84 protein-coding genes, 2 rRNA genes and 4 pseudogenes are annotated in these 99,167 nt (G+C 39.2%); 57 read left to right on the top strand and 33 right to left on the bottom strand.

Annotation, left to right across the window (positions count from 1 at the left end; all coding sequences use genetic code 11):
• Nucleotides 1-22: 22 nt before the first annotated feature.
• Nucleotides 23-2,914: ribosomal RNA gene (locus F908_RS14540) — 23S ribosomal RNA — on the top strand.
• 195 nt (nucleotides 2,915-3,109) lie between these two features.
• Nucleotides 3,110-3,224, top strand: a 5S ribosomal RNA gene (rrf, locus tag F908_RS14535).
• Nucleotides 3,225-3,288: 64 nt separating this feature from the next.
• On the opposite strand, the gene F908_RS14530 is transcribed toward rrf, so the two are convergent.
• From F908_RS14530 to ribF, 6 genes are all read right to left on the bottom strand, one after another.
• On the bottom strand, nucleotides 3,289-3,834 hold the full coding sequence (locus F908_RS14530; RefSeq protein WP_005163648.1) for a type 1 glutamine amidotransferase domain-containing protein: 546 nt from the start codon (nucleotides 3,832-3,834) through the stop codon (nucleotides 3,289-3,291).
• A 325-nt stretch (nucleotides 3,835-4,159) separates the two neighbouring features.
• Nucleotides 4,160-4,702 (bottom strand): NADPH-dependent FMN reductase, encoded by a 543-nt coding sequence (locus F908_RS14525; RefSeq protein WP_005163646.1) that lies wholly within the window; start codon nucleotides 4,700-4,702, stop codon nucleotides 4,160-4,162.
• A gap of 104 nt (nucleotides 4,703-4,806) precedes the next feature.
• On the bottom strand, nucleotides 4,807-5,289 hold the full coding sequence (locus tag F908_RS14520; protein WP_005163638.1) for an FKBP-type peptidyl-prolyl cis-trans isomerase: 483 nt from the start codon (nucleotides 5,287-5,289) through the stop codon (nucleotides 4,807-4,809).
• A gap of 1 nt (nucleotide 5,290) precedes the next feature.
• A complete protein-coding gene (gene lspA, locus F908_RS14515) occupies nucleotides 5,291-5,821 on the bottom strand; it encodes a signal peptidase II (protein ID WP_005163635.1) in 531 nt (176 codons plus the stop codon).
• Nucleotides 5,814-8,651 (bottom strand): isoleucine--tRNA ligase, encoded by a 2,838-nt coding sequence (gene ileS, locus F908_RS14510; RefSeq protein ID WP_005163633.1) that lies wholly within the window; start codon nucleotides 8,649-8,651, stop codon nucleotides 5,814-5,816. The genes lspA and ileS overlap by 8 nt, the downstream gene beginning before the upstream one ends.
• A 60-nt stretch (nucleotides 8,652-8,711) precedes the next feature.
• Nucleotides 8,712-9,713 carry a riboflavin biosynthesis protein RibF gene (gene ribF / locus F908_RS14505; protein ID WP_005163631.1) on the bottom strand — a complete coding sequence of 334 codons (1,002 nt, stop codon included), beginning with the start codon at nucleotides 9,711-9,713 and terminating at the stop codon, nucleotides 8,712-8,714.
• A gap of 183 nt (nucleotides 9,714-9,896) precedes the next feature.
• Here ribF and F908_RS14500 point away from each other — a divergent pair, with 183 nt between their 5' ends.
• From F908_RS14500 to F908_RS16010, 3 genes are all read left to right on the top strand, one after another.
• Nucleotides 9,897-10,463 carry a phosphorylase family protein gene (locus tag F908_RS14500; RefSeq protein ID WP_005163629.1) on the top strand — a complete coding sequence of 189 codons (567 nt, stop codon included), beginning with the start codon at nucleotides 9,897-9,899 and terminating at the stop codon, nucleotides 10,461-10,463.
• Nucleotides 10,464-10,823: 360 nt separating this feature from the next.
• A complete protein-coding gene (locus tag F908_RS14495; RefSeq protein ID WP_005163626.1) occupies nucleotides 10,824-11,726 on the top strand; it encodes a GGDEF domain-containing protein in 903 nt (300 codons plus the stop codon).
• Between the two features lie 569 nt (nucleotides 11,727-12,295).
• A protein-coding gene (locus F908_RS16010) for an IS4-like element ISAba33 family transposase (protein WP_155756586.1) occupies nucleotides 12,296-13,386 on the top strand; the annotation gives its coding sequence in 2 pieces (ribosomal slippage) (nucleotides 12,296-12,836 and nucleotides 12,836-13,386; 1,092 coding nt in all).
• Between the two features lie 49 nt (nucleotides 13,387-13,435).
• On the opposite strand, the gene F908_RS14480 is transcribed toward F908_RS16010, so the two are convergent.
• The 10 genes from F908_RS14480 to ubiG all read right to left on the bottom strand — a co-directional run bounded on the left by F908_RS14480 (nucleotide 13,436) and on the right by ubiG (nucleotide 22,751).
• Nucleotides 13,436-14,047: a TetR/AcrR family transcriptional regulator gene (locus F908_RS14480; protein ID WP_005163624.1), complete on the bottom strand. Its 612-nt coding sequence runs from the start codon at nucleotides 14,045-14,047 to the stop codon at nucleotides 13,436-13,438.
• A 244-nt stretch (nucleotides 14,048-14,291) separates the two neighbouring features.
• Nucleotides 14,292-15,098 (bottom strand): ABC transporter ATP-binding protein, encoded by an 807-nt coding sequence (locus F908_RS14475; RefSeq protein WP_005163622.1) that lies wholly within the window; start codon nucleotides 15,096-15,098, stop codon nucleotides 14,292-14,294.
• Nucleotides 15,099-15,111: 13 nt separating this feature from the next.
• Nucleotides 15,112-15,915, bottom strand: a complete 804-nt coding sequence (ssuC, locus tag F908_RS14470; protein ID WP_005163621.1) for an aliphatic sulfonate ABC transporter permease SsuC — start codon at nucleotides 15,913-15,915, stop codon at nucleotides 15,112-15,114.
• On the bottom strand, nucleotides 15,912-17,087 hold the full coding sequence (gene ssuD / locus F908_RS14465; protein ID WP_005163620.1) for an FMNH2-dependent alkanesulfonate monooxygenase: 1,176 nt from the start codon (nucleotides 17,085-17,087) through the stop codon (nucleotides 15,912-15,914). The genes ssuC and ssuD overlap by 4 nt, the downstream gene beginning before the upstream one ends.
• A 141-nt stretch (nucleotides 17,088-17,228) precedes the next feature.
• The gene (locus F908_RS14460; RefSeq protein WP_005163619.1) at nucleotides 17,229-18,221 is read right to left on the bottom strand and encodes a sulfonate ABC transporter substrate-binding protein; all 993 of its coding nucleotides are present in this window, start codon (nucleotides 18,219-18,221) and stop codon (nucleotides 17,229-17,231) included.
• 310 nt (nucleotides 18,222-18,531) lie between these two features.
• Nucleotides 18,532-19,887: an amino-acid N-acetyltransferase gene (gene argA, locus F908_RS14455; protein WP_005163618.1), complete on the bottom strand. Its 1,356-nt coding sequence runs from the start codon at nucleotides 19,885-19,887 to the stop codon at nucleotides 18,532-18,534.
• Between the two features lie 111 nt (nucleotides 19,888-19,998).
• Nucleotides 19,999-20,382 (bottom strand): RcnB family protein, encoded by a 384-nt coding sequence (locus tag F908_RS14450; RefSeq protein ID WP_005163616.1) that lies wholly within the window; start codon nucleotides 20,380-20,382, stop codon nucleotides 19,999-20,001.
• A 179-nt stretch (nucleotides 20,383-20,561) separates the two neighbouring features.
• Complete coding sequence (locus F908_RS14445) at nucleotides 20,562-21,308, bottom strand: YciK family oxidoreductase (protein WP_005163614.1); 747 nt, start codon at nucleotides 21,306-21,308, stop codon at nucleotides 20,562-20,564.
• 31 nt (nucleotides 21,309-21,339) lie between these two features.
• Nucleotides 21,340-22,038 (bottom strand): HAD family hydrolase, encoded by a 699-nt coding sequence (locus tag F908_RS14440; RefSeq protein WP_005163613.1) that lies wholly within the window; start codon nucleotides 22,036-22,038, stop codon nucleotides 21,340-21,342.
• Nucleotides 22,038-22,751 (bottom strand): bifunctional 2-polyprenyl-6-hydroxyphenol methylase/3-demethylubiquinol 3-O-methyltransferase UbiG, encoded by a 714-nt coding sequence (gene ubiG / locus F908_RS14435; RefSeq protein WP_005163612.1) that lies wholly within the window; start codon nucleotides 22,749-22,751, stop codon nucleotides 22,038-22,040. Before ubiG ends, F908_RS14440 begins: the two co-directional genes overlap by 1 nt.
• A gap of 178 nt (nucleotides 22,752-22,929) precedes the next feature.
• Here ubiG and F908_RS14430 point away from each other — a divergent pair, with 178 nt between their 5' ends.
• Nucleotides 22,930-23,550, top strand: a complete 621-nt coding sequence (locus F908_RS14430; protein ID WP_005163611.1) for a thiol:disulfide interchange protein DsbA/DsbL — start codon at nucleotides 22,930-22,932, stop codon at nucleotides 23,548-23,550.
• Between the two features lie 49 nt (nucleotides 23,551-23,599).
• Here the strand turns inward: F908_RS14430 and F908_RS14425 are convergent, their stop codons facing one another.
• Both F908_RS14425 and F908_RS14420 read right to left on the bottom strand, forming a co-directional pair.
• Nucleotides 23,600-24,235, bottom strand: a complete 636-nt coding sequence (locus F908_RS14425) for a TetR/AcrR family transcriptional regulator (RefSeq protein ID WP_004665358.1) — start codon at nucleotides 24,233-24,235, stop codon at nucleotides 23,600-23,602.
• A gap of 107 nt (nucleotides 24,236-24,342) precedes the next feature.
• Entirely contained in the window at nucleotides 24,343-24,993 is a 651-nt protein-coding gene (locus tag F908_RS14420; RefSeq protein WP_005163601.1) for a TetR family transcriptional regulator, read from the bottom strand.
• A 311-nt stretch (nucleotides 24,994-25,304) separates the two neighbouring features.
• On the opposite strand from F908_RS14420, the gene F908_RS14415 reads away from it, so the two are divergent.
• The 4 genes from F908_RS14415 (at nucleotide 25,305) to F908_RS16150 (ending at nucleotide 28,807) form a co-directional block, all read left to right on the top strand.
• Nucleotides 25,305-26,330, top strand: a complete 1,026-nt coding sequence (locus tag F908_RS14415; RefSeq protein ID WP_005163600.1) for a ferredoxin reductase — start codon at nucleotides 25,305-25,307, stop codon at nucleotides 26,328-26,330.
• Nucleotides 26,331-26,360: 30 nt separating this feature from the next.
• A complete protein-coding gene (locus F908_RS14410) occupies nucleotides 26,361-27,503 on the top strand; it encodes a fatty acid desaturase family protein (RefSeq protein ID WP_171063602.1) in 1,143 nt (380 codons plus the stop codon).
• A gap of 108 nt (nucleotides 27,504-27,611) precedes the next feature.
• Nucleotides 27,612-28,328, top strand: a complete 717-nt coding sequence (gene rph / locus F908_RS14405; protein ID WP_004665354.1) for a ribonuclease PH — start codon at nucleotides 27,612-27,614, stop codon at nucleotides 28,326-28,328.
• A gap of 311 nt (nucleotides 28,329-28,639) precedes the next feature.
• Nucleotides 28,640-28,807: an ABZJ_00068 family colistin stress protein gene (locus F908_RS16150; protein ID WP_005163598.1), complete on the top strand. Its 168-nt coding sequence runs from the start codon at nucleotides 28,640-28,642 to the stop codon at nucleotides 28,805-28,807.
• Here the strand turns inward: F908_RS16150 and nadC are convergent.
• Nucleotides 28,804-29,649, bottom strand: a complete 846-nt coding sequence (gene nadC / locus F908_RS14400; protein ID WP_005163597.1) for a carboxylating nicotinate-nucleotide diphosphorylase — start codon at nucleotides 29,647-29,649, stop codon at nucleotides 28,804-28,806. The two genes, F908_RS16150 and nadC, sit on opposite strands and share 4 nt — an antisense overlap.
• A gap of 144 nt (nucleotides 29,650-29,793) precedes the next feature.
• On the opposite strand from nadC, the gene ampD reads away from it, so the two are divergent.
• Together ampD and murJ are read left to right on the top strand one after the other, a co-directional pair.
• Nucleotides 29,794-30,372 (top strand): 1,6-anhydro-N-acetylmuramyl-L-alanine amidase AmpD, encoded by a 579-nt coding sequence (gene ampD / locus F908_RS14395; RefSeq protein WP_005163595.1) that lies wholly within the window; start codon nucleotides 29,794-29,796, stop codon nucleotides 30,370-30,372.
• A 62-nt stretch (nucleotides 30,373-30,434) separates the two neighbouring features.
• Nucleotides 30,435-31,985, top strand: a complete 1,551-nt coding sequence (gene murJ / locus F908_RS14390; protein WP_171063600.1) for a murein biosynthesis integral membrane protein MurJ — start codon at nucleotides 30,435-30,437, stop codon at nucleotides 31,983-31,985.
• 42 nt (nucleotides 31,986-32,027) lie between these two features.
• On the opposite strand, the gene F908_RS14385 is transcribed toward murJ, so the two are convergent.
• The 5 genes from F908_RS14385 to F908_RS14365 form a co-directional block, all read right to left on the bottom strand.
• Complete coding sequence (locus tag F908_RS14385) at nucleotides 32,028-32,711, bottom strand: BamJ family beta-barrel-assembly machinery protein (protein ID WP_005163592.1); 684 nt, start codon at nucleotides 32,709-32,711, stop codon at nucleotides 32,028-32,030.
• 46 nt (nucleotides 32,712-32,757) lie between these two features.
• Nucleotides 32,758-33,465 (bottom strand): BamJ family beta-barrel-assembly machinery protein, encoded by a 708-nt coding sequence (locus F908_RS14380; protein WP_005163590.1) that lies wholly within the window; start codon nucleotides 33,463-33,465, stop codon nucleotides 32,758-32,760.
• Between the two features lie 177 nt (nucleotides 33,466-33,642).
• Complete coding sequence (locus tag F908_RS14375) at nucleotides 33,643-35,850, bottom strand: polysaccharide biosynthesis tyrosine autokinase (protein ID WP_005163588.1); 2,208 nt, start codon at nucleotides 35,848-35,850, stop codon at nucleotides 33,643-33,645.
• A gap of 16 nt (nucleotides 35,851-35,866) precedes the next feature.
• Nucleotides 35,867-36,295, bottom strand: coding sequence for a low molecular weight protein-tyrosine-phosphatase (locus F908_RS14370; RefSeq protein ID WP_005163585.1), 429 nt, complete (start codon nucleotides 36,293-36,295; stop codon nucleotides 35,867-35,869).
• Nucleotides 36,296-36,297: 2 nt separating this feature from the next.
• On the bottom strand, nucleotides 36,298-37,398 hold the full coding sequence (locus tag F908_RS14365; protein WP_005163582.1) for a polysaccharide biosynthesis/export family protein: 1,101 nt from the start codon (nucleotides 37,396-37,398) through the stop codon (nucleotides 36,298-36,300).
• Nucleotides 37,399-37,668: 270 nt separating this feature from the next.
• Between F908_RS14365 and F908_RS14360 the strand changes: the two genes are divergently transcribed.
• The 18 genes from F908_RS14360 (at nucleotide 37,669) to galE (ending at nucleotide 57,263) form a co-directional block, all read left to right on the top strand.
• On the top strand, nucleotides 37,669-38,727 hold the full coding sequence (locus F908_RS14360) for an RNA-guided endonuclease InsQ/TnpB family protein (RefSeq protein ID WP_034602929.1): 1,059 nt from the start codon (nucleotides 37,669-37,671) through the stop codon (nucleotides 38,725-38,727).
• Nucleotides 38,728-38,952: 225 nt separating this feature from the next.
• Nucleotides 38,953-40,248: a Vi polysaccharide biosynthesis UDP-N-acetylglucosamine C-6 dehydrogenase TviB gene (gene tviB, locus F908_RS14355; protein ID WP_005163564.1), complete on the top strand. Its 1,296-nt coding sequence runs from the start codon at nucleotides 38,953-38,955 to the stop codon at nucleotides 40,246-40,248.
• 26 nt (nucleotides 40,249-40,274) lie between these two features.
• On the top strand, nucleotides 40,275-41,225 hold the full coding sequence (locus F908_RS14350) for a Gfo/Idh/MocA family protein (RefSeq protein ID WP_005163562.1): 951 nt from the start codon (nucleotides 40,275-40,277) through the stop codon (nucleotides 41,223-41,225).
• The gene (wbpD, locus tag F908_RS14345; RefSeq protein WP_005163560.1) at nucleotides 41,222-41,812 is read left to right on the top strand and encodes a UDP-2-acetamido-3-amino-2,3-dideoxy-D-glucuronate N-acetyltransferase; all 591 of its coding nucleotides are present in this window, start codon (nucleotides 41,222-41,224) and stop codon (nucleotides 41,810-41,812) included. Before F908_RS14350 ends, wbpD begins: the two co-directional genes overlap by 4 nt.
• Nucleotides 41,805-42,890: a DegT/DnrJ/EryC1/StrS family aminotransferase gene (locus tag F908_RS14340; protein ID WP_005163558.1), complete on the top strand. Its 1,086-nt coding sequence runs from the start codon at nucleotides 41,805-41,807 to the stop codon at nucleotides 42,888-42,890. Before wbpD ends, F908_RS14340 begins: the two co-directional genes overlap by 8 nt.
• 3 nt (nucleotides 42,891-42,893) lie before the next feature.
• The gene (locus F908_RS14335) at nucleotides 42,894-44,198 is read left to right on the top strand and encodes a lipopolysaccharide biosynthesis protein (RefSeq protein ID WP_005163553.1); all 1,305 of its coding nucleotides are present in this window, start codon (nucleotides 42,894-42,896) and stop codon (nucleotides 44,196-44,198) included.
• Entirely contained in the window at nucleotides 44,195-45,280 is a 1,086-nt protein-coding gene (locus F908_RS14330) for a glycosyltransferase (protein ID WP_005163550.1), read from the top strand. The genes F908_RS14335 and F908_RS14330 overlap by 4 nt, the downstream gene beginning before the upstream one ends.
• A 2-nt stretch (nucleotides 45,281-45,282) precedes the next feature.
• Entirely contained in the window at nucleotides 45,283-46,488 is a 1,206-nt protein-coding gene (locus tag F908_RS14325; protein ID WP_005163547.1) for a hypothetical protein, read from the top strand.
• Nucleotides 46,489-46,496: 8 nt separating this feature from the next.
• Nucleotides 46,497-47,249, top strand: coding sequence for a glycosyltransferase family 25 protein (locus F908_RS14320; RefSeq protein ID WP_005163536.1), 753 nt, complete (start codon nucleotides 46,497-46,499; stop codon nucleotides 47,247-47,249).
• Nucleotides 47,250-47,252: 3 nt separating this feature from the next.
• The gene (locus F908_RS14315) at nucleotides 47,253-48,011 is read left to right on the top strand and encodes a glycosyltransferase family 2 protein (protein ID WP_005163534.1); all 759 of its coding nucleotides are present in this window, start codon (nucleotides 47,253-47,255) and stop codon (nucleotides 48,009-48,011) included.
• Nucleotides 48,012-48,014: 3 nt separating this feature from the next.
• Complete coding sequence (locus tag F908_RS14310; RefSeq protein ID WP_005163531.1) at nucleotides 48,015-48,953, top strand: NAD-dependent epimerase/dehydratase family protein; 939 nt, start codon at nucleotides 48,015-48,017, stop codon at nucleotides 48,951-48,953.
• A 7-nt stretch (nucleotides 48,954-48,960) separates the two neighbouring features.
• A complete protein-coding gene (locus F908_RS14305) occupies nucleotides 48,961-49,974 on the top strand; it encodes an MraY family glycosyltransferase (RefSeq protein ID WP_005163529.1) in 1,014 nt (337 codons plus the stop codon).
• On the top strand, nucleotides 49,967-50,494 hold the full coding sequence (locus F908_RS14300) for an acetyltransferase (protein ID WP_005163526.1): 528 nt from the start codon (nucleotides 49,967-49,969) through the stop codon (nucleotides 50,492-50,494). The genes F908_RS14305 and F908_RS14300 overlap by 8 nt, the downstream gene beginning before the upstream one ends.
• Before the next feature lie 45 nt (nucleotides 50,495-50,539).
• Nucleotides 50,540-52,414, top strand: coding sequence for a nucleoside-diphosphate sugar epimerase/dehydratase (locus tag F908_RS14295; RefSeq protein ID WP_005163524.1), 1,875 nt, complete (start codon nucleotides 50,540-50,542; stop codon nucleotides 52,412-52,414).
• Between the two features lie 11 nt (nucleotides 52,415-52,425).
• Nucleotides 52,426-53,301, top strand: coding sequence for a UTP--glucose-1-phosphate uridylyltransferase GalU (galU, locus tag F908_RS14290; RefSeq protein WP_005163522.1), 876 nt, complete (start codon nucleotides 52,426-52,428; stop codon nucleotides 53,299-53,301).
• A gap of 17 nt (nucleotides 53,302-53,318) precedes the next feature.
• Nucleotides 53,319-54,578 (top strand): nucleotide sugar dehydrogenase, encoded by a 1,260-nt coding sequence (locus F908_RS14285; protein WP_005163520.1) that lies wholly within the window; start codon nucleotides 53,319-53,321, stop codon nucleotides 54,576-54,578.
• A 2-nt stretch (nucleotides 54,579-54,580) separates the two neighbouring features.
• Nucleotides 54,581-56,254, top strand: coding sequence for a glucose-6-phosphate isomerase (pgi, locus tag F908_RS14280; protein WP_005163518.1), 1,674 nt, complete (start codon nucleotides 54,581-54,583; stop codon nucleotides 56,252-56,254).
• On the top strand, nucleotides 56,247-57,263 hold the full coding sequence (gene galE / locus F908_RS14275) for a UDP-glucose 4-epimerase GalE (protein ID WP_005163515.1): 1,017 nt from the start codon (nucleotides 56,247-56,249) through the stop codon (nucleotides 57,261-57,263). Before pgi ends, galE begins: the two co-directional genes overlap by 8 nt.
• Nucleotides 57,264-57,316: 53 nt before the next feature.
• On the opposite strand, the gene F908_RS14270 is transcribed toward galE, so the two are convergent.
• Complete coding sequence (locus F908_RS14270) at nucleotides 57,317-58,687, bottom strand: phosphohexomutase domain-containing protein (protein ID WP_005163513.1); 1,371 nt, start codon at nucleotides 58,685-58,687, stop codon at nucleotides 57,317-57,319.
• A gap of 242 nt (nucleotides 58,688-58,929) precedes the next feature.
• Nucleotides 58,930-60,135, bottom strand: a complete 1,206-nt coding sequence (locus F908_RS14265; RefSeq protein WP_005163510.1) for an amino acid aminotransferase — start codon at nucleotides 60,133-60,135, stop codon at nucleotides 58,930-58,932.
• 443 nt (nucleotides 60,136-60,578) lie between these two features.
• On the opposite strand from F908_RS14265, the gene F908_RS14260 reads away from it, so the two are divergent.
• From F908_RS14260 to F908_RS14205, 14 genes and pseudogenes are all read left to right on the top strand, one after another.
• Nucleotides 60,579-61,289 carry a GntR family transcriptional regulator gene (locus F908_RS14260; RefSeq protein ID WP_005163504.1) on the top strand — a complete coding sequence of 237 codons (711 nt, stop codon included), beginning with the start codon at nucleotides 60,579-60,581 and terminating at the stop codon, nucleotides 61,287-61,289.
• On the top strand, nucleotides 61,282-62,163 hold the full coding sequence (prpB, locus tag F908_RS14255) for a methylisocitrate lyase (RefSeq protein ID WP_005163496.1): 882 nt from the start codon (nucleotides 61,282-61,284) through the stop codon (nucleotides 62,161-62,163). The genes F908_RS14260 and prpB overlap by 8 nt, the downstream gene beginning before the upstream one ends.
• A gap of 111 nt (nucleotides 62,164-62,274) precedes the next feature.
• Nucleotides 62,275-63,432, top strand: coding sequence for a bifunctional 2-methylcitrate synthase/citrate synthase (gene prpC, locus F908_RS14250; RefSeq protein WP_005163494.1), 1,158 nt, complete (start codon nucleotides 62,275-62,277; stop codon nucleotides 63,430-63,432).
• Nucleotides 63,432-66,038 (top strand): Fe/S-dependent 2-methylisocitrate dehydratase AcnD, encoded by a 2,607-nt coding sequence (acnD, locus tag F908_RS14245; protein WP_005163491.1) that lies wholly within the window; start codon nucleotides 63,432-63,434, stop codon nucleotides 66,036-66,038. The genes prpC and acnD overlap by 1 nt, the downstream gene beginning before the upstream one ends.
• A gap of 78 nt (nucleotides 66,039-66,116) precedes the next feature.
• Nucleotides 66,117-67,880: a DUF262 domain-containing protein gene (locus tag F908_RS14240; RefSeq protein WP_034602928.1), complete on the top strand. Its 1,764-nt coding sequence runs from the start codon at nucleotides 66,117-66,119 to the stop codon at nucleotides 67,878-67,880.
• A gap of 168 nt (nucleotides 67,881-68,048) precedes the next feature.
• Nucleotides 68,049-68,192 (top strand): zinc ribbon-containing protein, encoded by a 144-nt coding sequence (locus F908_RS15780; RefSeq protein ID WP_004665293.1) that lies wholly within the window; start codon nucleotides 68,049-68,051, stop codon nucleotides 68,190-68,192.
• A 125-nt stretch (nucleotides 68,193-68,317) separates the two neighbouring features.
• Nucleotides 68,318-68,896, top strand: coding sequence for a DUF4126 domain-containing protein (locus tag F908_RS14235; protein ID WP_005163489.1), 579 nt, complete (start codon nucleotides 68,318-68,320; stop codon nucleotides 68,894-68,896).
• Nucleotides 68,897-68,962: 66 nt separating this feature from the next.
• A complete protein-coding gene (locus tag F908_RS14230; RefSeq protein WP_005163488.1) occupies nucleotides 68,963-69,850 on the top strand; it encodes a DMT family transporter in 888 nt (295 codons plus the stop codon).
• Between the two features lie 579 nt (nucleotides 69,851-70,429).
• Nucleotides 70,430-70,882 carry a hypothetical protein gene (locus tag F908_RS14225; RefSeq protein WP_005163487.1) on the top strand — a complete coding sequence of 151 codons (453 nt, stop codon included), beginning with the start codon at nucleotides 70,430-70,432 and terminating at the stop codon, nucleotides 70,880-70,882.
• Between the two features lie 174 nt (nucleotides 70,883-71,056).
• Entirely contained in the window at nucleotides 71,057-71,722 is a 666-nt protein-coding gene (locus tag F908_RS14220; RefSeq protein ID WP_005163485.1) for an RluA family pseudouridine synthase, read from the top strand.
• 95 nt (nucleotides 71,723-71,817) lie between these two features.
• Nucleotides 71,818-71,994 (top strand): hypothetical protein, encoded by a 177-nt coding sequence (locus F908_RS16360; RefSeq protein WP_005163483.1) that lies wholly within the window; start codon nucleotides 71,818-71,820, stop codon nucleotides 71,992-71,994.
• A gap of 18 nt (nucleotides 71,995-72,012) precedes the next feature.
• Nucleotides 72,013-72,441, top strand: a pseudogene (locus F908_RS14215) (class I SAM-dependent methyltransferase); the annotation flags it as partial.
• Nucleotides 72,442-72,464: 23 nt separating this feature from the next.
• A pseudogene (locus F908_RS14210) lies at nucleotides 72,465-72,944 on the top strand (GNAT family N-acetyltransferase).
• Between the two features lie 133 nt (nucleotides 72,945-73,077).
• Nucleotides 73,078-73,446 carry a ribonuclease E inhibitor RraB gene (locus F908_RS14205; RefSeq protein WP_004907196.1) on the top strand — a complete coding sequence of 123 codons (369 nt, stop codon included), beginning with the start codon at nucleotides 73,078-73,080 and terminating at the stop codon, nucleotides 73,444-73,446.
• A 67-nt stretch (nucleotides 73,447-73,513) separates the two neighbouring features.
• Here the strand turns inward: F908_RS14205 and F908_RS14200 are convergent, their stop codons facing one another.
• A complete protein-coding gene (locus F908_RS14200; RefSeq protein ID WP_005163475.1) occupies nucleotides 73,514-73,981 on the bottom strand; it encodes an Lrp/AsnC ligand binding domain-containing protein in 468 nt (155 codons plus the stop codon).
• A gap of 137 nt (nucleotides 73,982-74,118) precedes the next feature.
• Here F908_RS14200 and F908_RS14195 point away from each other — a divergent pair, with 137 nt between their 5' ends.
• The 4 genes from F908_RS14195 to F908_RS14180 all read left to right on the top strand — a co-directional run bounded on the left by F908_RS14195 (nucleotide 74,119) and on the right by F908_RS14180 (nucleotide 78,501).
• A complete protein-coding gene (locus F908_RS14195) occupies nucleotides 74,119-75,375 on the top strand; it encodes a D-amino acid dehydrogenase (RefSeq protein ID WP_005163473.1) in 1,257 nt (418 codons plus the stop codon).
• Nucleotides 75,376-75,399: 24 nt separating this feature from the next.
• A complete protein-coding gene (alr, locus tag F908_RS14190) occupies nucleotides 75,400-76,503 on the top strand; it encodes an alanine racemase (RefSeq protein ID WP_005163472.1) in 1,104 nt (367 codons plus the stop codon).
• Nucleotides 76,504-76,513: 10 nt separating this feature from the next.
• Nucleotides 76,514-76,873 (top strand): RidA family protein, encoded by a 360-nt coding sequence (locus F908_RS14185; protein WP_005163469.1) that lies wholly within the window; start codon nucleotides 76,514-76,516, stop codon nucleotides 76,871-76,873.
• A 191-nt stretch (nucleotides 76,874-77,064) separates the two neighbouring features.
• The gene (locus F908_RS14180; protein ID WP_005163465.1) at nucleotides 77,065-78,501 is read left to right on the top strand and encodes an amino acid permease; all 1,437 of its coding nucleotides are present in this window, start codon (nucleotides 77,065-77,067) and stop codon (nucleotides 78,499-78,501) included.
• A gap of 427 nt (nucleotides 78,502-78,928) precedes the next feature.
• Here the strand turns inward: F908_RS14180 and F908_RS14175 are convergent, their stop codons facing one another.
• Nucleotides 78,929-80,188, bottom strand: a complete 1,260-nt coding sequence (locus F908_RS14175) for a type II toxin-antitoxin system HipA family toxin (RefSeq protein ID WP_005163462.1) — start codon at nucleotides 80,186-80,188, stop codon at nucleotides 78,929-78,931.
• 4 nt (nucleotides 80,189-80,192) lie between these two features.
• Nucleotides 80,193-80,495 carry a helix-turn-helix transcriptional regulator gene (locus F908_RS14170; protein WP_000364388.1) on the bottom strand — a complete coding sequence of 101 codons (303 nt, stop codon included), beginning with the start codon at nucleotides 80,493-80,495 and terminating at the stop codon, nucleotides 80,193-80,195.
• A 202-nt stretch (nucleotides 80,496-80,697) separates the two neighbouring features.
• Here F908_RS14170 and F908_RS16525 point away from each other — a divergent pair.
• A pseudogene (locus F908_RS16525) lies at nucleotides 80,698-80,807 on the top strand (hypothetical protein); the annotation flags it as partial.
• 291 nt (nucleotides 80,808-81,098) lie between these two features.
• On the opposite strand, the gene F908_RS14165 reads toward F908_RS16525, so the two are convergent.
• The 4 genes and pseudogenes from F908_RS14165 to F908_RS15770 all read right to left on the bottom strand — a co-directional run.
• Entirely contained in the window at nucleotides 81,099-84,062 is a 2,964-nt protein-coding gene (locus tag F908_RS14165) for a site-specific integrase (RefSeq protein WP_005163459.1), read from the bottom strand.
• Nucleotides 84,059-86,239, bottom strand: coding sequence for a hypothetical protein (locus F908_RS14160; RefSeq protein ID WP_005163452.1), 2,181 nt, complete (start codon nucleotides 86,237-86,239; stop codon nucleotides 84,059-84,061). Before F908_RS14160 ends, F908_RS14165 begins: the two co-directional genes overlap by 4 nt.
• Nucleotides 86,236-86,733, bottom strand: a complete 498-nt coding sequence (locus F908_RS14155) for a hypothetical protein (RefSeq protein ID WP_034602930.1) — start codon at nucleotides 86,731-86,733, stop codon at nucleotides 86,236-86,238. The genes F908_RS14160 and F908_RS14155 overlap by 4 nt, the downstream gene beginning before the upstream one ends.
• Before the next feature lie 993 nt (nucleotides 86,734-87,726).
• A pseudogene (locus tag F908_RS15770) lies at nucleotides 87,727-88,084 on the bottom strand (IS982 family transposase); the annotation flags it as partial.
• A gap of 117 nt (nucleotides 88,085-88,201) precedes the next feature.
• On the opposite strand from F908_RS15770, the gene F908_RS14150 reads away from it, so the two are divergent.
• The 8 genes from F908_RS14150 (at nucleotide 88,202) to cas6f (ending at nucleotide 98,947) form a co-directional block, all read left to right on the top strand.
• A complete protein-coding gene (locus tag F908_RS14150) occupies nucleotides 88,202-88,792 on the top strand; it encodes a class I SAM-dependent methyltransferase (RefSeq protein ID WP_005163449.1) in 591 nt (196 codons plus the stop codon).
• A 2-nt stretch (nucleotides 88,793-88,794) separates the two neighbouring features.
• Nucleotides 88,795-89,844, top strand: coding sequence for an HNH endonuclease (locus tag F908_RS14145; RefSeq protein WP_005163447.1), 1,050 nt, complete (start codon nucleotides 88,795-88,797; stop codon nucleotides 89,842-89,844).
• 148 nt (nucleotides 89,845-89,992) lie between these two features.
• Nucleotides 89,993-90,961, top strand: coding sequence for a type I-F CRISPR-associated endonuclease Cas1f (cas1f, locus tag F908_RS14140; RefSeq protein ID WP_005163444.1), 969 nt, complete (start codon nucleotides 89,993-89,995; stop codon nucleotides 90,959-90,961).
• Nucleotides 90,958-94,443: a type I-F CRISPR-associated helicase Cas3f gene (cas3f, locus tag F908_RS14135; protein ID WP_005163441.1), complete on the top strand. Its 3,486-nt coding sequence runs from the start codon at nucleotides 90,958-90,960 to the stop codon at nucleotides 94,441-94,443. Before cas1f ends, cas3f begins: the two co-directional genes overlap by 4 nt.
• A 406-nt stretch (nucleotides 94,444-94,849) precedes the next feature.
• Nucleotides 94,850-96,184, top strand: coding sequence for a type I-F CRISPR-associated protein Csy1 (csy1, locus tag F908_RS14130; protein ID WP_005163439.1), 1,335 nt, complete (start codon nucleotides 94,850-94,852; stop codon nucleotides 96,182-96,184).
• Nucleotides 96,184-97,290 (top strand): type I-F CRISPR-associated protein Csy2, encoded by a 1,107-nt coding sequence (gene csy2, locus F908_RS14125; RefSeq protein ID WP_005163437.1) that lies wholly within the window; start codon nucleotides 96,184-96,186, stop codon nucleotides 97,288-97,290. The genes csy1 and csy2 overlap by 1 nt, the downstream gene beginning before the upstream one ends.
• Before the next feature lie 2 nt (nucleotides 97,291-97,292).
• Nucleotides 97,293-98,333 (top strand): type I-F CRISPR-associated protein Csy3, encoded by a 1,041-nt coding sequence (gene csy3, locus F908_RS14120; RefSeq protein ID WP_005163430.1) that lies wholly within the window; start codon nucleotides 97,293-97,295, stop codon nucleotides 98,331-98,333.
• Nucleotides 98,333-98,947 carry a type I-F CRISPR-associated endoribonuclease Cas6/Csy4 gene (gene cas6f / locus F908_RS14115; RefSeq protein ID WP_005163428.1) on the top strand — a complete coding sequence of 205 codons (615 nt, stop codon included), beginning with the start codon at nucleotides 98,333-98,335 and terminating at the stop codon, nucleotides 98,945-98,947. Before csy3 ends, cas6f begins: the two co-directional genes overlap by 1 nt.
• The last annotated feature ends 220 nt before the right edge of the window (nucleotides 98,948-99,167 follow it).

The following is a 99,167-nucleotide window of genomic DNA, read 5'->3' as shown; positions in this document are numbered from 1 at the left end:
TAACGACTGTTTGGGGTTGTATAGTCAAGTAATTAAGTGCATGTGGTGGATGCCTTGGCAGTCAGAGGCGATGAAAGACGTAATAGCCTGCGATAAGCTCCGGGGAGGCGGCAAATATCCTTTGATCCGGAGATTTCTGAATGGGGGAACCCACCCGCTATAAGGCGGGTATCATAAGCTGAATACATAGGCTTATGAAGCGAACGAGGGGAAGTGAAACATCTCAGTACCCTTAGGAAAAGAAATCAATTGAGATTCCCTTAGTAGCGGCGAGCGAACGGGGATCAGCCCATTAAGTTGTGTGTGTTCTAGTGGAACGCTCTGGGAAGTGCGAACGTAGAGGGTGATATTCCCGTACACGAAAGGGCACACATAATGATGACGAGTAGGGCGAGGCACGTGAAACCTTGTCTGAATATGGGGGGACCATCCTCCAAGGCTAAATACTCCTGACTGACCGATAGTGAACCAGTACCGTGAGGGAAAGGCGAAAAGAACCCCTGTGAGGGGAGTGAAATAGATCCTGAAACCGCATGCATACAAGCAGTGGGAGCCGACTTGTTCGGTGACTGCGTACCTTTTGTATAATGGGTCAGCGACTTACATTCAGTAGCAAGGTTAACCGTATAGGGGAGCCGTAGAGAAATCGAGTCTTAATAGGGCGTTTAGTTGCTGGGTGTAGACCCGAAACCAGGCGATCTATCCATGAGCAGGTTGAAGGTTGGGTAACACTAACTGGAGGACCGAACCCACTGTCGTTGAAAAGCCAGGGGATGACTTGTGGATAGGGGTGAAAGGCTAATCAAGCCTGGTGATAGCTGGTTCTCCCCGAAAGCTATTTAGGTAGCGCCTCGGACGAATACCATTGGGGGTAGAGCACTGTTTCGGCTAGGGGGTCATCCCGACTTACCAAACCGATGCAAACTCCGAATACCAATGAGTACTATCCGGGAGACAGACTGCGGGTGCTAACGTCCGTAGTCAAGAGGAAAACAATCCAGACCGCCAGCTAAGGCCCCAAAATCATAGTTAAGTGGGAAACGATGTGGGAAGGCATAGACAGCTAGGAGGTTGGCTTAGAAGCAGCCACCCTTTAAAGAAAGCGTAATAGCTCACTAGTCGAGTCGGCCTGCGCGGAAGATGTAACGGGGCTAAAACTATGTGCCGAAGCTGCGGATTTGAATTTTAGACACGTGGTAGGGGAGCGTTCTGTAAGCCGATGAAGGTGTGTTGAGAAGCATGCTGGAGGTATCAGAAGTGCGAATGCTGACGTGAGTAACGACAAAACGGGTGAAAAACCCGTTCGCTGAAAGACCAAGGGTTCCAGTCCAACGTTAATCGGGGCTGGGTGAGTCGACCCCTAAGGCGAGGCCGAGAGGCGTAGTCGATGGGAAATTGGTTAATATTCCAATACTTCTGTGTAATGCGATGAGAGGACGGAGAAGGTTAAGTCAGCCTGGCGTTGGTTGTCCAGGTGGAAGGTTGTAGGCATGTATCTTAGGCAAATCCGGGGTACTCTATGCTGAGAACTGATAGCAAGCTGTACTTGTACAGTGAAGTGGCTGATACCATGCTTCCAGGAAAAGTCTCTAAGCTTCAGTTACACAGGAATCGTACCCGAAACCGACACAGGTGGTCAGGTCGAGTAGACCAAAGCGCTTGAGAGAACTCTGCTGAAGGAACTAGGCAAAATGGTACCGTAACTTCGGGAGAAGGTACGCTGCTGACGGTGATGGGACTTGCTCCCTGAGCTATTGGCAGCCACAGAAACCAGGCCGCTGCAACTGTTTATTAAAAACATAGCACTCTGCAAACACGAAAGTGGACGTATAGGGTGTGATGCCTGCCCGGTGCTGGAAGGTTAATTGATGGGGTTAGCGTAAGCGAAGCTCTTGATCGAAGCCCCAGTAAACGGCGGCCGTAACTATAACGGTCCTAAGGTAGCGAAATTCCTTGTCGGGTAAGTTCCGACCTGCACGAATGGCATAATGATGGCGGCGCTGTCTCCAGCAGAGGCTCAGTGAAATCGAAATCGCTGTGAAGATGCAGTGTACCCGCGGCTAGACGGAAAGACCCCGTGAACCTTTACTGCAGCTTGACATTGAACTTTGACCTTACTTGTGTAGGATAGGTGGGAGGCTTTGAAGTTGGAACGCTAGTTCCAATGGAGCCGTCCTTGAAATACCACCCTGGTAATGTTGAGGTTCTAACTCTGCCCCGTAATCCGGGGCGAGGACCATGTCTGGTGGGTAGTTTGACTGGGGCGGTCTCCTCCTAAAGAGTAACGGAGGAGTACGAAGGTGCGCTCAGCGTGGTCGGAAATCACGCGTAGAGTATAAAGGCAAAAGCGCGCTTAACTGCGAGACCCACAAGTCGAGCAGGTACGAAAGTAGGTCTTAGTGATCCGGTGGTTCTGTATGGAAGGGCCATCGCTCAACGGATAAAAGGTACTCTGGGGATAACAGGCTGATACCGCCCAAGAGTTCATATCGACGGCGGTGTTTGGCACCTCGATGTCGGCTCATCTCATCCTGGGGCTGAAGCAGGTCCCAAGGGTATGGCTGTTCGCCATTTAAAGAGGTACGCGAGCTGGGTTTAGAACGTCGTGAGACAGTTCGGTCCCTATCTACCGTGGGCGCTGGAAATTTGAGAGGATCTGCTCCTAGTACGAGAGGACCAGAGTGGACGAACCTCTGGTGTACCGGTTGTGACGCCAGTCGCATCGCCGGGTAGCTATGTTCGGAAGGGATAACCGCTGAAAGCATCTAAGCGGGAAGCCTACCTCAAGATAAGATTTCCCTAGGAATTTATTCCTCTAAAGAGCCGTTCGAGACTAGGACGTTGATAGGTTGGGTGTGGAAGCACGGTGACGTGTGAAGCTGACCAATACTAATTGCTCGTGAGGCTTGACTATACAACACCCAAACAGTTGTTGTATTCAAGATAAATTCAATACATAACTTGATTTAGTGTGAAAACTAGTTAAAATGCTGAACACAAAGTTAGACTCAATATCTAATCCGTTAATAACTCTTTGGTTCGTAAGTAAGGCAGACATGAAGTGAAAACACAACATGATCAGTAAGACCCCAAAACACCACAACAGTTTGCTGGCGACAATAGCAAGAGTGAACCACCTGATCCCTTCCCGAACTCAGAAGTGAAACCTCTTAGCGCTGATGGTAGTGTGGCCTTTGCCATGTGAGAGTAAGTCATCGCCAGCTTTTAAATACAAACACCCCTAACCTAACGGTTAGGGGTGTTTTTTTGTCTAAACAATGCAGAATTTTACAAGCTGTTCAGTTCGCTTAGGATCGCCTCATTAAACTGGGGGATGTCATCTGGGCAGCGTGAAGTAATGAGTAACCAACCCCCTTTATTACAGCGCTTAACAGCTTCATCTGTCCAATGTGCGCCTGCATTTTCTAGATCGAGGCGGATACTTTTATAAGAGGTCAGGTTCTTATCCTTAATACGCTCGGCATTAATCAAAGTCCAGGGTGCATGGCAAATGGCGGCAATCGGTTTGTTTTGATCAGTGAAATATTGAATGATCCGATGCGCATGTTCATTAAGACGAAGGGTGTCTGCGTTGACTGTACCGCCAGGAATAACCAGAATATCGTAGTCTTCCACTGAGACCTGCTCCAATGAGACTTGTGGAGGGTAGCTTGGACCAGGTTCTTTATCACTTTTTACCGTTTGTACAGGTTCCGTCTTTTCGGCGGCATGTATGGCTTCAATGCCTTTTCCTTTTAAAAACTCCAGTGGCTGAATCAGCTCATCATGCTCTACGCCTACATTTGAAGTGATAAATAATACCTTTTTAACCATTGTGAAATTCCTCAATATTATTTGATTTCTAGGTTAACAATGCAAAAGCCTGAAAAGTGTAGGGCTTTTATCGGCGGATTGTATCTCGATGGATACGTTATCAAATTTTGTTACATAGTGAAAATAATAAAAAAAGAAGCCCCATCATCCTGACGGGGCTTCTTCATATTCAGTTTATTGTCGTTTATTTCCTATAAACAACTACATCCTGTGCATCTTGTTATTTTGAATGAGACTTCCTCTCTATATGATTCGTATATTAAAACTAAAGTTGATGGCAGTATATTGGTTAATGACCCTGATTACTGTAAGTTTAAGCTGACATCTATCTCACATGGTATTTCTGTAATTTTTCAATGATGGCTTTGAGCGCCTTAATTTCAAATTCATTTGCCTCAAAAGTTTCTGTGTGGTTTCGTTTAAAAATATCTCGGATTTCAAGAACCGCATTAGAATCAACCAGCCCAAGTTGTGTACCTACCTGACGGATTTGATCAATTGAACGTGAGCCATTGGTTGAACCATATCCAATATAAGCAGCAGATTTGCCTTGCCATTCTTTACCGAGATAGTCCAAGGCATTCTTGAGTGCTGGACTATAGCCATGATTATATTCAGGGCTAATCAAGATAAATGCCTGTGCCTGCGCAATTTTATCTGCCCACTGCTGTTGTTTAGGTTGATCATAAATGCCTGTTGCAGGTGGATGAGAACCGGCAAATAGCGGTAAGTCCCATTCTTTAAGATCAACAACTTCGGTTTGAATATCTTTTAATGCGAGTTCAGTGGTTGCTTGTAGTACCCAATTGGCCACTTTAATTGCCATGCGGCCTTCGCGAACACTACCAACAATAATATAAATGAGCATAGTAAAATTCCTGCGTTATTGCTTTGATTTTAAAAATGAATACTTTTAATGATCTTATACTTTTCTTTAGCGTAAAAAAAAGCTCTCATTTGAGAGCTTTTTTGTTACATCAATTTGATGCCTTGCTGACCAGCCGGGGTAACTCTGAAAATTTCTACTTCAAAGGTAATATTTTTACCAGCAAGAGGATGGTTAAAATCAATTTCTGTAGTGTCGTCATTGACGGATTTTACGATGCCGAACAACGTTGCTTTGGCTTTATCTTCAAACTCAATCATATGACCAACGACAGGGCGTTGTTCAAATTTAACCGTATCAAAGATTTGGATATTTTCAGCATTCCAAGGACCAAACGCATCTTCAGGTGGTAAATGCACAGTACGACGGTCGCCTGCACGTAAACCAAACAATGCCTTTTCAAATCCTGGTAGTAAGTTACCATCACCAATTACGAGGCTGACAGGTTCTTCACGATTACGTGTATTGTCAATCTCAACACCATTTTCAATTGAAACGGAAAAATGTAAGTCGACTTTTGAGCCATCTTGAATACGAATTTCTTCGTTGGGTTGGATAATTTCAGTCATCTTAATTTTCCATGTTTGGGTTGCGTTTCTTTTCAAGGAAGAAGGTATCAATCAGTAGTAAAATAGTACCTAAAGTAATGGCACTATCCGCAAGATTGAACGCAGGAAAGTGGTTATTTTGATAATAAATGTGGATGAAATCGACGACATAACCTAAGCTAACACGGTCAATTAAATTACCAATTGCACCACCTAGAATCAGGGCAATTGCCATAGGTAGAACGATCATTTTCTTTGGCATACGCATCAACCAAAAAATAAAAATGATGGATACTACACCCGCCAAAGAGGTAAATAAATAACGTTGCCAACCACCCGCATCTGACAAAAAGCTGAATGCTGCGCCATGATTATGCAGTAAGGTCCAGTTTAAAAAAGGCAGTACTGGAACGGGATCTGCATAATTTAAATGTGAGCTCGCAATCCATTTAGTCCATTGATCCAACACAATGGCAAGGACTGATAGCCCAAGCCAAAGTAAATTGTGCGGATAAAATTGAAACAAGCCTTTTTTTGCTTGTGTATTAGGCATACTTTCTCACTTCGCCACTGCCAGTGACGTTGACGATACAACGAGCGCATAATCCAGTATGACCAACGTGTGTATTTACATCTGGCAATACATGCCAGCAACGTACACATTTTTCACCATCTGCTGCGGAGACTTGGACACGTAATCCTGCAAGATCCGTGTTTTCACCTTGTTCAGCATAAGAGTGAACGATGACTTGAGAAGTGATCAAGACAAAACGTAATTCATCAGCCAATTGGTTTAACAATGTTTGTAATGCTTCATCTGCCCAAAGTTCAACTTTGGCAGATAAGTTACTGCCGACCAGTTTAGCGTTACGTGCGGCTTCAATCTGTTTATTTACTGCTGATTTTACGCTAATCAATGTTTGCCAATCTGCTTCAGACAGTAAATTTGCTGTTGATGCAGTTGGAATGTCATACCATTCAGCGGTAAATACATATTTGCCAGTTTGTTCAGGAATTAATGGCCAAGCTTCTTGTGCGGTAAAGCTCAAGATTGGCGACATCCAGCGAACAAAAGCTTGCACGATATGATATAGCGCTGTTTGAGCAGAGCGGCGTGCTTGTGAATCTGCTTTAGTGGTGTACTGACGATCTTTGATGATGTCGAGATAGAACCCACCCAAGTCATTGATACAGAAGTTGGTCAATGCATTGGTGACAATATGGAAATTCATCTCTTCATAGGCTTGCTGAATGGTTTTTTGAACATCAGCAGCACGTTGTAAGATGTATTGATCTAATGCAATCAACTCATTTACGGGTAGAACATCAGTTGATGGTTTGAAGCCATTTAAGTTTGCCAATAAGAAACGTAAAGTATTACGGATACGACGATAACCATCAGAGGCACGGCTAAAGATTTCTTTACCTGCGGTCATTTCATAGCGATAGTCAGCAGATGCGATCCAGAAGCGTAAGCCATCTGCACCCATATCTTTAATAATATCTTGTGGGGTGATGATGTTGCCTAATGATTTAGACATCTTACGACCTTTCTCATCCACGACGAAACCGTGAGTGAGTAGACCCTTATACGGTGCACGTTCATTAATCGCAATTGAAGTTAACAATGACGATTGGAACCAGCCACGATGTTGGTCAGAACCTTCAAGATACAGATCTGCTGGGTCTTGTAACTCTTCACGTTCACGCAACACTGCATAATGTGTAGTACCTGAGTCAAACCAAACGTCAAGTGTATCGCGTACGGCATTATACTGTTCAGCATCTGCGCCAATAAAATCGCTCGCATCACGGTTATACCAACCATCAATCCCTTCTTGTTCGATCAGTTGAGCGACTTCTTCGATCAATTCAGGCGTACGAGGATGCAAAGCATTGGTATCTTTGTGTACAAAGAATGGGATTGGCACACCCCAAGTCCGTTGACGTGAGATACACCAGTCAGGGCGTCCTTCAATCATCGATTGAATACGATTTTTACCCCAATCTGGAACAAATTCGATGTCATTTTCAATCGCATTTAAAGCAGTTTGACGCAAACCTTTGGCATCCATGCTGATAAACCATTGAGGTGTCGCACGGAAGATAATTGGGGTTTTATGACGCCAGCAGTGTGGATAGCTGTGTTTGATTGGCTGATGCGCCCATAGACGACCGACAGCACCCAAAGCTTCGATAATTTTTGGATTGGCTTTGTAAATATGCTCACCCGCAAAAATCGGTGCAGTTGGTAAATATACGCCATTACCACCGACAGGATTATCGACTTTTAGATTGTATTGCAGACCGACTTTATAGTCGTCCACACCGTGTCCAGGAGCGGTATGTACTGCACCTGTACCGCTGGTTGCGATAACGTGTTCACCTAAAATAACAGGCACTTGGCGATCAGTAATCAGAGGATGTTGTAATAAGACACTCTCTATTGCTGAACCTTTAAAATCAGCCAGTACCACTGGATTTTCAAGCTTATAGCGCTCAATTGCAGATTCAACCAGATCTTTGGCAAGAATAAAGTTTTGCTTGCCATGTTCAGTTATCACTTGAACCAATTGATAGTCAATTTCAGCATGGAGTGCAACGGCTTGGTTAGCAGGCAACGTCCAAGGTGTAGTTGTCCAGATCACAATATCAGTCACATCTTGGACATCAACACCAAGACGGCTGCTTAAATCTTTAAGATCAACAACTGTAAAGCCAACATCAATCGCATCAGACTTTTTATCTTCATATTCAACTTCAGCTTCTGCGAGCGCAGAACCACAATCCAAGCACCAGTTCACAGGTTTTAAGCCGGGTTCGATATGACCTGCTTTGGCAATTGCGCCAAGCGAACGAACAATGTCTGCTTCTTGCTTAAAGTTCATGGTGAGGTATGGATTATCCCAATCACCAAACACGCCCATGCGCACGAAGTCTTTTTTCTGTAATTCAACCTGGGTGTAGGCATATTCACGGCAGGCTTTACGGAAAGTTGAGGCATCAACTTTAACGCCCACTTTACCGACTTTTTCTTCTACTTTCAGTTCGATTGGCAGACCGTGACAGTCCCAACCTGGTACGTATGGCGCATCGAAGCCATCCATAACACGGCTTTTAATAATAATGTCTTTGAGGACTTTATTGACTGCATGACCCAAATGGATTTGACCATTGGCATATGGAGGGCCGTCATGAAGTACATATTTTTTCTGGCCAATACGCGATGCGCGAATCTGCTGATAAATGTTGTCGGCATACCACTCTTCTAACCATTTGGCTTCACGCACAGCCAAATTTGCTTTCATGGCAAATTCAGTATCTGGCAAATTGAGTGTGGCTTTATAATCCACTGCATTTTCAGGAGTTTGCTTATCGCTCATGCAAGTTTTCTTCCAGTTTTATCAGTCTAAACTGACATGTATTACAAATGAAATTTAAATTTAAAAAGGAAATTCTGGTGTGCGTTCACGATAGTCTCGTAATTTTTGCACATCATCATCGATTCCAGCTTTGAGTGCTTCAAGCGAAGGATAATTCAGTTCACCATGTAGATAGTGAAGAAAAGTTACCCGCATCAATAAGCCATACAGATTAGCAGAAACATCAGGGAAATGTACCTCTAATCGCCATTCTGGCTGGTCTTGTTTGATGGCTGGGCGTGTCCCGACATGACCTGCACCAAACAAACTGTCAGCTTGATAGCCTGTAATCCCGTTGAGGGCAGGATCTGAATGTTTTACTTTTGCATTTAATGATGCATTTTCACAGACCACATCCACCGCATAAATGCCGTTTAAACATGGTTTGTGGCGGTTTAAACGCACATTAATGGTTGGAAAATCAAGGGTGCGACCAATCTGATCACCATATTGCACTCGGCCTGTGATGCTATAAGGACGGCCCAAGAGTTTGGCTGCTAATGCCAGATCACCTTCTTGTAGAACCTGACGAATACGGGTTGAACTGACACGTTCACCATTTAAAGCCACCGTATTTAAATTAGTGACGTCAAATCCATAATCGCGTAGGAATTCGCTATTACCTTGGCGGTCTTTACCAAAATGAAAGTCATCACCTAATACTAAGCTTTGAGCATTGAGTTTTAATTTGAGTAGCTCAGCAAATTCGGTTGCATTAAGACTTCTAAAATACTGATCAAACTTGGCGACAGCAATATAATCCACCCCTAACTCAGTTAAATATTCTACTTTTTCTCTGAGCGAGCTAATACGTGGTGGTGCGTCATAACCTTTAAAAAATTCAAGCGGTTGTGGCTCAAAAATCATCACTAATGTTTTTAAGCCTTTGGCATCAGCCAATGTTTTCAGTTGAGCAATCATCGCTTGGTGACCAAGATGGACACCATCAAAATTGCCAATCGTGACCGCAGTCGGCGGTAACTGAAAATCTGGCGATAATGCGTTGAGACGAAGCAACTTCATGGGCGTTAAATACAGTGATTTTGCAAAGGCTATATATTGCCATATTCTCAGCGTTTCGTCTTGTTGTTGTGTTTTTCATCAGTAAAAAATTCGGAGAAAGGCTTTTTAGGGTGATTGCTTAGCCCGCTTCATTCTGGTGGATAATTCGCTACACTACGCATTTTAAATTGTTGGGTGATCACGATGCAGTCTGATATTGCTTTAATCATGGCATTGCCGAATGAATCTAAAGGCTTGTTTGAACAAGCAGGCATTGACGTTCATTACAGTGGCATTGGCAAAATCAATGCGGCGTTTAAAGCCTTTGAAGTGATTCAAAAGACGGGCTGCAAAACGCTGATCAATTTAGGTAGTGCAGGCAGTTCACACTTCGATGCACATAGTCTAGTTGAGGTCATCACTTTCGTGCAGCGTGATATGGATGTGTCTCCACTGGGTTTTGCGGTGGGTGTGACACCAATGGATGAGGACATTCCTGCCGAAATCCATGTTCAGCCGCATTTTGAACATTTACCTAAAGGGATCTGTGGTACAGGTGACTCCTTTGAAACAGGACAGCCAAAAGTATCCTGTAATCTGGTGGACATGGAAGCCTATGCCCTCGCCAAAGTGTGCCAGAAGCTTGGGGTGCGTTTGATTTCAGTCAAATATATTACCGATGGGGCCAATGATACGGCTCATTTAGATTGGGAAGAGAATCTGCTGCTTGGCGCACAAAAATTATTGGCGCTGTATCAAGCCCATTTTTAAATGCAATGGTTGAATACTGTGGTATGTAATTAGTGGACTTATTTGTGGTGGGTGGGTTGTTGAAACTAAAGTGTTATTTTGTGTTGAGTTCGCGTAATGCCCATTATGTTAAATAGTTCTCTTTTTAGATAAATATTCATGTTTTCAATACATGCTAATTAGAGATTTTGGACTCAAGCAATTCTATAAAATTTTAACTTATGTGTACCTCTACTTTTAACTTCGGTTATTTATGGGAGGATTACCCAACAGTACCCACCAAATAGCCAGTAGTATTAGCTTTTGGTCAAAAAATACGTGCATTTTATTTTTATTTGAGTAATGTGTTAATTATTGTAAATCAAGCAGAAGAAGTACTTCATGATTAACATTGAGCAGATGTCCATAGTTCTTGATACATTACCAGACCCTGCCTTTATCTTGTCCCGAAGTGGAAAGTACGTTGCGGTATTTGGTGGTCGTGATAAGCGCTATTATCACGATGGTTCCTGTCTCGTTGGTCTGTATATTTCGGATTTAATCAAGCCTGATAAGGCCAACTGGTTTCTTGAACAGATTGGCCGGACTCTGGAGTCAGGAGAACTAATCATCGAAGAGTACGAATTGAGCAACAGTGATGTAAAAGGTCTACCCGATCATGGTCCTGAAAAACCGATTTGGTTTGAAGGACGCATCCAGGCACTGAGTTTTTCTGTGGACGACGAAGATGTGGTGCTCTGGGTCGCAAGTAATATTTCAAAGCGACACGACCTGGAAATCAGACTGAGAGAACTAGGCGATACCGATCAGCTAACTGGCCTTTTCAACCGAAGAAAACTAGAGCATGAGTTGACGCTAGACTATGAGTCATACGTAAGGTATTCAGTGCCAACTTCCATCTTGATGTTGGATCTTGATAACCTAAAAAAAATCAACGACGGCAAGGGGCATCACGTGGGCGATGAGGCGATTCGGGCAGTAGCTAACATTCTTCGCTCAACACTACGGAAGACTGATTGTGCCTGCCGCTTGGGTGGTGATGAGTTTGTGGTTGCCTTGCCCAATACTGAGCATGAGCAGGCAATTCAGTTTGCCAAGCGTATACATGACAGTTCCAAAAAAGAGTTAAGCCAGTTTTCAGTGGACAGTTCAGTTGTCACGGTTAGTATTGGGGTGACAGTTATAGTGCCGGAAGATCGTTCATACAAAGACACTATCAAACGAGCTGACCTAGCTTTATATGAAGCTAAAAATGCGGGGAAAGACAGAATTGTATCGGCCTGAGAGCGCTGTTACGAATAAGGACTTAAGTCAATGATATTCGATTCAAAAAAATCTTAGAGACCAAAAACGGTACTATTATTTCCATAATACTAACACACGGTTTTGATTATTTTCGGCTTTTTTGCATGAAGCTTTTAAATATAGAGTTTCTCTAAGCTAAACAAATTTAAGTGACAATTCGGGTATGTGGTCGGCCTAATTCTTTAACTTTGTTTAAAGCTGCTATATGGATATTAAAAATTAAGTTTATCTAAAATTAACATAATACGGGTTATGCGAAACACTTTAATTTTTCCTTTTATTATCAATGTTTTAAATAAATCCGTTTCAGTAAACGGCGCTATGGAACGGTTTTTCTTGATCTTTTACGTTTCACGTATGTTTATTAATCAATTTTCTATATTTTTGATGAGCTTAATTGAATAATCGCCTTAATTATTTGGCAAGAAAAAGCGACTCACAAAGTCGCTTTTCTTATGTATTTCAATTGCTAAAATTCTTTGTACACGACAAAAGAAGATAACTCATTGAAATAATGGCATAATACTTGTTTTCTGACGACGAATATGATGACACATTTCAATGAGTTACATCTCATCTTAAACAAATATCTAAAGTGGAACAAGTCACATGTAAAATGTTTTACACTGATTATGCTGGCATTAATTGTAAAACAGACATGTAATCTTTCTTCCGCATCTAAAGCCTTACCCATCAAGTGCTCACCACAATCATTTTATCGACGTATACAACGCTTCTTTGCAGATCAGTATTTTGATTATCGTCAAATTTCTCAGTTGATTTTCAATATGTTTTCATTCGACAAAGTGCAACTGACTTTAGATAGAACCAATTGGAAATGGGGAAAACGAGATATCAATATCTTGATGTTAGCCATCGTCTATCGTGGAATAGCGATACCTATTGTTTGGACATTGCTCAATAAACGTGGAAATTCAGATACAAAAGAGCGTATTGCTTTGATTCAACGCTTTATCTCCATTTTTGGTAAAGACCGTATTGTGAATGTGTTCGCAGACAGAGAATTTATCGGTGAGAAATGGTTTACATGGTTAATTGAAAATGACATTAACTTCTGTATACGTGTTAAAAAAACTTCATTGTGACCAATCACTTAGCAAAGAATCATAAAATTAGTGATTTATTTCGTCATCTTCAAGTGGGTCAAACTGAATGTCGTAAACGACGTATTTGGGTTGGTCGAGTGAAACTGTATATTAGTGCGCTACGATTAGAAGATGGAGAACTTTTACTTGTTGTTTCTCCTATGTTTAATGCTTCTGCTATTCGTGATTATGCATTACGCTGGGAAATCGAAACCTTATTTAGTTGTCTCAAAGGACGTGGATTCAATCTTGAAAATACTCGTTTAACAGACCCTAGACGAGTCAAGAAATTGATAGCAGTACTAGCTATCGGTTTCTGTTGGTGCTATTTAACAGGTGAATGGCAACATGATCGAAAAAAAGCGATAAAAATAAAGAAGCATGGACGACTTTCAGTAAGTTTATTTCGATACGGTTTGGACTATGTTCAAATGGCTATTCTACGTTTGATTGGTTTTGGAAAAAAAGAAGAATTTAAGAAAGTGCTCGCAATTTTAAGGAAGAAAAAGCCTGATAGGACAAGGGCCCTATGAAATTTGTCGTGTACAGAGGCTAAAATTAAAGCTTTTAACTAAAGAAAACTTAACGTGGCAACACACCATATAGCATCAAGTGTACCGTATGCTCAATGGTGCGTTGATACATGCTACGGTTACGCAAAGTTTTGCCTGTCACCATCTCCATTTGCGTCGAAAAATCCGCATAGTTTTGGGTGATTGCCCAAATATTGATAATTAATAATTCTGCATCAATTTCTTTGGATAATTTGCCTTGTTCCTGCCAAGTCTCAATCACTTTAGTTTTGCGTTTAAACAGCTTTTTCAATGGACCTTTCAGGATTGGCAGAATATGTGGCGCACCTTGAATGATTTCCAATGCAAATAAACGAGAAGCTTTAGGTTGATCTTTTGAAATTTCGATTTTTTGCATCAAATAATGGGTTAAGGCCTCAGTTGGCTCAAGTTCGACTTCCAATATCTGTAAGGGTGCCAGCCACTTTTGCATTACGGTGGTGAGCACCTCAACATACAGCGACTCTTTGTTTTCATAATAATAAAAGATATTGGATTTATGCATATTTGCCAGTTGTGCAATTTCATCCAGACTTGCACCACTAAAGCCATAGACGGAAAAAACATCCAGGGCAGCATTCAGCAGTTGATTGCGCTTTTGTGTACTCTTTTTCTGTTCCATCTGCGAGCTTGATTCAAAAAATGTCATTGACATTGTAAGATAAATTGTCGGATTTGTGCAAAATAACCGCATTTTTTTATCGAAAAAGCATGGGTTGCTGAATCAGCAGTCACGATGTGTTTGATAATTATTGAAATCTAAAACAGGTGAGATATATTTTGTAAATAATTTCTCAGTCATTGTGGGAAATTGTCGAATGGTTTTTGTTCTTGATGTGTGGTTTTTGAGATGGGTAAAAGCGGTTTTAGGTGGCTAAAACCGCATCAAGAACCAGTTGTTCCAACTGGGCAAATGTAATAGTTTTCTGACGTGGTCGTGGTAAATTCACTTGAAATTGATGTGCAATATGTCCTTGATCTAGCAAAATAATTCGATCTGCCAATTGTACCGCTTCACTGACATCGTGTGTGACCAGAATTGCGGTAAAGCCCTGTTCTTTCCAAAGGCGTTCAATCAGGTTTTGCATTTCTAAACGTGTGAGAGCATCTAGCGCCCCTAAGGGTTCATCCAGTAATAAAATACGTGGTGCATGAGAAAGTGCTCTGGCTAATGCGGCACGTTGACGTTGACCTCCAGAGAGTTGAGTTGGCCACTGTGTGGATTTGTCTTTTAAGCCTACTTTTTCTAATAAATTTTCAGCAAGTAGGTGTTGATCTTTTGGTAAACCTAATTGCACGTTGTGTAAAATATTTTTCCACGGAAGTAAGCGTGGATCTTGAAACATAACGCGAATATCATCGTTTGTGATGCCTTCACGAAAGTTTCTTGCGGATTGAAATTTAATCTCGCCATAGCTAGGTTTTTCAAGTTGGGCGATTAAGCGGAGTAGGGTGCTTTTACCACAACCACTGCGACCTACTATGGCGACAAATTCACCTGCTTGAATATTTAAGTCTAAGTCTTCAAGCACTTTGACTTCACCATAAAACTTATACAGTTGTTCAATCAGAATATTTGCACCATTGCTATTGCTTGCAGTAGTCGATGCTTCAGATTCACCAAGGGGTTGAATCAAGGGATTTTCATAGAAATTTAAATTTAGATTACTCATATAGTTGACCTTTTTATTTTTGATAGCCTGCATGCCAACGTAATAAATATCGCTCTAGTGCTCGCGCTAATACATCCGCTAATTTTCCAAGTATGGCGTAAAGTAAAATGCCGACCAAAACGATATCGGTTTGCAAGAACTCACGTGCATTCATGGTCATATAGCCGATACCTGCTTGAGCGGAAATCGTTTCTGCCACGATAAGCAGTACCCAAACTAAACCTAAGGCAAAGCGAAGTCCCACTAAGATAGAAGGCATTGCGCCGGGTAGAATGATCTCTTTATACAATTGCCAGCGATTGAGTCCGTAACTTTTACCCATTTCAATCAACTGAGGATCTACCGAGCGAATACCATGATAGGTATTGATGTAGATTGGGAAAAATACACCTACTGCGACTAAAAAGAGTTTGGCTGTTTCATCAATACCAAACCACAAAATTACCAGCGGAATGAGTGCTAGTGCAGGGATATTGCGTATCATTTGCAATGTGGTATCAAGTAAGGTCGATGCAATGCGTGATGAACCATTAAGTAGTCCTAAAAGCAGTCCGAGACCACCACCGACCAACAAACCAAGCAGAGCACGACCTGCGCTGACTTTGACATGATGCCAAAGTTCGCCACTGATCAGTAAGTGCCAAAAAGCACTCACTACAGCAGTTGGAGCAGGTAATACACGGCTTTGTAATAGACCTGAACTTGAAGCAGCTTGCCAAATCAGTAGTAATAAAACTGGAAACAACCACGGCAAGAGACCTTTGCCTATTTTTTGTGTTCCACGTGAAACATTATTTAGAAATGTTGTTGTACTCATGCCTCCTCCTGAACCAACGCTTTTGGTTTTTTGACCTCAGGCACATAGTTATTGGCAATGATTTCACCAAAAGGACCTGTGAGGTGTGGTTGTGTCAGTTTCTCACGAGTTTTGAGTGGCAGAAGTGGAAATACTAATTCAGCAAAGCGGATCGATTCTTCCAAATGTGGATAGCCAGAGAAAATAAAGGTATCAATCCCCAAGTCAGCATATTCTTGAATACGTGCAGCAACAGTTTTTGGATCGCCGACTAAAGCTGTACCTGCACCGCCACGAACTAAACCGATACCTGCCCATAAGTTTGGTGAGACTTCTAATTGATCTTTGCGTCCGCCGTGTAAAGCCGCCATGCGTTGCTGCCCGACCGAGTCCATTTGTGCAAATTTTTTCTGTGCTGCTGCAATAGTCTCATCATCTAAATATTGAATGAGTTCATCCGCGGCAGCCCAAGCTTGTTCATTGGTTTCACGAACAATCACGTGCAATCGGATACCATAATTTAGAGTACGTCCTTTGGCTGCTGCTTGGGCACGTAAATGATTAATTTTTTCTTCTACCGCGGCAGGTGGTTCACCCCAAGTTAAATAAGTATCAACCTGTTCAGCGGCGAGTTCAGTTGCTTCTGTTGATGATCCACCAAACCATAAGGGAGGATAGGGCTTTTGCACAGGTGGATAAAGTAATTTTGCTTCATCGACACTGAGTCGTTCGCCATGAAAAGTAAAAGATTCGCCAGTATGGGAACGAGTCAGAATCTCACGCCAAATTTTGACATATTCAGAAGCAGTCTGATAACGAGTGCTGTGATCTTCATATAGACCATCGCCCTTGAGTTCCTGCTCGTCACCACCTGTTACAAGATTGAGTAAAATACGACCATTGGATAGGCGATCAAAGGTAGCAGCCATGCGCGCCGCCAATGCTGGTGTCGTAATTCCGGGACGTAGCGCCACCAAAAACTTTAATTGTTTTGTTGCATCAATGAGGCTGGCTGCTGTGATCCATGGATCTTCACAAGAACGACCTGTTGGAATCAATACGCCAGCATAACCAAGGTTGTCGACAGCAACGGCGATTTGTTTCATATAAGCATGATCGACCTGACGTGCGCCCTTGCTGGTGCCTAAGTAACGGCTGTCACCATGAGTGGGGATGAACCAGAAAATATTCATGTCGATATTCCTTATGAAGAATGAGATCATGTGAATGAGACAGATTGCATCGTGTTTTAGATTGCAATCTGCATGGGGGATAAAGCACTTTGATTGATCACAATCAAAACCGATGAGAAATTACCTAAAGTAGACTCTCAATTATTGAACTTGGTTTTTTAATACAGCATCTGCAATGACCAATTGCTTTGGAATTAATTTTTGAGCAAAAAAGGCATCAGCTACGTACTGCTGTTCTTTTTCGACTTTTTCAGAAATTGGCTGAACGCCAAAACCCATGCGAGAAATTGAAGTTTTTAAAACATCGAGTTCAAGTGCGGTTGGTTTTTCGAGTAATTTTGCAGCATCATCAGGATGGGTCTTTACCCAATCTGTGGTTTGATTCAATGTTGTTACCAGTGTTTTTAGAACTTCGGGATGTCCTTCCGCAAACTTACGATCAGCTAAATAGAATTGATGATTGCTGACCAAATGCTCGCCGTTTGCGATCACACGTGCATGGATTTGATGCTCTGCTGCTGCGAAGAATGGATCCCATATCACCCAAGCATCGACTGCGCCTTTTTCAAATGCTGCGCGAGCATCTGATGGTGGTAAATAAACAGGCTGAATATCATTTAAAGTTAAATTATTGGCTTCTAGTAATTTCAATAAAAGATAATGAACGTTTGAGCCTTTGTTCAATGCAATACGTTTACCTTTCAGGTCTTGTACAGATTGTATTGGTGAATCTTTTTGAACGATTAAGGCTTCTGCGGTAGGTGCTGGTGGCTGATTTGCAACATAGACCAAGTTAGGATTTGCTGCTTGAGCAAAGATCGGAGGCGCTTCACCGGCCTCGCCAAATACGACACTACCTACATTTAAGCCTTCTAAAAGTTGGGGGCCGGCTGGAAATTCAACCCATTTTACATTGACGCCCTGAGCAGCAAGATTCTTTTCTAATTCACCTTTTGCTTTGACAATCGGCAAAATGCCATACTTTTGAAAGCCGATATTTAATGTGGTGGTTTCTTGTTTTGGTGTTGCTTGCTGCTCAGGTTTTTTTGCACAACCGGCAACGCCCATTACGCCAGCAATAGTTGCTGCGATGATGGTTGAAGTTGCCCATGAGCGATTGATAAAAATAGCCATGTTGATTGTGCTCCCCAGAAAATTATAAGATCTAAATAAGTTGAGCAATTAAGCTAAAACTTTTTTTAATGCATAAAAAATAAATAATTGGGCTTTGCTTATGATGAAAAGTGCAAAATAGAAAAATAGATAATGTTATTGAGAAGATGAATAAGTATTGAAATTTAATTCACAATTAAGTTTCTGTTTTATATTTTGATTTTTAAAAAAACAGTGCGCTTATTTTTCTAATGAGCTGAATAAAAATAAAAATGAAAGAAGTCAAAAGATATCTTTATCAGAAATAAAGATATCTTCAAGTCAAATATAATTAGAACAAAACTTTTTTGAAGACTAAGGAATTACGCTGATAATTGTACAGCGCTTGTCGAGCATTCGGTAAATCATCAACACTTGCTGGGCTAAAACCCTGCTCTAAAAACCAATGTGCGGTACGGGTCGTGAGAACAAACAGTTGTTGAATACCTTGTTGTTTCGCTTTGGTTTCCAAAAATTGCAAAATTTGGCTACCACGATTTGATTTACGATAACTCGAATCGACAGCGACACAGGCAATTTCAGCAGATTTAATTTCACCTGATTCAGCCGGAATAGGATAGAGCGCTGCACAGGCTAAGATCATGCCATCTCGTTCAATCACTGCGAACTGTTCTATTTCACTTTCAAGACGTTCACGTGAACGATAGACTAAAATACCTTCCTGTTCGAGTGGACGTAATAAGTTGATTAAACCGCCAACATCATGAATATTGGCAATGCGTACTTCTTCATAGTGGGCATCTGTGATTAAAGTGCCAATCCCGTCGCGTGTAAATAGTTCTTCAATCAAAGCACCATCATAAGTATATGAAATGAGGTGAACACGATGCACCCCAGATAATGAAGCTTGTTGAGCTTGTTTGAGGTGTAAGGCGAATTCTGGATATTGTGTTTGGTATTGTTGAATATAAGGTTCAAGTTGATACGAGCTTAATTCACGTAATAATTGTTGTTGCTCGTTCATTAATCCTTGTTTTTCACCCAACAAAATCAATTTATCGGCTTGTAATGCAGTTGCTGTTTTAGTCGCAACTTCTTCCGCCAATAAGTTAAATACTTCTCCAGTGGTTGAGTAACCTGTAGGCCCTAGTAACACAATATTATGATTATCTAAGTGACGTTGAATCGCATCGGTATCAATTGAACGGACTTCACCTGTGAGCTGAAAATCAACTCCATCCCGAATGCCATAGGGTTTAGCCGTTACAAAGTTACCCGAAACGACATCAATGCGGGCACCATACATGGGTGAATTTGCTAAGCCCATTGATAGAAGAGCTTCAATTTCTAAACGAATCGATCCAACTGCATTCATGACACTACGTAGTGATGCACGAGTTGTCACACGACGACTTTGATGAAAAGGCGTTTCAATTTGGCTTTCATGTAGATTTTGATTAATTTGTGGGCGTGCGCCATGCACCAAAATCAAACGAATCCCTAAAGAATGCAATAGGGCAATATCATGAATAATATGCTGAAAGTTTTGGTGTAAGACGGCCTCACCACCAAACATAAGCACAAAAGTTTTATCACGATGGGCATTAATATATGGTGCTGAGTGGCGAAACCAATGCACATAATCTTGCGTTGTGCTATGTGAAGTTTCAGTTATTTGGTTCGCCATGTTCATCTCAGATATACATCAATTTATCTGATTCTAACGAAAAAAATAAAAAGATAAATCTATTCCTAAAACAACGCTTCAACTTTGTACAGTCATCGTCCGAGAATATGTTTAGAACCCCATGATTCGGATAATACTATTATCATCAGAGTTGACTAAAATAAAATCATTATTGATTTTATACCATTGCTCATTACGACCAGGGCGTGGGAGATTATTATATTTATAATCAACTTTGTAGCCGTTTCCGCGATAATGCTGTGGCATGACGTAACCTGCTTGCCAGCGATGTTGTTTTAAACGCTCAACACCACGTTCTTCACGCATACGACGTTCACGCATACGGTTTTCATCATCTGGACGATCAAAGTTACGACCTTGCCAGCCCCCACTGCGTGAGTCATCATCACGATCAAAATGTGGACCTGCAAAACTACCCATACTACTCAATAGGGTTGTTGAACCTAAAACCAAGATAATGAAAAATTTTTTCATGATGCACCTTATGGACTTCGGATGTCTCTCATGTGAAAACTGTACCTTAAAAATGCAGAGAAACTGTGAAGATCAATTCATTATTCCATTAAAAAGATGGAGATCCTTAAGCAATTTCTCTAGAAAAGTATCATCGAAGCCCGTATTTAATATAGGTTAAATTTATTATATTCAATTGGTTAAGATTGAGCGTCAATACTTTGTCCATTCATATCTAAACTATCATCACCCATCAAATAAAGATAAGCAGGCATAATACTATCCGGCGTTGGAAGAATTTTTGGATCTTCTTCTGGGTAAGCCTTCGCACGCATCGCTGTACGGGTACCGCCTGGATTAATGCAGTTAAAACGAATATTCGGATAGGTGTTTTCTGCTGCAAAAATCTTACTCATTGCTTCGGTTGCAACTTTAGAAACAGAGTATGCTCCCCATAAAGCACGAGCTTCACGACCTACACTCGAACTGGTAAATACCACTGAAGCATGTTCAGATTTTTCAAGCAGTGGTAATAATGCTTGAGTTAACGCGAAAGGCGCACGTAAATTTACGGCCATGACATCATCCCAAACATCAACAGGGTAATCCGCTAGTTCAACTCGATCACCTAACATGCCCGCATTATGTAAAATTCCATCCAAGCGACCAAATTGTTGCTCAAGCGTATCGACAAGGAGCTCATAGTCATGACTGGATGCAGTTGAAAGCTGTAATGGCAATATTGCAGGCTGTGGTGCACCTAAACCTTCAATTTCATCATAAATGACTTCAAGTTTATTCAGGCTACGTCCATGCAAAACCACAGTTGCACCATGAAGGGCATAACTAAGAGCAGCAGCTCGACCAATTCCATCACCTGCGCCCGTGATGAGAATGATACGATCTTTGAGTAGATCTGGACGAGGTTGATATTCTGAATATTTCATTGTTATGCCTCCTAGTTCTTATGTTGAATGTTTAGCTCATCATACCCTGATTTTCTGATAAAGCAGAGATTTTCTGTTTGAGCAGTTGATGTAACTCAGTCACAGTTTGGATAATTGCATCTGCTTGCCAAGCGTTCAGATCATCACGAGATTCTATTGGTAAATACCCGTAAGCCGCCAAAATGGTATACATCTCTGCATTTCGACCTGCATCAATATCACGTGGGTGATCCCCCACATAGATAATGTCTTTGGCATCCAGATTCAACTGTTTCGCCGCTAGATACATCGGTTCAGGATCGGGTTTGGTATGCGTGACATCTTCAGGGCAAACCAAAACTGCACAGCGTTCAGTTAAATTTAATTCAGCCAATAATGATTCACTTAAACCACGTGGTTTATTGGTGACAATTCCCCAAGGAATCTGGTTTGCCTCAAGTTCTTCGAGCAGAGGATACATCCCAACAAATAAATCCGTATCCACCACAATATTGTCACCGTATACATCTAAAAAGCGCTGGCGATGGGCGAGAAAGATGGGATCGGTCACATCCAATTCTGGATACACTAATTTGACCATTGCCCGTGCGCCTTCAGACACTTGAGTGCGAATGGTTGCTGCATCAACAACAGGACGTTGTTCATCACGGCACATTTGTTGAATGATGCGAATAAAATCAGCAGCAGTGTCGATCAAAGTACCATCAAGATCAAATAAAACGGCTTTCATTAGGCACCTGTATTTGTGGTATGAACCATATAATTCACATCTACATTGGGTGCTAACCAATAATGCTTAGTGATAGGGTTGTAATGTAAGCCTGTCATTTCTTTTAGACTCAAGCCTGCGTTACGAATATCATGCGCCATTTCTGAAGGACGGATAAATTTATGATAATCATGCGTGCCTTTTGGTAACAAACGTAGGACATATTCTGCGCCAATAATTGCGAATAAATAGGATTTTGGATTGCGATTAATGGTCGAAAAGAAGACGTGTCCACCTGGTTTAACCAGTGTTTGACAGGCTTTGACAATTGAGGCTGGATCAGGAACGTGCTCCATCATTTCCATACAAGTCACTACGTCATATTGTCCTGCTTGTTGTTGCGCCAACTCTTCGACTGGGATTTGACGATATTCAATATTTTGCACATTGTCTTGCTGTGCGTGTAAACGTCCTACAGCAAGCGGGGCTTCGCCCATGTCGATCCCTAAAACATCAGCGCCACGACGAGCCATACTTTCTGCCAAAATACCGCCACCACAGCCAACATCAAGCACTTTCTTGCCTGCTAAACCACCAACACGTTCGTCAATCCAATTTAAACGTAAAGGATTGATTTGATGAAGTGGGCGGAACTCAGAATGTTGATCCCACCATTTAGCAGCCAATGCTTCAAATTTTGCGATTTCTTGTGGGTCAACATTCAATTGTGACATGGAAATACCTCTATATTAGGATGATTATTTCGATTTAATCTGTTGTTAGTGTAGCGCTTCTTGAAAAAAAAGCGATAAATCCAATAAAAAACTTCACACAAGCAAAACGAATTAGTCGTGTTTGATTTATATTTAGCATATAAACTTACGAAAAATGCTTAGAGGAAAAGTAAACTCAATGAAAAAGTTAGTATTAGGTGGTTTAAGTGCAGCTGTAATGGCATTTTCGATGAATGCAATGGCTGCTGATTTTGTTGCTGGTAAAGACTATACCGTGGTTGCCAATCCGGGTAAAACAGCTGCGCCAGCGGGAAAAATTGAAGTACGTGAATTCTTTTGGTACGGTTGCCCGCACTGCTTTAAGCTTGAACCACATATGCAAACGTGGTTAAAGAAGATTCCAAGCGATGTATATTTCCTCCGTACGCCAGCAGCGATGAATAAAGTATGGGAGCAGGGTGCTCGAGGTTACTATGTGTCTGAGGCACTAGGTGTACGTAAGAAAACCCATATTCCATTATTCCATGCCATCCATGACGGCGGACAACAAATTTTTGATCAAGCATCACAAGCAAAATTCTTTGCCCGTTATGGCGTGCCTGAACAGAAATTTAACAGTATGTTTAACTCTTTCCCAATCACTGCAAAAGTGGCTGAGTCAAATAAATTGGCACAGCAATATCAACTTACGGGCGTACCTGCCGTTGTTGTAAACGGTAAGTATGTTGTGCAAGGTGAAGATGGCAAAGTGACGCAAGTTGTTGATTACTTATTAGAAAAAGAACGCAAAGCGAAATAGTTCGTACTATGAGCAATAAAAAAGGACTGCAGTGGCAGTCCTTTTTTATTTAGTTCTGATCGATCTGTAAATCTTTTAAATCGATTTGAACTTTTTGTGTCGGTAAAGACAGAGCTTGGTTTACATACAAGTTAATCAGCTTCTCACGAGAACCAATTGAACGCTGGTAATAGCTTGAATTCAAGAGCAAAGCTGCGCCGTAAGTCAGAGACCAAATATAAGAAAGATAATCACGAATCGACATATCATAATTCTGTGATTTTAAATATTTTTCAGTCATATCTTTGAGCGAAATAATACGCTGTTGGCGGATTGCATAAAGCTCATCGAACAGATGTTTGAGCTTGGACTCGGTCATCGTCAGATGTTCTTCTAACTGATGCAGTAAAATCGTACGACTCGGTGAGGTTAAATGGTAAAGCATATAGCGAGGCGCATATTCTTTGACATCAGTGTTATATTTTTCTGAAATCTTTAGGATTTCTTTTTCATTTTGAATAATCAGTTCCAACAGTAATTCATTTTTACTGCGGAAATGTTTATATAAAGTACCTTTAGCAATATCTAGCTCGGCAACCAGTTCATCCAAGGTCATTTCTTGGTTGTTTTCTAATAAAAGTTTTTCTGCAACCTGCAAAATTTTTTCTTTACGAATTAAGAACTGAGTATGACGATCAGGATTCATGATGCTTATAGGCTCCTCATAGTGTTCTAAACGGCATTTGCATTAGTGTGTTATTAATCATAACGCTAAGCAATGCTTTTATATATCAAACTTTAGCTTTGATAAGATCAGGCGTTTTGTGGTTCCCAGTTCGAGATACCTCGGAAAAGTAAGCGGACTTGGGTCGCTGCATTGTCAATAAATAAGTTTTGTTGTTCTAACAAACGATCAATTGCAAATTGTTTCGGTAAGTTGATCCACGTCATTGCCCATGTAAATGACATATTAATCAGAATCGTTGATAACACTTGTAAATCTTTGGCTTCTCGAATGTGTTTAAAGGTCTCGAGTTTGCATAAATCGATTGCGAGATCTTCAATCAAAAATTCAATCTCACGTGCAATCGCAATACGAACAGTTTCGGAGCCGCCCCAACGTTCTGCAATCATAAATTGCCATTGCTGAGGGCTATGATTGACAGCCTGTACAAACAGTTCAATGCTTGTCCGTGTTTTAGCAGATCCGCTATGTTTTAAATAGCTTTGCCCCAATTGATGAATCAAGCTTTTTAAATGCAAAGACACTTGGTCAACCAGTTCTTGCCCTAATGCCTCCATATCTTGGAAATGACGATAAAATGCCGTTGGGACTAAGCCAACTTCACGTGCAACTTCACGCAAACTAATACTACTAAATGAACGCCCAGAAGTACTGAGGTGGAGCGCTGCATCAAGTAAAGCCTGACGACTCTGTTGTTTTCGTTCATCTCTAATCGACATGAATAAGATCCATTAAAACCATACGGTAGAGTCTAGCAAAAAAAACATCATTTTTTTAGCCCTAATCCAGAGCTAAATCAGACACATTTTCAATTAGACAAAGAAATATCAGGAATCGCTTTTGGCGTGGTGAAGCCTAAGAATAATTATTTTATTAATATTTCTAATTACTTATAAAAAAGCATAAAAAATTTCAAAAAATAGTGAACAAGTGTTGACTCAGTGAACATAAATAAATATAGTGTACATATGTTCACTACAAGAACATTTGTTCACTCAAAATAAATAGCCAGATACAAAACGAGGAACGTATGAACGCAGAGTTAAGTTATCAGCCACATTGGATTCGCGAAGATTTTGTTGATTTTGTTTTGCAAAAAATAAAGCCAACGTTTGCTTGGAAACGTATTCTTGCAGAAGTTACCGCTGTAAAGTCGTTAAGCTCAGATATGGTTTTACTCACCATAAAACCAAACCACAACTTTGATTTAATTGAAGTTGAAGCAGGTAAAAGTGTTTTGATCACGCTAATGATCAATGGGGTTTATCATCAACGTAGCTATTCAATTGTCGATATGACTAAAAATGGTGAAATTCGATTAGGCATTAAGGTTCAAGGTTTAGTGTCAAAAGCAGCACAACAATTGCGTGTAGGGGATCGTTTTGAAATCTCTCAAGCACAAGGCGATTTTGTACTGCATCAGGGACAACAACCTGCGCTGTTAATTGCATCAGGTTCAGGGATCACTGCGATCTATTCACTGTTAAAACAGGCGATTGTACAGAACCTGAAAGAGATTCATGTGGTGTATTTCAACCGCACTGAAGTGTTCCATCAGGAAATATTGGCTTTAGCAGAACAATATCCACAACTGAAATATCACTTTTTTAATACAGCACAGCAAAAGCAGCATTTAGATACCGCTTTATTAGAAAAGTTAGTTCCGAACTTTAAAGAATTACAGGCATATGCTTGTGGTCATCACAGCATGATGCGCCAAGCACAAGCGATTTATGCTCAACAGGATGCAGCATCGAATTTTCATCAGGAATTTTTCCAACCTGTACAAATTGAGCAGTCTAACGAGGCTCAACCGATTACTTTCCGCCGTGCACAACAGAATTTTATTGCAACGACCAATCTATTAAGTAGTGCGGAGCAAGCAGGTTTACGCCCACAGCATGGTTGTCGCATGGGGGTATGTAATCGCTGTAGCTGTACCAAAGTTAGTGGTGTAACACAGAATGTGATTACGGGTGAGATTGATGATCAGCCTAATCGTGCGATCAAGTTATGTGTAAGCCAAGCCCTTAGCCCAGTCACGATTGACCTATAAAAACAAATATTGAGGATAATTGAAATGAATATGGCATTAGAATTTAAAGCAGCATCAAAGTCAGCACATTTAACGCCAGAGCAAGTTGAAGCATTTGGTCGCCGTGTCGAAGAAATTCGTCTAGCTGTGATGCAGAATTTAGGCAAAGAAGATTCAAAATATATCTATAAAGTCCGTAATTTTGTGCGTTATACCGAGATTGCATCTCGTGGCATGTTGATGTTCGGTGGTTGGATTCCACCTGTATGGTTAGTGGGTACAGCAATGTTAGGTGTATCTAAAATCGTCGAAAACATGGAACTTGGACACAATGTCATGCATGGTCAGTTTGACTGGTTGAATGACCCAAGTTTACGTGGTGAAGATTATGACTGGGACAATACCTGTTCAGGGAATGATTGGCGTTTTACCCATAACTATATGCACCATACTTATACCAATATTGTGGGCAAAGACCATGATGTGGGCTATGGCATCTTACGTGTCACGGAAGATCAAAAATGGGAAGTTCGTCATTTGGCCAATATTCCATTGGCATTACAGTTAATGTTCTTTTTCCAATGGTATGTGGGCGTACAAAACCTACATTTAGAAGATGCTTTGGTCTACAAAACTAAAACATGGAAACAAGTGTGGGCAGATGCAGCCGAGTTTCGTAAAAAAGCGACTCGCCAAGTCCTCAAAGATTATGTGTTTTTCCCTGCGATTGCGACCATTAACTTTATCCCAGTATTGGCAGGCAATGCTGTAGCCAATGTGATTCGTAACTTATGGTCTTCGGCAGTGATTTTTAATGGTCATTTTACTGAAGATGCAGAAACCTTTGAAGCCGATAATACTGATAACGAAAGCAAGGCTGAATGGTACTTACGTCAGATCCGTGGTTCGAGCAACTTCACAGGTGGTAAGTGGATGCACTTTATGAGTGGTAACTTAAGCCATCAGATTGAGCACCATTTGTTCCCAGATATGCCAGCCAATCGTTATGAGCAAGTGGCACCACAGATCAGAGCTTTATGTGCTGAATATGGCGTGAACTATAACGAAGCGAATTTCATGAAGCAATTTTGGACAGTTTGGGTACGTTTAGCAAAATGTTCATTGCCAAATGATATGTCGGCACAATTGGCGCAAGGTTGGACTAATTTAAAAGCGAGATTTAAATTTGCTTAAAGGATTGCTTATTCGTGGAATTGTAACGAATAAGTAAAACTGAAAGCACGTGTAATTGAGCTATACTATGGCGCAATCATATTTGTGCCATAGTTTTAAGGAATCATTATGCGTATTGACCAAAGAGCATTAGACCAATTACGTGAAGTAAAAATCACACGTAACTATACCCGTTACGCAGAAGGTTCAGTTTTGGTTGAGTTTGGTCATACCAAAGTGTTGTGTACAGCAAGTATTGATAACTCAGTTCCACGTTTCTTGAAAGGTCAAGGGCAAGGTTGGGTGACTGCTGAATACGGTATGTTGCCACGTTCGACGCATACACGTAGTGACCGTGAGGCAGCGCGCGGTAAGCAAACAGGACGTACCCAAGAAATCCAACGTCTCATTGGTCGTAGTCTTCGTGCCATGGTGGATTTGAAGAAGTTGGGTGAGAACACGATTACGATTGACTGTGATGTCATTCAAGCAGATGGCGGTACGCGTACAGCAGCCATTACAGGCGCAGCGGTGGCTTTAGTTGATGCCATGAATGTGTTACTGAGCAATAAAAAGATTAAACAAGACCCATTAAAAGGTCTCGTAGCAGCAATCTCAGTAGGAATGTACCAAGACGAAGTCTTACTCGATTTGTGTTACGAAGAAGATTCAAATTGCCAAACGGATTTGAATGTGGTGATGACACAAGCGGGCGAATTTATTGAAATTCAAGGAACGGCAGAAGAGAAACCGTTCACTCGCCAGCAGTCTAATGCCATGTTAGAGCTTGCAGAAAAAGGAATCGCAGAATTGATTCAGAAGCAACAGCAGGCACTCGGTTGGTAATCTCCAGTTGATAGTGCGGGCGGTCTGGTATGTTTAGACCGCCTTTTTTTTATTTATCAATTTAGATGCTAATGAAGCATAAACCTATAAATACTCAGGAAAATGAGTATAAACCAAGTCAAAAGTCCAACCATAGCATATCAACACGAACTTGTTGCCAAGGGCTGTAACAGCAAGTAACGAAATAAACAGATCAATTTATTTCTCAACATAAAATCACACAATCTTTGCAGTTTGTCACATAACCCATTTATTTGAATCATTTTGCTTTGATAGGTTAGAAAAATGAAAAATAAAGAAGGACGGGAAGCATGGTACAAGTTTTTTTGGTTTTATTAACGGCAGTGACTTTTGTTTTAATGGCTGCGGATCCAAGACCAACAGATTTGACACAAGCTAAGTCAGCATGGAGTGAAAAAGCCGAAGCATCTATCGATACTTCGACTCATAAGCATTCAACTGAGATAGATGATGTCTAAGCATTAAAACGCATAGATAAATCGACAGCTCTCACATCCTTAGTGAGTACACCCATTGAAATATAGTCGACGCCAGTTGTTGCAACTTCGCGTAAATTTTCAATGGTGATATTGCCTGAGGCTTCTAATTTGCAACGCCCTGCAACATGTTTAACCGCGTCAATCATCTGTTGTTGGCTGAAATTATCTAACATGACGATATCTGCACCAGCTTCAAGTGCTTGGTTTAATTCGTCCCAAGTCTCAACTTCTACTTCGACAGGTTTACCCGGTGCAATGTCATGTGCCTTAGCAATTGCTTGAGCAATCCCACCCGCTGCCATGATATGGTTTTCTTTAATTAAGAATGCATCAAATAGACCTAGACGATGGTTCTGTCCACCACCCACAGCAACTGCATATTTTTGTGCAATACGTAGACCGGGTAAGGTTTTACGTGTATCAAGCAATTTAGTGTTTAAACCCTCAAGTTGTTGCACATAATTTGCAGTTTTAGTCGCCACAGCAGAAAGAGTTTGAATAAAGTTTAAAGCAGGGCGTTCCACAGTCAGTAAACTACGTGCAGAACCTGCAAGTTTTAAAAACGCCTCATTTGCCGCTACAAGTTCACCCTCTTGCTTTAGCCATGTAATTTGAACATTACTGTCATATGCTTGAATGAGTGCATTCACCCAAGGCTGACCCGCCAATACCATATCTTCACGGGTAATAATCGTTGCGGTTGCTTGCTCTTCTTCAGGGGTAAGCATTGCGGTAATATCACAATCCCCAATATCTTCTTGTAATGCTTGTTGAATATTGATTTGAATAGATTGTTCAAGCAAAGATTGAGGAATACTCATACCCGTTCCAGTAGATGTTGACCAAAAAACTTGTGCGATATATTAGCACCCTCCTCATAAAAAATAAGTATTTCATCTCGATTATTCCTGATAAAGCATGTCAGAATGCAGTAAATAAACATTAAATTGCTGATTCGGGTCATAATGCAACAGACTAAATTTACTCAAGTGCAAGATGGAAAATTAATCGGTGCGCCCCAGATTGCATCACCTAATTTTAATACTCGTCCTGATGATACAGATATTCAACTAATTGTTATTCATAATATTAGTTTGCCACCTTCACAGTTCGGTGGAGGCTATATTCAGCAGTTTTTTCAAAATAAATTAGATTGGTCTATCCATCCATATTTTCAGACCATTGAAGGGATGCAGGTATCCGCACATTTGCTGATCTTGCGTACGGGAGAGGTCATTCAATTTGTAAACTTTAATGATCGGGCATGGCATGCAGGACGCTCGAGTTATCTGGCTCAAAAAGAGTGTAATGATTATTCGATTGGAATTGAGCTTGAGGGTAGTGATGACTTGCCCTTTGAGCCAGAACAATATCAATCATTGGCAGAAGTGGTAAAAACACTGCGCCAAGCCTATCCAAAAATTCAGAATCATATTGCAGGTCACTCTGATATCGCCCCAAAACGTAAAACTGATCCCGGGTTATATTTTGATTGGCAATTATTCCGTCAATTACTATCTAAAAAAACTTCGTCGAATTTATGATTTCACAACGAAATCTATTTTGACTTTCATTACAATAACGCTTTTTAAAAGATAAGCCGTAGGTGAATGCGATGGCATTGTGGCGATCGACTGTCATTGTCAGTGCAATGACGATGTTATCCCGAATTTTGGGATTGGTACGTGATGTTGTGCTACTCAATGTATTTGGTGCGGGCAAGGACTTCGATACTTTCGTTGTTGCCTTTCGTATTCCCAACTTTTTTCGGCGTTTATTTGCGGAAGGGGCATTTTCTCAAGCCTTTATTCCTGTTCTAACAGAATATAAAACCAGTCGTGCGCATGCCGAAGTTCAGATTCTCATCAGTCGAGTTTTTGGTTGTCTACTCACAGCCATGTCATTATTGACGTTTGTCGCAATGGTTGCTGCACCTGCAATTATTTATATCTACGCACCCGGATTTCATAACGATCCTGAGAAATTTGACCTTGCCGTTGATATGTTTCGTCTTACGATTCCCTATCTGATGTTTATGTCATTAACGGCTTTTGCCAGCAGTATTCTCAATAGCTATGGTTCATTTGCATCGCCAGCCTTTTCACCTGTGTTGCTGAATCTGGCAATGATTGCAGGGGCGTGGTGGCTAACGCCGTATATGGCTGAACCGATCATGGCATTGGGTTGGGCGGTAGTTGTGGCGGGTATTTTGCAGCTTGCCATCCAGATTCCAGAGTTATGGAAAAAGAATCTACTGATTCCACCCAAGGTTGATTTTAAACATGAAGGTGTTGACCGTATTTTAAAACTGATGTTACCTGCTTTATTTGGTGTATCAGTCACGCAGATCAACTTATTGCTGAATACGATTTGGGCTTCATTCATGCAAGATGGTTCAGTGTCATGGTTATATAGTGCTGAACGTATGACAGAGCTGCCATTGGGTTTAATTGGCGTAGCAATCGGTACAGTGATTTTACCTTCGTTATCAGCACGTCATGCCGAACAGGATCAGGCCAAATTCAGGAGCATGATTGACTGGGCTGCCAAGATCATTATGTTGGTGGGCATTCCTGCAAGTATTGCCTTATTTATGCTGTCCATCCCAATTATTCAGGCATTGTTTCAGCGCGGTGAATTTACGTTGGAAGATACACGAATGACAGCACTAGCCTTGCAATGTATGAGTGCTGGTGTGATTTCTTTCATGTTGATTAAAGTATTTGCACCTGGGTTTTACGCTCAGCAAGACACCAAAACCCCTGTTCGTGTCGGTTTGATGGCAGTGGCTGCGAATGCGATTTTAAACGTTGTCTTTATCGGTTTCTTTAAATTAATTGATTGGCATGCAGAACACATGGCTTTAGCTTTAGCATCATCAGGTTCAGCTTTGGTAAATGCGGGTATGCTATATTTTTATTTACATAAACGGAATATTTATCGATTTGGTGCGCATTGGAAGAAACTGGCAATGCAATTTACCATTGCCAACCTGACCATGATTGCTGCACTTTGGTATGCACTGACCTGGTATCAAGGCGATATTTCACAGTGGTTACGCATCGCTGAAGTGGCTGGTTTATGTGTAATTGGTGTGGTGGCCTATGCGGTAGGATTATTGGCAACAGGGTTCCGCCCAAGACATTTAAGAGCCTAATTGCTACCTGAAAAAACAAACCCTCCATCAGGAGGGTTTTTACTATTTAACTTCTAGTAATTCAATATCGAAAATTAGTGTGCTATTTGGCGCAATCACATCGCCTGAACCCACTTCGCCATATGCTAAATTTGCTGGAATAAAGAAACGACTCTTACCACCCACTTTCATGGTTTGAACGCCTTCAGTCCAACCTGCGATGACTTGGTTAAGCTTGAATTCAACTGGATGATTTCGTGCAATTGAACTGTCAAATACCGTATCGTCTAAGAGTCGTCCTTCGTAATTTACTTTCACTGTTGAAGTTGCTTTAGGTGATTTACCTTTGCCTTCTTGGATCACTTGGTACTGTAAACCTGATTTGGTGGTTATAATCTCAGCTTTCTTTGTATTTTCAGCTAAAAACGTTTTTCCAATTTGCTCATTTTTTTGAGCAAGTTCCTGAAATTCTATCAGTTGTTTTGCTTCGAGACGCTTTTTATATTGGCTTAATAGGTTAATCATTTCTTCATCAGTTAACGATGCAGACTTACCTTGTATCGCTTCTTCTAGACCTTGTGAGATTGTTGCAATATCAAGATCTTTTAATGTCTCTGCGTAACTCTTACCAATTAAATAACCGTAACTATATCCTAACTGATCTTTTTGTGGGCTTTTTAAAGTAATGGGTGCTGCATGTGCTGTGCTCATCATTGAGACAATTAAAATCAAACTTAGTTTTTTCATTATTTCTTCCAAAATAAAGGAGAGCGTATGCTCTCCTTGGTACTAATTATTTTACAGCGATTAATTCGACATCAAAAATTAATGTGCTATTTGGTGGAATAGAACCAGGAACCCCTTGTTCTCCATAAGCAAGTTGAGAAGGGATATAAAGCGTTGCTTTGCCACCTTCTTTCATTAATTGTAAACCTTCTGTCCAACCGGGAATGACTTGGTTGAGTGGAAATTCGATTGGCTCACCACGGTCATAAGAACTGTCAAAGACCTTACCATCGGTTAATTGACCTTTGTAGTGAACTTTCACAACAGAGGTTGCAACAGGTTGTTTGCCAGTACCTTCTTTAATAATTTTGTACTGTAAACCGGAAGCCGTTTTTTTTACACCTTCTTTTTTCTCATTCTCAGCTAAAAAACTATTGTTTGTGGTTTCAGCTTTTTTGGTTTCATTAATTTGTTTTTGTTGAAGTTCCTTTTGGAATTCCATATAAGCAGCTTGTAATTCTTCTTCGGTGTATGCAGCAGGCTTTTTGGCATGCCCATCACGGAAACCTGTGATAAATGCAGCTGTTTCCAATTCAGGTGGTGTTTGTTTTGCAACTTCATAGCCTAAGGCATAACTGATTTTTGCAACAGGTGCTGCATTCTTATCCGCTTTTGATCCAAGTTCAGTCGTCGGGTGCTGAGTAGCATAGTAAACAGGAACAAGGGCTGCGCCACCTAAAACGACTGCTGCAATGACAGGTAAAGCTTTACTCATGAGATGTCCGAAGTAAGATTTTAATAAAAAATATGGTCATGATCTTAGCATGTCTAAGCTTAAGCATTGAATAACTCAGCTAAAAAATGCGTGTATTTTTTATATAGTTTCTGTGTTTATCAATAAAAAGCCAGACTTTGAGATCTGGCTTTTTGAGATGACTGTTATGATAGATTTTTAATCATCTTTATTTGCTTTGTAAGCATATGAATAATTGTATCCATACCCATACCCATACCCATACCCATACCCATACCCAGCACCAGCACGTTGAATATCATTTAAAATGAAGCCATTTACTTTGACATTCGCTTGTTCAAAGCGACTTAAACTTAGTTCAAGCTCTTTCATTTGTGATTTAGCATAGCGTGCTACAAGTAAGTTCACACCCGCATATTGAGAAATGATAATTGCATCGGTTACAGCAAGTACAGGTGGTGTATCAATGATAATATGATCATATTCTTGGCTTAATTGGTTAAGTAATACCGCAAACTGTTCAGATCCTAACATTTCCGATGGATTCGCTGGACTTTTACCCCGTGTAATAATACTTAAGCCATCTACTTCAGTTGTATGAACTACTTGGTTTAGATCAGCTTGATGACTTAAAAATTCAGATAAACCAGGCTTTACATCTAAATTAAAATATTTATGTATATAGCCACGACGCATATCTGCATCAATCAACAAAACTTTCTTGTTAGTTTGTGCAAGAATAGTGGCCAAATTGGTTGAAATAAATGATTTACCAACTTCAGGAGAAGGACCTGCAATAACAATAATATTATTCTTCGCATTTACGAGTGCAAAATGAATCGCTGTTCGAATACTACGTAAACTTTCGATCGCAATATCATCATTATGCTTAACCGCAAGGATAGGAATACTCTTCTTTTTCTTTAAAATACTGATACGTGTCTCTTGAATCGGAGAGCGTGGTACAGTTGCATAAACAGGTAGATTGAATTCATTTTCAATTTGCCCACTATCTTTGATACCCGTACGTAACATATTGCGTAACAAAGCAATAAGTGTACCAATGAATCCACCCAAGAAAATAGCCAAGACAAGTACTTGTAATTTTTTTGGCTTAATTGGTTCAACAGGTTCAACCGCAGTATCTACAATACGAACATTACCAATTTCGCCTGCTTTGGCAATTCGAAGCTGTTGATAAGAATTTAATAAAGCCGTGTAAAGTTGGGTTTTAACCTCAACCTCTCTGTACAATTGAAGATATTGTCGTTGTATATCTGGCAATTTTTTTAATGTACTGTTTAATTCAGAGATTTGTTTATCTAATGCAGTGATTTGAGCATTAATTTCACGCATCGCTGGATGTTCAGCTGTGTACTTTGCTGCAAGATCTGCTTGTTGTTGCTGCAATTCTATTCTTTTTGTTTCTAAAGTAATACTTTGTGTTAGATAAAGCTCAGATTCTTTAGTCACATCAACAGTATTGTGTTGCTGACGAAATTTATTGAAGACACGTTCAGCATCATCGAGTTGCTTTTTCAAATCTGGAAGTTGTTCATCTAAGAATTTCAACGTTTGCGCTGTTTCTGCAGAGCGACGCTCTACATTTTGCGCGCTGTAAGCAGCTAAAATTGCATTCAGAACTTTTGTGATATGTTCTTTATCTTGCCCTTGATAACTTAGACCTAAAATCCCAGTGAGTTTACCTCTTTCTGCGACTGAATAATTTGAGTTAATCGCTTGTACCGCAGCAGGCAGCGATTGCTTTTCTATGAAATAATGTGCGTCAAATATATCCGAAGAAAAAATAGCAACTTTCCAAACACCCGCACGCGTGGTTAATTGGTTCAACTGATTCAGGGGTGCTGTTAATAGAACCTCTTCAGTTTTTGTATCGGTTAAGCTAAAACTCTTACCTTTAAAGCTTAAACTTAAGGTCTTATCCAAATAATAGTTGGGAACCTCAAATTGCTGTACATCAAAAGCTTTTTGGCCATCGTGAAAAGTGACTGCTTTGGGCGCATATTCTGTTTCATAAACAGTTTTATGAATTAAGCGCTGGCTAAAGTTATCATCTTCACTTGAAACTTTTAGATCAAGATGAAGTGCTTGAATTACTGATCCTAAAACTAAACGGGATTTTAAAATTTCAATTTCAGACTGAGCGGGTGATTTTTGGTCAATCATTTGTGATAAATCACCCAATAAAGCAGCTGATGCTCCCTTACTGTCTTCAACTTGAACTAAGGCATCAACTGAATAAGTATCAGGTGTCGCACGAAGGTACAAAAGTGCACATACAAGGCTAAGAATAATAAATAAAGCGATTAATTTCCATTGAGCAATAAGAGAGAAAAAAAGCTCTTTCAAGTCAATTGTGTCTTCAGTATTGGTATTTTGGCTCATAATCTTAATCTAAAAGTTAAATATAATTTTTCCAATCAGTGACACACTGTTGAATAAGCTGACATGTCTCATCGAAAAAGGCCTGATCATGCTGATATGGGTCTGGCACATTTTTATTCTGCCAGTGACCTAATCTGAAAACTTTTCCTTTAGCAAAAGGCCAAGTTTGTTCAATATGAGCTTGCTGATTTTTGCTCATCACGAGAATTAAATCCGCTTTTTTTAAATGTTCAGCATTTAATTTTTTTGCGATATGCCCACTTATATCAATACCTAAATGTTGCATACATAATTGTGCTTTGTCATCAGCAGGATGACCTGAAAGTCCAGAAATACCAGCTGAATCTATCATTAGCTGAGGGTAATCCTGTTTTAGTAGGTATTCTGCCATAGGGCTACGACAAATATTACCAACGCAAACCACTAAAATACTTCGAATCTGCATGATTACTTACCTAGCCGATCAAAGCTATAAAGTGCACTCGAGAACGGTACAATCTGGTTCATAACACGTTGCCAGCGAGTTAAGCCTGTTGCATCAATATATACAATATCGTTACTACGTAAACGGAATTGATTTGCCAACCCAAAGTCACCAAGGCTCATTAAATTCAAATGATAAAGTTCAGTTCGTCGATCATTTGCGTTAGTGCGTAATACATAAATTCGGCTGGCACTTGCTGATAAAGGATTCAAACCTAAACCTTCACCGAGAGCATCGCTCAAAGTCATGCCCTGATCACGCATTGGTAGTGCTTGGTTTTTACCAGACTCACCCATAATATATATTTTCTGATTGTCTTTAGTACTTACGTAAATTGTATCGTTTGGTTGAATTAAAAGTTTGTGTAGCGAATAGCCTGCTTTTTCTAATTCAAGTGTATTGATATTATAAGTAGTACCATTACGTACTAATTGTATATAAGTATTATCACCTAATTCAGATACACCACCAGCCATACCAAGAGCCGTATATAAATTAATAGGTTGGTCATTTAAATAAAATTGACCACCTTTTCTTACACTTCCTTGTACAGAGTAACGTTGCCCTTGATAGTTTAAGACTCTGACAATTACGTCAGGGGTTTTTAAATAATGAGCAAATTGATTTCGTAATTCTGAATTTAATTGACTTAACGTTTTACCAGATGCCTTGTATCGACCGACTAAGGGCAATTGGATGAACCCATTATAATCAATAGGGTATCCGTTCGCTTGAATCGATTGATCATTCGACAGATTGTTTACAGGTGGGGTGATTTCAGGGTATGCCCAAAGTTGAATGGATAAAACATCACCAGGACTTAAACGATAAACACGCTGTGGTTGATTAAGTAAAGAAGTATAGTTTTGTTGGTAGTTTAACTGGGTTGGTTTTATAGACTCTAAAGTATCTTGTGTAATTTTTATCACACTTACAGTTGTCCCAAGATCAGTCTTATAAACTCCCTCACTTGGAATGTCGTATGTTTGAAGACCAGAAGTGACAGCACATCCAACAGCACTTAAGCTAATTGCAAGGATGGAAAATAATTGATAATGCTTCACAATTTACCCTTGAATATTTATAAAATTTATATCAGCTTAGACACAATCATCTGTGTTTAGACTTAGAATTTTGCTTATTCTAGCTTAAAAATCCTAAAAAATCACTGACAAATCCGTTGGCTTTGTATGCTAAGTTTATCCATTGGAGCGTAAAACCTCGGGGTTTAGCCCGAGGATATAAGCGACTGGCGTAAGCCATACGACATGAAATGTCGTTTTAAATACTTTTGCTATAATCACTATTAAGAAAAATACGGTTAAAATAATTGTATGAAGACACTCAAATTACGCATAAAAGACAAACATTGCAAGGTGCTAAATCAGATGGCATCTGAGGTGAATTTTGTCTGGAATTACGTGAATGATTTGTGTTTTAAACATCTACAACGAAAACAACAATTCTTTTCAGCATACGACATTGCCAAATACACAAAAGGCACATCGAAAGAATGTAATTTGCATAGCCAAACGATTCAGGCGGTCGCAGAAGAATTAGTGACAAGACGCAAGCAATTCAAAAAAGCAAAACTGAAATGGCGAGTCAGCAATAAAAAATCAGCTAGGCGTTCATTGGGTTGGATACCGTTCAAGAAAGTAGCAATCAAATATGCTGATGGCTATGTTCAATATGGCAAGCACCAATTCAAACTATGGGACAGCTACGGACTAAGCAAATACAATGTTAAAACAGGCTCATTTGTTGAGGATAGTCGTGGGCGTTGGTATGTCTGTTTAGTTGTAGAAGCACCAAAGATAGAGAAAACAACATCAACCACAGCCATTGGCATTGATCTAGGGCTAAAAGACCTTGCAACATGCTCAGATGGTGTGAAACTCAAAGCCCCTAAAATCTATCGCCAATATGAACAAAAACTTGGCATAGCCCAACGAGCTAGAAATAAGAAACGTGTCAAAGCAATTCACGCCAAGATTAAAAATATACGTCAAAACATGCTGCATCAATTCAGCCATAAACTGGTGAATGAACATGCAGCAATCTTCGTTGGCAATGTGAATGCCAAAGCACTCGCACAAACTAAATTAGCTAAATCAGTGCTAGATGCAAGTTGGACAACACTAAGAACCATGCTCAAGTATAAATGCGAGAACGCAGGGGTATGGTATGAAGAAGTCAATGAAGCGTATACCACCCAAACTTGCTCGTGCTGTGGCTCACGCTCCAGTAGTCCGAAAGGTAGGGCAGGCTTAGGAATAAGAGAATGGCAGTGCATGGAGTGCGGTACGCTCCATAATCGAGATATAAACTCAGCACTGAATATTCTTGCGCTCGGACATGAGCGTCTCGCAGGAGGAATCCCCGTCCTTTAGGTCGGGGAGGATGTCAACTCATAAAAAGTAACAGATTTGTTAATTATTGATAATATTGCATTTTAGTAGAATTTATGGGTGAAACCGTTTAAAAAGAAAAATACGTCATACAATTTCGTTATAGTGTCGAGCAAAACTCTGCTATATTGTGCGCAGAAAAATTGATGGTTTTTTATGTCTTTCATTTAAGTTTTTAAATATATTTTAGGGATTAAGGCTAATTTTATGAGACTTGCCGAATTAAAAATAGCAATTATTGGTTTGGGATATGTGGGTTTACCGTTAGCTGTTGAGTTTGGGAAAAAAAGTTCAGTTATTGGATTTGATATTAATCATAGTCGTATTGATGAGCTGAAGCGTGGAGAGGACCATACTTTAGAAGTCTCATCAGATGATCTTAAAAAAGCAGATCAGCTTAACTTTAGTGCGAATTTACATGATTTAAAAGAAGCTAATTTTTTTATTGTTACAGTTCCAACGCCAGTTGATCAAGTAAATCGTCCAGATTTAACACCTTTGAAAAAAGCGAGTGAAACAGTAGGTCAAGCTTTAAAAAAAGGTGATATCGTCGTTTATGAATCAACAGTTTACCCTGGTGCAACAGAAGAAGTTTGTATTCCAATTCTAGAGAAAATATCGGGTTTAAAATTTAATCAAGATTTCTTTGCAGGTTATAGTCCTGAACGTATAAATCCTGGGGATAAAGTTAATACTTTAACCAAGATTAAAAAAATAACCAGTGGCAGCACGCCAGAAATTGCGGATACTGTTGATGCCGTCTACGCTAGTATTATTACGGCAGGTACTCATAAAGCCTCTAGTATCAAAGTCGCAGAAGCAGCCAAAGTAATTGAAAATACACAACGTGATTTAAATATTGCTTTAGTCAATGAGCTTTCAGTGATTTTTGACCGTTTGAGTATCGATACTATCGATGTACTTGAAGCAGCTGGAAGTAAATGGAACTTTTTGCCATTTCGTCCAGGTTTAGTCGGTGGGCATTGTATTGGTGTTGATCCATACTATTTAACACATAAAGCGGAAGAGGTGGGTTATCACCCACAAGTGATTCTGGCTGGCCGCCGTATCAATGACAACATGGCACGTTATGTTGCACGTAATACTATTAAGAAAATGCTTCAAAATGGCATCGATGTCCCTCGTGCAAAAGTTGGGGTGCTAGGGGTGACTTTTAAAGAAAATTGCCCTGATATCCGTAACAGTAAAGTCGCTGACTTGATTAGAGAATTCGAAGCTTGGGGTGCTCAAGTGGTCGTTGCAGACCCGTGGGCAGATGCTGAAGAAGTCAAGCATGAGTATGGGATCGAATTAGGTCAGGTCAATGCAGAATATCCAGTCGATGCACTAGTTGTTGCGGTGGGGCATAATGAATTCCGTAAATTGTCTGCGGTCGAGCTAAAAAGCTATGTGCGTAGTAATCAACCTGTTCTTGCCGATGTCAAAGGTTTATTTGACCGTATAAGCATGACTGAACAAGGTTTTACAGTATTCCGTCTTTAATTTAAATATTGAAAAGAAGTTAAACGATGAAAAAATTTGCTCTTATTGGCGCAGCTGGCTATATCGCACCACGTCATCTTAAAGCGATTAAAGAAACAGGCAATACTTTAGCTGTTGCTATGGATGTGAATGACTCTGTAGGAATTATGGATAGTCATTTTCCTGAGGCTGAGTTTTTTACTGAATTTGAAGAATTTGAAGCGTATGTAGAAGACCAAAAATTAAAAGGCGAAAAGCTAGATTATGTTGCAATCTGCTCACCGAACTATTTACATGCACCTCATATGAAATATGCTTTGAAAAATGGCATTGAGGTCATTTGTGAAAAGCCATTGGTGCTGAATTCAGAAGATTTAAATATGCTATCTGAATATGAAAAACAATATGGTGCCAAGGTAAACTCAATTTTACAGTTACGTTTACATCCGTCTATTATAGCTTTACGCGATAAAGTTAAAGCGGCTCCAGCAGATAAAGTATTTGATGTTGATCTAACTTATCTCACATCACGTGGTAAGTGGTATTTAAAGTCATGGAAAGGAGTAGATAATAAGTCAGGTGGTGTTGCAACTAATATCGGTGTGCATTTCTACGATATGCTGCATTTTATTTTTGGCAAAATTGTTAAAAATGAAGTGCATTTCCGTGATGAGAAAACCGCTTCGGGTTATTTAGAATATGAGCGTGCGCGTGTACGTTGGTTCTTGTCAATTGATGCGAATAACCTACCAGAAAATGCTGTACAAGGTGAAAAGCTAACCTACCGTAGTATTATCATTGAAAATGAAGAGCTTGAGTTTTCAGGTGGTTTTACTGACTTACATACCCAAAGTTACCAGCGTATTCTAGAAGGTAAGGGTTATGGTGTTGAAGAAAACCGTGCCGCAATTGAAACTGTAGAAGTAATTCGCGTTGCACCAGTAGTTGAACATCCTGAAAATCCGCATCCTTTACTTGCTAAGGTGAAGTCAGCATGAGTTTTTATCAACATGAAAGCGCTATTGTAGATGATGGTGCGCAAATTGGGGAAGGTTCGCGTGTCTGGCATTTTGTTCATGTGTGTGGTGGTGCAAAGATTGGTTGCGGTGTTTCCTTGGGGCAAAATGTCTTTGTAGGAAATAAAGTTGTCATTGGCGATCACTGCAAAGTGCAAAATAATGTCTCGGTCTATGATAATGTTACCTTGGAAGAAGGTGTATTTTGTGGGCCAAGCATGGTGTTTACCAATGTTTATAATCCACGCTCGCTAATTGAACGTAAAGATGAATACCTTAATACACTTGTAAAAAGGGGTGCGACTTTGGGTGCAAACTGTACCATTGTTTGTGGTATTACCATTGGTGAATATGCATTTGTGGGTGCTGGTGCAGTGGTCAATAAAGATGTACCAGCCTATGCACTGATGGTAGGTGTGCCTGCAAAGCAAATTGGCTGGATGAGTGAGTTTGGTGAACAACTAGACTTGCCACTAGAGGGGGAAGCACAAGTTGCATGTGAGCATACAGGAGCGATTTACCGACTGAATGGTAAGGTTGTAACAAAAGAGCAGGTTGCACATGATTGAATTTATTGATTTAAAAGCACAGCAGTCACGTATTAAGGCTGAAATTGATGCGGGTATTCAGCGGGTGTTGGCACATGGTCAGTATATTTTAGGCCCAGAAGTTGCAGAATTAGAAGAAAAGCTGGCAGCTTATGTAGGTGTAAAATACTGTATTACTTGTGCCAATGGTACAGATGCTTTGCAAATTGCCCAAATGGCATTTGGTATAGGGCCAGGCGATGAAGTGATTACCCCGGGTTTTACCTATATTGCAACAGCGGAAACGGTGGCAGTATTGGGGGCGACACCTGTATATGTAGATGTGAACCCCAAAACCTACAATTTAGATGTGGAAAAACTAGAAGCAGCCATTACACCACGCACTAAAGCGATTATTCCCGTAAGCCTATATGGACAATGTGCTGATTTTGATGCAATTAATGCAATTGCTGCGAAATATAATATTCCTGTTATTGAAGATGCTGCACAAAGTTTTGGTGCAACTTACAAGGGACGTAAAAGCTGTAATTTAAGTACCGTGGCATGTAGCAGCTTTTTCCCAAGCAAGCCTTTAGGTTGCTATGGCGATGGTGGAGCTATTTTTACCAATGATGCAGAGTTGGCAAAAGTGATTCGCCAAATTGCACGTCATGGGCAAGACCGTCGTTATCACCATGTTCGTGTTGGGGTAAATAGCCGTCTAGATACTTTACAAGCGGCTATTTTATTGCCAAAATTAGAAATTTTGGATGATGAAATGCAGGCGCGTCAGCGTGTAGCGGATACTTATACTAAACTTTTCAATGAAGCAGGTGTTTTCACAACTCCGTTTATTGAAATGCATAATACGAGTGCATGGGCGCAATATACCATTCAGGTAGAAAACCGCAGTGAAGTTCAGGAAAAGTTAAAAGCGCAAGCTATTCCGACTGCGGTGCATTACCCAATTCCGTTAAATAAGCAGCCTGCTGTAGCAGATGCAAATGCAGTGTTACCAGTAGGTGATGTTATAGCAGAAAGAGTAATGAGTTTACCGATGCATCCTTATTTGACACTTGAAGCTCAAGAAAAAATTGTTGCTACCTTATTGAGTAACTAAGTTGTGAAAGGTCTTCTTGATAAAATTAATACAAAGTTAAATGCTCAAGGAGGCTTTTTAAAAGCTGTGTCTGTGTTAGTAGGTGGGACGGCTTTTGCTCAAGGTATAGCAATACTTGCATTGCCAATTTTGACACGTTTATACACTCCAGAAGAGTTTTCATTATACGCTATATATGCATCTTTATTGCTCACTTTATCTGTAGCAAGTTGTTTGCGTTTCGAAATAGCTATTCCTATAGCTGAAGATGACAATGAAGCAATTTATTTAGTTTTACTTGCTCTATTAAGTAACTTCATAATTAGTTTATTAATAGGTCTGATTATCTGGATTTTTAATTCAGATATTGTTTTTCTTTTAAGACAACCAGATTTTTCGCATTTAATTTGGTTAGTACCTATAGGGGTTTTCTTTTCTGGATTATATAATTCATTACAATATTGGACTACTCGGAAAAAATTTTTTTCTTTAATTGCAAAAACACGCATGCTCCAATCTGTGAGTGGTACATCGATACAGATAGTTATGGGTTTTATGGGGTTTTCTGTATTTGGATTGATCGTAGGACAAATTATCAAAGTTTCTTCAGGTATTAAAAGCTTGGCATTAGGTTTTTATAAGGAAGCATATAATCCTATTCGAAGCATGAATTTAAGAGAATTAAAGCGAATTTTTAAAAAAAATGATAAATTTCCGAAATACTCTGCATTAGAGGCCTTAACTAATTCGGCAGCTATTCAGTTACCTATTATTTTGATTGCTGCCCTAGCTTTAGATGCTGAAGCTGGATATTTGATGCTAGCAATGCAGATTATGGCAATACCAGTTGGTTTTATAGGTGGAGCAGTTGCTCAAGTTTATTTAGCTCACGCATCAGAAAAGTATAGTAAGGGAGAGTTAACTCAATATACTTATCAATGTATTCTTCAGTTACTAAAAATTGGAGTGATACCCCTTTTTATCATCTGCTTTTTAGCCCCAAGCATTGTGCCATTTATATTTGGTGAAGCATGGGATCGCACTGGTGAAATGATGCTTTGGATGCTTCCTTGGTTTGTTGTGCAGCTTTTAGTGTCACCTGTTTCTATGTCATTACATATTACGGGCCATCAGAAAGTTGCCTTACTATTACAAATTGCTGGCTTAGGTATTCGTGTTGGCGGCTTGTACTTATTTAGTGTATTCATAAGTAACTTTATGTTCGAGTATTATGCATTATCTGGATTTGTTTTTTACAGCTTATATTTGCTTATTATTTTTTTGATTGTTAAAGATTCTGACAAAGAATCTAAAAGTGTGAAAATATGAGAGTTTTACATACAGCATTATTACAATACTATTCTTCAGGTGTGGTGTCACAGATGTACAGTGAGTATCTTGCTGCGAAAAATCTTGGTATTGATTATGATGTTAAAATATTCATGCCTCAACAAGATATCCCAGAAAAATATAAAGAAATCATTGAATTTTTTCAAATTGAAAACTCAATGAAGGTTAAGGTTTGGGTGGAGATTAGAAAGAAATATTATGAGTGGTTGCTTTCAAAAAAAGATAATGTAGATATTTTCTTACTAAGATATATAATGTATGATCCTTATCAGTATTTATTTATTCGAAATAATAATAAAAAAGTTTTATTAGTTCATCATACTTTAGAAATTCCAGAATTACGCCTTAATGGTTTTAAAGGACGTATTCAAAGTCTTTTAGAGAGTTTTTGGGGTAATAAATCTATCAAATTATCATATGGTATTGTAGGAGTTACAAATGAGATTGTTAATTATGAAAGGCAAAGAGCTGGATGTTGCAATAAGTTAGGAATAGTATATCCTAATGGTATTGCATTAAAAAAGATAGATATATTAGATTTAAGAGATCCAAATATTCCAGAAATTCTATTTGTTGCTAGCTATTTTTATGATTGGCATGGTTTGGATTTACTCATAAAAGAAATGAAAAAATCAGAGCAAAATATTATTATCCATATTGTAGGTAGTGTTAAAGATAGTGATTTAGAAAATTTAAATAAAGATAAAAGATTTATTATTCATTCTAGTTTATCTCATGATGAGATTGAAAAAATTTCAGCAAGATGTTGGGTTGCATTGGGTTCTTTTGCATTGTTTAGAAAAAATATTCAGGAAGGTTCTACCTTAAAAGTAAGGGAATATTTAAGTAATGGTTTGCCTGTTTTTTCTGGGCATAAAGATGTATTTCCTGAAAGTTTTGAATTTTACAAAAATGAATCTTTAAATATCGAAAGTATTTTGGAATTTGCATATAAAATGCGAACTATTGATAAAGTTGAAGTAAGAAATCAAGCTGAAAATTATATTTCTAAAGAAATTCTTTTAAAAGAATTTTATGATAAAATTTGTAAAGATATTTAAGTATGAATTTAACTGTCATTAAAATTGAAAAATCAATAATAGTGATTATATTTTCACTATTATTAATTTCTTCTTTTGCACAAATTATAGGGGTTGTTTTTGATCTTGGCTTAAGAATTACTACAAATTTATTAATTTTAAATACTATATTTAGTATTTTGTCTATATTTTTATATTTAAGGTTAAATAATTTTGTTATTCAAAATAAAATCTTTCTGATTTTTTTTATTTATATTTATCTGGCTCTAATTCTTATATTACAAAATTATTTATACCCTGAGTTATATGATTCTACTGGACGTTCTGCATTAGAATATGCTCGTTCTTATGCAATAGGTGGTATGTTATGGTTAACTATTGGATTTTCTTTTGGATTGGCTAGTTTAAAGATTAAAGAAAATCAAATTTTATCTTTTTTGATAGTTTTTGGGTTAATTTTATCTCTTTCTTTTGTAGATAAGGTTGGATTAGTAATTGATTATGCTTCACTCAAAGATAATAGAGCTGATAATATTGATTATTCTCACTTGGTTATAGGTCATTTTGTTTTAATTCTTGTGTTGTCTGCTTTGGCATTTAGTCGAAAATGGGATACCTTAATTTTTATTTTAGGTTTAATAATATTTTTTATGGTAGGAGGAAGGAGTGATGTATTTGTTTTTATTCTAGCTTTTCTTCTTTATAATTTTTTATTTGATAATAAAAAAATGTGGCTTTCATTGTTTCTTTTAATATCAATTGCGTTTATTTTTATTTTCACAATAGGGGTTTCTTTTTTAAAAGATACTAAATTTTATTTTATTATATCAGGTGAGAAAGATGATTCCTGGCAATTGAGGAAGTTGATTTTTGATAAAAATATCGAAAATTTATCTTCTCAATTTTTTATAGGAAACCCAAATAAAATAATTACTACTGATTTTGGGGTTCCTGAATTGTATAATAATATTGGAGCCTATTCTCATAATATTGTTAGTGCGTGGCAATTTTATGGTTTTATATTTTTTATATTTATGATATTGTTCTTATTTTTTACAGTAGTTAAAATACTTCATATAAGTAGAGCTAAGATAAAAACAGATGTTGTGGAAAAATTTTTTATTTTATTATTTTTATTTTCGGCTATATCATTACTTTTTACAAAGTCAATAATCTATTATCCTATATGGTTGTGTATGGGATATTGGTTAACTAAATTTAAATTTTGAGAGTATATATGGAAAAATATCTTATATCTGTTGATAGTTCTGGAGAAAGATTGACGAATTTTTTTATTAAGAACAAGCAGTTTTCAAGAGATGAATTTAAGATTTTAGGCGTGGATGGTCGAAAACTTAATCCAATCGAATATTATAATTTAGCAATAAGAAAGACTTTTCCACCTTTATCTCCATCTGAGTTAGGTTGTACATTATCTCATATAAAGGCTTTAAAGCAATTTTTAGAATCAAACCAAAAATACGCTTTAGTATTAGAAGATGATGTGATCTTTAAAAAAAATATTACTTTTAGTGGAGTTGATTTAGGCTCATTAAATTCTAATTTTATATTTTTACTTGGTGGAATAAGGCTTACCTTATGTAAAAATGTACGAGGAACAAATTTTATACTCAATAATTCAAATGTCCTTAAAGTTAATCAAAATTTTAGAAGATTTTTGTATTATACTATGGGTTATATTGTTGATAGAGAGGCAGCGATAAATATAATTTCTTATCATAGGGATTCATGCAAAAAGGCGGATGATTGGGCAGGATTTTCCGAAGTCTATTCTACCCAGTTTTATATCGCAGATATTTTAGATCATCCAGATATTGAAGATATTAACTCTAATAATAGTAGTATTGGCTCAGAGAGATTGCATCATTTTTTCTATGTTAGATTAGCATTTAATCTACTTACTAAAATTGTAAGAAGAAGAATGAGTAGTATTATAGCATTACCATTTTATAAGAAGTTTGAGGAATAAAAAATGTCTGAAAAACTTTTTTCTATAATTATGCCTGCATATAATGCAGAAAAACTTATAGCAGCGTCTATTGAAAGTGTTATAGCACAAACATATCCAAATTTTGAATTAATAGTAATAGATGATTGTTCAGCTGATCATACTGTCGAAATAGTACAGTATTATATAGCAAGAGATAAAAGAGTTAATCTTTTAAAAAAAGAAAAAAATCAAGGTGTTGCAGAGGCTAGGAATACAGGTCTAAACCACGCAAAAGGTGACTTTGTCGCATTCCTAGATTCTGATGATAAATGGGCAGAAGATAAGTTAGAAAAGCAATTAGCAGTTTTGAAAGAAAGAAATGATGTTGATGTTGTATATGGTTCTTACTATAGATTTAATAGTGAAGGAGTTAAAAATGTAGTAAAGGTTCCTAACGTATTAGATAAAAAAGAGTTATTAAAAGGTAATCCAATTGGTAATCTAACTGCGATCTATAATTTTAAAAAATATCCGGAAATCCGGCAAAAAAAGATTGGTCACGAAGATTATTTATTTTGGCTAGAAATTTTTAACTCTAACCCAAATGTAAAAGGCATAGGTATTCAAGACCCTATAGCTTATTATAGAGTTGCTGAAGATGGTCAGAGTATCTCTGGAAATAAGTTTAAAGCTGCTGGGTGGACTTGGAGGATTTACCGAGAATATCTTCAATTAAATATAATTAGTTCTTTATATTATTTTTCTTATTATATGATTAAAGCTCTTTTGAAGAGAGTCTAAGGGATGAGAGTTCTAATAACAGGTGCAACAGGTTTTGTAGGGGCCGCTTTAGTCCAAAAAGTGAATATCTTGCATGAAACTATTATTTTAGTTCGTACTGAAAATAGTGGTCTACCGTCAAAGATTCAGCAACTTGTTGCTAAAAATATTTTCGAAGCAGATTTTCCAGAAAATATAGACGTAATTATTCATTTAGCTGGTCGTGCCCATATTTTGAATGAACAAACAACAGATCCATTGAGCGAATTTCGCAAAGTGAATGTAGAAGGTACTTTGCAATTAGCACGTCAGGCTTTAGACAAAAAAGTAAAACGCTTTATATTTATGAGTTCTATCGGTGTGAATGGTTCAGTGACGCTGCAGCAACCATTTACAGAAGATGCTTTAGCACAGCCTCATGCAGATTATGCGGTTTCCAAATCAGAGGCTGAGCAAGAGCTTAAAAAGCTATTTGCGGGATCAGCTACAGAATTAGTCATTATTCGTCCACCTTTAGTTTATGCCGCTCATGCACCAGGTAACTTTGCTCGGTTACTCAAACTAGTTGCAAGCAATTTACCTTTACCTTTTGCAGGCACAAACAATAAACGCAGCTTTGTCGCACTAGAAAACTTGGTAGACTTTATTCAAACCTGTATTGAACATCCAAATGCAGCCAATCAAACATTTTTGGTGGCAGATCAAACTCCTATTTCTACACGTGAGTTGGTGCAATATTTAAAACAGGGCATGGGAAAAAAAGCACATTTTATTTATATTCCGCAACCGCTTATGAAACTAGGCGCTGCATGTATTGGCAAATCCAAACTCTATGAGCAGTTGTTTGAGTCACTAGAAGTCGATACGACCAAAGCTCAGAAGCTGCTGGGTTGGACAGCACCATTGAGTACCCAGCAAGCGATGCTGCAAGCGGGTCAAAACTATTTAAAAATGAAAGAGTAATTTACGCATGTCAATTTTTGCGCTGAGCATCGTATTTTTTATACTAACATTATTATTCACAGGCTACATGCGAGCTTATGCCCTCAAGAAAAATATCATAGATAACCCTAATGAACGTAGTTCCCACAGTGTACCTACGCCACGTGGAGGTGGTGTTGCAGTGGTGTGTAGCTACTTGTTGGCGCTGGCTGTGCTGATATACAGCCAACAATTGACGCTACATATTGGCTTAACTCTTATGGCAGCGGGTTTTGTCATTGCTTTACTTGGTTTTTTAGATGACCATGGACATATTAACTCCATGCTGCGTTTAGCCATACATTTCTTGGTGGCCATTGGCGTGGTGATCAGCTTGGGTGGCTTTAGCGAAGTTACGGCTTTTAATGGTCTGCAACTTGGCTTTATCGCCAATATTATTGCAGTATTATTTTTGGTATGGTTGCTCAATCTATACAACTTTATGGATGGCATTAACGGCATTGCCAGTGTCGAAGCCATTACCACTGTCGTTAGCATGGCCATTTTGTATTATGTACTGAATACCACATTGAACTCAGACATATTGTGGTTATTGGCCGCCTGTGTATTTGGCTTTTTACTGTGGAACTTTCCCAAGGCTAAAATTTTTATGGGCGATGCCTGTAGCGGATTTCTCGGCCTCACTTTGGGTATTTTGGCGCTCATCACCCTCAAAGAAAACTTGGCACTGTTTTGTGCGTGGATCATTTGTCTAGGTGTATTTGTGGTAGATGCGACTTATACCCTCATAAAACGCGTATTGAGCGGCTATAAAATGTATGATGCACATCGAAGCCATAGCTATCAAATTTTATCGCGTAAATGCGGAAGTCATATCCCCGTGACGTTGGCGGTTGCAGCGATTAACCTATTGTGGTTATTTCCTATCGCTTATATGACGGTTACACAAGCATGGGCATACCCTGAGTTGGCAGTACTGATTGCCTATATACCATTGTTAATTGTGGCTATAAAATTCAAAGCAGGTCATCCAAATGCTTAATAAACCCAGCTTGTTAATTTTAGGTGCAGGGGGATACGGTTTGGCCGTTGCAGAAGCTGCAGAACTGAGTGGACAATGGCAAGAGATTATGTTTGCCGATGACCGCTGGCCTGCAACACAGCATGTGGCGGAATATAACATTGTGACAAATATTGCTAATTTAAATCAGTTGCAGAATACGCAGCTTCAAGCGATTGTGGCGGTAGGCAATAATACATTACGGCAGCAATGGCAACAGACCTTGCGAGCCTTGGGTATAGAATTGACTTCGGTGATTCATCCTAAAACAGTTGTGAGTCCAACAGCTGATATTGGTCTAGGGGTGAGTGTGATGGCAGGGTGTGTAATTAGTTATAAAACTGTGATCAATGATGGTGTAATATTGAATATTGGTACATTATTAGATCATGACGTGGTCATTGAGGAATTTGCTCATTTAAGCGTGGGGGTAAAAGTCGCAGGTGGTCAAACTATCGCTGCACATTCATTTTTAGAGGTTGGAACCTGTATTCTGCATTAAAGTAATACGGTGTTTTAAAATTCAAATATTAATAATTGTATATTTATGAAATCCATTATCGAACCTGCTGTAGAATCCCCACGCGCTGCCAAACTCGCATTTTTAGTTGTGCTGGATTTCTGTGTATTTCCTGTATTACTGTGGCTATGTTATGCCATTCGCCAGTTTGATTTAGGCGCAGAAGTGGTGCCCAACTTGGCTTTTGGTTCGGTATGGGCAAGTGTGATTGCAGTTGTATCGCTGTTTATTTTTGGGGTGTATCGCTTTATTGTGCGCACCTACAGCGAACTGTTTATGGTCAAATTGGGGTTGGGTACTTCTTTGGCTGTGGCAGGGTTGTATGCGCTGGCTTATTTTACCGATGCCTTTATTCCCACTTCTATTCCGCTCATGTTCGGATTTCTCATGTTCGCATGGGTTTGGTTTAGCCGCGGTTTTATTCGCTTTATCGTGCGTTCTTATTTACAAGCCGATGTACAAAAAAAACGCATCGCGATTTATGGCGCGGGCGATGCAGGGCAGCAAATTGCAGCGGCACTATACAATTCAGATGAACACTTACCCGTGTTGTTTATTGATGATGATCCCTCACTCACTGGGCAGCAGTTGGGCCGTTTAAAAGTCTATGACGCAGACAGCGCCTTAAAATTGTTAGCTAAAAAAAATGTCGATGAAATTCTGATTGCGCTGCCTTCTGTAGGACGGATGCGTAAAAGCGAGATTGTCAAATTTTTAGAACCTGCACATATTAAAATTACCGAAATTCCAGGACTGACCAAATTGGTCGATGGTGATATTCGAGTTTCAGATATCCGTGAGGTTGATATTATTGACCTTTTAGGACGAGATCCTGTTCCACCTATTGCCCATTTATTGGCTAAAAATATTCAAAATAAAATTGTTATGGTGACAGGCGCTGGCGGATCGATTGGTTCAGAGCTTTGTCGACAAATCATAAAAAATCAACCTAAAATGCTGGTTTTATATGAATTAACTGAGTTTGCATTATATGATATTGATAAAGAGTTAAGGCAAATTGCCAGTTGCGACATTGTTCCCATTTTAGGAACTGTACAAGATCAACAAAAATTAGAACGTATCATTGAACAATATCATGTGCAAACAGTCTACCATGCTGCAGCTTATAAACATGTTCCATTGGTTGAGTGTAATCCAATTGCTGGATTAAAAAATAATGCAATTGGAACCGCAAATAGTTTAAATGCCGCTGTAAAAAAAGGCGTGGAAACCTTTGTACTGATTTCAACGGATAAAGCAGTTAGACCGACGAATGTCATGGGTGCATCGAAACGGATGGCCGAGCTTTATTGTCAAGCCGTGGCTGAAACGAAACCAAATACTCAGATCAGTATCGTACGTTTCGGAAATGTATTAGGTTCATCAGGTTCAGTTGTACCTTTATTTAGACAGCAGATTGCAAAAGGTGGCCCAATTACGGTGACTCATCCTGATGTAACACGTTATTTTATGACGATTCCTGAAGCTTCTCAGTTAGTCATTCAAGCTGGGGCATTAGGTTCAGGTGGTGATGTGTTCTTACTCGATATGGGTGAACCTGTTCGAATTCAGGATTTAGCACGACAAATGATCGCTTTAAGTGGTTTAAAAGTTCGAGAAGCAAATACAACGGATGGTGATATTGAAATCGCTTATAGTGGTTTACGTCCGGGAGAAAAACTTTACGAGGAACTACTCATTGATCAAGATAACACAGATTATACCGAGCATACTCGTATTTTACGTTCTTTTGAAAAGCATTATCCGTTACAAGAGATTCAGTCTGTATTCAGTCGAATCAATCAAATGACTGCAGTAGATCATGATGTAGATTGGGCTTTAAGTCAGTTAGAATATTATGTTGATGGCTATAAACGTAGCGGCGAAGTACGAGTTAATTAAGAGAGTATTGTATGATCAAAAAAGCAATTTTACCTGTTGCAGGTTTAGGCACTCGTTTTTTACCAGCAAGTAAATCCATTCCAAAGGAAATGGTGACGGTAGTCGATCGTCCCGCAATTGAGTATGTAGTACGAGAGGCAGTTGAGGCGGGTATTGAGCAAATTATTTTGGTGACGCATTCATCTAAGGCATCAATTGAGAACTATTTTGATCGTAACTTTGAGTTAGAAACAACTTTAGAGCAAAAAAAGAAATTTGATTTACTCAAGGAAATTACTGATATTTTACCGAAGCATGTGAGTGTGGTGAGTGTGCGCCAACCACAGCCTTTAGGTCTGGGCCATGCGGTGTTATGTGCCAAAGATATTGTGGGTGATGAGGCGTTTGCGGTGTTACTGCCTGATGTTCTGGTAAAAAATCAGACTGCTGAAAATGACCTGTCCTTAATGATCCAGCGTTATGAACAGTCTCAGGCTGCACAAATTATGGTGGAAGCTGTTCCTGACCATTTGGTGGATCAATATGGTATTGTAGATGTTGCAGTTACACCGAACGAAGGTGAAAGTATTACGATGCAGGGAATTGTTGAAAAGCCTGCTGTCGGCACAGCTCCTTCAAATTTATCGGTGGTGGGACGTTATATTTTACCCGCTCAGATTATGGGTCTATTAGCAGATACACCCCGTGGGGCAGGGAATGAAATCCAACTCACGGATGCGATTGCAGCATTGCAGCGATCAGAAACTGTGGAAGCCTACCGTATGAAGGGGCAAACCTTTGATTGTGGTAGTAAGCTTGGATATTTAAAAGCTGTATTACACTATGGTATCGAGCATCCAAAATTGGGCGCAGAGTTTAAGGGCTTAATCCAAGAATTAGTCCTATAGTTTTAGGGCGTGTAGTTATGAAAGTTGCAATCTTTGGCAATACATTATATGCAGGCGTGATGTCTGCATTATTGTCTGAATCTGGGCATTTTGTATATTGGTGTTCCCACCTCAACCCAAATGAAAATGGTCAGCAATATTCTTTTTATGATGAAAATGTCAGTCGCTTACTTGAAAAACAACTCAGTAGTGGATTTTTGATTTATCGTGATCTGGATGGTATTCCTTTAGACATTGATGCCTACTTATTTAGTTTTAATCAAACTCAAGAGCAACAAGTTTTTCAACTGTTAGCATCACTAAAACAGCGTCCGATTATTCATCCTAAACTGATGATCAATGCATCCACCTTTGGCTTACATGGGACTGAGCATTTTCAACAAATCCTTTCTGAAGATGACTGGGTCTATTTACCAGATACCATCCAAGAGGGAAATGCGTTACAGAGTCTGACCCAAGCTAAGCAGTTGATCGTGGGATGTACTCAAGCTAATGTTCAGACCAAAGTCAAAGAATTACTTCGTCCTTTTTTCCCTTTGGCGCAGCAATATCTATTTATGCCGATTCTAGATGCTGAGTTTACCAAACTGAGTATCTCAGGCATGTTGGCAACACGGATCAGTTATATCAATGATTTGGCTGTGGTTGCTGAGAAACTTGGGATTGATATTGCATCAGTACGTCAGGGTATGGCAGCGGATAACCGTATTGGTTCAGCTTACTTAGCCCCTGGTGCTGGTTTTGGCGGTGAAAATTTTTCTCATGATATTCTGACACTCTCTAATACAGTTGCAAATACAGGCGTGAAAAGCCAATTGCTTGCACAAGTGTGGCAAATTAATGAGCAACAAAAAGAAATCCTGTTCCGTAAGTTTTGGAACTATTATCATGGGGATTTACAGGGAAAATCTGTTGCAATTTGGGGTGCTTCTTTTAAAGAAAATACCTCAAGTATTCAGCAATCACCTATTCACCAAATGCTTGCAGCACTCTGGGCGCAAGGGGTAAAGGTTCATCTTCATGATCCTCAAGCTTTAGATGAAATAAAGCTAATGTATGGTCAACGTGACGATCTGATTCTTTGTGAAAATCAGTATGATGCGGTAAAAGATGTGCATGGTCTTTGTGTACTTACGGCTTGGAAACAATACTGGAGTCCAGAATTTAAGCAGCTTGAACAGTTGATGAGGCATCCTTTAATTTTGGATGGTCGCAATATTTATGATCCTGACTATGTCAAAGCACAAGGTTTTGCATATATGGGCGTGGGACGTTAAAGATGATCGAGCAGATTCAGCCTTTTGCTGTAAAAGAGCAGGCTTCCGTCGTGGAGCACCTGATATCTTTACAACAGCAATTTAAAGAGGTTCATCTAAATACATTATTTGCAGCAGATTCTGCACGCTTTAAACGTTTTTCGGTTGAGTATGACCAAATTGTTTTGGACTTCAGTAAGCATCGTATTGATCAAACGATTTTAAATAGCTTAGTGGACTTAGCGCAGGCACAAGATTTAAAACGGTGGATTAAAACACTGTTTTCATCTGAGCAGATTAACTATACAGAACATCGTGCAGCAATGCATTGGGCTTTACGTTTACCTCAATCGGGTTCAGATTTTTCCGAAGTCAATCAACTGGTACAGCAACAGTTGGAGCGAATGTATGCTTTAGTGGATAAAATCCATGCTGGACAGTATCGTGGTGCGACGGGTGAGGTGATTCAAGATGTGGTGAATATTGGGGTTGGGGGATCTGATCTCGGCCCACTCATGGTGACACATGCATTGTCTGACTTTAAGGTCGCAACTACAAAACCTTTAAATGTACATTTTGTTTCGACTATGGATGGTAGTCAACTGTCTGAGTTACTGCATCAACTCCGTCCTGAAACAACCTTATTTATCATCTCGTCAAAATCATTTGGCACTATTGATACACTTTCTAATGCCCAAACCGTACGTCAATGGTTAGAAAAGGCATTGGGGCAAAATGAGAAGATTCTGCAAAATCATTTTATCGGGGTTTCGACTAAGCCTGACAAGATGACAGAGTGGGGCATTGCTGCTGATAAACAGCTGTTGCTCTGGGATTGGGTTGGGGGGCGTTATTCCTTGTGGTCATGTATTGGTTTACCAATTGCGCTGACCATTGGTGTTGACGGATTTAAGCAACTGTTAGCAGGTGCTTATGCGATTGACCAGCATTTTCAATCCGCACCATTTCAGCAGAATATTCCTGTTTTGATGGGACTATTAGGCGCGTGGAATAACAATTTTCTGGATATCCAGACCCATGCAGTTTTACCGTATGATGGTCGTCTCAAATATTTTGCAGCTTATTTGCAGCAGCTTGAAATGGAATCTAATGGGAAATCGATTCAACGCAATGGAGAAAAGGTCAGTTCAGCCACTTGCCCAATTGTGTGGGGAGAGGTTGGGCCCAATGCACAGCATGCCTTTTATCAATTGCTGCATCAAGGCACGCACTCCGTCAGTTGTGACTTTATTGCCCCTGTGAAACGCTATAATGCCAATCAGTTTACCTATGCTGAAAGTGCAGAGGCCTTGGCTGAGCAGCATCATTTGGCTTTATCCAACTGTTTGGCACAGTCGCGCCTGTTGGCCTTTGGGAATCAAGCCTTGGCAGCAGATGAGCTAGAAGATTTACCAACGTATAAACAATATGAAGGCAATCAACCTAGCTCCACTATTTTACTCAAAGAGCTGAATCCTTATAGCTTAGGGATGCTGATTGCGATGTATGAACATAAGGTTTTTGTGCAGTCGGTGTTGTGGAATATTAACCCTTTTGATCAATGGGGCGTTGAAAAAGGCAAAGAAATTGCCAATCAGCTGTTACCGATTTTGAACCGTGAACAGGATGATCTCTCTAAATTTGATGCATCAACACAAGGTTTGTTGAAAATATTATTAGGAAAAACAGATGGCTAAAGTTTTAGTGACGGGTGGTGCGGGCTATATTGGCTCCCATACCTGTTTAGAGTTGCTTACCGCAGGTCACGAGGTGATTGTCTTCGATAACCTCTCAAACAGCTCTGAAGAGTCTTTGTGTCGAGTACAAGCATTAGCAAATAAAAATTTGGTGTTTGTGCAGGGTGATATTCGCAATCAGGCTGAGTTAGATTCAGTTTTCCAAGACCATCAGATTGATGCAGTCATTCATTTTGCTGGTCTGAAAGCGGTTGGTGAAAGCCAGCAGATTCCATTGGCTTATTTTGACAATAATATTACGGGCAGTGTTCAGTTGGTCAAGGCGATGGAGCGCGCAGGTGTATTTAGCTTGGTATTCAGTTCATCTGCAACGGTTTATGACGAAGCCAATCTTTCGCCTTTGAATGAAGATATGCCAACAGGCATGCCAAGCAACAACTATGGCTATACCAAGCTGATCATTGAACAGATGTTGCAAAAACTGGCACAGGCAGATTCTCGCTGGTCGATTGCTTTACTTCGTTATTTTAACCCAGTGGGGGCGCATAAAAGCGGTCAGATTGGTGAAGATCCACAAGGAATTCCAAATAACTTAATGCCTTATGTCACTCAAGTCGCAGTCGGTCGTCGCGAAAAATTGTCCATTTATGGCAATGATTATGACACCATCGATGGTACAGGGGTTCGTGATTATATCCATGTGGTTGATTTAGCCAAAGCCCATTTATGTGCCTTAAATAATCGCTTATCTACACAAGGCTGCCGTGCTTGGAACATTGGCACAGGCAATGGTTCATCGGTTTTACAGGTGAAAGATACCTTTGAACAGATCAATGGTGTGCCAGTGGCTTTTGAATTTGCACCACGCCGTGCGGGTGATGTGGCCATTTCATTTGCAGATAATACCCGTGCTATAGCAGAGTTAGGTTGGAAGCCGCAATATACATTGCAAGATATGTTGGCAGATAGCTGGAACTGGCAAAAACAAAATCCAAATGGATATCAATAATTATTGTTTCATATAAACAGGGAGTAACAGCTCCCTGTTTTTTAACTTTTCGCTTATCCTTGAATCAAATCTGTCAACTCATCCACATAATTTTGCATAGGTTGCGGATTTTTATCAGCACGACTTTCAATATTTAAGCGTAGTAATGGTTCTGTATTCGATGCGCGGACATTCAAGCGCCATGCACCAAAATCAAGGCTAACACCATCGGTACGGTCTACTAATGGATTTTGGTCTGCATAATGATCAAAAATCTTTTGAACGGTTGCTTGTGTGTCTGCTACTTTAAAATTGATTTCGCCGCTACAAGGGAATTTGGCAATCATATTTTCAACGAGTGTCGAGAGTGATTGTTCTGTTTCTGAGAGTAGGGCAATCGTGAGTAACCAAGGAATCATGCCACTATCACAATAAGCAAAATCGCGGAAATAATGATGTGCACTCATTTCCCCACCGTAAACAGCATTGTGTTCACGCATCACATCTTTAATAAAAGCATGTCCAGATTTTGATTGAACTGCGATACCTTGGTATTGCTCTACGATATCAAAGGTATTCCAAACTAGGCGTGGATCATGCACAACTTTTTCGCCAGATTGTTTGATTAAGAATGCTTGTGCCAATAAGCCAACAATGTAGTAGCCTTCGATGAATTGACCTTTCTCATCGAATAGGAAGCAACGGTCAAAGTCACCATCCCATGCAATGCCCATATCTGCATTGTGCGCAAGCACAGCATCACGGGTACTGTCTCGGTTTTCAATTAAGATCGGATTCGGAATACCATTAGGGAAGGTTCCATCGGCTTCATGATGAATTTTGATAAATTCAACAGGAATATTGAGCTGTTGGAACTTTTGTTCAATCGCATCGATGACATGACCTGCGGCACCATTACCCGCATTCACCACAAGCTTGAGTGGTTTAATTTTCTGAGGATCGATGTAGGTTAATAAGTGATCGACAAACTCTGGCAAAATATTATAGTTTTCAGTTGTACCTTTTTGCTCAACTTCTGTAAAAGTACCTGATTCAGCGAGTGCTTGGATGTCTTTTAAACCCGTATCAGCACTTATTGGACGTGCATTTTCACGTACCAATTTCATGCCATTGTAGTCCATCGGGTTGTGGCTGGCAGTTACTTCAATACCACCTTGGACATCAAGATGAAAAGCGCCGAAATAGACTTCTTCAGTGCCCGTCATGCCTAAATCTAGAACATTGACACCCGCATCATTGAGACCTCGAATGGTTGCTTGTTTTAAACCTTCGCTAGTCAAACGGATATCACAACCAATCACCACTTTTTTAGGTTGATAGATTTGTCCGTATGCACGACCAATTTTATAGGCGATTTCTTCGTTCAGTTCGGTGCCTAATTTTCCGCGAATATCATACGCTTTGAAGCAAGTCAGTTGAGTCATTTTAAAAGAGCTGTTTGTTGTTTATTCATGTGTTGCAGTATACAAAGACTGAGCTAGATTGAACATTGAATGATACAGATTTAATCATTAAATCATTTTTCTTTGCCTAAGCTTGATGATCAATCTTAAATATATGAGTAGCAAATAAAAAAGGTTGTTTCACGTGAGACAACCTTTTTTGATCCATAAAGTCTCCCTTTTAAAAGGGAGATGAGGAGCGATTATAGCTCCGCAAGGGGATTTTAAGCTGATTTTGCTAGAACTTCAGCCATTGCTTTTGCAACTTTATAAATATTATTCATATTTAAACCTGCAACGCAGATACGACCACTGCGAACAAGATAAATTGCATATTCTTCACGTAAGGTGTCGACTTGCTCGCCTGTCAAACCTGTGTAGCTGAACATACCTTTTTGGTTTACAAGGTAGCTAAAGTCACGGTCAGGAAGTGCTTTAGTCAACTCATCTTTTAAGATGCTACGCATTTTGATAATACGTTCGCGCATCTCTTTCACTTCATTTTGCCATTGTTGATTGAGATCAGCGTCATTTAATACTTGATCAACCAACCATGCACCAGTTGTTGGTGGGCTAGAGTAGATACGACGTACAGTTGCTTTTAACTGACCGAATGTGCATTTTGCTGCTTCAGCATCGTCACATACGAAAGTTAAACCACCAACACGCTCACCATAAAGTGAGAAGATTTTAGAGAACGAGTTGCTTACGATGAAGTTCAAACCAGCTTGGTCTAAAGCACGAATCGCATAGGCATCTTGTTCCATGCTATCGCCAAAGCCTTGATAAGCGATGTCGAGGAATGGAATCAAGTTACGCTCTTTTAATACCGCAATCACTTGATCCCACTGTGCTGGATTTAGATCCGCACCTGTCGGGTTGTGACAGCAAGGGTGTAACAACACGATGCTTTGCTCTGGCAAAGTTTTTAATGTCGACAACATGCCATCAAAATCAACGCCACGTGTTTCAGCATTGAAATATGGATAGTAGTTGCTCTTGATACCAGCACCGTTGAAAATCGCAACATGGTTATCCCACGTTGGTTGGCTCACCCACACTTCTGAATTTGGGAAATAAGTTTTTAAGAAATCTGCACCAACTTTTAATGCACCTGAACCACCAAGCGTTTGGATGGTAGCAACACGACCTTGTTGAATTGCAGGGCTATTTGCACCAAACAATAACGCTTGAATCGCATCACGGTAAGGTTTAAAACCTTCCATTGGTAGATAAAGTTTGGTTTGAGTATTTTTAGGTGCAATACGTTTTTGAGCTTCGATAATAGTTTCGAGCTGTGGAACGATACTGTCTTCGTTGTAGTACAAACCAATACTTAAATTAACCTTTTCAGCGCGTGGATCAGCGTTGAACTGTTCCATTAAAGAGAGAATTGGGTCGCCTGCATAAGGTGGGATATGTTGAAACATTAACAATGTCCTTTTATTCAACAAGGTGCATGGATGTGTCTTGTGGAGCGCTGCTCCAGATGCCCAATAATGTACCAATAAAGCGATGATGAAGCACGCTGTTATTTACATTTATGGTGCAGTATTTACTTAAAAAAATTTGTAGCAAAGCACTCGATTATAAAGATTGTCTACAATCAAGCTGTCATACCATAGTCGTAGCATAAGCAATATTAATGAGTCCAAAGATATACAAAATTGAGCGTAGATCAATTGCAATAAAATCATAAATATTTGTTTTATTTATAATTATTGTGATTTTTATGACGGTTTTGAATGATTCTAATCAGAATGGATAGAATGTCTGACTGACTGCACAGGTCTATTTTATTGTCGACAATCCTATTGCATTATTTCTATTATCCCGTTATAAAATCATCAAAACTGTAGAGATTGTCGACAATATGCAAGATACTCTTGTTCCTCAAGCCATCAGCACGAGTCAGAGTATTACTCTGACGGAACACGTATTTAAGCAAATTCAATCGGCAATCGTGTTAGGACAAATTCCTGCGGGCAGTAAGATTTCTGAGCCTGAGTTGGCACGCATCTATGGCATTAGTCGTGGGCCTTTGCGTGAAGCGATTCATCGTCTAGAAGGCCAGCGATTGGTTGAGCGTACGGCACATGTCGGTGCACGCGTGGTGTCACTGTCACTACAACAGTTTCAAGAACTCTATCAGATTCGCGCTTCGCTTGAGGGTTTAGCCTGCAAACTAGCAGCTCAGCATATTGATAAAAAACAAATTTTAGCATTGCGTGATGTGTTACGAATGCATGCTGAAGATGAAAATTTTAAAGCAGGTAAGGGTTATTACCTACAAGAAGGTCAAGACGATTTCCATTACTGCATTATCAAAAGCAGTGGCAATAAAACCTTAGAAAAAATGTTATGTGATGAGCTGTATCACCTCATCCGTATGTACCGAATTCAGTTTTCAAATACCCCAAATCGACCGAGCAAAGCTTGGGACGAACATATCCGCATTTTAGATGCGATTGCAGAAGGTGATGGTGAACTTGCTGAAATGCTAATGCACCGTCACATCAATGCATCCTACAAAATTGTTGAGCAAACATTGCTGCAAACCCAAGGAGAACATCAAAATGGCTAAATCTGCTGGTCAGCTATTCCGCGACGCGGTCGCAAATGAAAAACCATTACAAGTGGTCGGTGCGATTAACGCCAATCATGCATTGTTAGCAAAACGTGCAGGCTATAAAGCAATTTATTTGTCAGGTGGTGGTGTTGCCGCAGGTTCGCTAGGTTTACCTGATTTAGGGATTAGTAACCTTGATGATGTATTGACGGATGTACGCCGTATTACCGATGTCTGTGATTTACCATTATTGGTTGATGTGGATACGGGCTTTGGTGCTTCAGCTTTCAATATTGCACGTACCACTAAATCAATGATTAAGTTCGGTGCAGCAGCAATGCACATCGAAGACCAAGTGGGCGCAAAGCGTTGTGGCCACCGTCCAAACAAAGCGATCGTGACCCAACAAGAAATGGTTGATCGTATTAAAGCTGCTGTTGATGCTCGTACCGATGAAAGTTTTGTGATTATGGCGCGTACTGATGCACTTGCAGTTGAAGGCTTACAAGCAGCAATTGATCGTGCAGGTGCGTATATTGAAGCTGGTGCGGATATGTTGTTCCCTGAAGCAATCACTGAATTGGCAATGTATAAGCAATTTGCTGACCTGACTAAAGTTCCAGTATTAGCAAACATTACTGAATTTGGTTCTACACCATTATTCACGACTGAAGAGTTGGCTTCTGCGGATGTAAGCATTGCGTTGTATCCACTTTCAGCATTCCGTGCGATGAATAAAGCGGCAGAAAATGTGTATGTGACTTTGCGTCAAGAAGGCACACAGAAGAACGTTGTTGACACCATGCAAACCCGTCAAGAATTGTATGAACGCATTAACTACCATGCGTTTGAACAGTATCTTGATGCGTCATTTGAAAAAGCAAAATAAGGAATCCCCCTAAATCTCCCTTTGGAAAGGGAGGTGAGGAGCGGTTGTAGCTCCGCAAGTGGGATTTTAGAACTCATAATTCACATAGAAAGAACAGAAAAGGACAATCTTATGAGCAGTAATGAAACTCCAACAGGCTTCAAGCCAAAAAAATCAGTTGCGTTAAGTGGTCAAGTTGCAGGTAACACAGCACTTTGTACCGTAGGTCGTAGTGGTAATGACTTGCACTATCGTGGTTATGACATTCTTGACCTTGCAGTGGGTAGCGAATTTGAAGAAGTTGCGCACTTGCTTGTACATGGCAAACTGCCCAACAAAGCTGAGCTGAAAGCCTATAAAGCAAAACTGAAAGCACTTCGTGGCTTACCAGCAGCATTGAAAACTGCACTTGAGCAGTTACCGCCATCTGCACACCCAATGGATGTGATGCGTACAGGTGTATCAGTTTTAGGTTGTTTAACGCCTGAACATGAAGACCACAATGAAGCAGGTGCAAAAGACATCGCTGACAAATTGATGGCAAGCTTGGGTTCAATGTTGTTGTATTGGTACCACTTCAGCAACAACGGTCGTCGTATCGAAGTTGAAACGAATGATGACTCAATCGCTGCGCATTTCCTCCATTTACTTCATGGTGAAGCGCCATCTGAAGAATGGATTCAAGCCATGCATACCTCTTTGATTTTGTATGCTGAGCATGAATTCAACGCTTCTACATTTACGTCACGTGTTGTTGCAGGTACAGGTTCAGACATGTACTCAGCAATCACGGGTGGTATTGGTGCGCTACGTGGTCCAAAACATGGTGGTGCCAACGAAGTTGCATTCGTGATTCAACAACGTTATGACAACGCTGACGAAGCCGAAGCAGATATCCGTAGCCGTGTAGAGAAGAAAGAAGTGATCATCGGCTTTGGTCATCCTGTTTATACCATCTCTGATCCACGTAACGAAGTGATCAAGAAAGTGGCGCATGATCTTGCAGAAGCGCAAGAGAACACCAAAATGTACCTCATCGCTGAGCGTTTAGAGTCAGTGATGAAAGAAGTGAAGAACATGTTCCCGAATCTCGACTGGTTCAGCGCGGTGAGCTATCACTTGATGGGTGTTCCAACAGCAATGTTCACTCCATTATTCGTGATTGCACGTACAGCAGGTTGGTCAGCACATGTGATTGAACAACGTCAAGACGGCAAGATCATTCGTCCAAGCGCGAACTACACTGGCCCTGAAAACTTAGAATTCAAACCATTGGCGGAGCGTGGTTAATGTCAAATCAATACCGTAAACCGCTGGCCGGTACCCAACTCGAATATTATGACGTGCGTCAAGCCGTTGAAGATATTCAGCCAGGCGCATATGAAACTTTGCCATACACATCTAAAGTGTTGGCAGAGCAGCTTGTACGTAAAGCTGATGCAGAAAACTTAACTGATTATTTAAAGCAATTGATTGAACGCCGTCAGGACATGGATTTTCCTTGGTATCCTGCACGTGTGGTATGTCATGACATCTTAGGTCAAACAGCACTCGTCGACCTTGCTGGTTTACGTGATGCGATTGCTGACAAAGGTGGCGATCCTTCTAAAGTGAACCCAGTAGTTCCAACGCAGTTGATCGTGGATCACTCTTTGGCAGTTGAATATGGTGGCTTTGATCCTGACGCGTTTGAGAAAAACCGCGCAGTAGAAGATCGTCGTAACGAAGATCGTTTCCACTTTATCGAGTGGACGAAAACCGCATTTAAAAATGTCGACGTAATCCCTGCGGGTAACGGTATCATGCACCAGATCAACTTGGAGAAAATGTCTCCAGTGATCCAAAATCGTGATGGCTTAGCGTTCCCAGACACATGTGTAGGTACAGACTCACATACACCACATACGGATGCACTTGGTGTGATCTCTGTGGGTGTAGGTGGTTTAGAAGCTGAAAATGTGATGTTGGGTCGTGCATCTTGGATGCGTCTTCCAGACATTATTGGTGTTGAGCTAGTCGGTCAGCGTCAAGCAGGCATCACGGCTACGGATATCGTATTGGCACTCACTGAATTCTTACGTAAAGAACGTGTCGTTGGTGCATATCTTGAGTTCTTCGGTGAAGGCGCAGACACCATGTCGATTGGTGATCGTGCAACCATCTCGAACATGACACCTGAATACGGTGCAACTGCTGCGATGTTCTACATCGACCAAAACACGATTGATTATTTACGCCTGACAGGTCGTGAAGATGCACAAGTGGCATTGGTTGAGCAATACGCAAAAGAAATCGGTCTTTGGGCATCGGATATGACCAAAGCGCAGTACCCACGTGTACTCCGTTTCGATCTTTCAACAGTGACTCGTAACATTGCAGGTCCATCTAACCCACATGCACGTGTATCTACTGCTGACTTGAAAGAAAAAGGTATTGCAGGTGTTGTTGAAAACCGTACTGATGGTTTAATGCCTGATGGCGCGATCATCATTGCTGCGATCACGTCTTGTACCAATACATCAAACCCACGTAACACCGTGGCAGCAGGTTTATTGGCACGTAAAGCCAATGAACTTGGTTTAGTGCGTAAACCTTGGGTGAAATCTTCATTTGCACCAGGTTCTAAAGCGGCTGCACTTTATCTTGAAGAAGCTGGCGTACTCAAAGACCTAGAGAAACTTGGTTTTGGTATCGTGGCGTATGCATGTACTACGTGTAATGGTATGTCAGGTGCGCTTGATCCAGTGATTCAACAAGAAATCATTGACCGTGATTTATATGCGACAGCGGTACTTTCGGGTAACCGTAACTTCGATGGTCGTATCCATCCATATGCAAAACAAGCGTTCTTGGCATCGCCTCCACTTGTTGTCGCGTATGCGATTGCAGGGACAATTCGTTTTGACATCGAAACCGATGCGCTCGGAAATGACAAAGACGGTAATCCAATTTACCTCAAAGATATCTGGCCATCTGATGCTGAAATCGATGCACTGGTAAAAGAAGCTGTGAAGCCTGAACAATTCCGCAAAGTCTACATTCCTATGTTTGACCTCGGTGAAGTTGAGCAAGCGGAAAGCCCACTTTACGACTGGCGTCCTATGAGTACTTACATCCGTCGTCCGCCGTATTGGGAAGGGGCGTTGGCTGCACCACGTACTTTGACCAACATGCGTCCGCTTGCAATTTTGGGTGATAACATCACGACTGACCATTTATCGCCTTCAAATGCGATCATGATGGATTCGGCTGCGGGTGAATACCTACACAAAATGGGCGTACCTGAAGAAGACTTCAACTCATACGCGACACATCGTGGTGACCATTTGACCGCACAACGTGCAACATTTGCCAACCCGAAATTGTTTAATGAAATGGTGGTTCGTTCAGACGGCACGATTAAACAAGGTTCAAAAGCGCGTGTAGAGCCTGAAGGCGAAGTGATGCGTATGTGGGAAGCGATTGAAACTTACATGAACCGTAAGCAACCGTTGATCATTGTTGCAGGTGCGGATTATGGTCAAGGTTCAAGCCGTGACTGGGCAGCGAAAGGTGTTCGTCTTGCAGGTGTTGAAGCGATTGTAGCTGAAGGCTTTGAGCGTATTCACCGTACTAACTTAGTGGGTATGGGCGTGTTACCGCTTGAGTTTAAACCAGGTGTGAACCGTAAGACGTTGACGTTAGATGGTACTGAGCTTTATAGCGTGATTGGTAATATCTCACCGCGTTCGACTTTAACATTGGTCATTGAGCGTGCTACAGCGGATGGTAAAGAAGAGATTGTTGAAGTGCCTGTCACTTGCCGTTTAGATACAGAAGAAGAAGTTTCTGTATATGAAGCGGGCGGTGTATTACAGCGTTTTGCGCAAGACTTTTTAGAAGGTCAAGTAGCTTAATACTTTAGCTAAAAATAATTGATATTGTTTAAAAAAAGCCCTACTTTAGAGTGGGGTTTTTCATGGTTAATTAATGTTATGGCTAGTATAAAAATTAAGGATTTTTTTAATGGGCGGTTTTTCGAAATACCGAAGTATCAAAGAGGATATGCTTGGGAAGTGAGCAATATTCGTGATTTATTTGATGATATCAAAGAATCTATAGAATCAAGCTCAAATCATTATATTGGAACCATTGTTTTATCAAAGGCTGAGGATGATGAGGAAAAATTTTATATTGTAGATGGTCAACAAAGGATGACCACGATAAGTCTAATTATAAATTCATTAATAAGTAAGTTATCTGAAAAAGATAGATTCTTTTATGAAAGATTTTATCTAAAAGAGGATGACAGATATAGAATGTTACCACTCAATCGAGACCAAGGCTTTTTTAAACAAATTCTTGAGGACATTTTGATAGAACCTCAGAATAAGAGTCAACGATTATTACGAGATGCTGTTGAGGAAATCAATTTCAAAGTCGATGAAATTGAAGATAAATTAAAATTTCTTAAATCTGTTGAAAAATTAGAGATTATGGAGTTCGTAGAGAATTCAGAAGGTGATGCAATTCGAATTTTTCAGACAGTTAATGATCGGGGTAAGCCATTATCTAATATGGAAAAGGCTAAGAGCTTATTAATTTATTTTTCAAATCGTTATTTAGATAAAAAGTTAGATAACACTGTTAATGATTATTTTAGTGATATATTTGAAATATATGATGATATCAAGCATTTAGGGGATACATTAGGGGTCAATTTAATTAGAAATAAAGAGTTTAATGAAGATAATCTTATGAGGTATCATTTTGTTACTTACAGTAATGAAAGTTATGACCCTACAGCTAACTATGTTTTAAATTTTTTGAAAAAAAAGTTGATAGAGCTTAGGAATAATAGTTCTGATTGTAATTATGAAGCAATACATGATTTTATATATGACTATATTTCTACCTTAAAGAATTTCTTTATTAACTGTAAAAATGTTTTGGAAAGAGCGCTAAAAGAAGAAAAGTTCTATAAAATATTCGTTATATTAAACCTTTCTGCAACACTTTATCCTTTAATAATAAGGTTGCAATCTTTAAATTTATTAGACCAATCTCTAGAAGGTGTGGGTAGAACACAGTTCAATTTTCTAGATCTAGTGGAATTAATAGAGGTAAGAGTTTATAAAACTAGGGCAACAGATCCAAAAGCTGATATTGCAAGACTAGTTTATAAAATTGGTAAGATTTCTGCTAGCGAAATAGAAGAAAGCTTGATTTGGTTTAATAATAGATGGATGTCAACGGAAGAATTTCAAGCTAATTTATCACAAGCAATTTATGGCAATAGAGCGTTAAATTATATTTTTATTACATACTGTGAAGAAGTAAAAGGTATTCAATATAGCTTAGAGGAACTTAAAAAGTTAGTCGTATCTAGCCCAAATATTGAACATATTTTATCTCAAACTCCTAATTTTGATCCTTTAACTTTAGGATTCCAAAGTAAAGAAGATTTTATTGATTTTGAACATCATCTAGGAAATTTAACGATCCTAGAAAAAGGATTGAATTCTAGTGTTTCGAATAAAAATCCTATTGATAAAATAGATGGTTATGGGCGGAGTGCATTTATTATGACAAAGAAATTAGGCTCTAGTATCGACAGTGATCAGGAATTTAATAAGTCTACAATACAGGTTAGAACTAAAGAATTATCACAATTCTGTTTAAAACGCTGGTGGAGTGAAAAGTCGATTGATACAAAAGTTGTTCTAGCTGATGAGTATGATTACCAAGAGGTTTCTTGAATATCTGTATTTAAAAATAGAGGTTTTATTCCTTTTTCAGTAGTTTAGATTCTTGAATAACAGTTATTTCACCTTTCCGCCATCACCATTTGTCAGAAAGGTCAATAAATAATCAAAACTATCACGCTATAGTATATGAACCATTTCTAAAATCTATGGAGAACAAAGATGGTTACTGCTGGCGAAAGACCTGGAACTGGCTTCTATTTTTGTGTCCAATGCGGACATCGCACCTATTTAGAAATTGGTACTGATCGTTTACCTCCGTGTACCAAATGCCTTGGCAATCAATTCAACAGTAAGAATGCCTAAGCCGCAAACACCAAACAGTTACCCACTGTTTTGATGAAAGCCCTGTCACTCGATAGGGCTTTTTTGTTACTGTAAAATATGAAATAACAAGATAGTGATACCTGACAAAAAAAAGGAAAACCCAGATGGAAACAATTCTAGGACTTTGTATCGGCGTAGGATTAAGCGCAGCCTGTGGTTTTCGTGTCTTTGTTCCTTTATTGGTGATGAGCATTGCAACCCTGATGGGCTGGTATGAACCTGCAAAAGGCTTTGAATGGTTAGCGATCCCTGCCGTATGCGCGGCACTTGGATTTGCAACCATCTGTGAAATCGCAGCTTACTATGTGCCGTGGGTCGATAATCTCTTGGATACCATTGCCACACCTGCTGCTGTAGTGGCAGGTACACTCAGTACGATGGCGGTCAGTAGTGGAGAAATGTCACAGTTTGCGACGTGGGCAGCCGCATTGATCGTGGGGGGTGGAACAGCAGGTATGGTGCAAATGAGTACGGTAGCTGCACGTGGCGTTTCAACAGCAACCACTGGTGGACTGGGTAATTTCGTGGTGGCAACAGGTGAGTTGATTGGCTCAATTGTCTTGTCGATCTTGGCATTTGTGATGCCTGTTGTGATTACGGTATTTGTGATTATTCTCGTGATTGTGGTCGCACGTTGGATACATAAAAAGAGAAAAAATCAGATCAATCCGTCAGCGTGTTAATAACACTCGAAAAATCATAAGGAAGCGAGTAAATTACACACACATTTTGATGGTGCGTTGGCGTTTATGGCATTTACTTGGATTCTATTCACGATCATGGCTGCGTTTATACAGGCGTGGCGCAACGCATTTCAAAAACAGCTCAGTACCACAGTCGATGCTTATGGTACGACATTGGCCCGATTTATTTTTTCTCCGATTTTTGCGTTTAGTTATTTAGCATTCCTTTATCTGCATCAACCTGTCACTGTTCAAGTCCATTTTTCCAATACATTTTGGCTTTATGTAGTGATTGCAGGAATCAGCCAAATTTTTGCGACAGCGTTGATGGTGAAACTATTTCAACAAAAGAACTATGCGATTGGTATCGGGTTGGCTAAAAGCGAAGCGATTTTGGCAGCCTTGATTGCAGTGGTTTTTCTACAGGAGCGGTTGACCACTTTGGGCTGGGTTGGTGTATTGATTGGGGCAATCGCAGTTTTTTTATTGAGTAAAGGTCGACATAGTACGCAACTTTCCTTCAATACTTTAATCATTGGTTTAGGCAGTGGTTTATGTTTTGCCATTACTTCACTTCTGGTACGTGAAGCCAGTTTAGAGCTGAGCATGTTGCCATATTTGCATCGTGCAGGATGGGTGTTATGCAGTTTGATTAGTTTTCAGTGCATTGCATTATTGCTGTATTTGGGAATCTTTAGTCGCAGTACGTTGTATAACATGTGGCAACGTCTTGGCCTAACCCTGCGCGTGAGCATCTGTAGTTTTCTCGCCTCAGTTGGTTGGTTTAGTGCCATGAGTATGCAAACTGTGGCAATTGTCAAAACCTTGGGACAGGTCGAGATATTATTTAGCTTACTGATCTCAGCATTTTTCTTTAAAGAAAAATTGGCAAAGACGGATCATTTAGGTTTATGGCTGGTAATTGTGGCAGCCATTATGGTGATCTGGGCATAAATTTAGGTTTTAAATGAAAAAATACACATCTAAATTGGAATATATTGAAATTTAAATCAGCTATTTTTTATTGAAATGGAAAATAATTCTTATTGTTGGATGGGATATGCAAAATTATTTCATTAGTGGCGAAAAATACCAGTTTTTAGGAAAACAATCCCGTACTGATCTGCCTAAACTATGTCTCAAGGGTTGAGGAACGATTAAAGTTCCGTAAGGGGATCGAAAAGAGTAGCATGCACCGATGCTTATAAAGCAAGTGTGTACGAACCCAAAAGGTCTCGATTCGGCTTAGGACGCTATAGATCAAAAGTCTATAGGCAAAGGTTATGGCTTACAAAGTCATAGGTGTTGAAGTAAACAACATGTTTTCCCTTGATACCCTAAAAATTTAATATAAACAGAATATGACCAATCAGATATAAATAATAAAAACCCGATCAATGAATTTAAATATAAGTGTGAAATAGGTCTTATAATATTTATTTTTTGAATATAAACTCCAATTTTTATAATAAAAAACAAAATGATATAATTGAAACTAGAAAATTGATCATATTGGAAGAGGTCATAAAAATAATGAAAGAATTCGATCTTAAAATACGTTATCCGCATCAAACTAATCGAAATGAAGCTGATCATTTGGGTGCTTTTGATTTAGAAACGATCGTTACTCGTTTCGATGAGATGGGATGGCGTCAGCAATTGGTTCGTCAGTTACAGCTAGATGGTGTAAGTACCAGCTTTATTGTACGAGATGATTACACTGAACAAACCTTACGCATCACAATAGATGCCTTTTCACAAACACAGCAGCTTGAATTTAAATTAGAAAGCGATATTCCTGTGTTTATTCCTAAAAAAGATTTATTCGGATTGGTGACACGTAAGAGCAAAGACACGATTTCTTTTAAGTACTTAACGTTGAGTCGTGCCAAAGAATATTTGATTACTTTTTTAAATCGAGACATTGCAACTTTAGAGCAGCTTTATAAAGACAGTTTAAATAAAGCGATAAAAACAGCATCATAAAAATATAGGAGTTAATGTCGTAACAATAATCAAAACAGGCAACGGCATTAACTCTAGACATCTTCAATACCATTTCAATAAAACGAGTTTTCTGTTCAAGATTTCATCTCAAAATTCGTTTTTGGCTGAGAACTCGCTATAATTGCCCCGCTTTATTTAGAACCTTTACTGCTCATGCCCCTAAATGACAACTTTATTTATCTACCGCCGCAAGATCCACTTGAGATGATCTATGAGGATGAAGATTTAGTGGTGATTAATAAGCCAGCAGGGCTATTGTCGGTCATGGGGCGTTTGCCTGAGCATCAAGATAGTGCGTATTTGCGCGTTTTAGCACAATATCCTTCTGCTAAAGTGACACATCGTTTAGATATGGCAACATCAGGATTGTTGATGTTCGCGAAGCATAGAGATGCTGAAGTTGCGATTAGCAAAATGTTCCAAGCACGAACGGTTAAAAAATATTATGTGGCACTTGTGCAAGGACAGATTCAGCAAGACGGCAGTGTGGAAGTGCCCTTGATTACCGATTGGGAAAATCGTCCTCGTCAGATGGTGCATTTTGAATTGGGAAAGCCTGCCAAAACGTTATTCCAATCGATTGCGTATGACGTGACAACGGATCAAAGTAGAGTGCGTTTAGAACCAGTGACAGGACGCTCACATCAGCTTCGTGTACATATGATGCATATTGGGCATCCCATTATGGGCGATAAACTTTATCATCCTGAACCTGCCAAATTCCATTTTAAACGTATGGCATTGCATGCTGCATTCTTGTCTTTTCAGCATCCTTTACAACAACATCTCGTTGAAATTAAATCGGTGATTCCATTTTAAAATGTAAGCTAAGGTGAAATAAGTGTAGCTAAGCTAGGCATGTGGATGGATTTATAATAGATTATAAAAACATATAATGTTTTGTGAGATGCCCGATGAGTCAACCATTAACCCAGCATTGGCAAACCATCTATTCCACCAAAGATCCTAAAGAAGTCAGTTGGTTCCAAGCTCAGGCTTCGACCTCCTTGCGATTGATCCAAAAAGCGCAACTCAACCCTGAGGCAGAAATCATAGACGTTGGGGGTGGCGCCTCAGTTTTAGTTGATTAGCTTTTAGAACAAGGCTTTAAACACATCACAGTTTTAGATTTGGCAGAGGCTGCGTTACAAAAAAGTCAGGTACGCTTGGGAGAACTTGCCAACAAAGTGACATGGCTTATTGCGAATATAGTCGAGGTTGAGTTTGCAGATCACCAATTTGATCTTTGGCATGATCGGGCAGTTTTTCATTTTTTGACAGAGCACAACGATCAGCAGCGTTATTTGCAAAAAGTAACTGCTGCGCTGAAATCAGGTGGTTATCTAGTGATCTCAACCTTTGCAGAAGATGGAGCATTGAAGTGTAGTGGTTTGCCTGTGCAACGCTACAGCACACAAGAGCTGATACATTTCTTTGGACAATCTGCATTTGATGTGGTGGAAGAGGGGAAAGAAGTTCATATCACCCCAGCGGGAAATGAACAGAAGTTTAGTTATCTACTCTTGCGAAAAAAATAAAACAAGGAATAATGTTCTTAACTATGTATTCGTGTATCAACGAGTTAAAGTGGGCTGGTTTGCCAACTTTGACTCAAGCGCAATTAAAAAAATTACTACTTGAAGCCGATCCAGATTGGCAGCATGTTTTAACTTATCTATCAGAAGTAAAAATCTTTGTGATTTCCAATGATCGTCGGGATGTAATTGCAGAATTATGTTTATTACAACGCGGGGATGAAGCGGAGATTATCAATTTAGCCGTCACCAAAGAGCATCGAGGTTTTGGTCTAGCCAAATCATTGATTAAACATGCGATAGAAAATGCATAGCAATCTTCGGTCAGCACTGTTTTGATTAAAACAGGCAACTCAAGTTTTGATCAGTTGGCTCTATATCAGAAGTGTGGTTTTCGTATGTCATACATTGAGCGAGATGTGTTTAAACACTATCCTGAGCCGATTTATGAAAATGGAATCCGTTGTATCGATCAAGTTGTTCTATCCATCGAGTTGACCGTATAGCTATCGAAGATCGACATGAAGATCATTTATGCTTTCACTACAATAATGATCTTCATGCGTCTAAAAACTGACATAAAAATAGGTTAATCTATAGCCAAATAATTAAACTGAAACGACAACAAAGGATATTCAAATGACACGTGATTACGAGCAATTTCCTGATAATGACAATGGTAATGTGCTTTGGCAAATGGTTGAAGATGGCAATGACCTAAGTGAACCGCATGAAGTCGAATTTTCAATTGTATTTGAAAAGCAAGAACAAGCAGAAAAGTGTGCATTGCATCTGTTGCATCAAGAGCAAAAAATTTCACTGTATCAAGAAGAATTGCATTCAGATGGATCGGATTTGTGGGTGTTAAATATTCACGTCAATATGATGTTGGAATATGAAGATATTGCTGATTTAGAAGAGTGGATGACGCGGATTGCGCAAGAGTTTGATGGTGAATACGACGGATGGGGTTGTATGAGCTATATCTATGATGATGAAGACGAATAATGATTCATATTCAGCCTGCATTTGCAGGCTGAAATATTTTTAATGGTGCATCCTACGACATCTAATTTTATTTACTCACATCTAAGTAAAGACTTTCTTTGACTTCTTCCATCACCACATAACTATGGGATGATGCCGAAGCAGGCAGTTTTTTCAGTAAATCACCCAATAAACGTCGATAAGCACTCATTTCTTTGAGTCGAGCTTTGACTAAATAATCAAACTCACCTGATATTAGATGACATTCCAAGACCTCAGGAATATCGACTAAATCTCGAGCCACTTGATCAAAGACATTACCTGATTTTGCTGACAGTTTGATTTCCAAAAACACCAACAGGCTGCGATCAACATGCGCAGGATTAAGTCGAGCGTAGTAGCCCATAATAATACCTTCACGTTCCAATCGTTTGACACGTTCTGAGCAAGGCGTGGTAGATAAGTTCACACGTGAAGCCAACTCACTAATTGCGATACGCCCTTCACGTTGCAGAATGTCTAAAATCAGACGATCAATACGGTCTAATTTACGCATAGATTATTCTCTTTTATTTTAATTTTTCCGCGATAAAAACATTAAATTACCTAGATTATAGCCATAAAAACAGTCAAAAAAACTATTGAAGCAAAAATATACTAGTTAAATAAACTAGTGGGCGAGAGGGACCTATTATGCGCGTCATCGTTTTAGGAAGTGGTGTTATTGGTGTAGCAAGTGCTTACTATCTTGCGCAACAAGGTGCCCAAGTGACTGTACTTGATCGTCAGTCTGGTCCAGCAAAAGAAACCAGTTTTGGTAATGCTGGGCAAATCTCGCCAGGATATTCAACACCTTGGGCTGCACCAGGGATTCCATTCAAAGCAGTAAAATGGATGTTCCAGCATCATGCACCACTTGCCATTAATATAGATGGCAGCATGTGGCAGCTTCAGTGGATGGCACAGATGCTGAAAAACTGTAATCCTCAAAGTTATGCGGTCAACAAAGAACGTATGATGCGTGTGGCGGAATACAGTCGTGATTGTTTGCGTCAACTCAGAAGTGAAACAGGTATTCATTACGAAAATCGTTCCAAAGGTACCTTACAGGTATTTCGTAATGAAGCGCAGCTTGAAGCAGTGCAACGAGACATCCAAGTACTGAAAGAATGTGGTGTTGATTTTAATTTACTCAATGCTCAAGAACTGGGCAGCGTAGAACCAGCATTGGCACACACAGATAAATTAGTCGGTGGTTTACATTTGCCGAATGATGAAACGGGTGATTGTTATTTATTCACCAATGCCTTGGCAAAACTGGCACAAGATTTGGGTGTGGAGTTTAAGTTTGATCAGAATGTTGAAAACTTAATTGTTGAAGGTGATGAAATCAAAGGCGTCATGGTCAATGGAGCAGTTTTAACAGCCGACCGTTTTGTTTTAGCTTTTGGTAGTTATTCTCGTGACTTCCTCAAACCATTGGCGCTCAATTTGCCTGTATATCCAGTGAAGGGCTATTCATTAACAATTCCAATTGTTGATCCTGCACTTGCACCACAATCCACCGTTTTAGATGAAACTTACAAAGTTGCGATTACACGTTTTGATCAACGTATTCGTGTGGGTGGTATGGCGGAATTAAGTGGCTTTAACTTGGGCTTGAATGAAGACCGCCGTGCAACTTTGGAAATGGTTACCCAAGACTTATTCCCAGGTGGTGACTTACAACAAGCATCATTCTGGACAGGTCTACGTCCAATGACACCAGACAGCACACCGATTATTGGTGCAACCAAATATAAGAACCTATTCTTAAATACTGGTCATGGCACTTTAGGTTGGACCATGGCATGTGGTTCAGGCAAATTGATTAGTGATTTGGTGATGAATCATCGTACCGAGATTAGTACAGATGGCTTATCGATCCAGCGTTATTCACACGCGGCATAATTTGATTATACAAGGAAGTTCATTATGCCTCGCCCAATTACTGCGGTCATCCATACTCAAGCTTTGCGCCAAAATCTTGAAGTCGTGAGAACTTCTGCTCCAGACAGCAAGGTGTTTGCAGTGGTCAAAGCCAATGCCTATGGACATGGAATCGAACGAGTTTACGATGCTTTAAAAACTGCGGACGGCTTCGCATTGCTTGATATAGATGAAGCGAAACGTTTGCGTGCATTAGGTTGGACTGGTCCAATTCTATTGCTGGAAGGAATTTTTTCGCCACAGGATTTATTTGACTGCGCTGAATATCAGTTGAGTTTCACGGTACATAGCGAGCATCAAGTCGAATGGATACAGCAGCATATCTATCCAGCCCAGTTTGATATTTTCTTAAAAATGAACAGTGGCATGAACCGTCTAGGTTTCAAGCCTCAACAATACCGAAAAATCTGGCAGCATCTGCAACGCCTCAATAATGTTTCCAACATCACTCATATGACGCATTTCTCTGATGCTGATGGTGAACGTTTTGGTCAAGCTGGGGTTGAATATCAACTCGCAGAATTTGAAAGCACCATTCAAGATTTACCTGGGGAAAGATCGGTGAGCAATAGTGCTGCCATCCTCAGATACTCATTTCAACTACACTCCGATTATGTCCGTGGTGGCATCATGCTGTATGGAAGCTCTCCCGATTATCCTCAGCATAGTATTCAAGATTGGGGGCTTGCGCCGACCATGAGTTTGCGTAGTGAATTGATTGCAATCCAACAGTTAAATGCCAATGAAAGTGTGGGCTATGGCTCGAATTTTGTCGCTGCGCATGCGATGACCATTGGTATTGTGGCATGTGGTTATGCAGATGGTTATCAGCGTATTTCTCCTACAGGCACCCCTGTTTTAGTCAATGGAATTCGTACTCGAACTATTGGACGAGTCAGCATGGATATGTTGGCAGTTTATTTAACGCCAGTACCGAATGCTGAGATTGGCAGTGAAGTTGTACTTTGGGGAACCTCCAAAACAGGACAAATTCTATCCATTGATGATGTTGCAGCAGCCTCAGGCACAGTTGGCTATGAACTTATGTGTGGCGTAACTGCACGCGTTCCATTTATCACTCAAGACTAAGGAAGTCATCATGTCACATTCAGATATCCAGAAAATCAATAGCACCGAAGTGATGAGTGCTGTCACCGTCTTTAATCAAGTGGTGTATTTATCAGGACAAGTCCCTAAAAACCCCGATTTAGATATTGAGGGGCAAACGAGAGATATTCTTGCAACGATTGAACAGTTACTTGCTTTAGCAAATAGTGATAAATCACGTTTACTTTCGGTACAGCTTTTTCTGAAAGACCTAGCGGATTTTCCTAAGGTCAATGCGATTTATGTCGATTGGTTAAAAGACTGTGTGGCGCCATCACGCGCTACCATTCAAGCTGATTTGGTCAATCCAAATTGGTTAATTGAAATTGCAGTGATTGCAGCACAAAAATAAAGTGAATCGTTTTATTTTTGTTTAAATGAGATTAAAAAAGAAGAAAAGTAACGTATTTGTCATAGATAAAAGTAAGGCAAATATGTATTTTCTTGCAGTCAAAATGAATGGGTCATTTATAAAGGACAGCTGGTTAAGCTCATAAATTAGCGACCGATTCATTTTAGGAAGTAGTAAAAAGGAACTTTTTTATGACGGTGATACATAATCAGTCTTCAGGTGATGATGCACCTCAAGACTTACAACGAAAACTTTCCAATCGCCATTTGCAATTGATTGCGATCGGTGGTGCGATTGGTACAGGACTCTTTATGGGTTCAGGTAAAACGATCTCCCTTGCAGGCCCATCTATTCTGTTCATTTATATGATTATTGGTGGGATGTTCTTTTTCCTGATGCGTGCATTAGGAGAGTTATTACTTGCAAACTTACAGTACAAATCTTTTGTAGATATGGCACATGATCTGATTGGTCCATGGGCTGGTTATTATTTGGGTTGGACGTATTGGCTAGGTTGGGTTTTGGTCGGTATCGCTGACTTAGCGGCTGTGATTAATTATCTTGGCTTTTGGTTGCCTGACGGCACAACCTTTACGCCAATTGGTCAGGCGATGATTAGTGCGGGCTGTGTCTTATTTGTCTTAGCGTTGAATTTGCTTACGGTCAAATTGTTTGGTGAAGTCGAATTTTGGTTTGCTTTAATCAAAATTTTGGCAATTATGGGATTAATTGTGGTGGGTGGTTATATGATTTTCAGCCACTTTGTTGCACCACATGGTAGCGTTGCTTCATTTAGTAATATTTGGTCGCATGGTGGGATGTTCCCCAAAGGTTTAGATGGCTTCTTAGCAGGATTCCAAATCGCAGTTTTTGCGTTTGTTGGAGTGGAGTTAATCGGAACAACAGCCGCTGAAACCAAAGATCCTCACAAGAACTTACCCAAGGCGATTAATGCGATTCCGATTCGTATTATTTTGTTCTATGTCTTGGCTTTGCTCGTGGTGATGTCTGTGACACCTTGGGATCATATTCGTGCGGATAAAAGTCCTTTTGTTGAATTATTCTTAAATGCAGGGATTGTGACTTCTGCGATTATCATGAATCTTGTGGTGTTATCTTCGGTGATGTCATCCATGAATAGTGGTGTTTTCTCAACGAGTCGGATGTTATTTGGTTTATCGAAAGATGGTCAGGCGCCTAATGCTTTTGGTCGCTTATCAAAGAGCGCTGTTCCAGCCAATGGTTTAATCTTCTCTTGCGTATTCATCATGGGAGGCGCGGTACTACAATACTTCGTGCCAAACACGATTGAAGCATTTACCTTAGCAAGCTCTTTATGCGTGATTCTATTTATCAGCGTCTGGAGTCTGATTATGGTGTGTTATATCCGCTACCGTAAGTTACGTCCTGAATTACATGCCCAATCAACATTCAAAATGCCGGGTGGGGTGTTCATGTCTTATGTCGTGATCGCGTTCTTGATGTTTACTTTAGTGATTTTGGCGCTTGAACCCGATACCTTGAAAGCCTTATACATTAGTCCGTTATGGATTTTAATTTTAAGCGTGACCTATCGTGTGCTGTATAAACCGAGAATGCGCCGATTAGATGAAAAGTCAGTCGCTTAGTCAGATAGGTTGACCGAACTAAAACACGGGTGTCTCTATTTCAATGAGGCACCTTTTTTATTGACGAGAGATGATGTATTAAAGAAATCTAAGCAAGAAAAAAGCCCTAATCTTTCGACTAGGGCTTTTTAAATTTGGAGCGGGAAACGAGACTCGAACTCGCAATGACCCCAACCTTGGCAAGGTCACCGAGATTTATTCCATTAAATGACGCTAATTATAAGTATATGATTTAATTAATAGTATATGTTTTTTGGTGGAGTAAAATTTTTAGTAATTTAGATCATTTAAGGGTATTTTGGTCACTTTATTTTAGACATTTTAGTTTGTAAAAGTCACCTATTTTTTGATACTGATTTTCATGAGAAATAACAATATTATATGATTTAATATAATGATTCTTAATCCTCATGAAAATGTTTTATATTCAATTCAATAAATGAATATTATGCTCAATCCTATTTTGGATCATTTGGAGAGTCTCTGCTTGAATTTGTCCAGGTAATAGATCATGAGCGATATTGCTGAATCGGATTGCAACCTTACAAATCGAACTAATAATTTCATCGACTTCTTGGGCAGAAAGTTCCGCTTCCTGAGTACCAAGTTTTACAAGAGCTTGTCGAGGAATATCCAGTGCCTCACCCATGATATCCATTTGATGATATCCACCTGGCCCTTCACAGAAAGTAACATCATAGGCAGGGGAGAGTTTCCATTGCCCATTTTGGGACATCAGAAATGAAAAGTTTTTACAATGATCATCTCGATTATTGAAGACTACATTGAAAACAGCTCGCTTGAATGCAATTGCTTTTTCGCGAACATCATTGGTGCAAAAGTGTGCAGCGCGAAGAAAGTTACTGTAGTCTAAACTCCCTGGTGATTTAAAATCAGCTCCGGTGAAGGCCGCTAAACTTTGCATAGGGATACGCATGCCATCGTGGCGGTCAAATCTCTTCGATGCAAATGCGGTTAATCCATTCGGAAGAGTAAAATATTGAGTGTCAGGTGTATCAATATGACAATGACGCAAGCATTCTGCATAAACAGCTTCAATTGCACAAACTTCAGGATGCTCTTGCTGAGCGGGAAATTTGATCAGCCAAGCTTCATGTTGATATGAGCTAACTGTTGAGAATTCGTTGGTGACAGGATCACGATAGACGAGTGCTTTTGGCCTTGCACCTTGTGGAGATCCACCCATAATTAATAAATGCTGTAAAAATTCTGCACCTTCTCCTTTGAGAACTTCCTGAACTTCTTGAGCGAGTTTAATCAGTGGAATATTTTCAGTTAATGTTAACTCAGGTGCTGAAGGTTCAAAGGATAACGCCCCCATCGCATGTGTACTGATATACGTGAGTCGTTCTAATGGCCCAATCCGTGCTGGATTGAGTCCATTTTTTTTAAATAAGCGATCCATAAGAAGCATGCCCCAACCATCGGGCAAGGCATCATATATAGGACCTGGCAATCCCATTTGATGTGTAGGAAAGTTCGTTCTTAATGAGTCACCTTTTAATGGAAGTAGGTAAGAGGAAAGTTCTAAACCTTTACTGATCGCTTCTGCACTGTATTCAAAGGCGATTAATGGCCGACCTGTGATTGCGGTTGAGGAGACCAGTGTACCCCAAAGCCAATATTCACCCCATCCATTGTAGTAAACATTAAGTTTTTTGAGCATGCACTTATTTCCTTTTGATACGTTGGCGAGCCGTATTGCTCTCATAGCGGAGAATGTCATTTACACTGTTTAAATGAGGTTTGAAGAGTTCCTCTAATTCTTTTAATCGGCCCAATACCATGGCAACGCGTACTAAATTTTCAAATGAAACATTTCGACCAGCTTCCAGATTAGATACTGTATTCACACTAATACCAGCACGTGTAGCGACGTCTGCCTGAGTCATTTCTAGATAAAGTCGTTCTTTGCGAAGCCTTTCACATAATAAAGTAACAACCTCTTCAGGTTTTTTGAATTTTAAATCCATAATATTGGGTCTTATATCTATATATATCTATTAAAACACAAAATAATGGATTTATAAAATAAGCCATTTGATCGGTAAGGATGGTGCTTAATTGGCCTGATTAGATCTTATTAGATTAAAGAAGTCTAATTAGACATTTACAATCTAATAGAGCCTAACAACCTGCTTTAAGCTCAATCAGTTTCGCCTGTTGTCGCGAAGAACCGGTATGTGCTATCAGGTTAATCTGGAATATCTGGCACAAGTGGTTTGGAGAAACGAGGTTATGGGCAGGGTTTTGTCTTTTCTGATACATTGTTGGGTACCGATTCACAATTTATTCATCATATTCTGAAAATATTTCTTCAATTTCATTGTGCTGCGGCAATTTATGCTTTTTTATTCACTTCGAATTGTAAACCAATACTGCAAATTCTTGTTTAAATGATCATTAAATTTTGTGCTAACTTGGACAGACATTATTTGGCTAGTGGGACAAACAGTTATTGCTCTTTAAGATGATTAATTTAATCACTCACGCTTGGAAGTCCATATTAAATCATTACAGGAATGACTGGTAAACCACGAATAAGAATGCGTGGCAAACTTATCCAATAATTTGCATTAAAGATGAGAAACTATCATGAGATACATCAGTAACTTGAATACCCCAAGTGCTTTTGCATCTTTACCCTTGAAGCAGAACTTAATTCGCCTTTCATTTTCATTCAGGCTGAAGTTTTCTGCCCGTAATGTTAAATCCTGTAATGTCTTTTTGAGCTCTGTCTTGCTCTGCTGAGAGAGTTCTAAATGAAGATATTTTTTGGGAAATAAGCTATGAATAAAAGAAAGAAGTTTCTTCAGTTGCCGTTTTTCATTCAGTTCAAAAATTAACTGGGCTGAATTGGGCTGAGCTTTTTCAAGATAAATTGAGTAGATCACATTGAGCTGTTTTTTGTATTTACTTTGTACATTTGCATAACGCTCCTGAACATGGTGAATGACCTTTTTTTCCTCCTGACTGGTTGGAAACATGGTGACCAATGCATCGGGAGTTTTCCTTAAAAAATCTGTGGTAAATAACTTCGATGATTTTTTTTGATTTACACAGGAGGTTTTTAAATGCAGGGCTCTGGCACGTAATTTTTGCGCGATTTGCAAAGGAATGGCTTCAGGTAATAGAAGGTCTTGTTCTTTTTCTACTGCAAGAATGTGATGCAATAATTCAAAAGTCATCTCTGAGTCATGAGCTCCTAGCATCAGTGAATCAGGTGATTTCTGTTGACCTGGTTGAAATTGATGATCATGTTGCCTGTAACGGTCTTTAGTGAGTTGATCAAATAAAAAATGTTTGATCGCCCGCTGCTGAACAGGATATTTAATAGAATCATCATGTTTCAGAATATTAAAATAGGCTTCTTTAGGAAGCGGGCTGTGCATTTGATTCAGCTGGTAGCTAATTGCTAGATGCATTAAATGCAGATAGCTTGAACAAGTGGTTTCAGGCGTTAGGTGCCCGGCAAAATGAGAAAGCGCATACCAGGTTTGCTGAGTATTTTTGTTTCGCAGCAATGCATAACGGATGCGTAGTTGATCATTTGGCGTATAGTCTGTAAATGCATCAGCAAGCGGTGAGTGTTTTAAAACCAGATAGAGATGATTAAATGCTGAATGACGCAGAGTATGGTAAGTAAAACTGTGTTCTCCAGAAGCAGACTGGATCAATTGTTTCAAGAGAGCATTGACTTCATTTTCGTGAGTTTCTTCTAGGGACTGTTTTAAAAATAGCGGTTGAGTAACTGATTTTCTTTGTTCTTTTAGCAGGCGTTTTCTATTCTGACTATATGTTTTAAATGCATGTAATTCATCGGCTTTAAGTAGATGATGTAAAGGAATCTTGCGGTAAGCTGAGTAGCTTTTTTGATTTTTATTGCGATTGTTGCGAATGGTGAGTATCACAGCATCTGCACCAATAAATAGATCACGTACGAAGATATTCAATGTTTCATTGATCCGTAGTCCGACTCTGAACCCCAGAATAAAAATCAGTTTAAATATATTTTTATCCTGAATTGAAATATCTTGAGTATTTTCGAGCTGCTCTAGCATGCGGTAAAAAATATGGGGCGAGATCAATGCGGTTCTGCAGATTTTTACTTGGATTAAACTATCCAGATCCACAGTGGGCGCGTTAAAAAATAATGTCTGTTTGTGATGAAACTCCTGTAGACGTTTTTGTAAAGTCTCTCTAGTTGTTTCCTTCCTTAATAAAAGCATTTCTCCATACAGATCTTCAAAATCAGCATTTGAAAATGATGAAATATCTTTGTCTTGCGTTGCCTGCAGCCAATGGACTGCAAACTGTGAAAACATGGTCTTCAGAGAACTTTGCTTGAGCGGCTGAAAATCTGCACGTATAAGCTTGCGCTTAAATCGTTGCTGCTGCTGAATAATATGATTGAGAAGGTCCAGTTGAGGTTCCGTTAATTTTGAACGTAGAATGCTCCACAGCAACAAACGCTCTAAGGCAGGAGACAGTTCTCTGGAATATAACCCTATGAGTTGATCTTTATAGTTTTTTGCACGAATGGCTTGACGTATTTCTACAAGAGTTTCTGCTATATCTGATGCGATATTGACTCTAGAGTGGGCCTGATGGTTTTCACAAGTATTCTCAACTTTAATGTTATTGGTGTGCTTTTGTTCAAACTGAACAAAATAAGCTTCTAATTGTTTTTCGAGAGGACTGGAACTGTAAATTTCATTTTTTAAGATACAAATGGACATTTGATCCAGTCCGCTGTTTTTCAGGAACTGTGTATAGTAAAAACCGTATTTTAACAGGTCTTTACAACGTAGCTTTTCCTCGGGGAAGCATTCAATAATACAAGCGTTAATCAGATGTTCTGCATCTTCAATATCCGAAAATAAATCAAACTTTTGATGTTTTAGTCTGTAGATCCAGCATTTCACAATGTCGTGTAGCACAAACGTTTTTGTATAGCTGACTGAAAAATCAGGGTCATTTATACGCTGATTACCGAAATTCCGGTTCGGGATTTCGAGTGTTACCATATGATTTAGGTTTAAAAAACTTTGAAATTTCTTTGTTTTTAAAATAATTTTTAAAAAAAATTGCAATTCGGCATGGTTATAAATGCCATTAAATAATATTGAACTGATCAAACAAAAAGCGAGGGATTGAGTTGGACTGAAGTCATTATGTTCTGTCCAGTGAGCAATCAAATTTTTGGCAAATTGAGTCACCTTTTTGCCATGTTTTAAGGTTTCAATATTTTGTAGTGGCAGAGACCTTTCGTACCTCACGGGGGCGGCAGGCACCGGATAGTGGTGATTCGATGAAAGATTAAAGCGCTTGATATATTTAGCAAATTCTATACGTGCAATTTGGTAGCTTCGGATATTTGACTTACAGTGCTCTAAAAGTCGATCGTCAACTTGTCGAAAAATTTCTGGATAATTTTCGGGTGTGAGTTCTGTGAATTTTTCGCTAAATAATTGCAAAAAAAACTTTTTTTTCTCTCTATGCTTTTTTAATCGTTTTAGCGAGTGCGGATGTTTGCTCATGCAATAGTCATTCCTGTAAACGTAGACATGCTTTTAAGCGCTAAGATTTCGACCAGCTTGTCTTGTGCTGCTCTAATCTGATCGTAATCTGTTGTCTCAAAACCTGAATAGCGGTCAAACAGTTCCTGCATAGCTTCGTCATGACCAAAGATGCCTTTTATTAGATCTTCATTGCAGTATTGGGCAAAAAAATAGCGAGCGAAGTGGCGGGTCCAATTGCGCTGTAATGCTATTTCAGTACAGTATTTTTGAATATCAGAAAGTTCCAGATTTCGGACATATCCTTTCGAATCGTAAAATAAGAGCAAGAGATGTTCACCATCGAAGACCTCTTGGATTGCTTGTACTTGTTCTTGCGACAGATAGGCTTTAGTGAGGTGCAGAAAATGTTTCAAATACTTTAGGTAATGCTGTATTTCATCACGGAGAAAATTATTAAAAGGTAAATAGCGTCCAATGGTGCCCGAATAACGCTGCTCTTTATCTGCAACAGCCATCAATTGGTTGTCAAGGTCAATATAATCTAGATTGGGTGGGAAGGACTCACTCGGCCGTGCTGAAGTTGTCAGCATACAAATATGCCAAAGCCAGATTGAATAATGATTTAAAGTCTGAAAGGGATTGGGATTATTCCGAACTTGGTGGTCAAGCTGGTAAAAAAAAGACTGGACGAATGGGAGATCCGGTACTTGCTGACTGCCAAACGTAATAGGGGATTTAAATTCCTCAATATATCCAGTGTCAAGCTGAGGACCAACCAGATCAAGTGTTTGAATATAAATATCTAAGATATCAATAATTTTTGTTGAAAAATAATGGCATGGCGTGTAGTTATTAACGTTTTCTCCTGCCAATAGTTTGCTTTCTAACTCATATCCAAGTTCATTCAGCGTAATATCACTGATTAAACGCGGAAGATTTTGCGCTGTTAAAGGAAAAGTAAGCTCATTGCTGATTCTACGTAGATATTCTTGTACCTCTGAAGCAATATCGGCTTTATCCCACTTTTTTAGCTGAAGTATCTGCATCAAATAAACTTTGGGTAAGGGGATGGTAAAAGAATTGCCGATATTGAGCATGTATTCTTTTAAAAATGTATCTTTAAATTTAGAGCTATCAATACTTTGACGAAAAAAACAGTTTTCATGATTAAAGCGGATTTCTTTACTTTTTGAGCTTAGTAAGAAACGTGTTCGGAATACCAGTAGCTCTTCATAATGCGTCAAACTGAGTACTGAAAATAAAAGCAATGCATGAATTGGAGAGTTTTCTGCCTGTTCTAATAAAATTTGCATAATGTACTGTGCAGTAGGCAAATCGAAGACATGAGGATTTGCCTTGCTCATTAATTCATTCTTGTTTTGATGCAGAATTTTGTTTTTGAGATTATTGATCTGAGCTGTAATAGAACATTGCTCTAGTGAATTGAATTCAAAATTATGGTCTTCAACTTTTTCTATAGTTTTATCCTCACGTGGTTGTTTTGCTATACCGCGTTCAAAATGAGTCTGATACGTTTGTTCATCATCGAGAGATATTCTTGATATCTTTTGAATATCAGTTTGAGGAGCTTCTTTGGCACCTGAACTGCTTTGGCGATTTCGTTTTAAACGTTCAGACTGAGTAAAGACATATTGATAGATAACACGTAGATTTGCCAGCTGGCCAATTTGTTTTGCTGTTAATTTTGGAGTAGAACGTTCAAGTAAATCTTTATTCTCTACTTCAGTTTCATTTAAAAACTCAAGCAGATCCTCCAAATCCATAGGAAGAGCTGGTAAGAAGCTATAAAGCCAATGGTATTCCCGCTTTGTGCTGGCTAAACGGAAACGCATACAAAGATTAGCTACAGTGGAGGCATGTTCTTGGCTATCAAGCGATTCAATACATTGAGTATTGAAAATGGCCCATTTCAGTGCATTAGCTTGATAGGCTGAAGGGGTGTTGATCACTGCAACAAGGTAATGAACCAAAGGATATTCACTGATTGATTTGTCTGCAAGTTGTTGATTTATAATATTGTTGATTTCAACGATTTCAGTAGGTTTAATGAAGTCATTGAGTTTGCTTGAATTTTGAAAACTTTCTAGCTTTGCTTCTGCTAGTGTTTGATAGAATTCTCGAAACGGCTCAAGCTTTAATTCTTGAGTATCTTCTAAGTAACTATATCCGTTCATGATGATATTCCAGCCAGAATTTTTTCTAATGACAATGGACCTGTATAATTTGAAATAGAACTTACCGGACTTTTGGATTTAGACAGCCCTGATAGTTCTCGTAGATGATTGATAGTTAGAACTTCCTGACCGAAAACTTCCTGAAGATGTGCGGCTAAGTATTGTTCATTTAGCCAATGTGCGATGATATCTAAGCCATGAATTGAGTGATGTAATCCGGAACATAGTAAGGCCTTTACTTCGCTTAAAGCCATGATGGTGAATTCGTAGGAATTATTTTTTTCATAAGCTCTAAACGTAAATTCAGTTTTATACTTATTGTAAAAATAAGCATAGATCCAGCTGAAATGACTACTAAAAAAATAGTGATCAGCTTTGTCTGTTGTCAGAAGAGGGATTTCGATATTCTGCTTAAAAGTTAAATTCAAGTGATAGTTTTGCTGTTTCTCATTAAGCTGAAAAAATAGAGCAATCCAGATTTGGTAGGCATGCATACATCTTGGATAACACTTTAAGTGCAGATTTTTTACAGCTACACGGTAATTTTGAATCCCCTTTTTTGATTTTGACATATTTTATTGTCTCGCAGAAAGTTTAGATCAGATCTAAATACTGATAAGTTTTTTTTAAAATTATTCTGTTAAATCAAAGGTTTTTTATTTTCCTTAAAATCTCTAAAATTAAAGTATTTATTGTTTACATTTATATTGTTCAAATACACACTAAAAAATTTGCTTAGTAGTTTCATTAGTAATAACCATCGAAAAATAATAATGTTTTAGGCTGTGCTACTAACTGAATCTCTAAAACTAAAGTCTTTAAGATTCAGTAAATATTAATTATTAGGGAAAAAAAGAAGGATGCCTTTTAGTACCCTTCAGTGATCCCAGTCTGCTAACAGTATTAAAAATATCACATTAAGTTATTGATAAAAATAGAATAAATATTTATTCTAATTGAGATTATTTTTTTAAAATTAGGCAGATAGCCTAAAAATTGTTTGAGTTACAAGTCATTTTTAATACAAAAAATTACAATTAAATTGCGGTTAAGCATACTTTTGTTGAAATCAGAATCTCTAGATTGCCTCTATATCTTCTTAATTTTATTATGCGATTGCTGGCACACATTGCCAGTCGGTTTTAGTAGACCGTTGATCCAACACAGAAAACAGTCTATCTATTTTTTATGGATCTTTTCATCCCCTTTTTTCTTTAGGGCAGGGTGTTCTGCCACCATTACTTACAAGTAATTGGTAGAACTTATTAATATTCAATAATTTACTTGTATTGCATTCGCCTTTTTTAATCTGTACCTCATCCCATGTTCAACCTGATTGTACTTTGTAATGAGGATTAAGGTTATACAGCTAATTTTTATTATTCGTCTGTATAAAAAAACATTTTTTACAAGAAAAACTCAACGGTGGATTGCTAAGTCACGCCTATACAACATAATTCTTTTCTATATCTGTTGGTGATTGAGCATTGTATTGAACACACGAGAATAGATGGTCGTTTTATCCAGTATTTTGCAATCAAATCGAGATGCAATGCATGTAAAGCTAGTTGATGGGCATTGATTAGATAAATCATACGTTGATAGCGAGGACGCTGTTTAAATAAATGGTTTTTGTTTAGTTTCTTTCAATGATGTAAATAATACTTTGAAATTATTGAATGAGAACACTTATACCAAATAGCAATAAATATAATTTCAGAAATACTCAGTTGGGCATGACGAATTCTTGAGCATTTACAGTTATGTCTTAGAAATTTCAAATAGACAGCTTCAAATTCTAAAAAAAACATCAATGACACAGAATAATTGAGTACTATCGAACATAAGGACTATAGTTGTAAATTTGTTGTGGTAACTCAACTGATGGCTCTAGTCCTTTTCTTTTTCAAGTTTATTCCTTATCCGAGATTCGGGTTAACATAAAATATTGGCTTTTATGCAATGAATCAAACGTCAAATTATTATAATCAGCATGCTCAAGAATTTTTTGAAAATACCTATCAGGTTGATATGGAAAGTCTTTACGCACCATTTCTAAGATATTTGCCGGAACAGGCATTGATCCTGGATTTGGGCTGTGGCTCTGGGCGTGACACTCTGGCATTTAAGAAAAAAGGCTATCAAGTTGAGGCAATTGATTATTCTGCCGAGCTGGTTGAAAAGGCGAGAGAGCTGACAGGCATCGAGGTACGTCAGCAAAGTTTTTATGAGCTGAATGAAGTAGCTAAGTATGATGGGATTTGGGCTTGTGCTTCTCTTTTGCACTGTGAAAGAAATCGCCTGACTGAAGTGCTGGCGCGCATATTTAAAGCATTAAAGCCAAATGGTGTGTGTTATATGTCTTTTAAATATGGCGATACAGACCGTGAGAAAGAAGGGCGCAGCTTTACTGACTTGAATGAGCAGCAAGCTTACGACTTACTCAAACAAATAGATCAGGCTTTACTGTTACAGCAATGGATTACTGTAGATAAACGTTCAGACCGTACAGAAGAGTGGCTGAATATTCTGATTAGAAAAGTGCAGGCTTAGATATGTTATTCAGTATAGCCGAAATACCAACCCCTCAAGAACAGTTAAAATTCTTGAAGCATATTCAGCAGATTTTGCAGTCAGGGACTTTTACTTCGACATATAAGTTTGCTTTGCTGATAAGTATCACGCGTCTGGCGATTGAACAGGGTCAAGATACCGGTGCTGCCTTGCATTTGGAATATCAGGATATTGCGGAAAAGTTTATTGACCTGTACTGGAAACAGTCACTGCCGTTTCAGTTTAACCAGTATGAGCCTTTTACTATTCATCAAAGCACTGGTAAGCAGGCAAAGATCATCAGTGAAATTCAGAATGCACAGCAACAATTCAAGACCTTGGCCGCGTTGAGAAAGGATGTACTTTACTGGAACAGGCTGAAGCGAACAGTTGCGACAACGGTTAAGCAAATGCCAGTAGTGTATTTGCAGAATCTGAATGGCCAAACCATAGAGTTTCTCTATAGTCTTGAAGATTCCAAACAGTCCCTAAAGCTTTTACCTAAAGTGATGTATTGCTTGAGACAATTTAGTGAAATTATTGAAGAGCTTTGCCAGAAGCGCTGGATTGATTTTGTCCGGCTGAATAAGCAGAACCTGGTGGTACTGGATGGTTTGCCTGACCTAGATGAATTCATGTTTGCTCCAAGTCGTAATCAATTGGGGCAGGTTGCGGACTTCTTAATTGACTTACAGCAATGCCAGTGTTTTTACTGTGGAAAAAGTCTCAAAAATTCAAAATATGCCGTGGATCATTTTATTCCATGGTCTTTATATCCTGCCGATACTGGACATAATTTTGTCCTAGCGGATGAAAAATGCAACTCACAAAAAAGTAATTATCTGGCGTCCGAGCAATTCCTAGATCAATGGAGAGAACGTAATCATTTACATGATCGACTAATCACTCAAGAGATTTCTCAATTAGGTTTTCTAACCGATTTGCAACGTTCGCATCGGGTTGCCAATTGGGCGTATAAGCAGGCAATAGAGAATGAGTATTTAGTTTGGTTGGGCGGAAAAGAGAAGAAGATATTTGCCGCAGTGTATTAAGTTTTAAAAATATTTTTAACTGTATGAATCACACAAATTGTTGAAAAAGACTGCGTCAATATGTGACGTTAATTTCCTAAAATTTCTTTAAATAATTATTCGAACAGGATATTTTAAGGACAACTCTTCTTCATAATTGATGATAAGAATGGAACAGCTTAATCCATCAGATCTAAAAGCAATATTACATTCGAAACGTGCCAATTTGTACTATCTTGAACATTGCCGTGTGATGCAGAAAGATGGTCGAGTTCTTTATCTGACCGAGGCTAAAAACGAAAATCAGTACTGGAATATTCCGATTGCCAATACTACAGTGATTCTATTGGGTACAGGCACATCAATTACTCAAGCAGCAATGCGCATGCTCGCAAGTGCAGGTGTTCTGGTTGGTTTTGCAGGTGGGGGTGGCACGCCTTTGTTTATGGGCTGTGAAATTGAATGGATGACACCACAAAGTGAATACCGTCCAACTGAGTATATGCAAGGTTGGATGCAATTTTGGTTTGATGAAGCCAAACGCTTAGATGTTGCTAAACATTTTCAATTGGCACGAGTTGAATATATTCAGAAGATTTGGTCGAAAGACCGAGATTTAAAAGAATATACCTTTCATGTGGATGATTTAGATATTCAACAGGCTTTAACAGGCTATGCAGCAAGAATTTCACAACAAACTAAAGTTGGAGACTTACTACTTGCAGAAGCTGCAACCACAAAGCAACTTTATAAAATTGCAGCGACTCGTACAGGTTTAAAGGATTTTAGTCGCAATCCTGAACAAGGTGATTTAGCCAATGATTTTTTAAATCATGGCAATTATCTGGCTTATGGTTTAGCAGCGACAACACTTTGGGTACTTGGAATTCCACACGGTTTTGCAGTCATGCATGGCAAGACGCGTCGAGGGGCTTTAGTGTTTGATGTGGCAGATTTAATTAAGGATGCTGTGGTTTTGCCTTATGCCTTTATTTGCGCCAAAGAAAAAATGACTGAACAAGAATTTAGACAGCAGATTTTGCAGAAATTTACCGAGCATAAATGTCTGGACTTTATGTTTGATCAAGTCAAAGCACAAGCTTGTAAAAATCATGATGTAGATGGAGAAACATTATGATTGTGACCTTTATTAGCCAGTGCGAAAAGAAAGCCATTCCACGAACGCGTCGGGTATTAGATGCCTTTGCAGACCGAATTGGTGATAACACCTGGCAGACAGTGATTACTGAGGAAGGTTTAATTGCAGTTAAAAAATTGCTGCGTAAAACCGTGACCAAAAGTACTGCGGTCAGTTGTCATTGGATTCGGGGTAGACGTAGAAGTGAGTTGCTGTGGATAGTGGGCAATCACAACAAATTTAATAGTGAAGGAATTGTGCCAGTCAATCGAACATCAAAACAGCTAAAAGTAGATTATTGTGATCAGAATTGGCACTCAGCAAGTTTTGTTAGTCAAATCACTCGTATCGCGGCACTATTTCATGATTTTGGTAAAATTAATCCTTTTTTTGCAGCAAAGCTAAAAAATGCTTTAAAGAATAAAAAACCAGTAGCAGATCCGTTTCGACATGAATGGATTTCTTTGAGATTATTTGAAGCTTTTGTGCATAGTTGTGGCGATACAGATAAGGATTGGATTTCTCAGCTAACTTCAATATCTGGAAAACGTCATGATTTTTCGTGGTTTGAAAATGTTATTAAAGATGAAATCGACCAAGTATCAAATTCGCCTTTTCAAAATTTACCACCGATTGCAAAACTAACCGCATGGCTCATTGTTTCACATCATCGCTTACCTATACTAAATACAAAGGATCCAAGTTATGAAGCAAACAAATTTAAAACGGTTTTGGATGACTTAAACTTTAAATGGTGCTATCCAAAACAATATTTAGAGGATGATACCAGTAAACAAAAAGAAATTAAGAAATGCTGGGATATTCGGCAAGAGCATATTCCTTTCAATAGTGACACGTGGTGTAAAGAAGCAAATTCATGTGCAGGAAATTTAATGCAACTGCTGAATCTTCCTCATTCAATTGGGTTAGATGATCCTTATGTGAGTCACATTTCACGCCTAACCTTAATGTTGTCAGATCATTATTATTCAAGCTGTGATGCCAATCCTAAATGGCATGATCCAAGTTATGAGCGATATGCTAATACAGATAAATTTGGATCATTAAAACAAACACTAGATGATCATTTGGTGGGAGTGAGTCAATCGGTTAGGCAACTTATGGGGGCATTGACTCGATTAGATGCCTTGTTTGATCGTTTACCTCAGCAAAAAAGTTTGGAAGGAAAAACCAATAATCCATATTACCAATGGCAAGATAAGTCTTATCAACTGGCGCGTAAAATACAAAAAGACTATCCAAATCATGGTTTTTTTGGTGTGAATTTAGCTTCGACAGGTCGTGGCAAAACCTTGGGTAATACACGCATTATGTACGGCCTTGCTGACCCTGATAAAGGCGCACGTTTTAATATTGCTCTAGGTCTTAGAACATTAACTTTGCAAACAGGAAAGGCTTTACGTCACAAACTCGATTTGGATGAAACTGATTTAGCCATTATGGTTGGTGGCGGAGCAGTTAAAGAAATCTTTGAGCATTATAGTCATAAAGATTCATCTGAAATTTTAGAAGAAAATATAGAAAATTTTGATCCTGAACAAAATCAGTATATTGCAGAAAATATCGGTTCAGAATCTTTAAATGGACTTACAGATGAAGAGAGTTATGTCGATTACGATGATCATGAGCTAGATTTTGAAGGCATACTTGATCAGCAGCATATGTTTGCCAAATGGTTAAAGGGGAATCATCAAGTTAGAAAAATGCTGATGAGTCCAATTTTATGTTGCACGATTGATCATCTAATTCCTGCTACTGAAAGTACGCGTGGCGGTAAACAAATTGCACCGATGTTACGTTTAATGTCTTCAGATTTGGTACTTGATGAACCTGATGATTTTTCTCCTGAAGATTATTATGCATTGACACGTTTAGTACACTGGGCAGGTTTACTGGGTAGTCGGGTATTATTGTCCTCTGCAACGCTAACACCTGCCGAAATTAATGGTTTGTATTTAGCGTATAGTTCAGGGCGAAAATTTTATAATGCCAATCGTACACAAGCAGACCAACCGATTATTGCTGCGTGGTTTGATGAAAATCCAAGCAGTATTTATCATGAGGTCATTCCTTGTGATCAAAATATCAGTGACAGTCAAGCGAACGACATCTTTAAAAAAGCCCATCTCAAATTTACTAAACAACGTGTTGAATTCTTAAATCAGCAAGCACAGCACACTAAACGACGTACAGTTGAATGGGTGGGATTACCCCGAAAAATATCAGCTCAGGAGAAGTGGGAAAAAGTATTTGCGGAAAAAATTCTGCAAACAACAATGCTTGCACATCGTGAAAATTCGATTACAGATCCCGATACAGGCAAACAATACAGCGTAGGCTTGGTACGTTTTGCCAATATTGATCCTTTGGCGGAGATTGCTCAGCAATTATTAAAACAGCAAATTGATCCAAATATACGTATTCATATTTGTGTCTATCATTCGCGTTTTCCATTGTTAATGCGTGCAAATATTGAAAAATATTTAGACGAAATTTTAGATCGAAACCAAGCTAAACAGCCACACGATCATGCCATGGTTAAGGGGTGGTTAAAAAGATATCCAGAACAACAACATATTATTTTGGTTTTCGCCTCGCCTGTCTGTGAGGTGGGGCGAGATCACGACTATGATTGGATGATCTTAGAACCATCATCTATGCGTTCGATTATTCAGGCTTCTGGACGGGTGCGACGCCATCGGATAGAAGCTTATAACAAACCAAATGTATTTTTAATGGAAACCAATATTCGACATTTTAAACATCCTGATCGAAGTTGTTTTTCACGCCCAGGCTTTGAAGCGACAGGTTTCGAGTTTAAAGCGGATAGACATTTTTTAAATGGTACTGCTGAGAATGTTGATAATGGGTTAATTCGAAAAGTACATCTAGATCAATTAGATGCTATACCACGTTTGCAACAACCGGGAGCAAACTACTTAAAGAAATATTATGAAAAATTTGGTTATCCAAATTTAGTTGATTTAGAACATGATCGCATGCATTCAATTTTATTGGGGCAAGGAATTAGCTCTGATATGCGAGTGAGTAAAAGTGTACCGATTAAATTTCCAACCTATGCTTTTTGGAACACGCCCATTCATTACACAGGTATTCTGCAACGCTTGAGCCAATTTAGACAATCACAAGCAGAAAAGTTAATGGCATTTAGGGCAGAGGAAGAAGAGAGCGAGTTAGGTCTTTATGCCTATAACGATAAAACGGGAAATTGGCTTTATGAAGAAAGTTTAATTCGACGAGTTGAGCTACCTAACAATCCGCAGATTCATTGTTGGCCAAATCAGAATCCTCAGCAGGCATTGCAGAAATATGTGGAGGTCAATCCAAATGAAAGAATTTGGAGTGAGAATTGTGGGCGTTATTTAAGTTTAAATTTACCCAAGCTAGAAGACCTGCAAAAGTGGAAATACCACGATTGGTTAGGATTTATCAGGGAATAACCCTGATAAACCTTGCTTTCTAAGCTGCCTATATGGCAGTGAACAGATTGAATAAAAGGAACTATTTCTAAGCTACCTTTATGGTAGTGCCTTACTTAGTAATGATAAGTCTTTTTATTTTACATAGAAATAGCTTGTGGAATAAAAGAAAAATCTGTATTTTACTTGTTATGGTTACTTTTAGTTTGAATTAAAGTAACTAGGTTTAATATTTAAATAAAGATTAACCATCGATCTGGCAGGATCACACATCACCCGATAGGGTAAGGGGGAAATAATGTTTAGCACGCAATTAATCAGAAGGGTCTGATTAATTGGATACATTCATCATTTACGATAGTTAATCTATCTAGATGATAACAAAAAATGATTTAAAACATAATTTATTTTGTAATGAGTACAAAAAATGAATGATGAAGTAGAGGGAGTTCAAGACTCCGAGCCTGCTAGCATTCGTGAGTTAATCGAGCAATATATTCAAGGACGTTTGAATGAAAAGCTAGAAAAACTTAAAGCGGATGACACGGCAGAGCGTAACAAGTTATTAGAAAAATATGAGGTTGAAACGTGGCTTGATGATGCAAGTTTGCGTATTAGCCAATTACGTTTGGCGACTCATACGCCGAAACAGCATCATCCTGATTCAAAAGCATCTGCCATGTTTTATAGCAATACGGATAAAACACATGACTATGTGGGTTCCCAAGGTATTAAACTAGATGCGGATGTCATTGGTAATGCAGCTGTACTCGATGTCTTTAAGATGCTGCGTTTATCTTTTCAAGGTACGTCGTTACTAGAGCGTTTGTTAAATGCAGATCAGGAATTAATCACAGCATTGTCTGTGAAATCTGAAACGGCACAACTGCGTTATGAGCGTTTTTTAGCATTTAGTCAGTTGCCAACAGAACTCAATGCAGGACGTTTATCCAAACAAGTGTTATTTTCTGTGCAAGATGATGAATATCATACCTTAGTGATTTTATATCCGAGTTCATTGGTTCATCGAGCGTATCAACAGCTCTCATATGATCGGTTTAGCGATGAGAGTAAAGCACTACATGAAGCACGGTTTAAAAAATTACATCATGCACATGAAAGCCGTGAATACCCGAATCTATTGGTACAAAATTTTGGTGGTTCTAAACCACAAAATATTTCACAGCTTAATAGTGACCGTCGTGGCTCTATGTGGCTATTACCGTCTATTCCACCAACTTGGAAAGGTCAGCAGATTGAACTACCAAAACGTGGTTCGGTTTTTACAGGGTATTTAAGTAACCGTAAAGACATTAAGCCTTTATTGCACAAAATCGTGACTTTGTATCGTAAAGAAGATCGTCGTAATAACGTCGAATTTCGTGCACAACGTGATGATTTGGTCTCTAAATTGGTGGATTGCATTATTGATATGAGTTTTGAGCTGCAACAAAGTGCATCATCGGGCTGGACACAGGATTCTAATTTTAGTCGTGCAGAAAGCTTTTGGCTGGATTATGGCTACCGAGAAGCGCTCTTTGACAAAGAAGATGCCAAAGAATTGACGGAAGAAGAAGCCGAGTGGTTACAGGCTTATCGTGAACGAGATTGGCATACTGAAGTGGGTTATAACTTTGGTAAATGGCTCAATGATATCCTCATCAAAAAAGGCAAGATTGTGGATTTGGACGATCATGAAGCTCGCACGTGGTCTTTAATTTTACGTGACAAATTACAATTGCTGAAAGAGGAGTTTGCCTAATGCATCAGACTTATCCTAAAGCGTTGTATGTTATACGTCTAAATGTTGAAAATGCATCTATTATCAGTAGTCATTTAACGTGGGGCTTCCCAGCACCGAGTGCATTCACTGGATTTATGCATCATTTACAGCGTCAGCTGAATCAAATTGCTGAATATGCATCTATTGAGTGTTGTGGTGTCGGGATTATATCTCATCAATTTAACCCACAAATTACCAAAACCAATAGTTTCCGCTATTCGCCTTATCAACTGAATTTGGCTCGTCACCCCTTGAAAGCAGATGGTTCTACACCAGCGATGATTGAAGAGGGCAAGGGACATTTTGAAGTCAGTTTAGTGATTGGTTTGGCGGGAGATGGTCTTGATCCGCATCTATCTGCCAATGATGAAGATTTATCTACTCAGACACAAAGCCTGTTAGATCGATTAAATCACTTGGTCTATAACATGCGTTTGGCAGGTGGTTCTGTTTTCCCACATAAGCGTGTCAAAGCTAAATTGATCAATTGGTCAGAACATGATGCGGTAGATAAAACCAAAATACTACGTCGGAGTGTATTACCAGGCTTTGCTTTACAGCATCGTCATGAGCTTTTGATGGCACATCAAAATTGGTTGGCTCAGTATCCAACATATTTAGCGACTCAGAAAAATAGTCCTGATTTACTCGATACTTTATTGGACATTCACCGCTTCAATTTTGTCAGTACTGCACAGGAAGCATCAGTCGATCAAGAGTCAGTAGACGGTGTTTGGACGTTACGACCACGGCCTGAACATTTAAAAGGTTGGCTCGTGCCGATACCGATTGGTTATGCAGCTTTAACGGATTTACAGCCTCAAGGTGTTATTAAAGGATTACGTCATGATGACTATCCTGCCACCTTTGTCGAAACCTTAATTAGTTTAGGTGAATGGCAAAGCCCACATCGTATTAAAAATATTGTCGATACTTTATGGAATTACAACACTGAACCTAAAAATGGGCTGTATGAGCTCGTTCAACCATTTGCACCGAAGTTAGATATCGACACGTCATTACCACACGAAGACACCCATCAATCATTTGAATTTGAATCTGAAATAGAAGAAGAGGAATTTTAATCATGGCTAAGAATGACAAATTAAAAACAGCATCGGTACTTTCATTTAACCGTCATCTTGATGCATCAGATGGACGTATGTTTGCCGTAAATTGGGTGGAGATTGCACAAGGCACAGGTAATACACCAATTTTAATTCAAGCAAAATCTGTGCGCGGTACGATTTCGAATCGCCCTAAAAATAGCAAAGAAACTGATGAAGCAGCAATTAATGCAGCAGTGAATAAACCAAATTTACAAACGGTTGATGTTGCTGCTTTACCACAAGGTAAAGATACGGTTGCCGTGACGTTTAGCTTACGTGTATTGCCAAATGTAGGTCGTCCATCTGCATGTAATGATGCAGCATTTGCTGAACGCCTTGAAGCGGCGGTGTCAGGCTATGAAACAGCGAATAAGTTTAGTGAACTTGCGAATCGCTATGCTGTGAATTTAGCCAATGGTCGTTTTTTATGGCGTAACCGTATTGGCGCTGAAAATGTTACGGTCACAGTTGAGCGTTTAATTGATGGTAAGAGCGCAGAAAAATTAAGTTTTGATGCATTACAAAATCGTTTAAATGAAGCAACTGTACACCAAGATCAACAAACTGAAATTAAACAGCTTTCAGCTTGGATTGAAGCAGGTTTAAGTGGTCATGAGCATGTATTACTTAAAGTGACAGGTTTTTCTCGTTTAGGTGAGGGACAAGAAGTCTATCCATCACAGGAACTCATTTTAGATACGAGTAATTCCAAAGGTGCTAAAAGCAAAACTTTATACTCATTTGGCAACAACGAAGCTGGTATGCATTCTCAAAAAATTGGTAATGCACTACGCACAATTGATATATGGTATCCAAATGCAGATAAACCGATTGCAGTTGAACCGTATGGTTCAGTGACTTCAGAAGGTAAGGCGTATCGTCAGCCTAAAGAAAAACAAGACTTTTATAGTTTGTTTGATGCTTGGGTTAATTACAATAAAGTACTTGAACTTGAACAGCAGCATTATGTAATGGCAGTTTTGGTTCGTGGTGGTGTATTTGGCGAGAGTGATAAATAATGAATTATTATCTGGAATTAAAATTTCTGCCAGATGATGAAATCTCGATTAACTTTTTATGGTCTAAAATTTATAAACAGCTACATCTTGCATTGGCTGGTTTAAAAGACGAAAGCAGTAAGGTGAAAATAGGTTTTTCATTCCCTGATTATCGTTTTGATCATCAAAAAGGGAAGGGATTTATTGGCGAAAAGCTACGTATCTTTGGCTTAAGTGAACAGGAATTAATTCAACTGGATGTGCCAAAATGGCTCAGTCGTTATTTGGATTATGTACACATTAGTTCTGTAAAAGCAGTACCTTTAGAAAAAGTTACTGGTTATGCAGTCTATAAGCGTAAACAAGTGAAGAGTAGTGCTGCCCGTTTAGCACGACATGATGAGAGAAAAGGGCGCTTTAGTTTTGAAAATGCCTTGGCACATTATGGTCAGTTTGTACAAACAACTGATTTACCCTATATCAATATGCTGAGTGACAGTACATCTGAAGATTTAGCATTAAGTCAGAAACATGCTTTTAAAATTTTTATTGAAAAGCAATCTGCTGAAAAATCTGAAACTCAGATTTTTAGCACTTACGGATTAAGTTCGGTGTCATCTGTACCCGAATTTTAACCCAATATTTTTTCACTCTTTAACAGCTTAATAAAATCAATAGCTTATGATAGTGGTTTAAAACTTGGGTCTTTTGAGAGATTTAAGAGTTAAATCACTGTTATAACTTTATTTTTTGCTTTAAAATTGCTGTTCACTGCCATACAGGCAGCTTAGAAAACTTAAAGCCGAAAACCTAACAATCCACCCCCGTTCACTGCCATACAGGCAGCTTAGAAAA

Source organism: Acinetobacter sp. NIPH 284, from assembly GCF_000369425.1.
In the GTDB taxonomy this organism is placed as follows: domain Bacteria; phylum Pseudomonadota; class Gammaproteobacteria; order Pseudomonadales; family Moraxellaceae; genus Acinetobacter.
This window is presented reverse-complemented; position numbering and strand designations above follow the sequence as displayed.

Excerpts from the sequence above, each read along its gene's own strand:
- F908_RS14235 (WP_005163489.1), top strand. The coding sequence starts at position 68,318 with ATGGAAACAATTCTAGGACTTTGTATCGGCGTAGGATTAAGCGCAGCC.
- F908_RS14175 (WP_005163462.1), bottom strand. The coding sequence starts at position 80,188 with ATGCTCAAAAAACTTAATGTTTACTACAATGGATGGGGTGAATATTGG.
- F908_RS14500 (WP_005163629.1), top strand. The coding sequence starts at position 9,897 with ATGCAGTCTGATATTGCTTTAATCATGGCATTGCCGAATGAATCTAAA.
- ubiG (WP_005163612.1), bottom strand. The coding sequence starts at position 22,751 with ATGTCACAATTGAATGTTGACCCACAAGAAATCGCAAAATTTGAAGCA.
- F908_RS15780 (WP_004665293.1), top strand. The coding sequence starts at position 68,049 with ATGGTTACTGCTGGCGAAAGACCTGGAACTGGCTTCTATTTTTGTGTC.
- F908_RS14340 (WP_005163558.1), top strand. The coding sequence starts at position 41,805 with ATGATTGAATTTATTGATTTAAAAGCACAGCAGTCACGTATTAAGGCT.
- F908_RS14480 (WP_005163624.1), bottom strand. The coding sequence starts at position 14,047 with ATGGAACAGAAAAAGAGTACACAAAAGCGCAATCAACTGCTGAATGCT.
- F908_RS14380 (WP_005163590.1), bottom strand. The coding sequence starts at position 33,465 with ATGAGTAAAGCTTTACCTGTCATTGCAGCAGTCGTTTTAGGTGGCGCA.
- F908_RS14200 (WP_005163475.1), bottom strand. The coding sequence starts at position 73,981 with ATGCGTAAATTAGACCGTATTGATCGTCTGATTTTAGACATTCTGCAA.
- prpB (WP_005163496.1), top strand. The coding sequence starts at position 61,282 with ATGGCTAAATCTGCTGGTCAGCTATTCCGCGACGCGGTCGCAAATGAA.
- F908_RS14265 (WP_005163510.1), bottom strand. The coding sequence starts at position 60,135 with ATGTTTCAACATATCCCACCTTATGCAGGCGACCCAATTCTCTCTTTA.
- prpC (WP_005163494.1), top strand. The coding sequence starts at position 62,275 with ATGAGCAGTAATGAAACTCCAACAGGCTTCAAGCCAAAAAAATCAGTT.
- F908_RS14300 (WP_005163526.1), top strand. The coding sequence starts at position 49,967 with ATGCTTAATAAACCCAGCTTGTTAATTTTAGGTGCAGGGGGATACGGT.
- F908_RS14220 (WP_005163485.1), top strand. The coding sequence starts at position 71,057 with ATGCCCCTAAATGACAACTTTATTTATCTACCGCCGCAAGATCCACTT.
- F908_RS14350 (WP_005163562.1), top strand. The coding sequence starts at position 40,275 with ATGAAAAAATTTGCTCTTATTGGCGCAGCTGGCTATATCGCACCACGT.
- ssuD (WP_005163620.1), bottom strand. The coding sequence starts at position 17,087 with ATGAATATTTTCTGGTTCATCCCCACTCATGGTGACAGCCGTTACTTA.
- ssuC (WP_005163621.1), bottom strand. The coding sequence starts at position 15,915 with ATGAGTACAACAACATTTCTAAATAATGTTTCACGTGGAACACAAAAA.
- F908_RS14530 (WP_005163648.1), bottom strand. The coding sequence starts at position 3,834 with ATGGTTAAAAAGGTATTATTTATCACTTCAAATGTAGGCGTAGAGCAT.
- ileS (WP_005163633.1), bottom strand. The coding sequence starts at position 8,651 with ATGAGCGATAAGCAAACTCCTGAAAATGCAGTGGATTATAAAGCCACA.
- F908_RS14195 (WP_005163473.1), top strand. The coding sequence starts at position 74,119 with ATGCGCGTCATCGTTTTAGGAAGTGGTGTTATTGGTGTAGCAAGTGCT.
- F908_RS14160 (WP_005163452.1), bottom strand. The coding sequence starts at position 86,239 with ATGAACGGATATAGTTACTTAGAAGATACTCAAGAATTAAAGCTTGAG.
- F908_RS14270 (WP_005163513.1), bottom strand. The coding sequence starts at position 58,687 with ATGACTCAACTGACTTGCTTCAAAGCGTATGATATTCGCGGAAAATTA.
- F908_RS14325 (WP_005163547.1), top strand. The coding sequence starts at position 45,283 with ATGAATTTAACTGTCATTAAAATTGAAAAATCAATAATAGTGATTATA.
- cas6f (WP_005163428.1), top strand. The coding sequence starts at position 98,333 with ATGAATTATTATCTGGAATTAAAATTTCTGCCAGATGATGAAATCTCG.
- F908_RS14425 (WP_004665358.1), bottom strand. The coding sequence starts at position 24,235 with ATGAATCCTGATCGTCATACTCAGTTCTTAATTCGTAAAGAAAAAATT.
- F908_RS14410 (WP_171063602.1), top strand. The coding sequence starts at position 26,361 with ATGGCATTAGAATTTAAAGCAGCATCAAAGTCAGCACATTTAACGCCA.
- F908_RS14305 (WP_005163529.1), top strand. The coding sequence starts at position 48,961 with ATGTCAATTTTTGCGCTGAGCATCGTATTTTTTATACTAACATTATTA.
- F908_RS14315 (WP_005163534.1), top strand. The coding sequence starts at position 47,253 with ATGTCTGAAAAACTTTTTTCTATAATTATGCCTGCATATAATGCAGAA.
- F908_RS14520 (WP_005163638.1), bottom strand. The coding sequence starts at position 5,289 with ATGACTGAAATTATCCAACCCAACGAAGAAATTCGTATTCAAGATGGC.
- argA (WP_005163618.1), bottom strand. The coding sequence starts at position 19,887 with ATGGCGAACCAAATAACTGAAACTTCACATAGCACAACGCAAGATTAT.
- F908_RS14295 (WP_005163524.1), top strand. The coding sequence starts at position 50,540 with ATGAAATCCATTATCGAACCTGCTGTAGAATCCCCACGCGCTGCCAAA.
- pgi (WP_005163518.1), top strand. The coding sequence starts at position 54,581 with ATGATCGAGCAGATTCAGCCTTTTGCTGTAAAAGAGCAGGCTTCCGTC.
- F908_RS14385 (WP_005163592.1), bottom strand. The coding sequence starts at position 32,711 with ATGAAAAAACTAAGTTTGATTTTAATTGTCTCAATGATGAGCACAGCA.
- galU (WP_005163522.1), top strand. The coding sequence starts at position 52,426 with ATGATCAAAAAAGCAATTTTACCTGTTGCAGGTTTAGGCACTCGTTTT.
- lspA (WP_005163635.1), bottom strand. The coding sequence starts at position 5,821 with ATGCCTAATACACAAGCAAAAAAAGGCTTGTTTCAATTTTATCCGCAC.
- F908_RS14165 (WP_005163459.1), bottom strand. The coding sequence starts at position 84,062 with ATGAGCAAACATCCGCACTCGCTAAAACGATTAAAAAAGCATAGAGAG.
- F908_RS14330 (WP_005163550.1), top strand. The coding sequence starts at position 44,195 with ATGAGAGTTTTACATACAGCATTATTACAATACTATTCTTCAGGTGTG.
- F908_RS14150 (WP_005163449.1), top strand. The coding sequence starts at position 88,202 with ATGAATCAAACGTCAAATTATTATAATCAGCATGCTCAAGAATTTTTT.
- F908_RS14420 (WP_005163601.1), bottom strand. The coding sequence starts at position 24,993 with ATGTCGATTAGAGATGAACGAAAACAACAGAGTCGTCAGGCTTTACTT.
- F908_RS14180 (WP_005163465.1), top strand. The coding sequence starts at position 77,065 with ATGACGGTGATACATAATCAGTCTTCAGGTGATGATGCACCTCAAGAC.
- csy1 (WP_005163439.1), top strand. The coding sequence starts at position 94,850 with ATGAATGATGAAGTAGAGGGAGTTCAAGACTCCGAGCCTGCTAGCATT.
- F908_RS14225 (WP_005163487.1), top strand. The coding sequence starts at position 70,430 with ATGAAAGAATTCGATCTTAAAATACGTTATCCGCATCAAACTAATCGA.
- F908_RS14440 (WP_005163613.1), bottom strand. The coding sequence starts at position 22,038 with ATGAAAGCCGTTTTATTTGATCTTGATGGTACTTTGATCGACACTGCT.
- cas3f (WP_005163441.1), top strand. The coding sequence starts at position 90,958 with ATGATTGTGACCTTTATTAGCCAGTGCGAAAAGAAAGCCATTCCACGA.
- cas1f (WP_005163444.1), top strand. The coding sequence starts at position 89,993 with ATGGAACAGCTTAATCCATCAGATCTAAAAGCAATATTACATTCGAAA.
- F908_RS14205 (WP_004907196.1), top strand. The coding sequence starts at position 73,078 with ATGACACGTGATTACGAGCAATTTCCTGATAATGACAATGGTAATGTG.
- F908_RS14185 (WP_005163469.1), top strand. The coding sequence starts at position 76,514 with ATGTCACATTCAGATATCCAGAAAATCAATAGCACCGAAGTGATGAGT.
- F908_RS14370 (WP_005163585.1), bottom strand. The coding sequence starts at position 36,295 with ATGCAGATTCGAAGTATTTTAGTGGTTTGCGTTGGTAATATTTGTCGT.
- F908_RS16360 (WP_005163483.1), top strand. The coding sequence starts at position 71,818 with ATGAGTCAACCATTAACCCAGCATTGGCAAACCATCTATTCCACCAAA.
- F908_RS14360 (WP_034602929.1), top strand. The coding sequence starts at position 37,669 with ATGAAGACACTCAAATTACGCATAAAAGACAAACATTGCAAGGTGCTA.
- acnD (WP_005163491.1), top strand. The coding sequence starts at position 63,432 with ATGTCAAATCAATACCGTAAACCGCTGGCCGGTACCCAACTCGAATAT.
- tviB (WP_005163564.1), top strand. The coding sequence starts at position 38,953 with ATGAGACTTGCCGAATTAAAAATAGCAATTATTGGTTTGGGATATGTG.
- ampD (WP_005163595.1), top strand. The coding sequence starts at position 29,794 with ATGCAACAGACTAAATTTACTCAAGTGCAAGATGGAAAATTAATCGGT.
- F908_RS14525 (WP_005163646.1), bottom strand. The coding sequence starts at position 4,702 with ATGCTCATTTATATTATTGTTGGTAGTGTTCGCGAAGGCCGCATGGCA.
- F908_RS14415 (WP_005163600.1), top strand. The coding sequence starts at position 25,305 with ATGAACGCAGAGTTAAGTTATCAGCCACATTGGATTCGCGAAGATTTT.
- nadC (WP_005163597.1), bottom strand. The coding sequence starts at position 29,649 with ATGAGTATTCCTCAATCTTTGCTTGAACAATCTATTCAAATCAATATT.
- F908_RS14430 (WP_005163611.1), top strand. The coding sequence starts at position 22,930 with ATGAAAAAGTTAGTATTAGGTGGTTTAAGTGCAGCTGTAATGGCATTT.
- F908_RS16150 (WP_005163598.1), top strand. The coding sequence starts at position 28,640 with ATGGTACAAGTTTTTTTGGTTTTATTAACGGCAGTGACTTTTGTTTTA.
- wbpD (WP_005163560.1), top strand. The coding sequence starts at position 41,222 with ATGAGTTTTTATCAACATGAAAGCGCTATTGTAGATGATGGTGCGCAA.
- F908_RS14450 (WP_005163616.1), bottom strand. The coding sequence starts at position 20,382 with ATGAAAAAATTTTTCATTATCTTGGTTTTAGGTTCAACAACCCTATTG.
- F908_RS14285 (WP_005163520.1), top strand. The coding sequence starts at position 53,319 with ATGAAAGTTGCAATCTTTGGCAATACATTATATGCAGGCGTGATGTCT.
- F908_RS14460 (WP_005163619.1), bottom strand. The coding sequence starts at position 18,221 with ATGGCTATTTTTATCAATCGCTCATGGGCAACTTCAACCATCATCGCA.
- F908_RS14230 (WP_005163488.1), top strand. The coding sequence starts at position 68,963 with ATGGCATTTACTTGGATTCTATTCACGATCATGGCTGCGTTTATACAG.
- alr (WP_005163472.1), top strand. The coding sequence starts at position 75,400 with ATGCCTCGCCCAATTACTGCGGTCATCCATACTCAAGCTTTGCGCCAA.
- F908_RS14375 (WP_005163588.1), bottom strand. The coding sequence starts at position 35,850 with ATGAGCCAAAATACCAATACTGAAGACACAATTGACTTGAAAGAGCTT.
- F908_RS14170 (WP_000364388.1), bottom strand. The coding sequence starts at position 80,495 with ATGGATTTAAAATTCAAAAAACCTGAAGAGGTTGTTACTTTATTATGT.
- F908_RS14320 (WP_005163536.1), top strand. The coding sequence starts at position 46,497 with ATGGAAAAATATCTTATATCTGTTGATAGTTCTGGAGAAAGATTGACG.
- csy3 (WP_005163430.1), top strand. The coding sequence starts at position 97,293 with ATGGCTAAGAATGACAAATTAAAAACAGCATCGGTACTTTCATTTAAC.
- rph (WP_004665354.1), top strand. The coding sequence starts at position 27,612 with ATGCGTATTGACCAAAGAGCATTAGACCAATTACGTGAAGTAAAAATC.
- F908_RS14445 (WP_005163614.1), bottom strand. The coding sequence starts at position 21,308 with ATGAAATATTCAGAATATCAACCTCGTCCAGATCTACTCAAAGATCGT.
- F908_RS14260 (WP_005163504.1), top strand. The coding sequence starts at position 60,579 with ATGCAAGATACTCTTGTTCCTCAAGCCATCAGCACGAGTCAGAGTATT.
- ribF (WP_005163631.1), bottom strand. The coding sequence starts at position 9,713 with ATGAAGTTGCTTCGTCTCAACGCATTATCGCCAGATTTTCAGTTACCG.
- csy2 (WP_005163437.1), top strand. The coding sequence starts at position 96,184 with ATGCATCAGACTTATCCTAAAGCGTTGTATGTTATACGTCTAAATGTT.
- F908_RS14145 (WP_005163447.1), top strand. The coding sequence starts at position 88,795 with ATGTTATTCAGTATAGCCGAAATACCAACCCCTCAAGAACAGTTAAAA.
- galE (WP_005163515.1), top strand. The coding sequence starts at position 56,247 with ATGGCTAAAGTTTTAGTGACGGGTGGTGCGGGCTATATTGGCTCCCAT.
- F908_RS14495 (WP_005163626.1), top strand. The coding sequence starts at position 10,824 with ATGATTAACATTGAGCAGATGTCCATAGTTCTTGATACATTACCAGAC.
- F908_RS14240 (WP_034602928.1), top strand. The coding sequence starts at position 66,117 with ATGGCTAGTATAAAAATTAAGGATTTTTTTAATGGGCGGTTTTTCGAA.
- F908_RS14310 (WP_005163531.1), top strand. The coding sequence starts at position 48,015 with ATGAGAGTTCTAATAACAGGTGCAACAGGTTTTGTAGGGGCCGCTTTA.
- F908_RS14155 (WP_034602930.1), bottom strand. The coding sequence starts at position 86,733 with ATGCATGCCTACCAAATCTGGATTGCTCTATTTTTTCAGCTTAATGAG.
- F908_RS14475 (WP_005163622.1), bottom strand. The coding sequence starts at position 15,098 with ATGAGTAATCTAAATTTAAATTTCTATGAAAATCCCTTGATTCAACCC.